Source organism: Streptomyces sp. NPDC028711 (genome assembly GCF_055565415.1).
The window spans coordinates 54880-166546 of sequence record NZ_JBVHUJ010000002.1 but is presented as its reverse complement, the minus strand read 5'-3'; the positions used below and the strand labels follow the sequence as shown (position 1 = coordinate 166546).

The following is a 111667-nucleotide window of genomic DNA, read 5'->3' as shown; positions in this document are numbered from 1 at the left end:
GGTCCGTCCGGCGCGGGCAAGTCCACGCTCGGCCGGCTGCTCGCGGGCGTCTACGCCCCTCGGACCGGCTCGATCACCCTCGGCGCCGCCGAACTGGCGCGGATGCCCGCCGAGCGGGTCCGTGAGCACGTGGCCCTGGTCAACCAGGAGCACCACGTCTTCGTGGGCACCCTCCGTGACAATCTGCTGCTTGCCAGGACGGGCGCGTCGGACACCGAGCTGTGGGCCGCGCTGACGGCGGTGGACGCGGAGGTCTGGGCCCGGGGTCTCGGCGAGGGCCTGGACACCGAGGTCGGCTCGGGCGGCGCCTCCCTGTCCCCGGCGCAGGCCCAGCAGATCGCCCTTGCCCGCCTCGTCCTCGCGGACCCGCACACCCTGGTCCTCGACGAGGCGACCTCGCTGCTCGACCCGCGGGCGGCCCGGCACCTGGAGCGCTCCCTCGCCCGTGTCCTGGACGGCCGCACGGTGGTGGCCATCGCCCACCGGCTGCACACCGCGCACGACGCCGACCTGATCGCGGTGGTCGAGTCCGGGCGGATCAGCGAGCTCGGCAGCCACAGCGAACTGGTCGCGGCGGACGGCGCGTACGCGGCGCTGTGGCGGTCCTGGCACGGCTGACCGCACGGAGGACATGAGAAGGGGCCGCACCGTTCCGGTGCGGCCCCTTCCGCGTATCGCTAGAGGAAGCCGAGCGCCGAGGCGCCGCCCGCACCGCCCAGGAGCATGAAGGCGGGCATCAGGACCTTGAGCTCGACCCAGCTGCCGGCCCGGAAGCGCATGCCCTTCGGCGGGCCGATGGGGTACCAGCGCTTCCGGCCGACCGGGATGGGCCACAGGATCGGGCAGCCGGAGACCGTCAGCGCGTCGCCGATGTCGTGGACGAGGGCGCCGAGGACGATCGGCAGGCCGAGCCACAGGTACTCCTGGCCGGGGCCGGTGAAGAACCAGTCCGAGCCGTTGCCCGGCTGGTCGAGGACGCCCGCCAGGATCCAGGCGCTGGTCGCGCCGAGCAGCCACACCAGGACGTCGCTGGACATCCGGGCGGCCCGCCACAGCAGGCCTTCCACGGCGAGCACCAGATGGACGAAGAGGATGGCGAGCACCGCCCAGCGGCCGCCGGTGATCGCCGCGACGGAGGCGCCGCCGCCGATCAGGACCGCCCAGAGCCAGGTGTGGGTGAGGGTCCTGTGGCCGCCGGACCTGCGCGGGTCGGCGGAGGAGCGGGTCGCCTTGTAGACGGCGTACGACAGCTTGTCGACGATCTCGCACAGGCCCTTGGAGACGGGTCCGAAGGCGCGGGAGATCGTCGCCGACTTGTGGTCGAGGTCGGGGGCGAGCGCGGCGCCCGCGCAGATGAGCGCGCCGACGACGAGAACCGGCCAGGGCATCGGGCGGTCGAAGGCCGCCGCTGCCGCCCCGACCCCCAGCCAGGCGGCCGCTCCGGACAGCGAATGCGCCGGTCCCATCATGGTTGGCCCGCCCCGTTTCTCCCCTGCCGGCGCTCAGTTGACGACCGGTCGACGGACGAGCCTATCCTCCGTGATCTTCGCTCCTGATGGCCGGTTCCCTCATCCGAGCGGAATCCAGGCAAGATGGGGGCGTGACCCTTATCGATCAGCTGCCGCCGACCGCCGACCCCGACGCCCTCTTCGAGGCCTTCTCCTCCTGGGCCGAGGACCGGGGCATCACGCTCTACCCGGCCCAGGAAGAGGCGCTGATCGAGGTGGTCTCCGGGGCCAACGTGATCTTGTCCACACCCACCGGCTCGGGAAAGTCGCTGGTCGCGGCCGGGGCGCACTTCACGGCGCTCGCCAACGACCAGGTGACCTTCTACACCGCGCCGATCAAGGCCCTTGTGTCGGAGAAGTTCTTCGAGCTGTGCAAGCTCTTCGGCACCGAGAACGTCGGCATGCTGACCGGTGACGCCTCCGTGAACGCGGACGCCCCGGTGATCTGCTGCACGGCGGAGGTCCTCGCCTCGATCGCGCTGCGGGACGGCAAGTACGCGGACATCGGCCAGGTCGTGATGGACGAGTTCCACTTCTACGCCGAGCAGGACCGCGGCTGGGCCTGGCAGATCCCGCTGCTCGAACTCCCCCAGGCACAGTTCGTGCTCATGTCGGCGACGCTCGGCGACATGTCGATGTTCGAGAAGGACCTGACCCGGCGCACGGGCCGGCCGACCTCGGTGGTCCGCTCGGCGACCCGGCCGGTGCCGCTCTCGTACGAGTACCGGCTCACGCCCATCACGGACACGCTGACCGAGCTCCTGGAGACCCGACAGGCGCCGGTCTACATCGTGCACTTCACGCAGGCGCAGGCCGTGGAGCGCGCGCAGTCGCTGATGAGCATCAACATGTGCACGCGCGAGGAGAAGGACAAGATCGCCGAGCTGATCGGCAACTTCCGCTTCACAACCAAGTTCGGCCAGAACCTCTCGCGTTACGTCCGCCACGGCATCGGCGTGCACCACGCCGGCATGCTGCCCAAGTACCGCCGTCTCGTGGAGAAGCTGGCCCAGGCGGGTCTCCTGAAGGTGATCTGCGGGACGGACACGCTCGGCGTCGGCGTGAACGTGCCGATCCGTACGGTGCTCTTCACGGCCCTGACGAAGTACGACGGCAACCGGGTCCGCACCCTGCGCGCCCGTGAGTTCCACCAGATCGCGGGCCGGGCCGGACGGGCCGGCTTCGACACGGCCGGCCTCGTGGTCGCCCAGGCCCCCGAGCACGTCATCGAGAACGAGAAGGCGCTCGCCAAGGCCGGCGACGACCCGAAGAAGCGCCGCAAGGTGGTCCGCAAGAAGGCCCCGGAGGGCTTCGTCGCCTGGAGCGACACCACCTTCGAGAAGCTGATCGGCGCCGAGCCGGAGCCGCTGACCTCCCGCTTCAAGGTCACCAACATCATGCTGCTCTCGGTGATCGCCCGCCCGGGCGACGCCTTCCAGGCGATGCGCACGCTCCTGGAGGACAACCACGAGCCGCGCAAGGCCCAGCTGCGGCACATCCGCCGGGCCATCGCGATCTACCGCTCGCTGCTCGACGGCGGGGTCGTGGAGCAGCTGCCCGAGCCGGACGCCGAGGGCCGCACGATCCGCCTCACGGTCGACCTCCAGCAGGACTTCGCGCTCAACCAGCCGCTGTCGACGTTCGCGCTCGCCGCCTTCGACCTGCTCGACCCGGAGTCCCCCTCGTACGCCCTGGACATGGTCTCCGTCGTCGAGTCGACGCTCGACGACCCGCGCCAGATCCTCGCCGCCATGCAGAACAAGGCGCGCGGCGAGGCCGTCGGGCGGATGAAGGCGGACGGCGTCGAGTACGAGGAGCGGATGGAGCGGCTCCAGGACATCTCGTACCCGAAGCCGCTGGAGGAGCTCCTCTGGCACGCGTACAACGTCTACCGGACGTCGCACCCGTGGGTCGGCGACCACCCGGTGTCGCCGAAGTCCGTCATCCGTGACATGTACGAACGGGCCCTGACCTTCACCGAGTTCACCTCCTGGTACGAGCTGGCCAGGACCGAGGGCATCGTCCTGCGGTACCTCGCGAGCGCGTACAAGGCGCTCGACCACACCATCCCGGACGACCTGAAGACCGAGGACCTGGAGGACCTGATCGCCTGGCTGGGCGAGATGGTGCGCCAGGTCGACTCCTCGCTGCTCGACGAGTGGGAGCAGCTGGCCAACCCGGAGGTCCAGACGGCCGAGGAGGCCCAGGAGAAGGCCGACCAGGTCAAGCCGGTCACGGCCAACGCCCGCGCCTTCCGGGTCCTGGTGCGCAACGCGATGTTCCGCCGGGTGGAGCTGGCCGCCCTCGACAACCTGGCGGCGCTCGGCGAGCTCGACGCGGAGTCCGGCTGGGACGCGGACGCGTGGGGCGACGCGATGGACGCGTACTGGGACGAGTACGACGACCTCGGTACGGGCCCGGACGCGCGCGGCCCGAAGCTGCTCTCCATCGAGGAGGACGCGGCGCACGGCCTGTGGCGCGTCCGGCAGACCTTCGCCGACCCGAACGGCGACCATGACTGGGGCATCAGCGCGGAGGTGGATCTCGCGGCCTCGGACGAGGAGGGCCGCGCGGTCGTCCGTGTCACGTCCGTCGGACAGCTGTAGAGGAGTGCACAGGTGACAAGTCCCGCCGAGAGGCTCGTCGATCTGCTCGACCTGGAGCGGATCGAGGTCGACATCTTCCGTGGGCTCAGCCCGCAGGAGTCGCTGCAACGGGTCTTCGGCGGGCAGGTCGCCGGGCAGGCCCTGGTCGCGGCCGGCCGCACCACGGAGGGCGACCGGCCGGTGCACTCGCTGCACGCCTACTTCCTGCGGCCGGGGCGGCCGGGGGTGCCGATCGTGTACCAGGTGGAGCGGGTCCGGGACGGGCGCTCCTTCACCACCCGCCGGGTCACGGCCATCCAGGAGGGGCGGACGATCTTCAACCTGACGGCCTCCTTCCACAAGCCGGAGGAGGCGGGCTTCGAGCACCAGCTGCCGCCGAGGCATCTGACCGACCCGGAGACCCTCCCGAACCTGGCGGACGAGATCCGGGAGCACCTGGGCGCCCTGCCGGAGTCCCTGGAGCGGATGGCCCGGCGGCAGCCCTTCGACATCCGGTACGTGGACCGGCTGCGCTGGACCAAGGAGGAGGTCACCGACGCGGACCCGCGCAGCGCGGTGTGGATGCGGGCCGTCGGTCCGCTCGGCGACGACCCGCTGGTCCACACCTGCGCCCTGACGTACGCCTCGGACATGACGCTCCTGGACGCGGTCCGCATCCCCGTCGAGCCGCTCTGGGGCCCGCGGGGCTTCGACATGGCGTCGCTCGACCACGCGATGTGGTTCCACCGGCCGTTCCGCGCGGACGAGTGGTTCCTGTACGACCAGGAGTCCCCGATCGCGACGGGCGGCCGGGGACTCGCGCGGGGCCGGATCTACGACCGTGAGGGCAGGCTCCTGGTGTCGGTGGTGCAGGAGGGCCTGTTCAGAAAGCTCTGAACGGGTCGGGTCACTCGTACTCGGTGCCGCCCTTGCGGGTCAGATAGGCCGGGCTGACCGCCTTCGCGATGGCCCGGCCGCCGACGACCGGGCTGTACCGCTCGGTCGCCGGCCGGATGACGACGCCCTCCCGCAGATGCGTCTCCCGGCCTGACACGGTCTCCCGTCCGCTCGCGTGCGCGAGGACGGTGTCCAGGTCGTACGGTCCCGCGTACAGCCGCGGCACGAGCGGGACGTCACCGGCCTCCAGGACCTCGGCCGGGTCGAGCCAGTGGATCTGCCCGTCGATGTCGGCCGACACGTCGAACAGCGCGAACCCGACGGTCTCGCCACGGCCGTCGGCGCCGTACGCCAGGTCCTGCACCCCGGCGCCGTACACCTCGCCGAAGAGCCCGACGCGCCGGGCGCCGAGCCGCTTCGCAAGCCGCTCGGCGACGGCGGGCAGGCCGTGGCCGTGGACGGCGCGCCAGTACAGGTTGCGCGGATCCTCCTTGAGGGCGAGGCCCTTGGCCCCGTACCCCTTGGAGGACACCTCCACCCGCCCCTCCTCGGCGTGCAGCGTAAGCAGACAGGCCGTGCCGTGCAGCTTCTCCGTCAGGACGACGGGCTCACCGGGCTCGAAGACGTCCGGGTAGCGGTGGAGGTTCTCGATGTCGACCCAGGGCAGCAGGTCGGGCGCGGACTCGACGTCGCCGTCCATGGTCGTGGGGACCGGCGGCGCCCACTTGGTGATCCCCAGCGTCTCCGCGAAGTCCGTCCGCTCGGCGGCCGCCCGTATCAGGTCGGTGTCCGCGAGCGCCGCCGGCCTGCACACGATGCCCTGGGACAGCTCCCCGCGCAGCCGGACCGCCTTGACCCGGTCCGACTGCTTCCCGGCGAGCCGCCCGGTCAGCCCGAGCTCGTCGACGAGGGCGGCGGGCAGGACCGCCTGCTCCGGGATGTAGAGGGCGGCGTCGCCGCTCCGGTAGGCACCCTTGGCGACGACGGCCCGGTAGAGGCCGACCTGGGCCAGTTCCAGGGCGTCGGCGTTGGGGTGGGGATGGACGGTCAGGACTTCGGCGGTGACGCGCAGGGTCGACATGGTCAGGACTCCGGTCGCTCGGGTTTCGGTCTCATCGCGCCCACCCTGCCGGTGCGGGAATGCGCTGGCCCACCGTTTTTGACGGCTGATAACGTCGATCTCTTCGCGCGGCGCACCGCGTCGGCGGAGTCCCGTCAGGACAGCCCATGCCCTCTCCTCCGCTCACCGCCGCGCTCCGTCGGATCGACGCCGTCTTCGGCGGGATGACGGCACCCGCCGAGGGTTCCTCGACGTGTGGTGGCGGGAGACGCTGGCCGCCCCCGAGCCGGTGTACGGGGTACAGGCCGTCTGGGAGCTGTGCGCCGACATCCACGGCTCGGTGACTGGCGAAGATCGGCCTGCTCGCCCTCGGCCCGGAGGAGCGGTGGCCGGCGTACGCGGAACTGGTCGCCTCAGCCGGCTGACACGTCCAGGCCCGGCAAGGTGTCCTGGTCGACCTCGTGGCGGCGGGTGCGGATGTCCGGCGCCGGCGGGTGCAGTTTGGCGTCGCAGGTCGGGCCGAGCCCGGTCCTGCGGGAGTCCGCGCCGGTCAGGGGCCGCCCGCAGAGGCGGCAGCGGACCGGGCGCGGCCCCTCCTCCGGTGTGGCATCGATCGCGATTGCCAGTGGTTCGTCTCCCATGTTGTGATCAAACCCCATTTCCACGAGGAGTACTCCATGAGCCTGTACGACATCCCGCTGAAGACCCTGACCGGTGATCCGGTCTCCCTCGCCGACTACCGGGACCACGCGGTCCTCGTGGTGAACGTCGCCTCCAAGTGCGGTCTGACCCCGCAGTACGCGGGCCTGGAGCGGCTGCAGAAGGAGTACGGCGAGCGGGGCTTCACCGTGCTCGGCGTCCCCTGCAACCAGTTCGCGGGCCAGGAGCCGGGCAGCGCCGAGGAGATCCAGACCTTCTGTTCGGCGACGTACGGGGTGTCCTTCCCGCTCCTGGAGAAGACGGACGTCAACGGCGAGGGGCGCCACCCGCTCTACGCGGAGCTGGTGAAGGTCGCCGACGCCGAGGGCGAGGCCGGTGACGTGCAGTGGAACTTCGAGAAGTTCCTGATCGGCCGCGACGGCCGGGTCACCCGCTTCCGCCCGCGCACCGAGCCGGACGCCCCCGAGGTCGTCACGGCGATCGAGGCGCAGCTTGTCTGACGCGGGCACCGGCACGAGCGTCGTCGAGCGGCTGCGGGCCGCGGGCTGCGTCTTCGCCGAGGAGGAGGCCGAGATGCTGCTCGCGGCGGCGGCCGGACCGGGCGATCTCGACCTGATGGTCGAGCGGCGGGCCGCCGGTCTGCCGCTGGAGCACATCGTGGGCTGGGCCGAGTTCGCCGGCCTGCGGATCGAGGTGGACGGCGGGGTCTTCGTGCCCCGGCGGCGTACGGAGTTCCTGGTCGGGCATGCGGTGGAGCTCGCGCGGCCGGGGGCCGTCTGCGTCGACCTGTGCTGCGGCTCCGGCGCCGCGGGCGCGGTGCTGCTCGACCGGGTCGGGGGCGCGGAGGTGCACGCCGCGGACATCGAGCCGGCGGCGGTGCGCTGCGCCCGGCGGAACGTCGAGCCGCGCGGCGGCCGGGTGTACGAGGGCGATCTGTTCGCGCCGCTGCCGTCCGGGCTGCGGGGCCGGGTCGAGATCCTGGTCGCGAACGTGCCGTACGTACCGACCGAGGAGATAGGGCTGCTGCCGCCCGAGGCCCGGGACCACGAGCCGCACGTGACGCTCGACGGCGGCCCGGACGGTCTTGACGTGCTGCGCCGGGTGGCCGCCGAGGCGCCGGAGTGGCTGGCGCCGGGCGGGCACCTCCTCATGGAGACGAGCGAGCGGCAGGCCGGAGCGGCCGTCGCGGCCGTCACGGAGATGTCGGGCGGCCGGCTGGCCCCCGAGGTGATCACCTCCGACGAGTGGTGGGCGACGGCGATCGTCGCGACCCGCCGCTGACCGAAGGCCGACGACCGGGGACGGCGGCCCTTCCCGGACTGCCGTCCCCGGAGGCTTCCTAGAGGCCGGTCTCCCTGGGTGTGAGGCGGCAGCGGGCGGGGCCGGCTGCCTGGAGGGTGATCGCCGGGGCGACGGGCACCTCGGTGTCGACGGCCTCGAAGCCGTACCGCTGGAGCATCATCGCCAGGGCGATGACCGACTCCAGCATCGAGAAGTGCTGGCCTATGCAGGCGCGTGGGCCGCCGCCGAAGGGGAACCACGCGTACCGGGGGCGGGCGGCCTCCGCCTCGGGCGTGAAGCGGTCGGGGTCGAAGCGCTCCGCGTCCTCCCAGTAGTCGGGGTGGCGGTGGGTGACCCAGGGGGCGACGATGACGTCGGCGCCCGCGGGGATGGTGACCCCGCCGATCTCGGTGGTCGCGACGGCGCGGCGCCCGATGACCGGGGCGGCGGGGAAGAGCCGCATGGCCTCCTTGAGGACCTGGGTGACATAGGGCAGCGCGTCCAGGTCGGCGGCGCCGGGGGTACGGCCGGCGAGGACCCGGTCCACCTCCTCGTGCGCCTTCTTCTGCTCCTCCGGGTGGAGGGCGAGGAGGTGGAGGGCGAAGCCGAGGGAGGTGGCGGTCGTCTCGTGTCCGGCGAGCAGGAAGACGAGGACCTGCTCGCGCAGTTCGGTCGCGTCGAAGCTGCCGTCCTCGGCGCTCTCGGCCTCGGCGAGGAGGGTGAGGAGGTCGTCGCCCTCGCCGGGGGCCCGGCCGGAGGTCCGCCGTTCGGCGATGATGCGGTCGCAGACCTGGTAGAGCGCCTCGTGGACGGCGGCGGCCTTGCGGTTGCCGGGGGTGGGCCAGTCGCGGGGGACGTTGACCGGGGAGTAGCCGCGGCGCAGCACGTAGGCGCCGAGTTCGGGGAAGCTGCGCTCGACGATCTCGACGGCGGCGTCGACGTCCGTGCCGAAGAGGATGCGGGCGACGGCGCGCAGGGCGAGGCGGGCCATCTCCTGGAGGACGTCGACGGATTCGGCTCCGCCCTCCCGCCATTCGCCGGTGAGGGTGGTGACCTCGGTGGCGACGGCAGAGGCGTAGCCGTCGACGCGGCGGCGGGTGAAGAGGGGCTGGACGAGCCGGCGCTGGCGGAGGTAGTCCTCGTCCTGGCTGGTGAGCAGGCCGTTGCCGAAGGACTCCCGGATCTCCCGGTAGAACCGGTTGTCCTTGCGGAAGTTGGCGGACTCCCCGGCGAGGACCTGCTGCGCGCCGTCGGCGGAGAAGACCCCGTAGACGACGGCACGGATCCCGGGAGGTCCCGCGGTGATGCGTACGACGTCACCGTGCTCGCGGCGGGCGCGCAGGAAGGTGCCCAGGGAGTCGTTCTTGAGGTCGAACATCGAGCCGAGCAGCGGAAGTCCCGCGAGTTCGGGCGCCTCGGTCCGGGTGGTGCTGGTCATGATGCGGTTCCCCCTGTGATCGTCACCGGTGTGGTGATTGTCCTCCCCGAAGTAACCCACAGGCAGCACGCTCCGAACACCCTTCCGGATCCGGCCGGTTGACTCGAACCCTTCGCCCGCCTCCGGATCGGGCCGTTGTCAGTGGCGTCTGGGAGGCTCGGTCCATGGAGCGACCCGAGATGACCCTGCAACTCACGATCGACTGCGTCGACCCCCAGCGCCTGGTGCCCTTCTGGCTGGAGGCCCTGCGGTACGTCCCGGATCCGCCGCCCGCGGGGCACGCCACCTGGCGGGCGTACTGGGAGGCGATCGGCGTGCCCGAGGAGGAGCTGGGCGAGGGCGCCGGGGAGTTGCCGGAGTCCATCGTGGACCCGAAGGGCGTCGGCCCCCGGGTCTGGTTCCAGCGGGTCCCCGAGCCCAAGACCGTCAAGAACCGCGTCCACCTCGACCTCAAGGTCGGCGGCGGCCGCGACGTCCCGCTCGCCCTGCGCCGCGAGCGGGTGGACGGCGAGGTGTCCCGGCTCACGGCGATCGGCGCGACGATCCTGTACACGATGGACGAGCCGAACGGCATGGACTACTACGCGGTGGTCCTCCAGGACCCCGAGGGCAACGAGTTCTGCCTGGTGTGACCGACAAGACACCCCCCAGGAGGGGCGTGGCGGACCACACGCCCGTCGGAGGCGGGGTCTGTCGGACCCAGCGCCTAGGCTGGACCTCATGTCCGACAACTCGCACAGAGAGACCCCCGGCCCCACGGCCCTCAACGACGCGATCCGCACCCTGTGGGTCCGCGCCGGAGCGGAGCGCCGCCCGCTGACGGCGGACGAGCAGCGGATCTACCAGGTCCTCGTGGCCGCCTGGACCGACGCGGTGCAGACGGAGCAGCAGCTCGCCGCCTGAGTCACGGCCGCCACGCGTCGGCGTGGCGAGCGGGCGCCGCCGCCCGGGTGCGATCCAGGTGACCTGGATCGCACCGACGCGCGATACGCCGCCTCGCGGCCCCCGACCCACCCGGGGCCCCGGCACCTGCACGACCGGTCCGCTACCTCGCGAGCGCGCGGCTGATGACCATGCGCTGGATCTCGCTCGTGCCCTCGAAGATCGTGTAGATGGCCGCGTCGCGGTGCATGCGCTCCACCGGGTACTCGCGGGTGTAGCCGTTGCCGCCGAGGATCTGGATCGCCTGGGCGGTGACCTTCTTGGCGACCTCGCTCGCGTACAGCTTCGACATGGAGCCCTCGGCCGCCGTGAAGGGCTTGCCCGCCGAGGCCATCCAGGAGGCGCGCCAGACGAGGAGACGGGCCGCGTCGATCTGGGTGGCCATGTCGGCGAGCTGGAAGGCGACGCCCTGGTTCTCGATGATCGGACGGCCGAACTGGACGCGGGTCTTCGCGTAGTCGAGGGCCACCTCGTACGCGGCGCGGGCCGTGCCGACGGCCATGGCGCCGACCGCCGGGCGGGAGGCCTCGAAGGTGGCCATGGCCGCGTTCTTCACCCTCTCCCCGCTCTGGGCGCGCTCCCGGGCCCGGGCGAGGCGCTCGTCCAGCTTCTCCTTGCCGCCGAGGAGGCAGTGGCCGGGGATCCGGACGTCCTCGAGGACCACCTCGGCGGTGTGGGAGGCGCGGATGCCGTGCTTCTGGAACTTCTGGCCCTGGGAGAGGCCGGGGGTGTTCGGCGGGACGATGAAGGAGGCGTGGCCCTTGGAGCCGAGCTCGGCGTCGACGACGGCGACGACGACGTGGACGTTGGCGATGCCGCCGTTGGTCGCCCAGGTCTTGGTGCCGTTGAGGACCCACTCGTCCGTGGCCTCGTCGTACACGGCCCGGGTCCGCATGGAGGCGACGTCCGAGCCGGCGTCGGGCTCGGACGAGCAGAACGCGGCGACCTTGACGTCGTCGGCGTCGCCGTACATCTGCGGGATCCAGGTGCCGATCTGCTCCTCGGTGCCGTTGGCGAGGACGCCGACGGCGGCGAGGCCCGTGCCGACGATGGAGAGGGCTATGCCGGCGTCGCCCCAGAAGAGCTCCTCCATCGCCATCGGGATGCCGAGACCCGTGGGGTCGAAGAACTGCTGGGCGTAGAAGTCGAGCGAGTAGATGCCCAGCTTGGCCGCTTCCTGGATGATCGGCCAGGGCGTCTCCTCACGCTCGTCCCACTCGGCGGCCGCGGGGCGCATCACATCGGCGGCGAAGCCGTGGAGCCAGTCGCGGACCTGCTTCTGGTCATCGTTGAGTTCGAGCGTGAACTCGCCCATTTGCCCTCCAAGGGGGACGTTACTTGCGGTAACACCAGTGTGTTACCGACGGGTATGGGCTGTCAACCAGCGGCGGAGCGGTTCGGCCCGGCCAGCGACGGGCAGCAGCCGGGTGTTACGTTGCGACAGCCTCACGGAATCGCACGGGCGGGGAGACACGCTATGGATATCGCACACCGGACCACCGACCAGCAGACGCCCACCGAACAGCGGCGGCGCGAACTGCTGGAGGCGGCGGACCGGGTGGTGCTCCGAGAGGGCCCCCAGGCGTCCATGAACGCGATCGCGGCCGAGGCCGGCATCACCAAGCCGATCCTCTACCGCCACTTCGGCGACAAGGGCGGTCTGTACCGCGCCCTCGCCATCCGGCACACGGACGCCCTCCTCTCCGCTCTGCGGGCCGCGCTCGACGCGCCCGCCGACCGGCGCCGCCGCGTCGAGGCCACCCTCGACACCTATCTCGCCTCGATCGAGGCGATGCCCCAGGTCTACCGCTTCCTCATGCACCCCGCGGAGGAACCGCACCAGACCGAGCAGGGCTTCGACGTCGGCCGGCACTCCGCGCCGCTGCTCCGCCGCATGGGCGAGGAGCTCGGCCAGGTCATCGCCGAGCGCGTCGACCTCGGACCCGCCGCCGAGGCCCAGGCCCGGATCTGGGGCCACGGCATCGTCGGCATGATGCACGCGGCCGGCGACTGGTGGCTCGGCGAACGCCCGTGCCCGCGCGAGGACCTGGTCAAGAGCCTGGCCGACCTCCTGTGGGGCCGCCTCGCGGAGGCCGACGACCGCCCCGGCGGACCGGGGTTCTAGGGCCTGTCCGCCTCCAGCGCCCCGGCCCCGCTCCCCCACGGTTCCTTGCGGATCGCCCGGAGCAGACGTGACTTGCGCCACCCCGTGACACGGTCCGCGTAGACCCCGCCCTCCAGATGGTCGGTCTCGTGCTGGAGGCAGCGGGCGAAGAAGCCCGTGCCCTCGACCCGTACCGGCGTGCCGTCAAGCCGTACGCCCTCGACCACCGCGCGGTCGTACCGGGGCGTCGGCGCTTCCAGGCCCGGCAGCGAGAGGCAGCCCTCCGGCCCCCGGATCACCTCGCCGTCCGCCTCCACCAGGCGCGGGTTCACCACATGGCCCAGGTGACGGGTCTCCTCGTCGTCGGGGCAGTCGTAGACGAAGACGCGCAGGCCCACGCCCACCTGGTTGGCCGCGAGGCCGACGCCGTTCGCCGCGTACATCGTGGCGAACATGTCCTCGACGAGACGGGCCAGTTGGGGCCCGAAGTCGGTGACGGGCTCACAGGGGCTGTGCAGCACGGGGTCGCCGAGCAGAGTCATCGCTCGGACGAGGCCGGAACTGCCGGGGATGGGGCGGTTTCGCATGGCCGTAAGGGTACGGTCCGCCGTGACCTGGCTGTTTCTCGCGGCCGCTGAACGGTGCCGCTGTTCGGGCTGCTGGCCGGATCTCGATAGGCTGAGCCCGGACCGACGCAAGGAGGAACAAGAACGATGTCAGGACACCCCGGTAATCCAGAGCCGCTGTCGCCGCGCGCCAAGCTGGCCGTGACGGCGGGCAGGGCCGCGGCCGCGGTGTCGCGTGCGGCGGGGCGCGGCAGTGGATCGGTGATCGGCGGCAAGGTGGCGCTGAAGCTCGATCCCGACCTCCTCGGCCGGCTCGCGCAGCATCTGGACGTCGTCCTGGTGTCGGCGACCAACGGCAAGACGACGACCACCCGGCTGATCGCGGAGGCCCTGCGCGCCGCGGGACCCGTCGTCTCGAACGCCCTCGGCGCCAACATGCCCGCGGGCATCACCTCGGCGCTGGCCGGCGGCTCGGACTCCAAGTACGGCGTGATCGAGGTCGACGAGAAGTACCTCGCCGGAGTCGCCCGTGACACCACGCCCAAGGTGATCGCGCTGCTCAACCTCTCCCGCGACCAGCTCGACCGCGCCGCCGAGACCCGGATGCTCGCCGAGAAGTGGCGCGAGGGTCTCAACGGCACCAAGGCCGTCGTCGTCGCCAACGCCGACGACCCGCTCATCGTGTGGGCCGCCTCCTCCTCGCCGAACGTGGTGTGGGTGGCCGCGGGCCAGGAGTGGAAGGACGACGCCTGGTCGTGCCCCGCCTGCGGCGGTGTGATGCAGCGTCCGGGCGACGACTGGTTCTGCGGCGAGTGCGGCTTCCGCCGTCCCGCTCCGAGCTGGGCGCTCAGCGGCGACCACGTCCTCGACCCGCACGGTTCGGCCTGGCCGATCCGTCTCCAGCTGCCCGGCCGCGCCAACAAGGCGAACGCCACCAGCTCGGCCGCCGTCGCCGCCGTCTTCGGGGTGCCGCCGCAGGTGGCCCTGGAGCGCATGTACCAGGTGCAGGCCGTCGCCGGACGCTATGACGTCGTCTCCTTCCAGGGCCGCGACCTGCGCCTGCTGCTCGCGAAGAACCCGGCCGGCTGGCTCGAAACGTTTTCCCTCATCGACCAGCCGCCGACCCCGGTGATCCTCTCCGTCAACGCGCGCGGCGCCGACGGCACGGACACCTCCTGGCTGTGGGACGTGGACTACGGCCGGCTCGCCGGCCACCCGATCATGGTGATCGGCGACCGGAAGCTGGACCTCGCGGTCCGCCTGGAGGTCGCGGGCGTGGACTTCCGCGTCTGCGAGACGCTCGACGAGGCCGTCGCGATGGCCCCGCCCGGACAGATCGAGCTGATCGCCAACTACACCGCCTTCCAGGACGTCCGCCGCCGCGTCGGCAACTGACCCGTAGAGGACATGCAGCATGACTGACAGCAGCCTGCGCCTGGTCTGGGTCTACCCGGACCTGCTCAGCACCTACGGCGACCAGGGCAACGTCCTCGTCGTCCAGCGCCGCGCCGAGCAGCGCGGTCTCAGCGTCGAGCGCGTCGACGTCCGCAGCGACCAGCCGGTGCCGACCTCGGGCGACATCTATCTGATCGGCGGCGGCGAGGACCGGCCCCAGCGGCTCGCGGCCGAGCGGCTGCGGCGCGACGGCGGCCTGAGCCGGGCCGCCTCGAACGGCGCGATCATCTTCTCGGTCTGCGCCGGCTACCAGATCCTGGGCCACGAGTTCATCAACGACCTCGGCGAGCGGGAGGCGGGCCTCGGTCTCATCGACGTCATCTCGACCCGTGGCGAGGGCGAGCGGTGCGTCGGCGACGTCCTCGCGGACATCGACCCGCGGCTCGGCCTGCCCCAGCTGACGGGCTTCGAGAACCACCAGGGCATCACGCATCTCGGCCCCACGGCCCGGCCGTTCGCCCGGACCGTCCTCGGCAAGGGCAACGGCACCGGCGACGGCACCGAAGGCGCGTACAACGACACCGTGTTCGGTACGTACATGCACGGACCCGTCATGGCCCGTAACCCGCAGATCGCGGACCTGCTCCTGAAGCTGGCCCTCGATGTGAACGCGCTGCCGCCGACCGACGACCGCTGGTACGAGGCGCTGCGCGCCGAGCGCATCGCCGCGGCCACCCAGCCCGCCTGAGTCAGCCCGCGCACCGCCGTTGGTCCCTCGTACGAACGTACGTTGTCCACTGTGCGGACATCCGGTTCGGCCCCGCCACCCTGCGACGATAGGGTGGCGGGAATCCAGCCGGACGACGTGGTCCGGGAGTCGGCCCACGTTGCAAAGGTTTTTGGGCTATGCGCATTGGCGTGCTCACCTCCGGCGGAGACTGCCCCGGTCTGAACGCTGTCATCCGTTCCGTCGTGCACCGCGCCGTCGTCGACCACGGCGACGAGGTCATCGGCTTCCACGACGGGTGGAAGGGCCTGCTGGAGTGCGACTACCGCAAGCTCGATCTCGAAGCGGTGGGCGGCATCCTGGCCCGGGGCGGCACCATCCTCGGTTCATCGCGGGTCCAGCCCGCGCACCTGGTCGACGGCGTCGAGCGCGCCCGCGGCCACGTCGCGGACCTGGGACTCGACGCGATCATCCCGATCGGCGGCGAGGGGACCCTGAAGGCGGCGAACCTGCTCTCCGAGGCGGGTCTCCCGATCGTCGGCGTCCCGAAGACCATCGACAACGACATCGCCTCCACCGACGTCACCTTCGGCTTCGACACGGCCGTGACCGTCGCCACCGAGGCCCTCGACCGGCTCAAGACGACCGCCGAGTCCCACCAGCGAGTCCTGGTCGTCGAGGTCATGGGCCGCCACACCGGCTGGATAGCGCTGCACTCCGGCATGGCCGCCGGCGCGCACGCCGTCGTCGTCCCCGAGCGCCCCTTCGACATCGACGAGCTGACCGCCCGCGTCGGCGCCCGCTTCGAGGACGGCAAGCGCTTCGCGATCGTCGTCGTCGCCGAGGGTGCGAAGCCGCGCGAGGGCTCGATGGACTTCAAGACCGCCGGCACCGACATCTACGGCCACGAGCGCTTCACCGGCGTCGCCAACCAGCTCTCGGTGGAGCTGGAGCGGCGGCTCGGCAAGGAGGCGCGGCCCGTGATCCTCGGTCACGTCCAGCGCGGCGGCACGCCGACCGCGTACGACCGGGTGCTCGCCACCCGCTTCGGCTGGCACGCCGTCGAGGCGGCGCACCGCGGCCAGTTCGGCATGCTGACCGCGCTGCGCGGCACGGACATCACGATGGTCCCGCTGGCCCAGGCCGTGGAGTCCCTCAAGACGGTCCCGGCCGACCGGTACGCCGAGGCCGAGTGCGTGCTCTGAGCGCCGTCCGTACGTGACATCCGCCCCCGGTCGCAGTCGCGGCCGGGGGCGGTTCTAGTCTGGTGCGGACAACAAGCGCGAATCGGGCTCCAGGAGTGCACACGATGGATCACAGCGGGCACGGCATGACGATGGATCTGCCGCCGTTCACGCTGGGGCGGGGCCTGGAGTCCTCTCCCGACCTCTTCTTCCTGACCGGCTGCCTCGCGGCGCTCGGTCTGTACGGCTGGTCCGTGGTGCGGCTGCGGCGGCGCGGGGACGCGTGGCCGGTGAGCCGGGCGGTGTTCTTCACGGTCGGCGTGCTGAGCGTCGCGCTCGTGACGTGCACCCGGCTCAACGACTACGGCATGGTCATGTTCAGCGTGCACATGGTGCAGCACATGGTGATCTCCATGCTGTCGCCGATCCTGCTGCTGCTCGGCGCGCCGGTGACGCTCGCGCTGCGGGCGCTGCCGGTGGCGGGCCGTGGGTCCACGGGGCCGCGCGAGCTGCTCCTGAAGCTGCTGCACAGCCGGTACATGAAGGTCGTCACGCACCCCGGTTTCACGATCCCGATGTTCATCGCGAGCCTGTACGGGCTGTACTTCACGCCGCTCTTCGACTTCCTGATGGGCTCGACGCCCGGCCACATCGCGATGATGGTCCACTTCCTGATGGTGGGCGTGGTCTTCTTCTGGCCGATCATGGGCGTCGACCCGGGCCCGCACCGGCCCGGGTACGTGATGCGGATGCTGGAGCTGTTCGCGGGCATGCCGTTCCACGCCTTCTTCGGCATCGCGCTGATGATGGCCTCGGAGCCGATGGTCGCGGCGTACGAGAACCCGCCGGCCTCGCTGGGGATCGACGTGCTCACCGACCAGAACGCGGCCGGCGGCATCGCCTGGGCGTTCAGCGAGATCCCGTCGGTGCTCGTGCTGATCGCGCTCGTCTACCAGTGGTACCACTCCGAGCAGCGGCAGGCGGTCCGCCAGGACCGGAAGGCCGACCGGGACGGTGACAAGGAGCTGGAGGCGTACAACGCGTACCTGGCCTCGCTCCGTACCGGGAGCCGGTGACGCTCCACGGACCCCTTTTCCGGGCCCCGCGCCGATCACGGCGCGGGGCCCGGTTCCCGTTCCGGCGCACGCCGGTGCGTCCGGGGAGTAGCGCGCGCCCCTCTCCGGGGGTCACGATGGGCTGGACGGCTTCCGTGGCCTCGGCGGGAGGAGGACGGGCGATGTCCGGTCCCACGAAGACGATGGCGGTGCTCACCTGCGCCGCGCTGGTGATGGCGACGGCGTACACGGTGGCGCTCGGCAGCAGCGGCTGGCTCTGGTTCGGCTGGGTGGTGCTCGGAGTGGCCACGATCGGCATGGCGGCGTCGGAGAGCGGGGCCCCCTCCGGCCCCCGCCGCCGCCCACCCACCGGCCCGGGTCCCGCGGGCCCTTAGGACCTGCTAGCCCTTCGGGGCGAGGACCAGCCAGATCTGGCCCGGTGCGAAGGCCAGTGGCGCTCCGCCCGGGGTCGTGAAGGTGGTGCCGGACGTCGTCGTGGGCCGGGACCAGCGGGCCTCGTGGGCGCGGCCGTCGCGCAGGACGAGCGCGGTGCCGCTGCCGACGGTCTCGGTGTACGGCGAGACGGCGCCGGTCCGGTCGTGGAAGGCGGAGGCGCGGACGGTGACGCGCTGGACGACCACCGTCGACGGGCTCAGCGGTCCGGTGTCCGTGGCGCGGGCCGCGCGGCCGTCCATCGCCACCCGCCAGCTCCGGTCGGCCGCGGACCAGGTGAAGGTGTAGCGGGCGGCGGGGAAGCGCACGGTCTCGGAGTCGACCGGTGTGCCGCCCGCCGGGGCGGGGCCGAAGCGGAAGCCGACGTCCGGGGCGTTCGGCGCCCCGGGATCGGTGGCGAGGGCCTTCTCCGGCCGCAGGTAGAGGTTGTGCGGGGCGGGCCGGTCGGGCGCGCGGCGGAAGGCGCCGGGGGCGGTGGACTCGGTGACGGGGTGGAGCGGCGCCGCGCCGAGGAGGGGGTTCAGGGCGGACTGCGCTCCCGAGTAGGCGAGGACCGGCCGGCCGAAGGCGCCGAGGAGCTCGACGTCGGACTCGCGGGCGCTGCGGACGGGTCCCGCGAGTTCGGGGAGCCGGGAGGAGTACACGGCGAGGAGCCGGGTGACACCGCCCTCGACCTGTTCGACGTAGACGAGGTCGGCCGCGCCGAGTCCGGTATGGGGCCGGGCGGCGGGCACGTTGTCGATCTTGACGGCCAGGACCGGTGCCGGGCGCGCGGACAGCCCCGTGAAGGGCGAGCGGCCGGTGGTCGCGGCGGGGCTCGGTGTGGGGGCCGGTGCGGGCCGGCCCGTGTCGGAGCAGCCGTAGAGCCCGGCCGCCGTCAGCGCGCAGAGCAGCGCGGTGAGGACGCGGCCGGGGCGCCTGGCTCCCCGTTCGCCCGTCATAAGACGCTCCCCCACCAGTGGACCACGGGCCCGCGCCCGGATACAACGGGCAGGACGGACGACGAACGGGGGTCGCGGGTGTTCTACCACCTGATGAAGTACGTACTGCTCGGACCGCTCCTGAAGCTGCTGTTCAGACCGCGGATCGAGGGGCTCGAACACGTCCCGGAGGAGGGCGCGGCGATCGTCGCGGGCAATCACCTCTCCTTCTCCGACCACTTCCTGATGCCGGTCGTGCTGGACCGGCGGATCACCTTCCTCGCCAAGCAGGAGTACTTCACGGGGCCGGGGATCAAGGGCCGGCTGACGGCGGCGTTCTTCCGGGCGGCCGGTCAGATCCCGGTCGACCGCTCGGGGAAGGAGGCCGGGAAGGCGGCGATCCGGGAGGGGCTCGGGGTGCTCGGCCGGGGCGAGCTGCTCGGCATCTATCCGGAGGGGACGCGTTCGCACGACGGGCGGCTCTACAAGGGGAAGGTGGGGGTGGCGGTGATGGCACTGACGGCGGGGGTGCCCGTGGTGCCCTGCGCCATGGTGGGGACCTTCGAGATCCAGCCGCCCGGGAAGGTGGTGCCGAGGATCCGCCGGGTCACCATCCGGTTCGGGGAGCCGCTGGACTTCTCCCGGTTCGCGGGGTCGGCGGACGAGCGGGCGGTGGTCCGCGCGGTGACCGACGAGATCATGTACGAGATCCTGCGGCTGTCCGGTCAGGAGTACGTGGACGACTACGCGACCGTGGTGAAGGCCGCGGAGGCGGAGGACGAGGGGCCCTCGGATAAGTTCCCCCGTCGGGAACGCTGAGGGCGGATCCGCGCAGGGCGCAACCCCTTGGGCAGGGGCACCGGAGGGTCGTAGCGTCCCGTCCATGACCAAGGGAAACGCGTTCGTGCTGGGTGGGACGGGACAGGTGGGACGGGCGGCCGTGCGGGCCCTCGTCGCGGACGGCTGGGAGGTGACGGCCGCCTCGCGGGGCGGTGTCAGGGACGAGAGGTGGCCGGACGAGGTCCGGTCGGTGCGGCTCGACCGCACGGAGGAGGGGGCGCTCGCGGCGGGGCTCGGCGACGGCTGTGACGTGCTCGTCGACATCGTCGCGTACGACGCGGGGCACGGCAGGCAGCTGACCGGTCTCGCCGGCCGGATCGGTTCGGCGGTGGTGGTGTCGAGCGGCGCCGTCTACGAGGACGAGCAGGGCCGCAGTTTCGACACCCAGGACCGGCCGGACGGCTTCCCCGCCTACCCGGTGCCGGTCCCGGAGGACTGGCGGACGGTCGCACCGGGCGACAGCTCGTACAGCACACGGAAGGTGGCCCTGGAGCGGGAGTTGCTCGGGGCGGGCGACGCGCTGCCGACGACGGTGCTGCGGGCGGGCGCCATCCACGGCCCGTACTGCCCGGGTCCGCGCGAGCTGTGGTTCGTGAAGCGGGTGCTCGACGGGCGGCCGGTGCGTCCGCTCGCGTACGGCGGTGCGTCGCGGTTCCACCCGGTCCACGTGGACAACCTGGCGGAGCTCGTACGGCTCGCGGCGGAGAACCCGGGCAGCCGGGTGCTCAACGGCGGTGACCCGGAGGCGCCGACGGTCGCGGAGATCGGGGCGGCGATCGACGCGGCCATGGGCGCGGTGAGCGAGACGGTGCTGATCGAGGGTGAGCCGGAGGGCACTGTGGGGCTGACCCCGTGGGCCTCCCCGCACCCCATCGTCTACGACATGACGGCGGCGGAGAGGGAGTTGGGGTACCGGCCGGTGGTGTCGTACGCGGAGTCGCTGCCGGAGACGGTCGCGTGGCTGGCCGGGCATCTGTCGGGACGGGAGTGGCGGGAGGCCTTCCCGAACCTCGCGAAGTACGGGGTGGACTTCTTCGACTACGCGGCGGAGGACGCCTGGCTGGCCGCCCGGCGGTGACGAACCGGACGAGGGGAGGGGCTGCCCGCCCCTCCCCTCGTCCGGCGGTGCGCTCGTTACGGCTGCGGGGTGGCGTGCGGGGCGCAGGTCTGGTCCCTGGCGTCCAGCTTCCCGGTCAGCAGATAGGCCTCGACCTTGCTGTTGAGGCAGGGGTTGACCAGGTTGGTGATGCCGTGCGAGCCGGCGTCCTTCTCCGTGATCAGGCGCGAGCCCTTGAACCGCTTGTGCAGTTCGACGGCGCCGGCGTACGGGGTGGCGGCGTCGCGCTCGGACTGGGTGATGAGCACCGGCGGCAGGCCCTTGCCGGTCCTGACCTCGGTCGGGCGCTGGCGCGGGGCGGACCAGGTGGCGCAGGGCAGGTTCATCCAGGCGTTGGCCCAGGTCATGAACGGGTACTGCTCGTGGAGCCGGGTGTTGTCCCGGTCCCACTTCTTCCAGCTGGTCGGCCAGGGCGCGTCGGCGCACTCGACCGCGGTGTAGACGGCGTTGCCGTTCTCCGAGGCGGCGTTGCCGGCCGTGTCGGTCGGGTCGGACGCGGCCGAGTCGATGAGCGGCTGCGGGTCGCCTGCGGCGTAGGCGCTCCAGGCCTCGGCCACGGGGGCCCACATGGAGTCGTAGTACGGGGCGTTCTGGAAGAAGCCGATGAGCTCGGCCGGGCCGACCTTGCCGCCGAGCGGCGCCTTCTTGGCGGCGGCGCGCAGGGTCTCCCACTGCTGCCTGACCTCCGCGTAGGTGTCGCCGAGGTGGTAGGTGGCGTCGTGCTGGGCGACCCAGGTCATCCAGTCCTCGAGCCGGCCCTCGAAGGCGATGTCCTGGTCGAGGTTGACCTCGTACCAGATCTTGCGCGTCGACGGGTTGACGACGCTGTCGAGGACCATGCGGCGGACGTGGCTCGGGAAGAGCGTGCCGTAGACGGCGCCGAGGTACGTGCCGTAGGAGACGCCGACGAAGTTGAGCTTCTTCTCGCCGAGAGCGGCGCGGATGACGTCGAGGTCGCGCGCGGTGTTGAGCGTGTTGATGTACGGCAGGATGTCGCCGCTCTTCTCCACGCAGCCCTGGGCGTACTCGGCGGCGAGCTTGCGCTGGGCGCGCTTGTCGGCCTCGCTGTCGGGGACCGGGTCGAGCTTGGGACCCTTGACGAACTCGGCCGGGTCGACGCAGGAGATGGGGGCCGACTTGCCGACACCGCGCGGGTCGAAGCCCACGAAGTCGTAGGCCTTGGCGGCGTTCGCCCAGATCGCGTTCTTGGTGGTGACCCGGCGCGGGAAGCGGAGGCCGGAGCCGCCGGGGCCGCCGGGGTTGTAGAGGAGCGCGCCCTGGCGCTCGGCGGGCGTGCCGGTGGCGTTGATCCGGTCGACCGCGATCTTGATCTTCTTGCCGTGGGGCTTCGCGTAGTCGACCGGGACGGAGACCCAGCCGCACTGGATCGGCTTCTCCAGGCCCCAGTCGGCCGGGCAGTCCTGCCAGTCGACGCCCGTCCGGGCGGCGTGCGCCGCGGCGACGGTGACGCCGATCGCCTCCGCGTCGCGCAGGTGACGGTCGCTGTCGGCGTTCGCTGCCGGGGCGGCGAGCGCGCCCACGACGAGCGTGCCCGCTATCAGAGTGCCGGCCGAGCCGAGCACTGCCTTACGTCCCACGTGTCCTCCCCCTGTGTGGCGCCGCCCCCCGTGGCGGCGCCGTGTGTTGGCTGTCCGGGGGATCCTTTCGTCCCGGAGGCTCCCGATGAAAGACCGAACACGTGTTTCTTTGCCGAACCAATAACCGGTGAACGGTGTACCGCTGAGCGGTGACCTCGGGACGGCTCCACCGAGGCCCCACAGAACCCGTCAGAACGGGGCGAGTTCGGACAGAGCGGAGTCGAGCAGGCGGCGCAGGGCGAGGGCGTCGGGGGCGACGGCGGTGGCGAGGGCGGCGGGACCCGCGAGCGGGGTGATGACCGCGTTCTCCCCCAGGAGCCGGGCTTCCACCGGCTTCTCCGCGAACGCCGGATCGACGACGAGGAGTTGTCCGGTGGCCCGGTGACCGCCGAGGACCGCGCCGCCGTCCCAGCCGCCGGGGGCGCCCGGCCCGAAGGCCAGCTCCTGGTCGAACAGGGGACGTCCGGCACGGCGGACGGTGAGGCGCGTGACGAGGGTGCCGGGCGGTTCGCCGTGGCGGCCGAGGATCTGCTCCTCGCGCAGGACGAGGCGTGCCGTGGGCGCGAGTTCGACGACGGTGCGCATCCGGAGGTCCGAGCCGCCGGCGGAGACCAGCTGCTCGGGCAGCCACCGCAGGACGCCCTCCTCGCCCACCGTGATCCGGACGTCGTACGCGGCGGGCTCGGCGCTCCGGCCCGGCAGGGCCAGGGTCGCGGCGGCCGAGTCGACCAGGAGCCGGGCCCCGTCCCGTACCTCCGTCTCCACGGCCAGCCGGTCGCCGCCGAGCGGGGCGCTCATCGCCCCGACGACGGTGACCCGGGTGTACGGTCCCGCGGCCCTGGTACGGCGCAGGGCGAGCGGCCCGTCGCTGACGAGGAGCGGCAGCCCGCCGTCGGCGGCGGCGGTGATCCGGGCGGTGGCGCGCAGGCTCACGCGGTCCATGCCCGGAGCTGGGCGCGGACCCAGTCGGCGACCGGGGCGACGCCGTTCTCGGCGCGCAGCGAGGTGAAGGCGACGGGCAGCTCGCCGCGCTGCTCCTTGGCGTCCCGGGCCATCCGCTCCAGGTCGGAGCCGACGTAGGGCGCGAGGTCGGTCTTGTTGATCACGAGGAGGTCGGCGGTGGTGACGCCGGGGCCGCCCTTGCGCGGGATGTCGTCGCCGCCGGCGACGTCGATGACGAAGATCTGGGCGTCGACGAGTCCCTTGGAGAAGGTGGCGGTGAGGTTGTCGCCGCCGGACTCGACGAGGATCAGGTCGAGCGGTCCGACCTCCTCCTCGAGCTCCTCGACGGCTTCGAGGTTGGCCGAGATGTCGTCGCGGATGGCCGTGTGCGGGCAGGCGCCGGTCTCGACGGCCTGGATGCGCTCGGGCGGCAGGACGGCGTTGCGGAGGAGGAACTCGGCGTCCTCGCGGGTGTAGATGTCGTTGGTGACGACGGCGAGGGAGAGGGTGTCGCGCAGCTCCCGGCAGAGGGCGGCGACGGTCGCGGTCTTGCCGGAGCCGACGGGGCCGCCGAGTCCGATGCGCAGGGCCCGGCGGGTGCCGTCGGGGCGGCGGGCATCGGCGGAGACGGCGCCGTGGTGGTCGTGGGTGTGGTCGAGGTGCATGGGGCGGCTCCTTGCGGATTACGCGGATTACGAGGCGAAGAGACGGACGGGCCAGGCCGCGTGCTGTTCGGCGGTGAGGTCGAGCAGCGGTGCGGAGGCCGCGGGGAGCGCGTCGACTCCGAGCCGGGCGGCGGCCGCGGCGCGCTCGGCGACCTCGTCCATCTCGGGCGCGAGGCGCGCGAGGACGGCCGTGGCCCGGTAGGGGTCGAGGCTGAGGAGGCGCACGGCGGCGGTGGCGGGGCCTCCGACCGCCTCGTACGCGACGCAGTGGGCGGCGTCCTCGGGGCCGAGCCCGGCGGCGCGGGCCGTGACGCCGAGGACGATGGGCTGATGGGCGCCGCGCGGGAACGCGGCCGCGAGCGCGTCGAGTTCGGGGCTCGGCCAGGTGGCGCGAGCGGCCCGCATCAGCTGGCGGCCGAGCCTGCGGGCGACGGCGCGCAGGGCGGGTGACGGGGTGCGGGCGTCGGCCGCCGCGTCGAGCTCGTACGGGTCGAGACCGAGCGCGGCGGCCGCGGCCAGCGCGGCGGAGGCGAGTCCCGTGGTGTGCAGGCGGCCCCGGCAGAAGGACTCCAGGTCGGCCGCGTCCTTGATGCGGCCGGCCCTGACGGCGGCCTCGGCGCCGCCGGAGTGGGCGTGCCCGCCGGCGGGGAAGCGCCCGTCGGCGAGGACGAGAAGGGCTGATCGTGAGGCCATCAGAAGAGGAAGTAGCGCTGGGCCATGGGCAGTTCGGCGGCGGGGGCGGGTTCGACCGCCTCGCCGTCGATCGTCACCGTGAAGGTGTCGGCGTCGACCTCGACCCGGGGCAGGGCGTCGTTCTCGCGCATGTCGGCCTTGGTGACCCGGCGGGTGGAGCCGATGGCGGCGAACTCCTTGTGGACGCCGAGCTTCCGGGGCAGGTCGTCCTCGATCGCCGCCTCGGCGACGAAGTTGACCGAGCCGGCCGCAGCGGCCCTGCCGAGCGCGCCGAACATCGGGCGGGGCAGGACCGGCTGGGGGGTGGGGATGGAGGCGTTGGCGTCGCCCATCTGCGCGTACGCGATCTGGCCGCCCTTGATGACGACGAGGGGTTTCACGCCGAAGAAGGCGGGCTCCCAGAGGACCAGGTCGGCGAGTTTGCCGGGCTCGACCGAGCCGATGAGGTGGTCCATGCCCTGGGCGACGGCCGGGTTGATCGTGTACTTGGCGACGTACCGGCGCGCCCGGTGATTGTCGGCGCGGCCGTCCCCGGGCAGGGCTCCGCGGCGCTTCTTCATCACGTGGGCGGTCTGCCAGGTGCGCATGATCACCTCCCCGATCCGGCCCATGGCCTGGGAGTCGGAGGAGATGATCGAGATCGCGCCCAGGTCGTGGAGGACGTCCTCGGCGGCGATGGTGGACGGCCGGATGCGGGACTCGGCGAAGGCGAGGTCCTCGGGGACGGCCGGGTTGAGGTGGTGGCAGACCATCAGCATGTCGAGGTGTTCCTCGATGGTGTTGACGGTGTGCGGCCGGGTCGGGTTGGTGGAGCTGGGCAGGACGTACGGCTCGGAGACCACGGTGATGATGTCGGGGGCGTGCCCGCCGCCGGCGCCCTCGGTGTGGTACGCGTGGACGGTGCGCCCGGCGATGGCGGCGAGGGTGTCGCCGACGAAGCCCGCCTCGTTCAGGGTGTCGGTGTGGATGGCGAGCTGGGCGCCGGTCTCCTCACAGACGGACAGGCAGGCGTCGATGACGGCCGGGGTCGCGCCCCAGTCCTCGTGGATCTTGAACCCGAGGGCGCCGCCCCGCAGTTGGGAGTGCATGGCCTCCCGGGACATGGTGTTGCCCTTGCCGAGCAGTCCGATGTTGACGGGGAAGGTGTCCAGGGCCTCGAACATCCGGGCCGTGTGCCAGGGGCCGGGCGTGACGGTGGTCGCCTTGGTGCCCTCGGCCGGTCCCGTACCGCCGCCGACGAGGGTGGTGACGCCGGTGGCGAGGGCCTGCTCGACGACGGTGGGCGAGATGAAGTGGACGTGGGCGTCGACGGCGCCCGCGGTGACGATCCTGCCGTTGCCGACGATGATCTCGGTCTCGGGACCGATGACGAGGTCGGGGTGGACGCCGTCCATGGTGTCGGGGTTCCCGGCCTTGCCGAGCGCGGTGATGCGGCCGTCACGGATGCCGATGTCGGCCTTGACGACGCCCCAGTGATCGATGATCACGGCGCCGGTGATCACGGTGTCCGGGGCGCCCTCGGCGCGGGTCGTGCGGGCCTGGCCCATGGACTCGCGGATGACCTTGCCGCCGCCGAAGACGGCCTCGTCGCCGGCTCGGCCGGGGCCGCCGCTGCGGTCCTCCTCGATCTCGACGAGGAGATCGGTGTCGGCGAGCCGGACGCGGTCGCCGGTGGTGGGGCCGAACAGGTCGGCGTAGACGGCGCGGTGGAGGTCAGGCATGGTCGCCGTCCTGGTCCTGTGGGGTGGCGTCGGTCAGGTCGAGGGGTCCGGCCGTCTCGCCGCGCAGGCCGGGCACGATCCGGCGGCCGGCGAGCGGCACGAGCTCGACCTCGACGGGGATGCCCGGTTCGAAGCGGACGGCCGTGCCGGCGGCGATGTGCAGCCGCTTCCCGCGCGCGGCGGCGCGGTCGAACTCCAGGCCGGGGTTGACCTCGGCGAAGTGGTAGTGGGAGCCGATCTGGACGGGCCGGTCGGCGGCGTTGAGCACGGTCAGGCGGGTGACGGGGCGCCCCTCGTTGAGGGCGACGGGGCCGTCCGCGTACAGGATCTCTCCGGGGATCATCGGCGGCGGCCCGTCAGACGATGGGGTCGTGGACGGTGACGAGCTTGGTGCCGTCCGGGAAGGTGGCCTCGACCTGGACGTCGTGGATCATCTCGGGGATGCCGTCCATGACCTCCTCGCGGGAGAGCACCTTGCGCCCTGAGGCCATCAGCTCGGCGACGGTACGGCCGTCACGGGCGCCCTCCAGGATGTGGGAGGTGAGGAGCGCGACGGCCTCGGGGTGGTTGAGCCGCACTCCTCTGGCCCGGCGCTTCTCGGCCACGTCCGCCGCCACATGGATGAGCAGGCGTTCCTGCTCGTGCGGGCTCAGTTGCACTCTTCCACCTCACAGTCGTCGTCCGGGACACCCGGACAGCTGCGGACCCTACCGACCGTCAACACGGTGTTGAGCTGCCGAGATGCGGCAGACGGTCAGACATTGCACGTTAGGGCGGAAGTTTTTCCGGCTCGTTAACTGGGGCTTTGCGTTTTCATGATGATCGGCAGGGACATGGACATGAGGCCGCGCAGCCCGTCCTCCAGGATGTCGAAGGACACGTCGCCGAAGAGTGCCTGCTGGGCGATGAAGCCCTGGGCGGTGGCGATGAGGGTGCGCGCCACGTGGTCGGCCGGGACGTCGGCGCTCAGGAGGCCGCTCTCGCGGTAGGCGACGACGAGCTCCCCCCAGGCCGCGCGCATCCCGTCGTAGCCCTCGGCGAGCGTCTTCGCCAGCTCCTCGTTGCGCAGGGTCTCGGTCCAGACCTGGATGATCAGGCGCGCGAAGGCCTGCCGGTCCGCGCCCGGGATCCGCTCCGCGAGGAAGAGCCGGAGCACGCCGCCGAGGAGGACGTCGGGGGTGGGCGGCGGCGTGGCCTTCGAGGCCTCCACGAAGGCCATGCGGATGCCGGCGAAGGCCTCGTCCGCGATGGCCGTGATCAGTTCGTCCTTGCCGTTGAAGTAGCGGTAGACCGCGCCCGCCGAGAGGCCCACCTCGCCGAGGACGTCCTGCATGGAGGTGGCGTGGAAGCCGTTGCGGGCGAAGCAGCGGGCCGCTCCGTCGAGGATCTGGCGCCGTCGGGCGTCGAGGTGTTCCTGGGAGACACGTGCCATGACCCTGAACTTAAAACGAATATTCATTCTTGACAACTTCCCGTAGGCGGCGGAAGGTGGGCCTCAGGAAAAACGAACGATCCTTCTCTATAGATCGGGAGGCCGCCATGCCCACCGTCACCGCCCGTTCCGGCGCCACCGCCCACTCCGGCACCACGGCCTTCACCGGCGCCGAGGGGCGCAGATTCGTCGCCGTCCTTGCGCTGATTCCGATCGTCGCCGCCCTCCTCCTCTGGACCTTCGCCTGGCCGGCCGCCCGCATCGCCCCGCGCGACCTTCCCATCGGCGTGGCCGGGCCGGCCGCGGCCGCGGAGGCCGTGGAGCGGGAGCTCGGCCGGCGCGAGGGCGCCTTCGAGATCCACCGTTACGAGGACGGCGCCGCGGCCCGCGCGGCCGTCCAGGACCGGGAGGTGTACGGCGCGGTGGTCATCACCCCGGGCGGTACGGAGCTGCTCACCGCCTCCGCCGCGAGCCCGGTCGTGGCCGGACTTCTGCGCGAGGCCGTGACCGCGCGGGCGCCGGGCGGCGCGGCCGTCGCCGTCACGGACGTGGTCGCGGCCCCCGCCGGGGACCCGCGGGGCGCGGTGCTCGGGGCGAGCCTGCTGCCCCTCGCCATCGTCGGGGCGGCCACCGGGGCCGCCACCGTTCTGCTCGGCCTGCGCGGCGTCCGCGCGATGGGAGCCCTGGTGGGCGCGGCGGCCCTCGCGGGGCTCACGGGCGCGGCCGTCGCCGGCAGCTGGCTCGGGGCGCTGGGCGGGAGCTGGTGGGCCGGAGCCGGGGTCCTCGGCCTGACCGTGCTCGCGATCGGCGCGACCTTCGCGGGACTCGCCGCCCTCCTGGGCAAGCCCGGCCTCGGGCTCGGAGCGGTGCTCACGATCCTGGCCGGCAACGCGTTCTCGGGGATGTCGAGCGCGCCGGAGCTGCTGCCGACCGGGATCGGCACGCTGGGCCAGTGGCTGCCGCCGGGCGCCGGGGGCGCGGCACTCCGCTCCGTCTCCTCCTTCGAGGGGGCAGCGGCCGGCGCTCCGCTCCTCGTCCTCACCCTCTGGGCGGTGGCGGGACTGACCGCGACCGCGCTCGGGACGCGGTCGGACCGACGGGGCCCGGATCCCGCACCGGTACCGGCCGGCTGAGTCCCGCCTCGAAGACGGCCGCGTGCCCCCGCCGTAGCGGACGGGGGCACGCGGCTTCTTCTTGTACGCCCCGAAGGGCGGGCGTCAGGGGGCGCCGTGCTCGCGGTGGCGGGCGGCGAGACCGAAACGGCCCTGTTCGCCGGCAGCGGAGTCGAGCGCGTGGAAGCCGGAGACGGAACTGATCACCTGCTCGTCGGCGGGCTTCTCCGCCGCTTCGAGTTCCTCCAGGTCAGCGGCGGACACCAGGGCCACGAGCGGCTTCCCGTGACGGGTGACGACGACGCGCTCCCCGCCGTACACGACGCGGTTGATGAGGTCGGCGAGCTCAGCCCGCGCTTGCGTCACCGGGATCTCGTAGGTCATGCTCCCCATCTTACGGCCTGTACGTCCTGTACATTTTTTACAGATGGAGGTGCCCGTCATGCACGCTCGCCACGTTCTGCCCGAGTTCACGGAGCGGACCAGCTTCGGAACCCGGACCCTCGACCCCTACTCCAAGCTCATCGAGTCCCGGATCGTCTTCCTCGGCACACCGATCGACGAGACGGCGGCCAACGACGTCATCGCCCAGCTCCTGTACCTGGACCACGCGGCACCCGGCCAGGACGTCTCGCTCTACATCAACTCCCCCGGCGGCTCGGTCAGCGCCATGACCGCGATCTACGACACGATGCGCTCGCTCCACTGCGACGTGGAGACCACCTGCCTCGGCCAGGCCGCGTCCACCGCCGCCCTCCTGCTCGCCGCCGGCACCCCGGGCAAGCGGATGATGCTCCCCGGCGCCCGGGTCACGCTCCGGCAGCCGGCGATGGAGGAGCCGCTGCGCGGGCAGCCGAGCGACCTCGACCTCCAGGCGCGCGAACTCCTCCGGCTCCGCTCCCTGATGGCCGGGATGCTCGCCGAGGACACGGGACAGGACCGGGAGCGGATCGACGCCGACCTCGACCGCCTCACCGTCCTGGACGCCCCGGCGGCCCTCGCGTACGGCCTGGTGGATCATGTGATCAGCAGCCGTCGCGCGGCCGCCGGCACCGCGGCGCGGTGAGCGCGCCGTGGTCCCCGAGCTGCCGCCGCTGCCCGCCCTGACGCGGGCCGAGGGTGAACTCGTCGACGCCTACCTCGAAGTCGTCGACCTCCTGGGGAAGATCAACCCATCCAGGGGCACGCATACTTATGGTGCGCTGCGCGCGGCACAGGCCCTGGTGGGGCGGGCGGAGGCGCTGCGCGAGGCCCTGACGCTCATGCATATACGGGGCGAGACCGAGGTCCACGCGGACACATTGGCGCGCGCCCTGCGGGTGTTGGACGGGGAGCGCAGGACCGGCCGGGTCACCGTCCCGGAGCCCCGGGTGAGTTGACATTCCGGCATGTCGTGTAGAGGTCCGTACGGCCGACGCGCGCCGCAGAATCACTCCCCCGTTCGGCTTAGTAGACGAGTCGACATATGTCCCGGGTGAGTTGCGCAGCAGGTGTACGCATCTGGCGGAATGGGGCGTTCCACCCCTGGTGCGGGGCTCGTTGACCATCCCTCCGAAGATCACGAAGGCGTCTTGTCCACCCGAACGGATCAGTCGTGAGGAGCCTCACATATCGCCGTTTCAGCTCGGATTTCGCCCCGGGTGTGGGTCAAGATCCCTGTCGACGACAAGCCCCCGCCGCCGCGGCGGGGCGGTCCGGGCGGACGCCGAGTCCTGCCGCTGTCCCGGACGTCTGGTCGACAGGATTGGTTCGGCAGGAGTGGAGGACCCGATTTTTACGGGGCGAACGCGCTGCTTCGGCAGCGGGGCCGTCCCTTGGGGTGAAGCCGCGCGAGCGGCCGGGCATCTTCGCCTGCCCGAACCCGACAGGTCATCCTTCACAGGCGGCTGACGAAGGGTTGCGCATGACCGCGCAGATGCACGTCCCGTCCCTGCTGTCCCGGGCCGGAGCCGTCTCGGCTCTCACCCTCGCCGCCGTCGGCGGCACGCTGCTCGCTCCAGGAGCGGCCTCGGAGGCACAGGCGGCCACCACGCACGCGAACAAGGCACTGAGCGTCGCCGCGGCCAAGAAGGGAGCCCCGTACCGGTACGGGAGCGCCGGACCCTCCAGGTTCGACTGCTCCGGTCTGACGCTCTACGCGTACAAGAAGGCGGGCAAGTCGCTGCCCCGCACCGCGCAGCAGCAGTACAACAAGACCCGGCACGTCTCCGCCTCCGGCAGGCAGAAGGGTGACCTGGTCTTCTTCCACTCCGGGGGGAGGGTCTACCACGTGGGCATCTACGCCGGCAGTGGCAAGATCTGGCACTCGCCCAAGACGGGCTCCTGGGTGAAGCTCGACAAGATCTGGTCGTCGAAGGTCTACTACGGCCGCGTTCGGTGAGCCGGCGGCCTTAGGGGTTGTCCCGCCGATCGGGATGGGCTCGCGGCGCCCGGTACCGCGCCGCGCCCGGTGAGCCGTCGGCGGTGACGGTCCGTTCGTGAGGGGGGCGGTGGCGCCGCCGTACCCCTCACCGCGCGTCAGAGGGGCCGGTCAGTGGCTGGCGACCGGGGCCGACGCCCACGGGAGGGTGATCCAGACCGTCTTGCCGCCGTCCGGGGTCGGGGTGACCGAGAGGCGGCCGCCCGCCTCCGCCGCGAGGACGCGGATGATGACCAGGCCGCGGCCGTTGTCCTGCTGGACCGCCGCCGGGAGGCGGCGGGGCCTGCGGGGGTCGCTGTCGGTGACACCGATGTGGAGCCGCTCCTCGCGCTCCAGACGGACGTCCACCGTGAAGGTGGGCGAGAGGCCGAGGGTGTGCAGGACGGCGTTGGTGGCCAGCTCGGAGACGATCAGGCGGATCGAGTCGGCGGTCTCCGCGGCGCCGTCCAGGCCCCAGCCAGTGAGGACGTCGGCGACGTACCGCCGGGCCGTGGGGACCGAGGCGGGGTCGCTCGGCAGCGTGACGGATGCTTCCTGATGGTCTGCCATGGCGACGCTGTCCCTTTCCCGCCGGAGCCGCTGCCCCGGATCGCGCTTCGCGTCAGAGTGCCACCGATCGTGCCGCGCCGGGCCGCGTTCCGCCAAGATATGTCCCCATCTGTCGCCCGAAGCGGTGAACTCTGCTGCCAGGAAACGTGTTTGGGCTGCGGGAGGCCCCGAAAGGGGGGCCTGCCCGTGCCCCGAGCTTCGAGCTCCGAGCCTCCGAGAGCTTCGAGGCTCCGAGCCGAAGCACTGCCCGGATGCCCGGGCCGGGGAACCTCGTCCGTCGGCCTGTCCGCCGCCTCGTCCGCCGCCTCCCGCGCCCTCACCCCCGCGCGAGCGCCGGCGCGGTCGCCAGGATCGTCTCCACCGCGCGCCCGATCTGCGCGTCCGTCAGATCGGCGCGTGCCGTGAGGCGCAGCCGCGAGATGCCGTCGGGTACGGACGGGGGCCGGAAGCAGCCGACGACCAGGCCCTGGTCCCTGCAGTCCGCCGCCCACCGCAGCGCCGCCTCGGGGGAGGGCGCCCGCACCGAGACGACGGCCGCGTCGGGCCGGGCCGCCGTGAGCCCCGCCCCGGTGAGCAGCCCGTGCAGTGTGGTGGCGACGGTACGGGCCCGTCCGGCGAGGCCCGGCTCGGCGACGAGCTGCCGGAGGCTCGCGAGCGCGCCGCCCGCGGCGGCCGGGGCGAGGCCGGTGTCGAAGATGAAGGTCCGGGCCGCGTTCACCAGGTGCTCGATCACCCGGGCCGGGCCGAGGACGGCACCGCCCTGGCTGCCGAGGGACTTGGACAGGGTCAGCGTGGCCACGACGTCCTCGTCGCCCGCGAGCCCGGCCTCGTGGAGCGCGCCCCGGCCGCCCTCGCCGAGGACGCCGAGGCCGTGGGCGTCGTCCACCACAAGTCCGGCGCCGTGCGCACGACAGGCCGCGGCGAGCTCCGGCAGCGGGGCCTTGTCGCCGTCGACGGAGAAGACGGAGTCGCTGACGACCAGGGCCCGCCGCCCCGGGTGCGCGTCGAGGGTCTTGCGTACGGCCTCGGGGTCGGTGTGCGGGACCACGGCCGTCTCGGCGCGCGCGAGACGGCAGCCGTCGACGATCGAGGCGTGGTTGGAGGCGTCCGACACGATCAGGGAGTCACGGCCGCCGAGCGCGGTGAGCGCGGCGAGGTTGGCCGTGTAGCCGGAGGAGAAGACGAGGGCCGCCTCGAAGCCGCAGAACTCGGCGAGTTCGCGCTCCAGCCGGGTGTGCAGCCGGGTGGTGCCGGTGACGAGCCGTGAGCCGGTGGAGCCCGCGCCCCAGCGCCTCGCGGCCTCGGCCGCCGCCTCGGTGACCTCGCTCCTGCGGGTGAGGCCGAGGTAGTCGTTGCTCGCCAGGTCGAGCAGCTCCGATTCGGCCGCCCGGGGGCGCAGCGACCGGACCAGACCGGCTTCCGCCCGGCGGCGCGCCTCGGCGTCAGTCCAGTCGAACGCGGTACGGCGCGGGCCCGCGGCCCGTGCGTCGTCGGCCTGTGGCATGCGGCGATCCTTTTGTAGGCAGCGCACAGACCCTAACCGGCGGATCCCGAGGTCGGGATGTGGTCATCCACACACCTCTATCCGGGGCGTTTGTTCGGTTCCTCCTTGGCCGGGGGGTGGGCGGTAGGCAAGGATCAGCGCTTATGGACCTGCTGAACACGCTGGTGGAGAAGGGGCTGCGGCGCGAGCTGCCGACCCGTGAAGAAGCGCTCGCCGTCCTGGCGACCTCCGACGACGAACTGCTCGATGTGGTGGCGGCGGCCGGCAAGGTGCGCCGCCAGTGGTTCGGGCGCCGGGTGAAGCTCAACTACCTGGTGAACCTGAAGTCCGGGCTGTGTCCCGAGGACTGCTCGTACTGCTCGCAGCGGCTCGGCTCCAAGGCCGAGATCCTCAAGTACACCTGGCTGAAGCCGGACGAGGCGTCCCAGGCCGCGGCGGCGGGTGTCGCGGGCGGCGCGAAGCGGGTCTGTCTGGTGGCGAGCGGGCGCGGTCCGACGGACCGGGACGTGGAGCGGGTCGGCAGGACGATCGAGGCCATCAAGGAGCAGAACGAGGGCGTCGAGGTGTGCGCCTGTCTCGGGCTGCTCTCCGACGGTCAGGCGGAGCGGCTGCGGGACGCCGGCGCCGACGCGTACAACCACAACCTCAACACGTCGGAGGCGACGTACGGGGGCATCACCAAGACCCACACCTACGCCGACCGGGTGGACACCGTGCAGAAGGCGCACGCCGCCGGTCTGTCGGCCTGTTCGGGTCTGATCGCGGGCATGGGCGAGTCGGACGAGGACCTGGTCGACGTCGTGTACGCGCTGCGCGAGCTGGACTCGGACTCGGTGCCGGTCAACTTCCTCATCCCCTTCGAGGGCACGCCGCTCGCCAAGGAGTGGAACCTCACCCCGCAGCGCTGTCTGCGGATCCTGGCGATGGTGCGGTTCGTCTGCCCCGACGTCGAGGTACGGATCGCGGGCGGCCGTGAGGTGCACCTGCGCTCGATGCAGCCGCTGGCGCTCAACATCGCGAACTCGATCTTCCTCGGCGACTACCTGACGAGCGAGGGCCAGGCCGGCCAGGCCGACCTGGACATGATCGCGGACGCGGGCTTCGAGGTGGAGGGCGCGGGCACGACCACGCTGCCGAAGCACCGCGCGGACGCGCTCGCGGAGGCCGCCGCCGCGACCGGCGGCTGTGGCTCCGCCGCGTCGGCGGGCTGCGGTTCGGCCGCGGAGCAGGCGGGGCGCACGGAGGAGGGCGCGGGCTGCGGCTCGCACTCCGGCGGCTGCGGCCCCTGCGGCGGACACGCGGGAGCGGAGACCGCGGCGACGGAGAGCGGGGCGGCGGAGAGCGCGGCCGCCGCGAACGGCGCCCGGACCGACCTCGTCGCCGTGCGCCGCAGGGGCGCGGGCACGGACCTGGCGCCGAACGCGTGACGCCGGTGCGCAACGACGAACTCATCGCCCTGGACCGGGCGCACGTCTGGCATCCGTACGGCCCCATGCCGGGACGTACGGACCCGCTGGTCGTGGAGTCCGCGTCCGGCGTGCGCCTCCGGCTCGCCGAACCCTCCGAGGGGCGGACCGAGCTGGTCGACGGCATGTCCTCCTGGTGGTCGGCGATCCACGGCTACAACCACCCGGTGCTCAACGAGGCGGTCCGGGGCCAGCTGGAGCGGATGAGCCACGTCATGTTCGGCGGGCTCACCCACGAGCCGGCCGTCCGGCTCGCCGCCCGGCTCGTCGAGATCACCCCCGAGCCGCTGCGGCACGTCTTCCTCAGCGACTCGGGCTCGGTCTCCGTCGAGGTCGCGGTCAAGATGTGCCTGCAGTACTGGCGCTCCCTCGGCCGTCCCGAGAAGCGGCGGCTGCTCACCTGGCGCGGCGGCTACCACGGGGACACCTGGCAGCCGATGGCCGTGTGCGACCCGGACGGCGGGATGCACGAGCTGTGGACGGGGGTGCTCCAGCGGCAGGTGTTCGTGGACGCCCCGCCGGCCGCGTACGAGGAGTCGTACGCCGAGCTCCTTCGGACCGAGATCGGGAAGCACGCGCACGAACTGGCCGCGGTGATCGTGGAGCCGGTGGTGCAGGGCGCGGGCGGGATGCGCTTCCACGACCCGGAGTACCTGCGGGTGCTGCGGGAGGCCTGCGACGCCCACGACGTGCTGCTCGTCCTCGACGAGATCGCCACCGGCTTCGGGCGGACCGGCACGCTGTTCGCCGCCGGCCAGGTGGGGATCTCGCCCGATGTGATGTGCGTGGGCAAGGCGCTGACCGGCGGCTATCTGTCGATGGCGGCGACGCTCTGCACGAGCCGGGTCGCCGACGGGATCTCTCAGGGCGAGGTCCCGGTCCTGGCGCACGGGCCGACGTTCATGGGCAATCCGCTGGCGTCGGCGGTGGCCCTGGCCTCGATCGACCTGCTGCTCTCCCAGGACTGGGAGGTCGAGGTCAAGCGGATCGAGGCGGGGCTCAGGGAGGGGCTCGCCCCTGCCGCCGACCTGCCCGGTGTGCGCGAGGTGCGGGTGCTCGGGGCGATCGGCGTCGTCCAGCTCGACCACCCGGTCGACATGGCGGCCGCGACGCGGGCGGCGGTCAGGGAGGGCGTGTGGCTGCGCCCGTTCCGGGACCTGATCTACACGATGCCGCCGTACGTGACCGGCGACGAGGACCTGGCCCGGATCTGCGCCGCCGTGTGCGCGGCGGCGGCAGCGGGCTGAACGGAAGAACGGGAGCAACGGTGGGAATCGTCGTCGTCAGCGGTACGGGTACGGAGATCGGCAAGACGGTCGTGACCGCGGCGGTGGCCGCCGTCGCCACGGCCGCCGGCCGGTCGGTCGCCGTCCTGAAGCCCGCGCAGACGGGAGTCGGACCGGAGGAGCGCGGCGACGCCGACGAGGTCGTCCGGCTCTCCGGCGCCGCGGGCTCCGCCGAGCTGGGCCGCTTCCCGGAGCCGCTGGCTCCGGGTACGGCGGCCCGGCGGGCGGGGCTCGCCCCCGTCGGGCCCCGGGAGGTGGCCGAGGCGGCCCGGAAGCTGGCGGCCGAGCACGATCTGGTCCTCGTGGAGGGGGCGGGCGGGCTGCTCGTCCGCTTCGACGCGGAGGGCGGCACGCTCGCGGACGCGGCCGCGCTGCTCGGCGCGCCGGTCCTGGTGGTGGCCCCGGCCGGTCTCGGCACGCTCAACTCGACGGCCCTGACGGCCGAGGCGCTGCGCGCCCGGGGGATCGAGCAGCTGGGGGTCGTGGTCGGCAGCTGGCCCGCCGAGCCGGACCTGGCGGCGCGCTGCAATCTGGCGGACCTGCCGGAGGCGGCGGGCGCGCCGCTCCTCGGGGCCGTACCGGAGGGGTCCGGGTCGCTCGACCCCGGGGCGTTCCGGGCGGCGGCGGGCGGCTGGCTCGGGCCCGCCCTGGGCGGCACGTGGGACGCGGAGGCGTTCGGCGAGCGGTTCACGGCCGATGTCGAGGCGCCCGCGGCCGCTCGATGAGGGGACCGTCGGGGCGGTGACTCCGTAGGCTGGAGACATGCGTGCTTCCGTGCAGGAGATCGTGTTCGACTGTGCCGATCCGGCCGCCCTCGTCCGCTTCTGGTCGGAGCTCCTCGGCGGTGCTCCCGTCGACCGGAACGACGACTGGTCGTACGTGGACCCGCCCGGGTTCGTCCGGCTCGCCTTCCAGCGGGTGCCGGAGGGCAAGTCGGTGAAGAACCGGGTCCATCTCGACCTGGAGGTGCCCGATCCCGGACGGGCCGCCGACGAGGCACTGCCCCTGGGCGCGGCCCGGATCGGCGACCTGGTGAAGGACGAGCAGGGCGCCTTCCAGGTGATGCGGGACCCGGAGGGCAACGAGTTCTGTTTCGTGCCGGGCTGAGGCGGTTGCGATGACACCGCCTCGCCCCGCACGGCCGGCTCCTCCGTCACCCCGCGTCCACCACCCGGTGTTCGCCCGCTTCTACGCCCGCTTCAGCGTGTCCGCCGACACCAGGGGCGGCCTCGGTGACCTGCGCGAGGAGCTGCTCGCCGGGCTCTCCGGCCGGGTCGTCGAGATCGGGGCGGGGAACGGGCTGAACTTCGCGCACTACCCGGCCGGGGTCACCGAGGTGGTGGCCGTCGAGCCGGAGGCCCGGCTGCGCCGGCTGGCCCAGGAGGGCGCGCGGCGGACCGCCGTACCGGTGGCCGTACTGCCGGACACGGCCGAGGCGCTGCCCTTCGAGGACGCCTCCTTCGACGCGGCGGTGGCCTCGCTCGTCCTCTGCACGGTACGGAGCGTGCCGCAGACCCTCGCGGAGCTGCACCGGGTCCTGCGGCCCGGGGGCGAGCTCCGCTTCTTCGAGCACGGCGCGGCGGACACGCCCGGGCTCGCGCGCGTGCAGCGGGGTCTCGACCGGACGGTCTGGCCGCTGCTCTTCGGCGGCTGCCACACCTCGCGGGCCCCGCTCGCCTCGATCGAGGCGGCGGGATTCGTCCTCGGCCCGTACCGCTCCTTCGACATCCCGGGCAAGGGCCCGCGCCTGCCGTCGTCGCCGTGCGTGCTGGGGGTGGCCAGGCGGGGGGACGGCGGTGGGACCGGCGACAGAGCCGCGCGGCTCCGCCGGTAGGGCGCGCGGCCCGGCGGCCGGACCGGTCGTCCCGCCACGCGGAACTCCGTGGCAGCGGATCCGCCCCACGTGATGGGATCCCGCCATGACCGATCTTCGGATACGAGCCGCCACCCGCGACGACATCGAGGCCGTCCTGGCCTTCTGGAGCGAGTCCGCCAAGGGGAAGTCCGTCTCCGACGACGTGCACGGGGTGACCCGGCTCGTCGAGCGTGACCCCGAGGCGCTCATCCTGGCCCTGGCCGACGGCCTGATCGTGGGGTCCGTGATCGCGGGCTGGGACGGCTGGCGCGCCTCCCTCTACCGGCTCGCCGTACTGCCCTCGTACCGTCGGCGCGGCATCTCCACCGCGCTCCTGCGCGCGGCCGAGGAACGCCTCGCCGCCCTCGGCGGGCGGCGTGCGGACGCGATGGTCCTGGAGGCGAACGAGACGGGGCACCGGGTGTGGACGGCCGCCGGGTACGAGCGTGAGGAGCACTGGCGCCGCTGGGTGAAGCCGCTCACGGTGTGAACCGGGTGCGCCGGTTGCGCCGGGTGCCCGCCGTGTGTGTTTTGCCCGTCCTTTACCATGGTTGCTCATCCTGACTATCGAAAGGTGTGAGCGTCCGCCCATGGGCGAGCCTCCCAGTAGCACTGGTTCCGACAGCACCCGCTTCGCCGACCGACATCGAGCGATCCGCCCCGCCCTGACTGACCATGGGACGGAGGTGAACCGATGACCGAAGTGCTTCTGCTCCTTCTGGCGCTCCTCCTCTCCCTCGCGTGCGGCGCGTTCGTCGCGGCCGAGTTCTCGCTGACCACGGTCGAGCGCGGCGAGCTCGAAGCCGCCGTGGACCGCGGCGAGCGCGGGGCGGCCGGTGCCCTCAAGGCCGTCAGGTCACTGACGTTCCAGCTCTCCGGCGCCCAGCTGGGCATCACCGTCACCAACCTGGTGGTCGGCATGCTCGCCGAGCCCTCCGTCGCGAAGCTGATCCGGGGCCCGGCCGAGGCCGTCGGCCTCTCCCCGACGGTCGCCTCCTCCGTGGCCCTCGTCATCGGCACCGCCCTGTCGACCGTCGTCCTGATGGTCGTCGGCGAGCTGGTCCCCAAGAACTGGGCGATCTCCTCGCCGCTCGCCGTCGCGAGGGTGGTGGCCACCCCCCAGCGGGTCTTCACCGCCGCCTTCAAGCCGCTGATCAGCCACCTCAACAACACCGCGAACAGGATCCTGCGCCGCCTGGGCATGGAGCCCACCGAGGAGCTGGCGTCCGCGCGCTCCCCGCAGGAGCTCGTGGCGCTCGCCCGGCACTCCGCGAAGGAGGGCGCCCTGGAGGCGGACACGGCCGAGCTGTTCGTCCGTACCCTCAACCTGTCCGAGCTGACCGCCGAGAACGTGATGACGCCCCGCGTCCAGGTCACCGCACTCGACGTGCAGGCCACCGCGGAGGACGTCGCCAACGCGACCCGCGCGACCGGCCTGTCCCGCTTCCCCGTCTACCGGGGCAGCCTCGACGCGGTCGTCGGCATCGCCCACATCAAGGACGTGCTCGCCATACCGGCCCATGAGCGCCCGCGCCGCCGGATCGGCGAGATGCTGCGCGAACCGCTCCTCGTCCCCGAGACGCTGACCGTGGACCGGCTGCTCGACCGGCTGTCCGGGAAGCAGACGATGGCGGTCGTCATCGACGAGTACGGCGGTACGGCCGGGGTCGTCACCCTGGAGGACATCGTCGAGGAGGTCGTCGGCGAGGTCCGCGACGAGCACGACCCGCACGAGACGCCCGACCTGGCACGGGCCGGTGAGGACGCGGACGGGCGCGAGCTGTGGTCCGCCGACGGCGCGGCCCGTACGGACCAGGTGGGGGCCATCGGCCTCCGGGTGCCGGACGGCCCGTACGAGACGCTCGCGGGCGTCGTCGCGACGGAGCTGGGCCGTATCCCGGCCGTCGGCGACAGCGTGGAACTGGGCGGCTGGCGGCTCGACGTCGTCGACGCCTCGGGCCGGCGCGCCGCGCGCGTGCTGCTGCACGCGCCCGTGCCGGGCGCCACCGCCCACGAGACCGGGGAGGCCGGCCGATGACCGCGATCCAGTTGCTGATCGGTCTGCTCACCCTGATCGTCAACGCCTTCTTCGTCGGCGCCGAGTTCGCCCTGATCTCGGTCCGCCGCAGCCAGATCGAGCCGCTCGCGGAGGCCGGGGACCGGCGGGCCCGCAGCGTCATCTGGGGTCTGGAGCACGTCTCCGCGCTGCTGGCCGCCGCGCAGCTCGGCATCACGCTCTGCACCCTGGTGCTCGGCATCGTCGCCGAGCCGGCCATGGCGCATCTGCTCGAACCGCTCTTCGACGCGGTCGGCGTGCCGCACGGTCTGGTGCACCCGATCTCGTTCGTGATCGCGCTGAGCGTGGCGACGTATCTGCACATGCTGCTCGGCGAGATGGTGCCGAAGAACATCGCGCTGGCCGAGCCGACGCGTACGGCGCTGCTGCTCGGGCCGCCGCTCGTGGCGCTCGCGCGGGCGCTGCGGCCGGTGATCTTCGCGATCAACGCCTTCGCCAACGCGCTGCTCAAGCTGTTGCGGGTGGAGGTCAAGAACGAGGTCTCGGCGACGTTCTCGGACGACGAGCTGGCCCGGATGGTCACCGACGCGGGCCACGCCGGCCTGCTGGACGACCGGGCGGCCGAGCGGCTGCACGACGCCCTGGTCCTGGGCAGGCGGCCCGTGCGGGATGTCGTGATGCCCGCGGAGAAGGTGGTGTACGCGCAGGTCGGCACCACTCCCGAGGAGCTGGAGGCGCTGTCCGCGCGTACGGGCTTCTCGCGCTTCCCCGTGCTCGACGCCGAGCGCCGGATCCTCGGCTATCTGCACGTCAAGGACGCCCTGGACGCCTCGCCGCGCGACCTGCCGTTCCCGGTGGCCGCGCTGCGGCCGATCGCCCGGGTCCGGTCGGCCACGCCGCTGGACGACGTCCTGACCGCGATGCGCCGCAGCCGGACGCACCTGGCGGCCGTGCTCGACGAGGACGGCAAGCCGGCCGGTCTCGTGTCGATGGAGGACGTCCTCCGTGAGCTGGTGGGCCGCCCGGCGGCGCCGTGACGGCTCGTACGGCAGTGAGGGGCCCCGGGTGTTCCCGGGGCTCCTCCCGTGCTCCACCGCACCTGCGCATACCGCACGGTATGATCGCTCCGTCATGGAGATCAATGCCTCATACAACAGTTTCGTCGCCCTCGGCGACAGTTTCACCGAGGGCATGTCGGACCTGAGGCCCGACGGCTCCTACCGGGGCTGGGCCGACGTCCTCGCGGACCGTCTGGCCGCCCGCGCCCCCGGTTTCCGGTACGCCAACCTCGCCGTGCGCGGCAAGCTCATCGGCCAGATCGTCGAGGAGCAGGTCGAGACGGCCGCCGCGATGAAGGCGGACGTCGTGACGCTGGTCGGCGGACTCAACGACACCCTGCGGCCCAAGGTCGACATGGGGCGGGTACGGGGCCTCCTCACCGAGGCCGTCGAACGGCTCGCGCCCTCCTGCGGGCAGCTGGTCCTGATGCGCAGCCCCGGCCGGAACGGCCCCGTGATGGAACGCTTCCGCCCGCGGATGGAGGAGCTCTTCACGCACATCGACGAGCTCGCCGCCCGGCACGGAGCCCTCGTCGTCGACCTGTACGGTGCCCCGTCGCTCGGCGACCCCCGGCTCTGGGACGTGGACCGGCTCCATCTGACGGCCGACGGGCACCGACGGGTCGCCGAGGCCGTGTGGCAGGCGCTCGGCCTGACCCCCGAGGAGGACTGGCGCGCGCCGCTGCCTCCCACTCCCCCGCCCGGCTGGGCGAGCCGCCGGGCCGCGGACGCCCGCTTCGCCAGGGAACACCTGGGCCCGTGGATCGGGCGGCGTCTGACCGGCCGCTCGTCGGGCGACGGCCGCGCGCCCAAGCGCCCGGAACTGCTTCCGTACGAGGGGCCGGCGGGCCCGTAGACGCCGCGGGGGCCCGCGCGGGCCCGGTCGAAAAAGGCGCGAGGCCGTCGCGCGTGAGCTGCGTCTCGTAGCAAGCTCCAGCTCGCACCGTGGCGCTGGCCTGCAGAAACCACCAGTAGAATTCATCCACGTGACTGCTGTGACTGCGAAGCCCCGTATCCCCAACGTTCTGGCCGGCCGCTACGCCTCCGCGGAGCTCGCCGTCCTCTGGTCCCCCGAGCAGAAGGTGAAGCTGGAGCGTCAGCTGTGGCTCGCCGTGCTGCGTGCGCAGAAGGACCTCGGGATCGAGGTTCCCGAGGCGGCCCTCGCCGACTACGAGCGCGTGCTCGACCAGGTCGACCTCGGCTCGATCGCCGAGCGCGAGAAGGTCACCCGGCATGACGTGAAGGCCCGGATCGAGGAGTTCAACGCCCTCGCCGGCCACGAGCACGTCCACAAGGGCATGACCTCGCGCGACCTCACCGAGAACGTCGAGCAGCTGCAGATCCGGCTCTCCCTCGAGCTGATGCGGGACCGTACGGTCGCCGTCCTCGGCCGGCTCGGCAAGCTCTCCGCCGAGTACGCGGAGCTGGTCATGGCGGGCCGCTCGCACAACGTCGCCGCCCAGGCGACCACCCTCGGCAAGCGCTTCGCGACGGCGGCGGACGAGCTGCTCGTGGCGTACGGGCGCCTGGAGGAGCTCCTCGGCCGCTACCCGCTGCGCGGCATCAAGGGCCCCGTCGGCACCGCGCAGGACATGCTGGACCTGCTCGGCGGCGACGCCGGCAAGCTGGCCGAGCTCGAGCAGCGGATCGCCGGCCACCTCGGCTTCGCGCACGCCTTCACCTCGGTCGGCCAGGTCTACCCGCGCTCGCTCGACTACGACGTGGTCACCGCGCTCGTGCAGCTGGCGGCCGCCCCCTCGTCGATCGCCAAGACGATCCGCCTGATGGCGGGCCACGAGCTGGTCACCGAGGGCTTCAAGCCCGGCCAGGTCGGCTCCTCGGCGATGCCGCACAAGATGAACACCCGCTCCTGCGAGCGCGTCAACGGCCTCATGGTCATCCTGCGCGGCTACGCCTCGATGACCGGCGAGCTGGCCGGCGACCAGTGGAACGAGGGCGACGTGTCCTGCTCCGTGGTCCGCCGGGTCGCGCTGCCCGACGCCTTCTTCGCGCTCGACGGCCTCCTGGAGACCTTCCTCACCGTGCTCGACGAGTTCGGCGCCTTCCCGGCCGTCGTCGCCCGTGAGCTCGACCGGTACCTGCCGTTCCTCGCGACCACCAAGGTCCTCATGGGCGCCGTGCGCGCCGGGGTCGGCCGCGAGGTCGCCCACGAGGCGATCAAGGAGAACGCCGTGGCCTCCGCCCTCGCCATGCGCGAGCAGGGCGCCGAGCGCAACGAGCTCCTCGACAAGCTGGCCGCCGACGAGCGCATCCCGCTGGACCGGGCGCAGCTCGACGAGCTGATGGCGGACAAGCTGTCCTTCACGGGCGCCGCCGCCGACCAGGTCGCGTCGGTGGTCTCCCGTATCGAGGAGATCCTCAAGCAGCACCCGGAGGCCGCCGCCTACGCCCCCGGAGCGATCCTCTGACCGGGAAGCCCCGGTTCTCCGCACAGGAGCTCGAGGCCGCCCGCGACCGCGTCGTTCCCGACGTGGTGGCGGGCGGCCTTTCCGTGCTCTTCTGCGGGATCAATCCGGGTCTGATGTCGGCGGCGACGGGCCACCACTTCGCCCGTCCGGGCAACCGGTTCTGGCCGGTGCTCCACTTGTCCGGCTTCACGCCGAGGCAGCTGAGGCCGGACGAGCAGGAGGAGCTCCTGTCGTACGGTCTCGGCATCACGAACGTGGTGGCGCGCGCGACCGCGCGGGCCGACGAACTGAGCCGCGAGGAGTACCGCGAGGGCGGGCGGCTCCTCGCGGCGAAGGTCGAGCGGCTCGCGCCGCGCTGGCTCGCGGTCGTCGGCGTCACCGCGTACCGCACGGCCTTCGACGAGCCGAAGGCCGCGATCGGGCCGCAGGAGCGCCTGATCGGCTCCACCCGGGTCTGGGCGCTGCCCAACCCGAGCGGTCTGAACGCGCACTGGACGGCGGCGACGATGGCCGAGGAGTACGCGCGTCTCCGCGAGGCGGCCGGGACTCCGTAGCGGGCCCGGGCCTTCAGACGGGCGCCACTCCGGCACCTCCCAGGGCCGCCCTTCAGGGGAGATCGGCCTCGGTGATCACGGCGAGGAGCTGGAAAGGCAGCTCCTTGTCCCACTGGGAGACGCCGAGACCTATCCACCGGCCGTCCACCCGCCACAGCCGCAGCTCCGGGGTGTGGCAGCTGAGCGTGGACCACGGCTCCGGTATCGCCTCGCCCTCCATGCTCCGCTCCAGGACCGGCCACAGGATCAGCTCCTCCGGCGGGCCCCAGCGGGCGGTGAGCAGGGCGGCGAGGCCGTCCCGCTCCGCCTCGTACTGCTCCTCGACCAGCACGCGGCGCGTGCCGTCGTCCTCCCAGAACTCCTCGCTCGTCGCGAGCTCCCCGATGTGGAAGCCCGGACCGCTGTCGACGGGTCCGGACCGCTCCGGTCGCGCGGGGAAGGCGCGAGAGCGTAGTAAGTCGATCGTCGCCAGGTGCCGTGCCGTGGTCATGCATCCAGTAAAGCGGCCCCCACTGACAGTTGGCGTTCCGTCAGGAGGCGGGGCGGGAGCAGCGGAAGGTCCTCCCAGGGGCGGCACTCGCCGTGACCGTACCCATTGAGTACCATCCGCCGAAGAGGTGCACGAGCTGGGAGGACACACTGTGGGGCGGCTGACCGGCGGGGATCCGTCTCTGCTGCGGCGGATCAACTCCGCGGTGGTACTCCATGCGCTGCGGGGCGCCGAAGCGCCCACGCTCACGGATCTGACCCGGATCACGGGCCTTTCGCGGCCCACGGTCGAGGGCGTCGTCGAGGGGCTGATGGAGGGCGGTCTCGTCGTCGAGGCGGCGCCCGAGGAGGGCGAGGCCCGGCGGCAGGGACGTCCGGCGCGGAGGTTCCGCTTCCGCGCGGAGGCCGGCCATCTGCTCGGCATCGAGATCGGCCCGCACCGCGTGGCCGCGCTGCTCTCCGGTCTGGACGGGCGGATCATCGGCGCGGGATCCCGCGAGGTGTCGGAGACCGCACCCGAGGACGAGCGTCTCGACCGCGTGCGCACGGTCGTGGCCGACGTGCTGCGCAGGGCCGGGGTCGCCCGGTCCAATCTGCGGGCGGTCGGCGTCGGCACCCCCGGCATCGTGGAGGCCGACGGGACCGTCCGCCTCGGTACGGCCCTGCCCGGCTGGACGGGCCTCGCGCTCGGCGAGCGGCTGCGGCGTTCCTTCCGGTGCCCGGTGATCGTGGAGAACGACGCGAACGCGGCGGCCGTCGCCGAGCACTGGAAGGGTGCGGCGACCGACTCCGACGACATCGTCTTCGTCCTCGCGGGGCTGAGCCCGGGGGCCGGTTCGCTGATCGGTGGCCGGCTGCACCGGGGCTTCGGCGGCGCGGCCGGCGAGATCGGCGCGCTGCACCTGCTCGGCCAGGGCGTCACCCCCGAGCATCTGCTCTCGACGACGGACGAGCCGCTGCACCCGCTGGACGAGCAGGCGGTCGCCGAGGTCTTCGCGCTGGCCCGCAAGGGCGATGCACGCGCGGAGGCGGCGGTCGATCGGTTCATCCAGCGCCTCGTGCACGACGTGGCGGCGCTCGTCCTCGCGATCGACCCGGAGCTGGTGGTCGTCGGCGGCTGGGCGGCCGGCCTGGACGGCGTACTGCAGCCGCTCCGTGACGAGCTGGCCCGGTTCTGTCTGCGGCCGCCGCGGGTGGTGCTGTCCCTGCTGGGCGAGGCGGCGGTGGGCACGGGTGCGCTGCGGCTCGCCCTCGACCACGTGGAGGAGCAGCTGTTCGCGGTCGAGGGCACGGTGACGGCCCGCCGCTAGGTGGTGCTGCGACGGGCCGCTGGGCGTGGTTCGGGCGGGTGGTGTTACGAGGCCATGACCAGGTCGACGGAGTCGCCGAAGGTCAGGCGGCAGGTGTCGGCCCGGTAGGTGGCCACGGAGACGGCGGCGGTACGCCCTCCGGAGAGGTAGCGGGTCGTCACGACGAGGACGGGCGCGCCCGGCAGCCGGTCGAGCTCCTTGGCGTCGTCGGCGCGGGCGGAGCCGAGCTCCACGGAGCGGTCCTGGCCGTCGAGGGCGAGGTCCTGGAGTGCCCGGAGCACCGCGCGGGCGCGGGCGGGGCCGGCGGGCGCGTCGACGGTGCCGAGGCCCGGGACGGAGCCGGCGGCCACGTACAGCAGCTCGGCGGCGACGGGCTGGCCCTGGCTGACGCGGAGCCGGCGGACGATGTGCACCCGCTCCTCGGCGCCGGTCTCCAGGACGCGCGCGACGGCGGCGGGCGCCACGCCGGACGCGGAGTCCAGGGACTGCCAGGCGTCGTCGCCGACTCCCGGCCAGGTGTGCTGGGTGGTGGAGACGTCGACGCCGACGCGCGGCGGTGCGACGGTGGTGCCGACGCCGCGGCGGCGCTGGAGCCGGCCTTCCAGCTCCAGCTGCTCCAGGGCCTGACGGAGCGTGGCACGGGCGACGCCGAAGCGTGCCGCGAGCTCCCGCTCGTTGGGGAGGATCTCCCCGACCGCGAAGTCCGAGTCGAGCGCTTCGCCGATCACTGTCTTGAGGTGCTGGTACTTCGGTTCCGGCACCGATGCCAGCTGCGTGGTCCCCACCCTGATCCTCCGCAATTCGCCGTGTCCCGCGGCGTTTTTCCGCGCCCTTGTTTATTAAAGGTTCCTGCACTAACTCTGCGACCATAAGGCGAGCCACCCCCTTGGTCAAGACCAATCCTCTGCCGAACGCCCCCGAATGTGACCCTCTGACCTAGATCGTTCACAGGACGTTCGCGCCCGCGTGAGCCCCGCGCAGCGAAGACCCCGCCTCCCGGGGGTGGGAGACGGGGTGGGTTCCGGCCGCTTGGCGTGATCCGGAGGCTTCCGGTGCCGTGGTGGGGATCAGCCCCCGTCGGAGAGGGCGAAGCCCTGGAGCTTGTCGGGGTTGCGGATGATGTAGACGCACTGGATGCGCCCGTCGCGGACCTCGATCTGGAGCAGGGTGTCGGGCCGCCCCTCGGTGAGGACGAGGACGGCGGGAGCGCCGTTGACCTCGATGACGCGCATCTCGTACAGGGCGTCGGCGCCCTTGGACGTGGCGGCGAGGAAGCGTCCGACCTTGTCGGCGCTCTCGATGATCCGCCGCGGCGTCCTGGCCTTGCCTCCGCTGTCGCCGACGAGGCGCACGTCCGGGGCGAGCAGGGCGAGGAGCCCGCCGAGGTCGCCGCCCGCAGCGGCGGAGAGGAAGCGTTCGGTGAGGTCTCGGCGCTCGGCCGGGTCGACGTCGTAGCGCGGCTTGCCCTCGTCGACGTGGCGCCTGGCGCGCCCGGCGAGCTGGCGTACGGCCGCCTCGGAGCGGTCGAGGGCGGTGGCGATCTCGCCGTACGGGAAGCCGAAGGCCTCGCGCAGCACGAAGACGGCCCGCTCCAGCGGGGAGAGGGATTCGAGGACGACGAGCACGGCGAGCGAGACGGAGTCGGCGAGCAGGGCGCGCTCGGCGGTGTCGGGGGCGGACGGGCCGAAGTCGGTGACGACGGGCTCGGGCAGCCAGGGGCCGACGTAGGCCTCGCGGCGCGCCTGGGCCTGGCGCAGCCGGTCGATGGCGAGCCGTGTGGTGATCCGCACCAGGAAGGCGCGGGGTTCACGGACGGCGGCCCGGTCCTCGGCGGTCCAGCGCAGCCAGGCCTCCTGGACGACGTCCTCGGCGTCGGCGGCGCGGCCGAGCATCCGGTAGGCGACGCCGAGGAGCATCGGGCGGTGCTCCTCGAAGAGTTCGGTCAGTGTGTCGGTCGGAATATCGGTGGGCACGCACCCATCCCAGCCCACCGGGGTCGGCCTGTCCAGTTTCGGACGGGGGTCTTGAACTCCAGGCTACTCATGGGTAATTCTCCCTGACGGGATGTCTGACAAGCTTCGGGACGGGAGTCCGCATGCCCGCACGGCTCATGCTCACGATCGGGACCCCGGCGGGTCCCCGCACGGCGTCCCTCACGTACGAACGCCGGGGAGCGGGCGAACCGTTGCTGCTCCTGCACGGCATCGGGCACCACTGGCAGGCCTGGGAGCCCGTCCTGGACGTCCTGGCGGCCGAGCGGGACGTGATCGCCGTCGACCTGCCCGGTTTCGGCGCCTCCGACGAGCTGCCCGAGGGCTGCCCCTACGACCTGGCCGGCGTCGTCGGGGTGCTCGACGCCTTCTGCGCGGCCCTCGGCGTCGAACGGCCGCATGTGGCGGGGAACTCGCTCGGCGGGCTGCTCGCCCTGGAGCTGGGCCGGGCGAAGCGGGTGCGCTCGGTCACCGCGCTCTCCCCCGCCGGGTTCTGGTCGGAGGGCGAGCGGCGGTACGCCTTCGTGACGCTCCGGGCGATGCGCGGCGCGGCCCGGTCGATGCCCGTCCCGCTGATCGAACGCCTCTCCCGTACCGCCGCGGGACGCACCGTGCTCGCCGGCAGCATCTACGCACGCCCCGGGCGCCGTTCACCCGAGGCGGTCCGCGCCGAGACGCTCGCGCTGCGCGGGGCCACCGGCTTCCGGCGGACCCTGGAGGCGGGCGGCGCCGTGCGCTTCCGAGACGACGTCCCCGGGGTGCCCGTCACCGTCGCCTGGGGCAGCCGTGACCGGCTGCTCCTTCCCCGCCAGGGCGTCCGCGCCAAGCGGATCCTGCCCGGCGCGCGGCTCGTCCGGCTGCCGGGCTGCGGTCATGTGCCCATGAGCGACGATCCGGCCCTCGTCGCGCGCGTCATCCTGGACGGCAGCCGCTGAGGCCCGCCGGGGCCTCCGGGCGAACAGGCCGGTGCCCACGGCGGCGCCGGCCCCCACGAGCAGACCGCCGGCCGCCTGCGGCAGGCCGAACGCGGCACCGGCGACCAGCGCGGCGCTCAACGCGGCGGCGACCGGGATCGCGCCGGTGAAGAGAGTGGCCCGCTCCATGCCGACCCGCTGGACGCCCATGTAGAAGAGGACGAACCCGACCACCGTGGCGAGGACCGCCTGCCAGACCAGGGCGCCCGCCTCCACCGCCGTCGGCAGGCGCACGAACGCGGCCCCGTCCACCACGAGACCCACGAGCGCCGCCTCCACCGCACCGACCCCGCAGACGGCGGCCGTGAGCAGCTTCGGCCCGAGCAGCCGGAGCACCGGCACGGCGAGCACCGTGAACCCCACCTCGCCCGCGAGCGCGGCCACGGACCAGCCGATCCCGGCCAGGTCCGTCCGCCCCCAGCCCTGCACGGTGAAGGCGCCGGCGGCGACGAGCAGCGCTCCGTACAGCACGGCCGGGGCGGGCCTGCGGCCCTCGGTCAGCGGGACGAGGACGGCGACGACGACCGGGGCGCAGCCGACCAGGACGCCGGGAACGGCCGGCTCGGCCGTCCGCTCGGCGGCCAGGACCGCCATGTTGAAGCCGACCATGCCGACCCCGGCGAGGGCGGCGAGCCGCAGCCAGTGACGGGGGGTCAGGGTCCGCAGCGGGGCGAGGCCGCCGCGGCCGATGAGCGGGATCAGGAGCAGACAGGCCGCCCCGTAGCGCAGCGCCTGGCCGCCCGCGTACGGGTACGCGCCGAGCAGGCTGTTCGCGGTGAAGGAGGCGCCGACGAGGGCGTAGGCGAGGGTCACCAGGAGGACCCCGCGCAAGGCGTTCGCGTTCATGGTTCCGACGGTAGGAAGCCGCGCGGCCCCGGTTAAGGTCCACTTCTGACACGCCATCGGGGACCACTTCGGCCGGACCGGATGACGGACTGGACGGCGGACTGGACGGCGGCGGACCGCACGGCGAGGAGGGTCACGCGTATGAACAGTCACGGACAGGCGGCCTGGGAGCTGCTCCTGCCGGCCGTCGGCGCACCGGCGCGGCGGCGCGGGCGGGCCCTTCAGGAGGCGCTGCGCGAGGCCGTGCGCTCGGGGCGGCTCGTGGCCGGGACCCGGCTGCCGTCGACACGTGAGCTCGCGGCCGACCTGGGCGTCTCCCGGGGCCTCGTCACCGAGGCGTACGAGCAGCTCACGGCCGAGGGGTATCTGCGCAGCGACCGGGGCGCGGGCACCTGGGTCGGTGAGGCGGCGAGGGCCCGGCAGACGGACCGCTCCCCGGCGGCGGACGGTCGTCACGCGTCCGGTCCTGACGGCGGCACGCCGGTGCGCGGTGCCCACGGCCCGGCTACCGGGGCGCCCCGCGTCCGGGTGGACTTCCGTCCCGGCACCCCCGATCTGTCGCTCTTCCCGAGGGCCGCGTGGGCGGCGGCCCAGCGGGCCGTCCTCGCACGGCTCCCCCATCCGGCGCTCGGATATCCGGACCCGCGCGGGGTGCCCGAACTGCGGGAGGCGCTGGCCGGGATGCTGACCAGGCGCCGGGGTGTGGTGGCCGACGCGGAGCGGCTCGTGGTCTGTTCTGGCGTGGCGCAGGCGTCGACGCTGCTCGGCTTCGTCCTGCGGGCGCGGGGGCTCCGCGCGGTCGGCATCGAGGATCCGGGGAGTCCCGAGCACGGACGGCTGTTCGCCTCGACCGGTCTGGACACGGTGTGGCTGCCCCTGGACGAGGAAGGGCTGCGGACAGGACCGCTCGTCGCCTCGGGCCTGCGGGCCGTGGTCGTGACGCCCTCGCACCAGTTCCCGTCCGGGATCAGCTGGTCGGCCGAGCGCCGCGCCGAACTCCTCGACTGGGCACGGACCGTGGACGGCTACGTCCTGGAGGACGACTACGACGGTGACTTCCGGTACGACAGGGCGCCCGTCGGCGCTCTTCAGGGACTCGATCCGGAGCGGGTCGTCTACGCGGGCTCGGTCAGCAAGTCGCTGGCGCCCGGCCTGCGGCTCGGCTGGATGCTCGTCCCCGAGGCGCTGCTCGGCGAGGTCGTGGAGCGCAAGCGGACGATGGACCTCGGCAACCCCGTACTCGACCAGGCGGTGCTCGCGGAGTTCGTGACGCGGGGCGGATACGACCGGCAGCTGCGCCGCTGCCAACGGGCCTACCGGGAGCGGCGGGACGCCCTGCTCGCCGCCCTCGCGGAGCATCTGCCCGGCACCCGGGTGAGCGGCATCGCGGCCGGACTGCACGTCATCGCGCGCGTACCGGGGGATTACGGCCCGCCGGAACGTTTCCTGGCGCGGGCGGCGGAAGCGGGGGTGGCGCTGCGGCCCCTGGAGGAGTACGGCACCGCCCGGCCCGCCGACGGGGACGTACGGCTCGTCATCGGGTACGCGCACCTGGCGCCGTCGGCCGTGACGACCGGGATACGGCTGGTGGCGGAGGCGGTCGGCCGGGGTGAGTCCTTCACGGGTTCCGGACGGGCAGAGGCCTGATGATCTGTTCACGCGGGGTTCGTGTGGGCGCCGTCCCCGGCCGTTAGGCATGGGGCGACGCCCCCCGCCGCCTGGACATCACCTCGGAGGCCCTTCCATGTCCCAGCCCGTACCCGGTACCTCCCCCGCCCCCGCCCCCGCCCCCGCCCGCCGCAGCGTGCTGCGCGGTTCGCTTGCCGCATCGGCGGCGCTCGCCCTCGGCGGCGGCGCCGGTCTCGTCGCGCCCGCGCCCGCTTTCGCGCTGTCCGGCCGGCCCCGCGCCGCGTGGGGCGTCCAGACGGGCGACGTCACGAGCTCGTCCGGGCTCGTGTGGGTACGGTCGGACCGTCCCGCGCGGATGCTCGTCGAGACCTCGGCGAGCGAGTCGTTCCGGCGGGTACGCCGCCACCACGGGCCGCTGGTCGGTCCGGGCACAGACCTCACGGGCACCACCGCCCTGCGCGGACTGCCCGCGGGCGAGCAGATCCACTACCGGGTCACCCTCGCCGACCCGGACGATCCGCGCCGTACGGGCGAGCCGGTCGTCGGCACCTTCCGCACGGCCCCGGACCGGCGCCGCGACGGGGTCCGCTTCCTGTGGTCGGGGGACATCGCGGGGCAGGGCTGGGGCATCAACCCGGACATCGGCGGCTTCCGCGCGTACGAGGAGATGCGCCGTCTCGACCCGGACTTCTTCCTGTGCAGCGGCGACTCGATCTACGCGGACGGGCCGATCCAGCCGAGCGTGACGCTGCCCGACGGCCGGATCTGGCGGAACGTCACGACACCGGAGAAGTCGAAGGTCGCGGAGACGCTCGACGAGTACCGGGGCAACTTCCGCTACAACCTGCTCGACCACAACGTCCGCGCGTTCAACGCGCAGGTGCCGTCGGTGGTGCAGTGGGACGACCACGAGGTGCGCAACAACTGGTACCCGGGCCAGATCCTGGACGACGCGCGCTACACGGAGAAGGACGTGGACGTCCTGGCCGCGCGTGCCCTGCGCGCCTTCGGCGAGTACACGCCGGTCTCCACGCTCCACGCGCGCGCGGGGCGGGACCGCCGGATGCACCGGGTGGTGCGGTACGGGCCGCTGCTCGACGTGTTCGTGCTCGACATGCGCTCGTACCGGAACGCCAACTCCCCCGGCCGCCAGGCCGACGACACGACCGGCATCCTCGGCGCCGAGCAGCTGGCCTGGCTCAAGCGGGAGCTCGCCGCCTCCACCGCGGTGTGGAAGGTGCTCGCGGCGGACATGCCGCTCGGCCTCGTCGTACCGGACGGCGCGGCGAACTACGAGGCCATCGCGCAGGGCGACCCGGGTGCGCCGCTGGGCCGTGAGCTGCAGATCGCGGAGCTGCTGCGGTTCGTCAAGCACCGCCGGATCACGGGCACGCTGTGGCTGACGGCGGACGTGCACTACACCTCGGCGCAGCACTACGCACCGGAGCGGGCGGCGTTCAAGGACTTCGCGCCGTTCTGGGAGTTCGTGTCCGGGCCGCTGGCGGCGGGCGGATTCCCGGCGAACGCCCTCGACGCGACCTTCGGTCCCGAGCGGGTGTTCGTCCGGGCGCCGGAGCGGGCCAACCTGTCGCCGATGGAGAGCCCGCAGTACTTCGGGGAGGTCGACATCGACGGCGACAGCGGGGAACTGACAGTGCGGCTGCGCGCCGAGGGCGGGTCGGTGCTGTTCAGCAAGGTGCTGCGGCCGGGTCGGGTCGGGCAGTAGGTCCAGGGCGGGGTGCTGCGGCCGGGGCAGTAGCGCCGGGGGCGGGGCCGGCTCCGCCCCCGGTGATTGTCAGTGCCGGGACCTACCGTCGTACCCATGACGCGATCCGTACGGTCGCTCGCCCGCTGGGGTGCGAGAGTCGCCGATCCGGCGGCGGGAGCGGTGCGTTGACGGGGTCCGAGGCGGAAACGCGGAGGACGGGGAACGGGGCAGGGGTGGACGGCATGGATCACGCAGCGGGTACGAAGAGGACCGAGGGGCTCGAGAAGGCCGTGGGCACCGGCAAGGCCGGGGGCAGCGGCGAAGCCGTGGGGACGGAGCAGCCCGGGGGCAGTGGCAAAGCCGTGGGGATGGAGCAGGCCGAGGGGATCGGCAAGGCCACGGGGTCGGACAAGGCCGTGAGGCCCGGCAAGGCCGTAGGGACCAACGAGGCCGTGGGCGTCGAGAAGCTGATGGAGGCGGTACGCGCGGGACGTGCCGAAGAAGTGCCCGCGCTTCTTGAGCCCCTGGGCGCCGCCGAGCGCAAGGCCGCCGTCCCCCGGCTGAAGGTGCTGCGTACCGAGGTGCGGAGCTGGGAGGCCGAGCGGCCGCGAGAGGCGGGCGACGTCCGGCGCGCGCTGTACGTCGCGGGGGCCGGCTGTCACCCGGGGGCGTCGGCGGCGGCGACCTGGCTCGGCGGCCGTGACCTGCTCGACTGGTGTGCGGCGGACAGCGACCTGGTGCTGCGGGTGACCGCCGACCGCGATCCGGAGTGGCTGGCCGATCTCGCGGACCGGCTCGCCGCGCGGCCGGCCGTGGCGGAGGACAGCTACGGGCTGATCCGCGGTCTGGTGGAGCGGTCCGGCTGCCCGGTGCCGGCGTCCGACGGCTATGTCCGCGCCTGGACCCGTGAGATCACCCCCGGCGGCCGCTGGTCGCGGAGGGCCGACGCTCCCCTGCTCCTGGACCAGCTTCGCGAGGATCCTCAGACGCCGGTCCTGACGGTCCACGCCCTGGCGATGCCGGAGGCCCCGCAGCAGCTGACCTGGGCGGCCGGGGACGACACGCGGAGGCACTGGCCCACGGCGGTCGCGGCGCTCGTCGCCGAGGGCCTGCTCGACCGGGCCCGGGTCGTGGACGCCGCCGTCTCCCGGCTGCTGCGGGGTGGTCGCCTCCACGACATGCGGTTCCCGCTGGAGGTGCTGCGGCGGGTCGAGCCGACCGCGGCGGAGTTCCGGGAGCGGGTGCCGGACCTGATCGGGATCGTGGCGGACGCTCCGTCGCCGGTCGCGGGGTACGCGCAGGAGGCTCTGGCGGGGCTGGCGGCGGACGGGGAGCTGTCGACCGACGTGCTGGCCGAGATGTCGGGCGCGGCGCTGTTCCGGACCGAGAAGAAGCTGGTGGAGGCGCAACTGGTCCTGGTCGGCAGGGTACTGGCGCGGGAGCCGGGCGCGGCGGGCGCGCTGCTGCCCGCCGTGGCGGAGCTCTTCGGGCACGAGGACACCGGCCTCCAGGAGCGGGTGCTGAAGCTGGTGGGCCGCCATCTGTCCGCCGTGGACGCTTCCGTGCGGGCGGAACTGGCCGACCAGGCCGGGCTGCTGAGCCCCTCCCTGCGGCCGGGCGCCGTCGCGTTGTTCGGGGAGGTCCTGGCGGACGAGAGCCGGATGCCGTACGAGGAGATCCTGCCGCCGGTGCCGGCACCCCGGTCGGTGGAGCCTCCGGCGTCGACGGTCGAGGCGCTGGTGAAGGAGCTGCTCGCGAGGGAGGTCTCCGACGACCCGGTGCGGTTCGAGCGGGCCTTCGACGGCCTGGTGCGGCACGCGCACCGGGACCGTGAGGAGCTGACACGGGCGGTACGGGAGGCGTTCACCGTCGCGGACTGGGAGCAGCCCCACCACTTCACGCACCACTCCCATGGACTCCACGCGGTGCTCGCGGGGCTGGTCGGGGTGGTGGACGCCTCGTGGATCGAGGCCCGCCTGACGCGGGGACAGGAGACGCCGGACTGCCTCCACCAGGCGCTCACGGGGATCAGGGACACCCGGCTGTGGGAGGCCGCAGCCCTGATCGGCACGGACGCCCTGCCGTTGCTCCTCGCCGCGCCGACCGTGGAGACCGGTGGCATCGACCCGCTGGTGCTGGTGGAGCGGCTGCGCGTCTGCCGGGACGCGGGCGTCGAGCCCGCTCCCGCGGATCTGGCGCAGGCCCTGCTGAGGGTCCTGCGGAGCGGTGCGTCGGCCGGGCGGGCGGCCGGGGAGGCGGAGGCGCTGGGGTCTCCGGCCGGGCGGCGGCTGGCCGCGTGGCTGCGGGCGGACGAGCCGCTCGCGGTGACCGTGCGGTTCCTCCGGCGGGAGGAGGACCGGACGCTGCTGCGGTGGTGGGTGCGGGACCGGCTGGTGGTGGACTTCGCCGACCGGGCCGTACCGAGGGAGGAGTTCCCGCCCGCCTTCCGGTGGCTGGGCGGCACGCTGGAGGCGATGCCGCGCCGCTGCCACCACTCGGTCGAGGGCGCCGAGCACTGGGCCTCGGTGCTGCCGGCGGACCGCGAGGTGCTCGCGGCCTGCGTCGTGCCGTCGCTCGCGGGTGCCGTCGACGGCTCGCGGGAGGCGAGCGAGCCGCTGACGGGGATGGCGGAGTCCGAGGGCCGGGTCGGCCGGTCCGTCGCGCTCGCCCTGGCGCTCGGTCTGGGCGGCGGGGACGCGGACGACCGGCTGCGGGCGGTGGACGCGCTCCTTGTGCTCGCGGCCCGGGGTGATCTGGACGCGCGCCGGGTGGGCGAGGAGCTGGGGTGGCTGGTGGCCGAGGGTTCGGTGAAGCCGAACCGGCTGGCGGACGCGGCCCGGACGGCGGCGGCCACCGGGGCGTACGGCACGGTCTGGGCGGTCCTGGCGGCGGCGCTGCCTGAGCCGCTGGCCGTGACGAAACCGGTCCGGGGTCTCGGCGAGCTGCTCGCGGTGGCGGCCGACTGCGTGGAGCGGTGCGGGGCCGGCGGCGACCTGCCGGGGCTCGACGCGGTGGTGGCGCGGGGCGGTTCCACCCAGCTCGCCACCCAGGCGAAGCGCCTGCTGAACGCACTCCGTCAGCGGATCGATCGGAGCCCGACAGAAACGGCCTGAATCCTTCCTTAAGCCGCCAGATGGGCGCTTAACCCGTCAGTCACAAAGCGTTCGTGATCACGCAACACCACTGGGTCACAGTGAGGTCATGACCGATGTGACGTCTTCGAAGAGCGCCCGCCGCCCCCACCACTGGCGGCACGACCTGATCGAGCTCGCCGCACTGTTCACCGCCGTGGTGGTGGCCGACACGATCGCCAAGACCATCGCCAAGGGGCCCGACGGCCACTATCTCCTGGTCTTCTCGGCGATCGCCCTCGTCGCCACCGCCGCCTTCCACACCTGGTGGGCCCGGAGGCGCAGTCATGCGAGCCATGCCCCGCCCGCCGGTCACACCGGCGGGCACCCCACCGCGACCCGCCCGGACGGGGCCACCGCGGCGGCGAGCCCGGAGCGGGAGGAGGAGTCCGGCGTGCCCGTCGGGACCACGCTGTGGCGGATGCGGACCACCGTCGCCGACACCCCGGGCAGCCTCGCCGCCCTGTGCACGGTCCTCGCCCGCCTGGGCGTGGACATCCTCACCCTCCAGACGCACCCGCTCGCCGACGGAACGGTCGACGAGTTCCTGCTGCGCGCCCCCGCCGATCTCTCCGCCCACGCCCTCGCCCGCGAGACGGCGGCGGCCGGCGGTCGCGACACCTGGACCGAGCGGGCCGACGCCCACGACCTGGTGGACACCCCCACCCGGGTCCTCGGCCTGGCCACCCGCACCGCGCTCGACGCGGCCGAACTGCCGCTCGCGCTGCGCCAGCTGCTCGGCCGCTGCACCCTCCACTCCGTGCCGGCCGTCTCGCTCACGGGCCGTCCCACCGGCGACCACGCCCCGGTCGAAGGCGTCCTCGAGGAGACCGTGATGCGGCTGCGCGACCCGAACGGCGGCACGCTCATCGTGGAGCGGCCCTATCTCCCCTTCACCCCGACCGAGTTCGCCCGGGCCCGCGCCCTGGTGGAGCTCGACGCGCGGCTCGGGCCGCGCGTCCCGCACAGCCAGGACGTGCTGACCCTGCCCGAGGGCAACGAGATCACCGTCCGCCGGGCCGACCAGCGCGACCTGCCGGCCGCGCGCGCCATGCACGACCGCTGCTCGGCGCGCACGCTCGGTCTGCGCTACCACGGCCCCGTCGGCGACGCCGACCGCTACCTCGACCATCTGCTCAGCCCCCGCTTCGGGCGCACCCTCGCCGTGCAGACGACCTCCGGCCGTCTCGTCGCCCTCGGGCATCTGCTCTGGGACGGCGACGAGACGGAGGTGGCGCTGATGGTGGAGGACGACTGGCAGCGGCGCGGCATCGGCTCCGAACTCCTCGGCCGGCTCGTGACCATGGCCGAGGAGGCCGGCTGCGCGAGCGTGTACGCCGTGACCCAGTCGTCCAACACCGGCATGGTGGCCGCGATGCGGGCGCTGAACCTGCCCCTCGACTACCAGATCGAGGAGGGCACCCTGGTGATCACCGCCCGGCTGACCCCGGCACCGCGACCGGCCGCCCGTCCGCAGCGGGAACAGCAGCAGCGGCACTGACGGGCCGAGCGCTGAGCGCCTGGGTCAGATCCCGCCACAGGTCCTCGACGTCCTCGAGCCCCACCGACATCCTCAGGAGCCGGTCGCTGACGCCCGCCGAGCGCCGGTCTCCCTCGGCCACGATGCGGTGGCTGATGGAGGCCGGGTGCTGGATGAGGGTGTCGACGCTGCCGAGGCTGACGGCCGGGGTGATGAGCCGGACGCCGGCGATGACGTCGTGCGGGTCGCCGTACACCTCGAAGGCGATCATCGCGCCGCCGATCCGCGGGTAGTGGACCCGCGCGATCCGGGGATCGGTGGCCAGCCGCCGTACGAGCTCCGCCGCCGTCGCGGACGCCGCCCGTACCCGTACCGGCAGGGTGGAGAGCCCGCGCAGGAGCAGATAGCCGGCGAGGGGGTGGAGCACCCCGCCGGTGGCGAAGCGGACCTGGCGGAGGGTACGGGCGAACTCCTCGTCGCAGGCGACGATCCCGCCCATGACGTCGCCGTGTCCGCCGAGGTACTTGGTCGCGCTGTGCAGCACGATGCGGGCGCCCTGTTCGACGGGCCGCTGGAGCACCGGCGTGGCGAAGGTGTTGTCGACCAGGAGCGGCACGGAGCCGCAGGAGTGGGCGAGGGCGCGGATGTCCGCCTCGGCGAGGGTCGGGTTGGCGGGCGACTCCACCATGACCAGGCCGGTGTCGGGCCGGATCGCGTCCGCGACGCCCGCCGGGTCGGTCCAGGTCACCTCGGTGCCGAGCAGTCCGGCGTCCAGGAGGTGGTCGCTGCAGCCGTACAGCGGACGGACCGCGACCACATGGCGCAGGCCCTGGCTCGCCCGGGCGAGGAGGACGGCGGTGAGGGCCGCCATGCCGCTGGCGAAGGCGACCGCCGCCTCGGCGCCCTCCAGGCGGGCGAGGGCCTCCTCGAAGCGGGCCACGGTGGGGTTGTCGAGCCGGGCGTAGACGGGCGGCCCGTCGAGACGGGCACCGGTGGTGGCGAACTCGTCGATCCGCGCGGCCTCGGCTCGCGCGTCGTACGAGGGGTAGGTGGTGGACAGGTCGAGCGGCGGGGCGTGCAGCCCGAGCGAGGCGAGGTCTTCGCGGCCGGCGTGCACGGCTTCGGTGGCGAGGGCCCTCGGGGTGACCGAGGAGCCGTAGTCCATGGCGTCCATGGCGGCACTGTGAACGGATACCGGGAAGTAGGGGGGAGTGGCCGTGCTACGTTCGGCCGATGGCTGATTCTGTCGTACTGGACGCGGTCGATCTGCACATTCTTCGCCTCCTGCAGAACGACGCCCGGACCACCTATCGTGAGCTCGCCGCCGAGGTCGGAGTGGCACCGTCCACCTGCCTCGACCGGGTGGCGCGGCTGCGCCGCACGGGCGTCATCCTCGGACACCAGCTACGACTGGATCCGGCCAAACTCGGCCGTGGGCTCGAAGCGCTTCTCCTCGTCCAGGTCCGCCCGCACCGGCGGGAACTGATCGGTCCGTTCGTCGACCGGATCCGGGCCCTGCCGGAGTCCCGTGCGCTCTTCCATCTGACGGGACCCGACGACTACCTCGTGCACGTGGCCGTCGCGGACCCCTCCGACCTGCAACGACTCGTGCTCGACGAGTTCACCTCGCGCCGTGAGGTGGCCCGCGTCGAGACCCGGCTGATCTTCCAGCAGTGGGAGTGCGGACCGCTTCTGCCACCCTCCACGGGCCCTTCCTTGTCAGCCGACTGAGGCCCGACGAGGGTGACGCGGGCCCGCCGGAGAGGCCAGGATGACCCCCATGCCAGAGACACCCAGCAGCCCGCTGCCCCGCCAGGTCGCCGACGACCACGTCGACGCACTCATCGCCCTCGACCCGATCACCGGTACGTACCTGGGAGTCAAGGAGAGCGCCGGACTGCTGCCCGACTTCTCGCCGGCCGGCCAGCGGGCCGTGGCCGACCTCGCACGGCGTACGCTCGCCCGGCTCGACGAGGCGGAGCGCGCCCCGGGCGCGGACAGCGAGGCCGAGCGGCGGTGCGCCCGGCTGCTGCGGGAGCGTCTGACGGCGGAGATCGCCATGCACGAGGCCCAGGAGGGGCTGCGCACGGTCAGCAACATGCGCTCGCCCGCGCACAGCGTCCGCATCGTCTTCACCGTGATGCCGACGGAGACCGAGGAGGACTGGACGGCGGTCGCCGCCCGGCTGCGCGCCGTGCCCGAGGCGCTCGAGGGGTACCGCTCCTCGCTCGCCCTCGGCCTGGAGCGGGGGCTGCGCGGCGGGCCGCGTCCCACCGCCACCTTCGTGGGACAGCTCACCGAGTGGGCCGGCGCGGAGACCGGCGAGCCCGGCTGGTTCGAGGAGTTCGCCACGGCGGGGCCGGACACCCTGTCCGATGAGCTGCGCGCCGAGCTCACGAAGGCCGGCCGGGACGCCTCCGCCGCCGTCGCGGCGCTGCGGGACTGGATGCGGGACGTGTACGCCCCCGCCGTCGCGGACGCCCCGGACACCGTGGGCCGGGAGCGCTACCAGCGCTGGACCCGCTTCTTCAACGGCACCGACCTCGACCTCGACCAGGCGTACGCGTACGGCTGGAGCGAGTACCACCGGCTGCTCGGCGAGATGCGGACGGAGGCCGAGAAGATCCTGCCCGGCGCGGGCCCCTGGGAGGCGCTGGCCCACCTCGACGAGCACGGCACGCACATCGAGGGGGTGGAGGAGGTCCGGGTCTGGCTCCAGGAGCTCATGGACGAGGCCATCGAGGCCCTCGACGGCACCCACTTCGAACTGGCCGACCGGGTGCGCCGGGTGGAGTCCCGCATCGCTCCGTCGGGCGGCGCCGCCGCGCCGTACTACACCGGCCCGTCCGAGGACTTCTCACGTCCGGGACGCACCTGGCTGCCGGTGGACGGCACGAACCGCTTCCCGGTGTACGACCTGGTGTCGACCTGGTACCACGAGGGCGTTCCCGGCCATCACCTGCAGATCGCGCAGTGGGTGCACGTCGCCGACCGGCTCTCCCGCTACCAGGCGACCATCGGCAAGGTCAGCGCCAACACGGAGGGCTGGGCGCTCTACGCGGAGCGGCTGATGGACGAGCTCGGCTTCCTGCCCGACGCGGAGCGCCGGCTCGGCTACCTCGACGGCCAGATGATGCGCGCCTGCCGGGTCATCGTGGACATCGGCATGCACCTGGGTCTGGAGATCCCCGGAGACTCTCCGTTCCACCCGGGCGAGCGGTGGACCCCGGAGCTCGCCCAGGAGTTCTTCCAGCGGCACAGCAGCCGTCCGCCGTCCTTCGTCGAGAGCGAGATGACCCGCTATCTCTCGATGCCGGGCCAGGCCATCGGCTACAAGCTGGGCGAGCGTGCCTGGCTGCTCGGCCGCGCCAACGCGCGGGCGGCGCACGGCGACGCCTTCGACGCGAAGGCCTGGCACATGGCGGCGCTCTCGCAGGGCCCCCTCGGCCTCGACGACCTGGTCGAGGAACTCTCGCGCCTCTGAACCGTGAGCGGCGGATCTCCCCGGCCGATCACTTGATCGACCGGGGAATCCCCTGTATTCCTCGTTTCATGACCAGCGAGCGTTCATGACCGGCGAGTACACCCCCGACGCCACCGACTGGCGCATTCTCGAAGCCCTCCAGTCCGAGGGCCGCGCCAGCTTCGCCGAGCTGGCCCGCACCGTGTCGATGTCGCCGTCCGCGGTGACCGAGCGGGTGCGGCGCCTCGAAGAGGCGGGGGTGATCACGGGGTACACGGCGACCGTCGACCAGGACCGGCTCGGCCTGCCCATCCTCGCCTTCGTACGGCTGCGCTACCCCCACGGCAACTACAAGCCGTTCCACGACCTGCTCGACACCACGCCGGAGGTCCTGGAGGCCCATCACGTCACCGGCGACGACTGCTTCGTCCTCAAGGTGGCCGCGCGCTCCATGCGGCACCTGGAGGAGATCTCCGGGAAGATCGCCACGCTCGGCGCGGTGACCACCAGCGTGGTCTACTCCTCGCCGCTGCCCCGGCGTTCGCTCAGCCGCTGAGCGCGTCCCCTCCGGTGCGCAGCCGTACCTCCGAGCCCTGGCGCGCCTTGACGACCTCCAGCTGCGCCGGGATCCGGCGGCGCAGGTCGCCGACGTGGCTGACGATGCCGACGCTGCGGTCCCGCTCGCGGAGCGAGTCGAGGACGTCGAGGACCTCGTCGAGCGTCTGCTCGTCGAGGCTGCCGAAGCCCTCGTCGATGAAGAGGGTGTCGAGCCGCACGCCGCCCGCCTCGTCGGTGACGACGTCGGCGAGGCCGAGGGCGAGGGCGAGGGAGGCGAAGAAGGTCTCGCCGCCGGAGAGGGTGGCGGTGTCGCGCTCGTTGCCGGTCCAGGCGTCGACGACGCGCAGACCGAGCCCGGCCCGCTTGCCTCCGGAGCGCGCGTCGGAGTGGACGAGGGTGTAGCGGCCGGAGGACATCCGCCGGAGGCGGGCGGTCGCGGCGGCGGCGACCTGTTCGAGGCGGGCCGCGAGGACGTACGACTCCAGACGCATCCGGCGCTCGTTCTCGGCGGAGGTGCCGGCGGTGAGGGTGGCGAGGCGGGCCACCCGGTCGTACTCCTCGCGGAGCGGCCCCAGACGGTGGGCCTCGGTCAGGGCCTGCCGGGAGAGTCCGGCCAGGTCGGTCGCCCGGTCGCGGGCGGCGGCCAGGGCGGAGGCGGCCTCGCGGAGGGCGCGTTCGGCCGCGGCGTGGGCGGCCTCGGCGGCGGCCGGATCGGCGGGCGGGAGGGCGGCGGCGGCCGCGGTGCCGGGCTCGGCGAGCCGGTCCGCGACGGCGGCGGCCTCGGCCTGCCAGGCGTCCACGCGGTGCTGGTGGTCCCGCCGCTCGCTCTCGCGGAGGAGCGCGGCGGCCGCCTCGGCGGGGGTGGTGAAGCCCGCGCGGTAGGCGGCGTCGGCGAGCCGGTCGTCGGCCTCCTTGAGGCGCTGCGCGGCGAGTTCGGCGGAGCGTACGGCTCCGGTGGCGTCGACCAGGAGGGCGATCCGCCGCTCCAGGCGGGTGGCGTGCTCGGCCACGCTGGCGAACGCGCCGCGGCCACGCGCGAGTTCCTCGTCGAGGGAGGCCTGTTCCCGCTCCAGGGCCTCGCGCCGCGAGGTCCGCGCGGCGACCCGCCGCTCGGCCTCCCGCTGGGCGCCGACCCGCTCCTCGTACTCCCGCTCGGCCCGCGCGAGCGCCTCCCGCGCGCTGTGGCTCTGCCCGGCGAGCGCGTGGGCCTCGGCGTGCAGACGGGCCAACTCCTCGACTTCTTCGGAGAGTTCACGGACGGACGGCTCGGCCGCCTCGGTGACCGTGCTGCCCGCCAGGGCGTCGGCGCGGGCCGCCGACCAGGACTCGCGGGTGACGGCAAGGTCGCGTTCGGCGGCCGTACGGGTCTCCTCGGCGCGGGTGTAGGCCGCGTAGGCGGCGTCCTCGCTGGCGCGGTCGACGTGGTCGGCGGTGGTACGGGCGGGGGCCGGGTGGGCGGTGGAGCCGCAGACCTGGCAGGGCTCGCCCTCGGTGAGGGTGACCGCGAGTTCGGCGGCGATGCCCTCAAGACGGCGGGACTTGACGTCGAGCCAGCTCTCATGGGTGGTGTTCCGGCGCTCGCGGGCGGACGCGAGGCGCTCCTCGGCCGCCCGGGTGTCCTCGGCGAGCGCGTCACGGCGGCGGGCAGCGGCAAGCCGGCGGCGGGCGGGTTCGAGGCGGCCCGCGAGGTGTTCGGCACGGGCGGCGGCGTCGCGGGCTGCCTCGACGCGCTCGGTGAGCGCGGCGCGGCGCGGTTCCCAGCCCGCGAGCCAGTCGGCCGCGTCGCGGAGGACGTCGTCGTCGGCGCGCGCCTCGCGCGCGAGGACGGCACGCTCCTCGGCCGTCGCGGCGGCGCGGCGCTCGGCGCGGCGGGCCGCCTCCAGGCCGCCGAGCTCCTCCCGGAGCCGGTGTTCGAGGGCGGAGAGGTGCTCGGCCCCGGCGTCGGCGAGGTCGGCGGGCAGCAGGGCGCGCGCGCGTTCCCTGGCGGCCCTCGCGGTGGCGTGCTCCCGCTCGGCGTCCTCCCGCAGCCCGAGCGCGGGAGCCACCCGGTCCGCCTTGAGGCTCCGGTCGAGGGCGGCCTGGAGCCGCTCGCGCTCGGGGGCGCGGGCGGTGAGCCGCTCCTGGCGGAGGAGCGCGTCGGCGTGCCGGGCCTGGCGGGCGGCGAGGTCGTTCTCCGCGTCGAGGGCGGCGCGTGCGGCGCTCTGCCGCGCCTCGGCCGCGTCGAGCCGTACGCGCGCGATGTCGACGGCCTCGCGGGCCTCGCTGCGGGCGACGGCGGCCCAGCCGAGGATCGCCTCGGCGAGCCCGGGGTCGCCGGGCCTTCCTTCGACGGAGGTACGGGCGACGCCGAGGCCCCCGGCGGCCTGGCCCGCCCGGTGGGCGAGGGCCAGGAGTCGCTCGTCGCCGTCCTCGACCTGCTGCTGCGCGGCGCGCCGGAGCTCGGCGAGGCGCTCCTCGACGGCGGCGAAGCGCCGGGTGTCGAAGAGACGGCCCAGGAGTCTGCCCCGGGTCTCGGCGTCGGCGCGCAGGAACTTCGCGAAGTCGCCCTGCGGGAGGAGGACGACCTGGCAGAACTGTTCGCGGCTCATGCCGACGAGCTGGGTGATCTCCTCCCCCGTCTCCTGGTGGGAGCGGCTGAGCCCGGCCCAGGTGCCGGTGGCCGGGTCGTACTCGCGCAGCCAGGTCTGCGCCTTCTCTGTGGTGAAGCCGTCGCCGCGCTTCTTGGGGCGCTGCTGGGCGGGCCGTCGGGTGATCTCCAGGCGCCGCTCCCCCACGGTCAGTTCGAGGACGACCTCGGTGGACGTGCCGAGGGGGGCGTGGTCGCTGCGCAGGGACAGGCCGGGGGTCTGCCGGACGCCGGGCACGCTCCCGTACAGGGCGAAGCAGACGGCGTCGAGCACGGAGGTCTTGCCGGCGCCGGTCGGCCCGTGGAGGAGGAAGAGGCCGGCGGAGGACAGGGCGTCGAAGTCGACGGTCTGCGTGCTGCCGAAGGGGCCGAACGCGGTGATCTCCAGGCGGTGCAGCCTCACCGGCCCACCTCGCGCTCGGCCGTGTCGACGCGTACGTCGTCGAAGGCGCCGTAGAGGACCGTCCGCTCGGCCCCGTCGAGGGCCGCGCCGCCGCGCACATGGGCCACGAAGTCCTCCGCGATCTGCTGGTCGGTGCGGTCCCTGAGCCGCTGGGCGTAGGAGGCGCCGGGGTCGTCGCCGGTCCGCTCGGGGTCGAAGACCAGGTTGAGGGTGTGCGGGAAGCGGCCGGTGAGCCGGGCCATGGGGTCGGCGGGGCGTACGGGGTCGGTGAGCGTGGCCTCGACCCAGAACTGCTCGTGGGGCGTGAGCGCGGGGTCGTCGAGGAGGTCGTCGAGCCGTCCCCTGATCCGGGCGAGGGGCCGCGGGACGGGGCAGTCGAGCCGCTCGGCGGCGAGGACGGCTCCGTCGGCGCCGAGGTCGATCAGCCACATCGTCTTGCGGTGGTCGGCCTCGGAGAAGGAGTACGCGAGGGGGGAGCCGGAGTACCGCACGCGCGGGGTGAGGGTCTGGCAGCCGTGGAGGTGGCCGAGGGCGACGTAGTCGACGCCGTCGAAGACTCCGGCGGGGACGGCGGCGACGCCGCCGACGGTGATGTCCCGCTCGCTGTCGCTTGCCGCGCCGCCCGCGACGAAGGCGTGGGCGAGCACGACGGAGCGGGTGCCGGCGGGGCGGGCCGAGAGGTCGGCGCGGACCCGGTCCATGGCGGCGGCGAGCACGGCCTCGTGACCGGCCTTCTCGGCGCCGAGCCGCTCCCTGACGAGGGCGGGCTCGAGGTAGGGCAGGCCGTAGAGGGCGACCTCGCCGTGGTCGTCGGCGAGGACGACGGGGGTGCCGATGCCGGCGGGGTCGGTACGGAGGTGGATGCCGGCCCGCTCGATGAGTCCGGCGCCGACGCCGAGGCGGCGGGCCGAGTCGTGGTTGCCGGAGATCATCACGGTGGGCACCCCGGCCCCGGCCAGGCGGTGCAGCGCGCTGTCGAAGAGCTCGACGGCCGGCAGCGAGGGCACGGCCCGGTCGTAGACGTCGCCGGCGACGAGGACGGCGTCCACCCGGTGCTCGTGGACGGTGGCCACGAGGTGGTCGAGGAAGGCGGCCTGGGCGTCGAGGAGGCCGACGCGGTGGAAGGACCGGCCGAGATGCCAGTCCGAGGTGTGCAGGAGCCTCACGATGCCGTCCCACCCCGCATGTGCGCCGCTCCTCGCCACTGGTTCCCGTCGTGTGCGGCCTCCACGCTATCCCGCCGGGGCGGGTGGTCGGGGCCGTACGCGCTCCTCGACGGGAGGGAGCCCGCGCGCTCAACGGGCGGTGGGATCACGGGAGTACGGGCGGGGCGGCGGCCTGCGGGGACGGGCGGGGGCGCGGCCGTCACGTGTCGGGGGTCACGCGGGGGGCGTCGGGCGTCGGCGGGCCGGGCCTCACCTCACGTACGAGACCTCAGGCGTCCGGCATCACGTACAGGACCTCAGACGTCGCCGTACGCCTCGCCGCCCGGTTCGAACGAGGCCGTGCCCGCCGTGGCGTCGGCGAGCCAGGCGCGGAAGGCGGGGACGTCACTGTCCGGGAGTCCGATCTCGATGGTGACGGCGTCGGCGTACCGCACCTCGCGGACGGCCCGCCCGGTCGCCCGCAGATCGTTCTCCAGCCTGCCCGCGCGCTGGTGGTCGACGGTGACGGTGGCGAGCCGGAAGCGCTGCCGGGTCACCGTGCCGAGCGCGTCGAGGGCCTCGCCGACCACTCCGCCGTAGGCACGGATGAGACCGCCCGCGCCGAGCTTCACGCCGCCGTAGTAGCGGGTGACGACGGCGGCGACGTACCGCATCTCGCGGCGCAGCAGCATCTGGAGCATGGGGACGCCCGCCGTGCCGCCGGGCTCGCCGTCGTCGCTCGCCTTCTGGACGGAGGCGTCGGCGCCGATGACGTACGCGAAGCAGTTGTGGGTGGCGGTCGGGTGCTCCCTGCGGACGCGCGCGACGAACTCCTGCGCCTCCCGCTCGTCGGCGACGGGCGCGAGCGCGCAGAGGAAGCGCGACCGGTTGATCTCGGTCTCGTGCACACCCTCGCGGGCCAACGTGAAGTACTGCTCCTGCATCCGGCCAGCCTACGTTCCCCCGGTGTCACGCTCCCCGGCGGCCGGGATCCGCCCAGGCCCCGAGCCCGGCGTACGGCAGGGCGCGCAGGGCCAGGGCCCAGCCGAGGCGGGCCTCGCCGGACTCGCTGGAGCGGCCGGTGAGCTCGGCGACGCGGCCGATGCGGTTGAGGACGGTGTTGCGGTGGCAGTAGAGCCGGTCGGCGGCCCGGGAGGCCGAGCAGCCGTTGTCGAGCCAGGCCCGGAGGGTGGAGAGGAGCGCGGCCCGTTCGCCGCCGGTGGCGAGCACCGGCCCGAGGTGGACGGTGACGATCCGCTCGGCGATGTCGGTGCGGCCGCTGAGCAGCACCTCGACGAGGCGGTCGTCGAAGACGGCGATCTCGCCGCTGCCCGCGGGGAGGGTGCGGAGGGTCTGTTCGGCGAGGCGCAGGGCGCGGCCCGCCTGGGAGAGGCGTTCGAACTCCGGGGAGACACCGGCGGTGGCCCCGGTCCGCCCGCCCAGGGCGGCGAGGAGGGCGCGCAGGGCGGGGTCGGTCCCCTGGCCGCCCGCAGGGGGCCGGCCGGCGGGCGCGTCACGGCGGGGCAGCCGGACGATGCCGGCGTACCGGCCCGAGCGGGGCCGCCAGAAGGACCAGAGGCCCTGGGCCTCCAGGACGGGCGCGGGATGCGGCGGAGCGGCCGGGTCCTGGGCCGCGACCACGACGACGTACCGGTCGGCCGCGGGGACGCCGAGCGCGGCCGCGGCGGCCGAGGCGATGGCGGGGTCGTCGGCGCGGCCGTCGAGCAGCGCCTCGAAGAGCGCGACGCGCCGGGTCTCCTGGCGGCTCTGCAGCTCCAGCTGGGCGGTCCGGTACGCGTCGGCCATGACGACCGAGTAGCGGTCGATGGTCTCCCAGACGCCGCTCGCCATGTCGAGCTCGGCGTCGCGGCTGTCGGAGTCCCGCCCCGCCCTGACCCGGAGGTGTTCGGCCATGACCTGCCAGAGCACCCGGCCACCGCGCCGGTAGGCCTGGAGGACGGCGTCGAGCGGCACTCCCTGCTCGGCGCGGCGGCGACCGGTCTCGCGGGCCGCCCCCGCGAAGTCGCCGCCGGTCGCCCGGAGGCCGCCGAAGTCCTCCAGGGCGCGCAGCAGGTTGTCGCGGCAGATCTCCCGGAGGTCCTCGCGGGTGACGGGGGCGTCGGAGGCGTACGTACCGGCGTGGGCGCGGATGTCGTCGACGGCGCGGTCGGTGAGCCGCTCGATGTCGGCGAGCAAGGCGGTGGCGAGGGAGCGGCGGAGCGCGCCGGATCCGGTCAGGGGGGTGGGGTCCCCACTGGGGCCGCCGGAGCCGGTCAGGCCGGACCCGCGAGGGGGCGGCTGACTCTCGCCCGAGCCGCCCGAGCCGCCCGAGCCCCGCGGGGAGGTGCGGCGTGAGCCGGGTCGCGCCGCCGGGTTGTGCGTCATGGCAGTGACCGTAACCCCGGAATCCGGCGGAGACCGACGGCGGGCGTGGGAGGGATGATCGTCCGCACGGGAATCACGGCACGGGACGGCTCGTTGACCGGGAGGACGGGCCACACGCCGAGGAGAGGCAGCAGAAACGATGAGCGTCGACACCACGACCACGGAACCCACCGAGCACTCCGCGTCGGAGGCGGTACGGCGGATCCTGACGTCCACGGGCGACACGTGGGCGGTGGTGGGCCTCTCCACGAACCAGGAGCGGGCCGCGTACGGGGTGGCGGCCGTCCTCCAGCGCCACGGGAAGCGGATCGTCCCGGTCCACCCGAAGGCGGAGACCGTCCACGGCGAGCGGGGCTACGCGTCCCTGGCCGACATCCCCTTCCCGGTCGATGTCGTCGACGTGTTCGTCAACAGCGAGCAGGCGGGCGGGATCGCCGACGAGGCCGTCGCGATCGGTGCCAAGGCGGTCTGGTTCCAGCTGGACGTGATCGACGAGCAGGCCTTCGCCCGCACCCGCGCGGCGGGCCTGGACATGGTCATGGACCGCTGCCCCGCGATCGAGATCCCGCGTCTCGGCTGAGACCGGCCTGGTCTCGGCCGATCGGCCCCCGTCTCGCTGACCGGCGCGCGACCCGACTGACCGGCCCGCCGACCGTGAACCCGTCAGCTGCCCACGGGCCCGCCGGCCACGTACCCCTCAGCCGCCCACCGGTACGCCCAGGCCCTCCAGGACCACAGCGCCAGGAAGGTGGGCGAAGGCCTTGCCGGGGAGGATGAGCTTGCCGCGGCGGCGGCCGCTGCCGACGAGCACCCACGGGATGTCGATCACGGCGGCGTCCACGAGGAGGGGCCAGGCGGCGGGGAGGCCGACGGGGGTGATGCCGCCGTACTCCATGCCGGTCTCGCCGGTCGCCGTGTCCATCGGCGCGAACGAGGCCTTGCGGGCGCCGAGATGCCTGCGTACGACCCCGTTGACGTCGACCCGGGTCGCCGACCTCACGACGCACGCGGCCAGGGTCGTCGCCTCACCGCGCCTGCCCGCGACGACGACGCAGTTGGCGGAGGCGTCGAGCAGTTCGGCCCCGTGGTGCTCGACGAAGACGGCGGTGTCGGCGATGGCCGGGTCGGTGTCCACGTACAGCAGCTGCTCGGCCGGTACGGGCCCGCTCCAGGCACGGACGGCGGCGGCGACCGGGCCGGTCAGCAGGTCGAGGCAGTCGGGGGCGGGCCTGGCGTCGTCGAAGTCTCCGATGGGTGCGCGCATGCGGCTCACGCTAACAACCGCCGCCCGGTGCGCGGTTGGGCGTCTCAGCGTACGGGCGGGATGGAGACGGCCATCGTCATCTCGGCTGGCTCGGTTCCGTCGTTGCGGTAGCCGTGTGCCGTACTGGCCTCGAAGGTAGCGGAGGTACCGGCGGGCAGCAGGTGTTCCTCGCCGTCCACGACCAGGGTGAGGACGCCCGCGGTGACGTGCAGCAGCTCGACCGCGCCCTCGGGGTGCGGGTCGGAGGCGCTGCCCTCGCCCGGCATGAGGGCCCAGGACCACAGCTCAAGGGGCCCCCGGGCCTCGGTGCCGACGAGGAGCGTGGTGTGGCTGCCGTGGGGGGTGGACCACATGCGGACGGCCTGGTCCTTCGGGACGAGCCGGACCTGGGGGCCCTGCTCGTAGTCGAGGAGGGTCGTGATGGAGACGCCGAGGGCGTCGGCCAGCTTCACGGTGGTGCCGACGCTGGGGTTCGTCCGCGCCTGCTCGATCTGGATGATCATGCCCCGGCTGACGCCCGACCGCGCGGCGAGGACGTCCAGGGTGAAGCCCCGCTCCTTGCGCCAGTGCTTCAGGTTCCGGGCGAGCGACTGCGTGAGCTGGTCGAGGTCCGACACATTCCGTCCAATATTCTGGATGACAGAGTTCAATGCATTGAACTACGGTGAGGTGTACCCGATTGTTCACTGCACTGTACTGCCGTCCGTGACTGCGAGGACCCATGACCGCCCTGTTCGCCCTGGCCACCAGCCTTCTGTGGGGCCTCGCCGACTTCGGCGGGGGGCTGCTCACGCGCCGGATCCCCGCCCTCACGGTCGTCGTGGTCTCCCAGGTCCTCGCGGTCCTCGTCCTCGGCGCCGTCGTCCTGGCCACCGGCGCCTGGACGGAGGCGGGACCGGAGCTCTGGTACGCCGTCGGCGCGGGTGTCGTCGGCCCCGCGGCCATGCTCGCCTTCTACAAGGCGCTCGCGCTCGGCCCCATGGGCGTCGTCTCCCCGCTCGGCTCGCTCGGCGTCGTCGTGCCCGTCTCGGTCGGCCTTCTCGTCGGCGACCGGCCCGGACTCGTCCAGTTCGCCGGGATCGGCGTGGCGATCCTCGGGGTGGTCCTCGCCGGCGGACCGGAGCTGCGCGGGGCGCCCGTCCAGCGCCAGGCGGTCCTGCTCACCCTGGTCGCGGCCTTCGGCTTCGGGTCGGTGATGGCGCTCATCGCCGAGGCCTCCACGACGGTCACCGGCCTCTTCCTGGCCCTGTTCGTCCAGCGCGTCACCAACGTCCTGGTGGGCGGCGGAGCCCTCTACGTCTCGGTGCGGCGCGGCGGCAGGGCCCTCCCCGAGGGCGGCCCGCAGGTCGTCCGCGCGGCGCTCCCGGCCCTCGCCTTCGTCGGCCTCGCGGACGTCGCGGCCAACGGTACGTACGCGATCGCCGCCCAGCAGGGCCCGGTCACCGTCGCCGCCGTACTCGCCAGCCTGTACCCGGTGGTGACGGCCCTGGCGGCCCGCGGCGTCCTCAAGGAACGCCTCCGCGCGATCCAGGCGGCGGGCGCGGGCCTCGCCCTGGTGGGCACGGTCCTGCTCGCGACCGGCTAGGGGGTGTCTTGTCGGTCAGGCCGGGCTCGCGACGCCTGGCCTGACCGACAAGACACCCCCTGCGCGTACCGGGCCGTTACGAGGAGACGGCTTCCGAGCTCCCCGTACGCCCGGCCTCCCAGACCGCGAGGGCCTCCAGCTGCGCGGCGGTGACGTGTTCCGGGATCGGGACCGGGGCCGGCGTGCGCAGCGGGGGCTGCCAGCCCTTCTCCGGGTCCCAGCCCCGGACGACCTTGGCCGGGGCGCCCGCCACGACCGAGTGGTCCGGCACCTCGCCCCGTACCACCGCGCCCGCCGCGACGACCACGTTCCGGCCGAGCCGGGCTCCGGGAAGGATCACGGCGCCCGTGCCGAGCCAGCAGCCGGGCCCGATGGTCACGGGCTCCGAGCGGGGCCACTGGCGGCCGACCGGCTCGTCCGGGTCGTCATAGCTGTGGTTGGTCGAGGTGATGTAGACGTACGGGCCGCAGTACGTGTCCGAGCCGATGGTCACCTTCGCGTCGGCGATCACATGGCTGCCCCGGCCGAGGACCACCCCGTCGCCGAGCGTCAGAACGGTGTCCGTGCCGAGGTCGAGGCCCGGCAGCATCCCCGCCGTCAGCGTGACCTGTTCGGCGACGATGCAGCACTCGCCGATCTCGATCCACCGCTCGCCGAAGACCGTGCCCTGTGGGAAGGCGAGCCGGGTGCCCGCGCCGAGGCGGCGGAAGCGCAGCTTGCCCGGGTGCTCGGCGGTGACGGAGCCGGCCTCCCGCACCCAGTTCCAGCCGCCCTGCACGGCACGGGCGAGGACCCGGCGCCGCCAGGCGGCGAGGGAGGAGAACGTGTTTCTGTTCCTGGGCACCCGGACACGGTAGTCCGCGCCGTCGTGCCTGATCACCGCGGTGCGCTGTGATGTCCGTCATGAGCACGGCATAGGGTGCGCCCGGGGGCACCCCCGGGCGTGACACGACGGCAGACGATCAGGAGCGAACCATGACAGAGGCGTTGATCAAGGGTGTGGGCGGCAAGGAGCCGCTGATCGACCCGACCGCCTTCACCGCCCCCACCTCCGTGGTCCTCGGCGAGGTGACGCTCGGCGCCGGCGCCAACATCTGGTACCACACCGTGCTGCGGGCGGACTGCGGCCCCATCGTGATCGGCGAGGACGCCAACGTCCAAGACAACTGCACGGTCCATGTCGACCCCGGCTTCCCCGTCTCGATCGGGGCCCGCGTGACGGTCGGTCACAACGCGACCGTGCACGGCTGTGTCATCGAGGACGACGTCCTCGTCGGCATGGGGGCGACCGTCCTCAACGGCGCGCGGATCGGCGCGGGCTCGCTCGTCGCCGCGCAGGCGCTCGTGCCCCAGGGGATGGAGATCCCGCCGGGCTCGCTCGTCGCCGGAGTCCCCGCCAAGGTGCGCCGCCCGCTGACCGAGGAGGAGAAGGCGGGCATCAGGCTCAACGCCGAGATGTACCTGCACCTGGCCAAGGCGCACGCCGAGGCCTTCGAGGACTGAGGAGTGAGACCGCTGGGGGCCGGGGACCGACGACTGCGGAACGAGCCGTACGGCCCCGGACACGGAGGAGGGCGGCACCCGTCGGCGGGTGCCGCCCTCCTTCGCGTACGGCCAGGGGTCAGTCGGCCACCGCGACCGGCTCCGGAGCCGGCTCGGCGGCCTCCGCGTGCTCCGCCGCGGCCTTCTTGGCGCGGTTCTTGATGATCAGCATCGAGGCCACACCGATCAGGACGGCGAGCACGAGGCCGAGCCACGAGAAGCGCTTCAGCCACGCCTCGGCGACGATCCCGACCGAGTAGATGACGGCCGTGGTGCCGCCGGCCCAGAGGATGCCGCCGAAGACGTTGGCGATGAGGAACTTCCAGTACGGCATGTGCAGGACGCCCGCGAGCGGCCCGGCGAAGATGCGGAGCAGGGCGACGAAGCGGCCGAAGAAGACCGCCCACATGCCCCACTTCTGGAAGGAGCGCTCGGCGAGGGCGATGTTCGCCTCGCTGAAGTGCTTGGGGAACTTCCCGCCCAGCCAGGCGAGCAGCGGCCGGCCGCCCCTGCGGCCGATCGCGTAGCCGATCGAGTCGCCGATGATCGCTCCGGCGGTGGCGCAGGCCCCGAGCACCCACGGGTTGATGTCGCCGTGCTGCGAGGCGAGCAGCGCCGAGCTCACGAGCACGATCTCCCCGGGGAGCGGGATGCCGAGGCTCTCCAGCCCGATCACCACCCCCACGAGGACGTACACGGCGACCGCGGGGATCGTCTCCAGCCACTCCTGGACGTGCAACGCGGCTTCCTCCCGTTTCGACTGACCGCCGCGCCGGCCCGTGGTCGGGGGCCCTGGCGCCGGCGCGCGCCGCGGCGGGCACGCCGGGGCAGCCTACCCGGTCGCGACGGGGTGCCCGGTCCGGCACCGGACGGCCCGGAGCGCGGCCGCCCCCGCACCGGTGGGGGTGCGGGGGCGGCGCGCGGCGTACGGAATGGGGCCGGGCGTCCGGGCGGGATCAGGCCGTCGGGCGGAGCGTCCACACGACGGTCATCTCGCCGGTCACGGCGCCGTCCTCGCGGGTGATGTCGATCCGCACCGGGAACTCCGGGCGCTGTCCGGCGTCGAGCTCGGCGACGACCTCCGCGGCGGGGCGCCCCAGGGTGGCGGTGGCCGTCACGACCCCCATGGCGAGCTTCTTGTAGCCGATCTCGGCCTTGACGGCGAGCGGCACCGCGCGGCTCAGCTGGTCGCCGAAGGCCGCGAGCACGATGGCGCCGCTCGCGGACTCGGCGAGCGTGAACATCGCTCCGGCGTGCGGGCCGCCGACGTGGTTGTGGTAGGCGGGCTGGTCCGGCAGGCGCACGACGGCGCGCTCGGCGGTGGTCTCCAGGAACTCCAGGTTCAGGGTCCCGGCCATGGGGACCGTGGCGGCGAGCATCTCACCGACGGTCATCTGGTCTGCGCTCATGGACCGTGATGTTACCCACGAGTAGCAGCCTTGGCCATCCCCCGCGTCCCCCGGTACGGGGGGGCGGGCGTGGTCGGGGGACCCCGTGCCCCTCTATGGTTAGCGGCCATGTGGCCAGGACAGCAGCCGCCCGGGGGCGAGCAGAACCCGCAGGACCAGAATCCGAACCCCTACCAGCAGTCGGGGTACCAGCAGCCGAACCCGTATCAGCAGCCGCCGGCCCAGCCCGGGTACCCGCAGCCGCCGACGCAGCCGGGCTACCCGCAACAGCCGCCGCCCGCGCAGCCCGGCTACCCGCAGCAGGGGTACGGCCAGCCCGGTTACGGCCAGCCGAATCCGTACCAGCAGCCGACCGTGCCGCAGCAGTACGCGGTGCCGGGCCCCGGCGTGCCCGGTGGGCCCGACGGCGGGAAGAAGAAGCAGACGACCCTGGTGGCGATCGTCGCCGCGACCGCCGTGGTCGTCGCGGCCGGTGTCACCGGTTACCTGGTGCTCGGCAAGGACGACGAGAACCAGCCGACCGCAGGCGGCACGACTCCGCCCGTGTCGGCCTCCACCCCGGCGGAGCCGACGAGCGCTCCCCCGACCCTCGCCAACCCGCGCGACGGCGCCGGGCAGCAGCCGACCATCCCGGGCTGGAAGGTCGTCTTCAACCCGAAGTACGGCACCCTCTTCGACGTACCGCCCGAGTGGGAGGTGCTGAAGACCGGGACGATCACCGCCTTCGAGGACGAGAAGAAGAACGACGGCAGCCCGCTCGTGACGATGAGCTCGCCGGCGCGCTTCAAGAGCGAGTGGTGCACGTTCGACACCGACAAGAACGGCACCAACGAGACCTGGGGCCTGAGCACCGTCGGCACCAAGGGCGGCCAGGGCGCCAAGAACACCGGGGAGGCCGCGCGCGGTGAGGCCGCCTCGTGGGTGTGGGGCGGCTACGCGCAGCACATGCCCAAGAACACCGTCAAGGTCACCAAGCCCGTCCCGTACAAGACGACGTCCGGGCTCACCGGCAGCATGGCGACCGCCACGGCTTCGGGCGTCAAGAAGCGCAACAAGTGCGAGTCGGACGGCAAGTCGATCGCCTTCACCTTCAAGAACACCGCGGGCGACTTCTCGACCTGGGTGCTCTACGCGGCCGACAACGTCGCGGGCGAACTGCCGGACGCCACGATCCGTCAGATCCTCTCGACGGTCCGCCTCGCGCCGGCGACCTGACGGTCCCGGCCGGCGGGTCCTGAACCCGTCCTGACTCGTCCGGCCCCGGCCCAGGCGCGCGATGCACGCGCGCCGGGGGCGGGGCCGGGGGCACGACGGAACGCGCACGACCGGCCGGCCGAGCCGTCGCCGGGGCGGGGCGTCCGGATATCGGGTTGGCATCCGGGCGGGCCGACAGGGATAGTCCCGGGGTGAACAGTCCCGCCCCCACCCGCCGCATCCCGCTGGGTTCCCGCCGCCCCGAGTGGGCCGGCCGCAACTACGTCCTCCTCACCGCAGCCACCATCGTGACGAACCTCGGTACGCACGGGGCCCTGATCGCCACGACCTGGGCGGTCTTCGAGTCCGGGGGCGACGCGGGCGACGTGGGACTCGTGGCGATGGCCCGCTTCCTGCCGCTCGTCCTCTTCCTCCTCATCGGCGGCGCCATAGCCGACCGGGTGCCCCGGCACCGGGTGATGGTCGCCGCCAACGTCCTCAACTGCGTCTCGCAGGCCCTCTTCGCCGCCCTCGTGCTCACCGGCGACGCCCAGATCTGGCAGATGATGGTGCTCACCGCGCTCTGCGGCACCGGCCAGGCCTTCTTCAACCCGGCCGCCGAGGGCATGCTGATGGCCAGCGTCACCGGCGAGCAGGCGAGCCGCGCCTTCGCCGTCTACCGGATGGCCATGCACAGCGCGACCATCGGCGGAGCCGCCCTCGGCGGCGCCCTCGTCGCCTTCGTCGGACCCGGCTGGGTGCTGCTGATCGACGCGGTCGCCTTCGCCGTCGCGGGCGGCCTTCGCGCCTTCCTCGACGTCAGCGGCATTCCCGAACGCGCCCCGGGCGAAGGCCTCTTCGCCGATCTGCGGGAGGGCTGGCACGAGTTCATCGGCCGGCCCTGGCTGTGGTCGATCGTCGCCCAGTTCTCCGTCGTGGTGGGTCTGATCGGGGCGGTCGAGTCGGTGTACGGGCCGCTGGTCGCCCGGGCCGAACTGGGCGGCGCGCGGCCCTGGGGCATCGCGCTCGCCGCGTACGGCGTGGGAACGCTCGCGGGCGCCGTCTTGATGGCCCGGTGGAAGCCGCGCCGGATGCTGTTCGTGGGGACGCTGTGCGTGTTCCCGATCGCGCTGCCGTCAGCGGCGCTCGCCGTGCCCCTCGACGCGGTGGGGCTGACGGCCGCGATGTTCGTGAGCGGTGTGGCCATCGAGGTCTTCGGCGTCTCCTGGATGACGGCCATGCACCAGGAGATCCCGGAGGAGAAGTTGTCACGGGTCTCGGCCTACGACTGGTTCGGCTCGACGGCCCTGCTGCCGCTGACCACGGCGCTCGCCGGCCCGGCGGAGAGCGCGTTCGGCCGGAGTGAGGCGCTGTGGGGCGCGGCGGCACTGATGGTGCTCGTCACCGCGCTCGTCCTGCTGGTGCCTGACGTACGGAACCTGACCCGGCGTCCGCACGTGAAGGAGATCGCGTCCCCGCCGGCAACGGCGCCGTCGTCCCTGGCCGCGACTGTCCCCGCCCTCGCCGCCTCAGCCGATGCCGAAGGCGCCGTCCGGCGGGACGGGTGAGGGGACGGCCCCGGAGTCGCGGACCGGTTCCGCGTCTCCGGTGAACCGGCCGAGCGTCTCCCCGTGCTCCACGCGCGCGGGGAAGGCGTCCGCCGCGGTACGCCGGGCGAGGCGGGCGGTGTCGATCTCCCGGCCGGAGGCGACCAGGACCGCGTTCCCGAAGCGGCGGCCGCGCAGTACGGCCGGTTCGGCGACCAGCGCCAGCTCCGGGAAGACGGCCGCGAAGGTGGCCAGCTGGGAGCGGAGGAAGGCGAAGGGGGCCCCGTCGGCCAGGTTGGCGGCGTAGAGCCCGTCGGGTCGCAGGACGCGCCGGACCTCGCGCGCGTACTCGACGGACGTGAGGTGGGCGGGGACGCGCGAGCCCCCGAAGACGTCACCGACGACCAGGTCGGCCGAGGCGGCGGGCGCCGCCTCCAGCCATCGTCTGGCGTCGGCGGCGTGCACGGCGATCCCGGAGTCCGGGGGCAGCGGCAGGTGTTCCGCGACCAGGGCGAGCAGTCCGCGGTCCGCCTCGACCACGTCCTGACGCGAGCCGGGCCGGGTGGCGGCGACGTACCGGGGCAGGGAGAGCCCCCCGCCGCCCAGGTGGAGGACGTCGAGCGGTTCGCCCTCGGAGGCGGCGCCGTCGACGACGTGGGCGAGGCGGAGCGCGTACTCGAACTCCAGGTACGCCGGGTCGTCGAGGTCGACGTACGACTGGGGTGCACCGTCGACGGTCAGGAGCCAGGCCCGCTCCCGGTCCACGTCGGGCATGAGGCGCGCGGTGCCCTGGTCGACCTCGCGGATGACGGGGATGTGCTCGTTCACGTTCTCATTGTGCTCGTGGTGCCGGGGCGGGTGGTGCGGAGGGTCGGACCCGGTCCTGCCGGGGGGGGGTGCGGCGGGCCTGGCCGGTCCGCTTGCGCCGGGCGGTGATGCGGCCGCTCAGCCCGTCCACACCGCGGCGACCGCCTCCGCGTGCCTGGCCGCCTGGGTGTGGCCGGCGCGGGCCGCGGACGCCCGGTGGGCCGGGTCCAGCGCGTTGCGCCCGAAGGCCTTGCGGGCATCCGCGTCGGCGGTGATCACCTCGACGCGCGTGCCCGCCTCCGCGAGGTCGGCGCCCTGCCGGGACGGGGAGAGCACGACCTTGTTGCCTCGCCCGTCGGGGGCGATGACGACCACGCGGTCGTATCCGGCGGCGAGGTGGGCATTGGCCGTGGAGTGGATCCCGCCGTCGATCCACCGGCGGCCGCCGATCGTCGCCGGCGGCCAGAGGCCCGGGACCGCGCAGCTCGCGGTGACGGCGTCGGCCAGCGCAATCCCGCTGTCGGCGTCGTACGCGTGGAGTTCTCCGCTCACGGCGTCGACAGCGGTGACCAGCAGCCGCCGTCCGGGCCAGCCGGTGACGGGGTCGAGCCGCCGGGCCACGGTCTCGCGGCGGGCCGCCTCGTCGACGGTCCGGGCCGTGAGGGCGAGCCGCCCGACCTTCCGCCCGTACGCCTCGGGGGTGCGGGAGGTGAGGACGGCGACGGCGTACCGCAGCACCGTGGGGATCCCGAGGCGGGCGGCGGGCTCGGGGGCCGTCCCGTTCAGCTGCCGTTCGTACAGCTCCTCCACGGTGAGCGTGCCGGAGGCGAGCTGGGCCCCGACGACCGCACCGGCGGAGCTGCCGACGATCAGGTCGGCGCGGGACAGATCGGTCCCGGCCTCGGCGAGGCCCCGGAGGACCCCGGCCTCCCACGCCGCACCGACGAGCCCGCCCGCGCCGAGCACCAGGGCCGTCCGCCTCTCACCACGCGTCATGTGCCCAGTCTGGCCCAGCAGTTGGGAGACCGTGCGGCCGGGGTGACTCAGAGGTGCTTCAGGGCCTCGCGGACGGAGAGGGGGGAGAGCCGGGTGGTGTTCGTGGTGACGAAGGCGCGTACCTCGCCGGGGGCGGTCTTGGCGTACTCGCGGAGGGCCCAGCCGATGGCCTTGCGGAGGAAGAAGTCGGTGTCGGGGGCGCGGCGCAGGCGGTGGGCGAAGAGCCGGTCGGCGTCCGTGGCCGCCTTGAAGCGGAGCTGGTGGAGGAGGGCGGTGCGGGCCACCCACGGGTCGTCGTCCTCGATCCACTCGTCCATGCGGGCACCGAGGGGCGGATCGGCCGCGACGAGGCCGCCGACGACGTGGGCGGCGAGGTGGTCGACGGTGTCCCACCACGGAACGGTGGTGACGAGCCGGCGGGCGACGGGCAGGAAGCCGGAGGAGCAGCGCCTCACATGGCGGCGGAGGTAGTCGACGGCGAAGTAGTGGTACTCCCGCTCGGGGAGGGCGAAACAGCGCAGCGCGACGGCGGCGCAGTCGGTCTCGTCGGGGCGGGGGACGCCGTCGAGGACGGTACGGGACAGGGCCCGGCGCTCGGGGGTGCGTACGCCGAGGAAGGGGGCGACGCCCTTCATGTACGCGACCATCTCCTGCGCCCGGAAGGGGTTGCCCGCCGCCGGGTAGACCGTGGTGAGCCGGTCGAGGACGGTGTCGGCGAGGGCACTGTCGGGGACGTCCCCGGCGAGCGCGGCGCCGCCGCGTGGCGGCACGGTGTCGGTCATGGGGGCCTCCCTGTCGTGGGGCGTTCTGGCCGGGAATCGGGTGATCCGGGGCCCCGGACCGGAGGGGCCTCGTCCCGGGAGGCCCGGACCGGAGGGGCCCGGACCGGAGGGGCCTCGTCCCGGGAGGCCCGGACCGGAGGGGCCCGGACCGGAGGGGCCTCCCCCGGAGGGCCCGGTCCGGAGGGGTCGGCTGTGGACTGGGGGCCGGGCCGGCTGCGGACCGGCAGGCGGCCTCATCACCGCCCCCGGTGGCCGACCGGTCGCCCGTCCCCCGGCGGACGGACATGACGCGCATTACGGCGATCATACGGACGCGTCCGTTACTCTCCCCGAATGCTCGCTCCCGCGCCCCGGCCGCCGGGCTCCTTCGCCGTCCGCTGCTCCCACGCCCTGCTCTCGCCCCGCGCACGGCTCTCCCTGCTCCTCCTGCTGCTGCTCACGGCGGCGTCCCTCGTGGTGCTGTACGAGCCGCAGCGGCTCCTCGCCTCGGGCTGGCCGCCGCGGACGAGCGGCGCGGGGGCTGTGCTGCTCTTCGGCCTCGCGTACGGGGTGTGCACGGCGGCGTTCGTACCGCGGCCGGTGCTCAATCTCGCGGCGGGCGCGCTGTTCGGTTCGGCCGCGGGTCTGCCGGCGGCGCTCGCGGGGACGGTGCTGGGCGCCGGGATCGCGTTCACCCTCGGCCGGTTCCTGGGGCAGGACGCGCTGCGGCCGCTGTTGCGGGGCCGCTGGCTGACGGCGGCGGACGGGCAGCTGAGCCGGCACGGGTTCCGTTCGATGCTGGCGATCCGGCTGTTCCCGGGGGTGCCGTTCGCCGCGGCCAACTACTGCGCCGCGGTCTCCCGCATGGGGTACGCGCCGTTCCTCCTGGCGACGGCGCTCGGCTCGGTGCCCAACACGGCGGCGTACGTCGTGGCGGGCGCCCAGGCCGGTTCGCCGGGTTCGCCCGCCTTCCTCTTCTCCGCGGGGTTCATCGTCCTGTCGGGCCTGGCCGCCGCCGTGGTCGCCTGGCGCAAGCGGCACGGCCTGCGGGCCCCGGCCGCGGCTCCCGCCCCGGCGGACACGCCGAAGCCGGAGCCGGAGCCGGTGGCCGGTATCCGCTGAACAGGCCCTAGAGCGCCTCGACGATCATCGCGTTCGCGAGGCCGCCCGCCTCGCACATCGCCTGCAGACCGTAGCGGCCGCCCCTGGCGCGCAGGGCGTGGACGAGGGTCGTGGTGAGGCGGGTGCCGCTGGCGCCGAGGGGGTGGCCGAGGGCGAGGGCGCCGCCGTGGACGTTGACCTTGGCCGGGTCGGCGCCGGTCTCCCGCTGCCAGGCCAGGACGACGCTCGCGAAGGCCTCGTTGATCTCGAAGAGGTCGATGTCGGCGAGCGAGAGGCCCGCGCGGCGCAGGACCTTCTCGGTGGCCGGGATGACGCCGGTGAGCATGAGCAGCGGGTCGGAGCCGGTGACGGCGAAGCTGTGCAGCCGGGCGAGGGGCCGCAGGCCGAGGCTCCTGGCGGTGTCGGCGGCCATGACGAGGACGGCGGACGCGCCGTCGTTGACGGGGCTGCTGTTGCCGGCGGTGACGGACCAGTCGATCTGCGGGAAGCGGGCGGCGAAGGCGGGGTCCTCGAAGGAGGGCCTGAGCCCGGCGAGGACCTCGGGGCTTGTGGCGGGGCGTACGGACTCGTCGCGGCGGACGTCCTCGTACGGGGCGACCTCGGCGTCGAAGAGTCCGGCCGCCCAGGCGCGGGCCGCCTTGGCGTGCGAGGCGGTGGCGAAGGCGTCCATGGCCTCGCGGTCGATCGACCACTTGGCGGCGATGAGTTCGGCGCTGACGCCCTGCGGGACGAGGCCCTCGGGGTAGCGCTCGGCGACGCCGGGGCCGAAGGGGTCGGCACCGGGCGGCACGTTGGACCACATGGGGACCCGGCTCATGGACTCGACTCCGCAGGCGACGGCGATGTCGTACGCCCCGGAGAGGACACCCTGAGCGGCGAAGTGGACGGCCTGCTGGGAGGAGCCGCACTGCCGGTCGACGGTGGTGGCGGGAACGGACTCGGGGAATCCGGCGCCGAGCCAGGCGTAGCGGGTGGTGTTCATGGCCTGCTCGCCGACCTGGTCGACGGTGCCGCCGATCACGTCGTCGACGAGGGCGGGGTCGATGCCGCTTCGTTCGACGAGGGCGCGCAGGGTGTGGGAGAGGAGGGCGACCGGGTGGACGTGGGACAGGGCTCCGCCCGCCTTGCCCTTTCCTATCGGGGTCCGGACGGCTTCGACGATGACGGCGTCGCGCATGACAAGGCTCCTGAGTTGGAGAAGTGGACCGACACTCGTCGGTAACATATCCGAGTGGGTTGGGTTTTCAAACCTACTTCTCGGATGCTGCCCTACGCTGGAGCGATGAAGGCCTCCCCCCGCCCCTGCTCGATCGCCGACACCCTCGCGCTCGTCGGCGAGAAGTACGCCCTCCTCGTGCTCCGCGAGGTGTCGCTCGGGGTGCACCGCTTCGACCGGATCGCCCGCAACACCGGCGCTCCCCGCGACATCCTCACCGCCCGCCTCAAGCGGCTCGTCGAGGCCGGAATCCTGGAGAAGGTGCCGTACAGCGAACGTCCACGGCGCTTCGAGTACCGGAACACGGCCGCCGGCGAGGAGCTCCAGCCAGTCCTCGTGACCCTGATGGCCTGGGGCGACCGCCACCTCAACGCCGACGCCGGTCCCGTGGTCCTGGAGCACGAGTGCGGCGAGGTCCTCAGCCCCCGGCTCGTCTGCGCCCACTGCGGCGGCGAGGCCGTCCGCGAGACCCTGAGCGCCCGTGTCCGGGCCCCGGGATGGACGACGGCCGGGCCGACAGACCCTCAGGAGGCCTGAGCACGGGCTCGTCATCTTGGGACGGTACGCTGCGCACGACCTTCTGACCGCACACGTACATAACGGGACGGCCCTAGCCCCATGAGTTGGTTCGAATCGTTCATCCTCGGGCTCGTCCAGGGGCTGACGGAGTTCCTTCCCATCTCCTCCAGCGCGCACCTCCGCCTCACCGCGGCGTTCGCCGGCTGGCACGACCCGGGTGCGGCCTTCACCGCGATCACCCAGATCGGCACGGAGACCGCGGTCCTGATCTACTTCCGCAAGGACATCGCCCGGATCGTCTCGGCCTGGTTCCGCTCCCTCACGAACAAGGCGATGCGCTCCGACCACGACGCCCAGATGGGCTGGCTGGTGATCGTGGGGTCGATCCCGATCGGAGTCCTCGGCGTCACGTTCAAGGACCAGATCGAGGGCCCGTTCCGCGACCTGCGGCTGATCGCCACCACACTGATCGTCATGGGCGTCGTCCTCGGCATCGCGGACCGGCTTGCCGCCCGCGACGAGATCGGCGGTCGCCACCGGGTCGTCCGCGAGCGCAAGACGCTCAAGGAACTCGGCGTGAAGGACGGCCTGATCTTCGGCCTCTGCCAGGCGATGGCGCTCATTCCCGGTGTCTCCCGCTCGGGCGCGACGATCTCCGGCGGCCTGCTCATGGGCTACACCCGCGAGGCGGCCGCCCGTTACTCCTTCCTCCTCGCGATCCCCGCGGTCCTCGCCTCCGGCGTGTTCGAGCTGAAGGACGCGGGCGAGGGGCACGTCTCCTGGGGCCCGACGATCTTCGCCACGATCATCGCCTTCGTCGTGGGTTACGCGGTGATCGCCTGGTTCATGAAGTTCATCACCACGAAGTCCTTCATGCCGTTCGTGATCTACCGCATCCTGCTCGGCATCCTGCTGTTCATCCTGGTGGGCACCGACGTCCTCAGCCCGCACGCGGGCGAGTCAGGCGGCTGAACCCGGGCGGCACAGGTAGCGCTACCTAGCATTTCCTAGCGCCTGATTGCAGCACCACACCATGATTGTCTCCCACTCATCTCCCACCGGGGAGGCGGGACACGCCCCACCAGGACGTGTGCGTCCGCGAAGTAGGGGATGACGCGGAAGGGCCCACACAGCTACGACTGGAACGGGGACCTCGGCGATCCGGGGGCCTGGAGGCCCGACCGCAGCGCCTACAACGGTGACTACACGTGGGAGATCACGGCCATGCCGCTCAGCGGCATTGGCCCGACGCTCAAGGAGTCCGGTACCTTCACCGTCACCCGTACGTCGAAGCCGCACGAGAATCGGCAGCGGCTGGAGCACGTACAGCGACATCGTGGGTGTGGGTGACGCCAACCGCGACGGACGCCCCGACCTGATCGCCAACTCCGCAACCCATAGCAGTGCGTACTTCTACGCCGGTACGGGCCACACGCCCGCCCCCACCACTGGTCTTCATGTTCTCGCGCCAGAAGCGTCCGGCTTCGCCGGTCCGGACTTCCTGGCGGTTGCCGAATTCACCGGTGGTACCGCTGGGATTGAAGCTGATCACCGCGTCGTCACCGTTGCCGTAGTCGTGCGGTACGGGCACGCGCCGCACGGTCCGCGGCGGGGGCGAAGGAGCGGGCCGGGGGTGAGGTGTAGGCGCGGGCCAGGTCGATCAGGTGGGTCTTCTCGGCCGTGAGGGTCGTCGGGTGTTCCTGGCGGGTGAGGACGAGGGGGGCCACTCCGCGAGGAAACGATTCTGCTTCCATGGCGCACCGCGGGACGCCCGCGAGCTTCGCCCGGCGGGCCTCCTTCATCACACAGGCCAGGACCGCCGCGTCGGTCTGGGCGGGAGTGAGACCGTGCGGCCGGACGTGGTCGCGGGCCAGCAGCGCGAGCCCGGGCGGCACGTAGTGGTCGAGCTCCAGCATCGCGTCCCGGATCTCGATGAGCTTGCGGTAGGCCAGCAGTCTCCGCGGGATCGGCGGCCAGAGGAGTTCGAGCAGTCTCATGCGGCGTCCGGTCAGGACGACATGGGGGACGGCGCCCACCAGCGCGTGCCAGAGGGGCCAGAGACGCCACACGGTACGGGCGTCGGTCACGGCGCGGGCCAGCGCGACGCCGCTCGGGACGAGGATGGCCGTCGCGCGCAGCACCGCGTGCAGGTTGATCATGAGCGGGAGGTACGGCCCGACCCATTCCGCGTGGAGGACGAGGCGCAGCAGCCGGCCGGTCCAGAACAGCCCGGCGAACGCGGTGCCCGCGGCGAAGAGCCAGAGGGCGGTGGCCAGGAGCCGGTCGTCGGTGCGCAGGCCGTACCAGCAACAGATGGTCAGACAGACAGTGTTGGCCACCATGTGGGTGCCGATGAGAGTCAGCCAGTAGGCGAAGGACGGCGTCGGGCCGCCGGCGGCGAACACCGAGTGGGAGGGATGCGCCGGGGCGTTGAGGTCGAGGACCGTCAGGACGACCATGACCGTGCCGGTGGCGCCGAAGAGGCCGACTCGTAACAGGCGGCTCCCGGCGGGGGCGGAGACGAAGAACAGGACGGCGCCCGCCGAGACGACCCCGGTGAGGTTCCGCACCAGGTCGACGGCGTGGCCGGTGCCGGTGAGTTCCCTCGCCGTCGCGGTGACGACGGGCAGGTCGAGCACCATCGCCACGCCCGCCGTGGCCACCGCGAGCCAGAGCCCGCGCCGGTCGGCGGAGCGCAGGGACGGCGCCGCGCGCAGGAGTGCGGCGAGGCAGATGCAGAGACAGCCGGGGTACGCGAGCCACGTGCCGAACGCGGTCAGACTGGAGCTCAGCACCCGGGGTTCTCTACCCCGAGGGCGGCGCTCAGGCTGGCGAGCGGGCCGTGTGGCGCGCGTCGCGGCGGCAGGTCCGCCCCGGTGCGCAGCAGGCTCGCGAGCAGCTCGGCCTCGCGCTCCTGGAGGGTGGAGTAGTTGGTGCGCCCGAAGAGGCGGCCGATCAGCCGCGGATCGAGGTCCGGCAGGACCGCGCGCAGGGCGTCGTCCTCGTCCGGCCGGTCCGCGGCCGGGCGGTGGTCGAAGAGCATGTGGCCGAACTCGTGGAGCACGATGTGTTCCTGGTGGAGCGCCGAGGTGTGCTGCTCGTAGAAGATGTGGTCGTCGGCGGCCGTCGCGAGCCAGACGCCGCAGGCGCCGGCCGACGCGGCTTCGAGCGGTAACGGGTGGAGGTGCAGCGGCCGTCCCCGCTGCTCCGCGACGTGGTCGCGGAAGCTCGCGATGGAGAACGGCTGGGGGAGCCGCACCGCTTCGGCGAGCTTCCGGCAGCGCCGATGCAGGGTCAGGGATCGCAGCACCTACCGCTCCTCGTTCTCGGGTAACAGGGCGTCCTCCGTCCCCTGGGGGCCGACCTCGGGCAGGTTCTGCACTTTCCTCGTCTCGTTCACGATGGTCAGCAGGGAGTCGAGGCTCGCGGGCGAGAGCCCCGAGGCGCGCATCGCCAGACTGCGCACCTTGGCGTCCCGCAGGGCGGTGGCGAGCGCCAGCTGCGCCTGCACCCGCTGCGACACCTCCTCGTTGAGGAAGTACTCGGGGGGCACCCCGAAGAACTGGGCGAGGACGTCGAGCTGTTCGAGGGTGATGTTGCGCTTCTTGCCCGTGGCGAGTTCCCACAGGTACGTCCCCGAGATGGAGCCGCCGGTCACCGTGCTGATCTCCCGGGCGAGGCGGGCGTATCCGGGGCGCTGCTGCTCGTCGGGGTAGACGGCGTGGATCAGTTCGGTGAGCCGCTGGTCGAACTTCCGTAGCAGCGGGCGTACTCCGTCGTCGTGCGCCGGTTCCCCAGCCATGCGAACCATCCCTCCCGAAGACCCTGCAGAGGGCTCAGGCCATTCGTATCCCCGTCCGCAGGAGCGGACAAGAACGATTCAGGACACGTGCCGGGGCGGACAGGGCCGTCCACGTCAGCGGACACGTTGACGCCTGATCATGCGCTGGCTTAGCGTCACATTTCGGCTACGGTCGCCGACGAGGCGTCGCCCATCCCTCGAAAGGATCGCGATCGCATGGTGCAGCCGCGTGACACGCAGGACCGGTGGGTGCACCGGTCGAGCGCCGACCGTGGGAGGCCGGCCCGCCCACGGGGCGCGGTGGCCATGCGGAGAGCCGGCTTCCCCGGCATCGCGGCCGACGCCGTCCCCCGTACCGCTCCGTACCCACGCACCGTGTACTGACCCGCGGCCGTCACCCCGGCCCCGCATCCCCACTCATCCCCCACCCCCACACCCCCCACCCTCACACCCCTCACCCTCCCCCGTGATCTCCGCGCGCTCACCCGCGGTGGTTCCTCTCCCGCGCCGCCGCCCCGCCTTCGCGCGCCGCTCCGTCGCGCCCGCGGCGGCGGAGCCGTCCACCCTTTCCTGTCATCGATGACGTGCGTTCCTGGAGGCATTGATGTCCACGATTTCGGATCTACGACAGGCGTCGACCTTTGACATCGACATCCACACCCTGCTGCCGGCCGACTCGCCACGCTTCGCGCTCGACCAGGCACACGTGAGGGCGCTCGCGGAGAGCGAGACGGAGTTCCCGCCGATCCTCGTGCACCGGGCGACCCTGCGGGTCATCGACGGCATGCACCGGGTGCGGGCGGCCCAGCTGCGCAACATGCACACCATCGGCGCGCGCTGGTTCGAGGGGGACGAGCAGGCGGCCTTCCTGCTCGCCGTCGAGTCCAACACGCGGCACGGGCTCCCGCTCTCCAGCAACGAGCGGAAGCAGGCGGCGCTGCGGATATTACGTACGCACCCCCACTGGTCCGACCGCAGCATCGCCGAGCGGACCGGCTGGAGCGCCACCGGCGTGGGCGCGTTGCGCCGGGACATCGCCGACCCGGACGCGCGACCGGAGGCGCGGGTCGGACGGGACGGCCGGGTCCGTCCGTCCACCACGGCGGAGGGCCGCCGGGTGGCGGCCGAGGTGATCCGGCAGAATCCCGCGGCCTCGCTGCGGGAGATCGCCCGGCAGGCCGGGATCTCCGTGGGCACCGCCCGTGACGTGCGCCACCGGCTGGCCGAGGGGCGGCCGGCCGGCCCCGGCGCCGCCACGCCGCCCGCGCCGGACGAGGACCGTACGGGCCCACGGGGCGCGCCCGATCTCGCCCGCCGCATCACCCTCTTCGACGGGCTCCGCAACGACCCCTCGCTCCGGCTCAGCGAGAGCGGTCGGCTCGTCCTGCAGCGGCTGCACGCGCAGCTGCGGACCACCGAGGAGTGGAAGCGCCTCGCCCCCACCATCCCCCTGCACGGCCGGAGCGCGGTGGCCGACATCCTGTCCGCCTGCGCCGACGACCTCAAGGGGATGGCCCAGGAGCTGCGGTGCGCCGAGGAGTCCCTGACCGACTAGTTCCGGCCGGACCCGGTGGCGGCGCCTGCCCTTCCCAGGGCTCCGGCGCTTCCCAGGGTGGCGGCCGCCACCCGGTGGGCGACGGCGGTGACGACGAGCCGGCGGCCGACCCGCCACCGCCCGTGCAGGGTGTGGAGCGGCCATCCCTCGTCATCGCGTCCGGTGCGCAGGAGGCGGGCGCGGAAGGTCTGCCGGTACGGGTCGATGACCAGCTCCGCCTCGCGGAAGTCCAGCCAGGTCCCGGTCAGCGGGAACCACGCCTTGTACACCGACTCCTTGGCGCTGAAGAACAGCCGGTCCCAGTGGAGCATCGGCAGGGCGCGGGACAGCTCCGTCAGGTGGGCACGCTCGGCGGGGGACGCGATCCGCCGGAGCAGGCCCGGCGGCAGCGGCGCGTGGGGTTCGGCGTCGATGCCCAGGGCGGCGACGTCGATCCGGCGGGCCACGGCGGCGGCGCGGTAGCCGTCGCAGTGGGTCATCGAACCCACCACGCCCTCCGGCCAGCTCGGCGCGCCCCGCTCCCCCGGCACCATCGGTCCGGCGGGCCGGCCGAGGGAGGTCAGGGCGAGCCGCGCGCAGTGCCGTACGGTGGCGAACTCCCGGCGCCTACGGTCCCCGGCCCGGCTGAGCACGGCCGCCTCCTCCGGGAAGATCCAGGCGTCCGGGACGTCGCCGAACTCCTCGGCGGTCAGCGCCGCTTCGGGTACGAGCCCGGTCAGGAGCGTGGGCGTCATCGCTTCGCCCCCGACGGCTTCCCGCCCGCCTGCCCTGCGGTCTGCGGGTGCGGCACCGCCGCCTCCCACTCCGCGGCCAGCTCCCGCAGATCCGCGTCGACCATCTGGCGCGGGTAGGCCCAGCGCAGCAGGGGCGTGGTCATGGCGGTGGTCACGAGGGCCATGACGACCATGAGGGAGTACAGGTCCGTGTCGAGCAGCCCCAGTTGCAGCCCGACGCCGAGGATGATGAGTTCGGTGAGTCCGCGGGTGTTCATGAGGATGCCCAGCGTCGTCGCGGACCGTCCGGGCCTGCCCGCGGCCCGCGCCCCCAGGTAGGCGCCACCGAACTTGCCGCCGATCGCCACGAGAAGGATCAGGCCGAGCTCGCCGAGTCCGCCCGCGTCCACCGTGCTCAGGTCCACCTTGAGACCGGCGACCGTGAAGTACGCGGGCAGCAGCATCCAGGTGACCGTCTCGAACCGGTCGGCGACGGCCGCGCGCAGTCGCTCCGTGCCCTGCCGCGGCACGATCGCGCCCGCCAGGAACGCGCCGAAGATGAAGTGCAGCCCGAACCACTCGCTCAGCGCGCCGGAGACGAGCAGCAGCACGGTCAGGACCCCGAGCACCCCGGCCCCCGGCCCTCGCCCGCCGGCCCCGGTTCCGCCCGGCTCGCGGGCGGCCAGGAACCTGCCGAGGAGCGGCCGTACCACCGCGATCATGACCACGGCGTACGGCAGGACGAGGAGCACCTGCCAGGAGCTCTGGCTCCCGGTGAAGGCGAGGACGGCCGCGAGCAGCAGCCAGGCGACGACGTCCCCGGCGGCCGCGCTCGCCATCGCCAGCGCGCCGACCCGGGTGTGCTGGATGCCCCGGTCGGTGAGGATGCGGGCCAGCACCGGGAAGGCCGTGATGGACATGGCCGCGCCGAGGAACAGCACGAAGCCGAGCCGGTCGCCGACCGCGTGGCCGTTCCACAGCCAGACCGCGAGCACCGCGCCGAGTCCGAACGAGCAGACGATCGAGCCCACGGACACCCCGACCGCGGCGCGCTTGTTCCCGCGCAGCAGCCGGTGGTCCAGTTCGAGGCCGACGAGGAACATGAACAGCGCGACGCCGAGGTTGCCGAGCGTGCTGAGCATCGGCCGGACGTCCGTCGGGAAGACCGCGTCCGAGAGGGCGCCGTGGAACAGCGTCGGACCGAGCAGGACGCCGGCGAGGATCTCGCCGAGGACGGCCGGCTGGCCGCATCGCCGCGCGAGGCGCCCGAGCACGTGCGCCAGGGCGAGGACCGCCGCCAGCCCCATCATGATCATGGCTGTCTGGTGGGTCGTCATGAACACTCCTTCTCCGCGCCGGGGGTGTCCAAGTCGTTAGACACGGCGTTCCGGGCGTTGCTATGTTGAGAGGTATGTCGAGTCCTGAGGCGGAAAGAAGCGAGCCACCGGTGATCCGGTGGCTGATCGCGTAACCCTCTGACGACCCTGCTTTCCCCGGCCTCTGCCGCCGAGCAGCGCGTCGCGCATTCGCCACGGATCAACCGCATCGCGGGATCACGTCCGGAGCTCTCTCCGGGACGTCTCCCACGCCACGCACGGCTTTTCGTCCATGCGTCGCGTCTCCCCTTTCTGCGATGTAGTTGGAGCTCCTTCATGCCATTCGCCATCTACGTTCTCGGGCTGGCCGTATTCGCCCAGGGAACGTCGGAATTCATGCTGTCCGGCCTCGTCGAGGACATGGCCGCCGACTTCGGCGTCTCCCTCCCGGCCGTCGGCTCACTCACCTCGGCCTTCGCCGTCGGAATGATCGTCGGCGCGCCGCTGGTCGCGATGCTGAGCCTGCGCTGGCCGCGCCGCAGGGCGCTGCTCGCGTTCCTCATCACGTTCCTCCTCGCGCATGTCGTCGGCGCCCTCACCCACAGCTTCGAAGTCCTCTTCGTCACGCGGGTGATCGCCGCACTCGCCAACGCGGGCTTCCTCGCCGTCGGCCTCGCGACCGCGGCGAGCATGGCCGGGCCCCAGGCCAAGGGCCGGGCGACGTCGATCCTGCTCAGCGGCGTCACCCTCGCCTGCATCGCCGGTGTCCCGCTCGGCGCCGTCCTCAGCGAGGTCTGGGGCTGGCGCTCGGCGTTCTGGGGGGTCGCGATCATCTCCGCCCCCGCGGTCTTCGCGGTGCTGTGGTCCGTTCCGGCGACGCCCGTCGACCCGGCGGCGCCCAGCGTCCGCCACGAGCTGCGGGCGCTCCGCACGCCCCGGCTCGGCGTGACGCTGCTGCTCGGGGCGCTGGTCAACGGAGCGACGTTCTGCTCGTTCACGTACCTCGCGCCGGTCATCACCAACGTGACGGAGCTGAGCTCCGGTTGGGTGCCCGCCACGCTCGCACTGTTCGGCATCGGGTCCTTCGTCGGGGTCAACGTGGGCGGCCGGCTCGCGGACACCCGTCCCGGCCAGGTCCTCGCCGTCGGTGGTGCGATCCTCCTCGCGGGCTGGCTGGTGTTCGCCGTCACGGCCGGGAACCCGGTCGTGGCGCTCGTCCTCGTCTTCGTCCAGGGCGCGCTCTCGTTCGGCGTGGGCTCCACGCTGATCGCGCAGGCCCTCTACACGGCTTCGGACGCCCCCACGCTGGCCGGCGGCTTCGCCACCGCCGCGCTGAACGTCGGCGCCGCCGCCGGGCCCGCCCTGGGTGGTCTCGCCCTGGGCGCCGACCTCGGATACCGCTCGCCGCTGGTGGTGAGCGCCGTGCTCGTCGCCACCGCGCTCGTCCTGGCGGGCGTGGCCCGGGCCGTCGGCATCACCGCCGGCAAGAGCGCCGCCGGCGCCACGGAGAACCCGCCCACCGGGCGCCCGGTGGAGGCCCGTTCCTGATCCTCGCTCCCGTCTTCCGGTGGCCCGTCCCTCTCGTGGGGGCGGGCCACCGGCCGTTCGCGCGGCAGGCACGTGCACCGGTCAGAGCAGGGACAGGAAATGCGTGACCATGTCCGCCGACTGCTCGGGGTTCAGCCGGGGGTCGCAGGTGGACCGGTAGTCCGTGAACCGCGGCGGCCGGTCCCGCTCCGACACGCATTCGGTGACCGGGTCCGGGGTCAGCTCCAGGTGGAGACCCGCGGGCCACTGGCCGTGCTCCCGCAGCGCCCGGACGAAGGAGGCGGTCTCGGCTCGCATCGGCTCGATCAGCCGGGTCTTGTGGCCGGCCAGCTTCAGCCCGTTGCCATGCATGGGGTCGCAGAGCCAGACGACCGGTGCGCCGTGGCGGGCGACCGCCCGGACGACCGGCGGCAGGAGCTCGTCCACCTCCTTCGCGCCGAAGCGCACGATGAACGTCAGCCGCCCCGGTACGCCCTCCGGGTTCAGCGAGCGGCTCAGGGCGACCGCGTCCTCCGGCGAGACCGTCGGCCCCAGTTTGACGCCGACGGGGTTGTGCACGGCCTGGGCGAGGGCGACGTGCGCGCCGTCCTCCCGGCGCGTGCGCTCGCCGATCCACCCGAAGTGGGCGGAGCCGCTGTACGTACCGTGGGCGCCCTTGCGCACCAGCGGCCGCTCGTAGGGCAGCAGGAGCAACTCGTGTGAGGTGTAGACCCGTTCCAGGACGGGCCGGCCCGACCAGGAGCGCCGGATCTCGTCGAGGACGATCTGTGAGCAGGTGTAGGCGGTGAGGAGCCTGCGGGGTTCCGGGGTCCTGGCGGCCGGTTCGAACTCGGGCTCGTTCACGGCGTCGCCGCAGTAACTGGGCATCTGCCGGCCCGAGCCCGTCTCCTCGGTCTCGAACGGCGAGGAGCGCGGCTTCCCGTACTGGCCGGCGATCCGGCCGAGGGCCACCGCGGGCAGTCCGCTGCCGGCCCGCATGATCGCGGCGAGCCCCTGGAGGTTGTCGACCTTCCGCCGGACCAGGTCGGGAACGGCCTCGTGGAAGCGCTCGGCGCAGTCGCCGCCCTGGACGAGGAGCGCCGAACCGCGGGCGACCAGAGCCATCCCGCTCATCAGGTCGACGACCTCGTCCTCGGGGGTGAGGACGGGCAGCCCGGCGAGCTCCCGCTCCACCGAGTCGACCGCCTCCGGGTCGGGCCAGTAGGGCTGTTGTGCCGCCGTCCGCCCGGTCAGGGCCGCGAGCGTCGTGGTCGCGTGCATCGTGTTCTCCTCCGCCCTCGTCGGAACACCGCCGGCGGGGCTGTGGTGGGGGTCGTACGGAGTGGTCCGGACGAGCGGTGTCACCGCAGCTCCTCGGCCGGCAGGCTCTCCCGGCTCATCACCAGGTCCTCGACCCGGCACATCTCGGTGATGATCGCGTCGTACAGGTTCACCAGGAACGTCTCGTCGAGGCCGTGGTCGGCGGCGTAGCGGGCGGCCCTCTCCTTGACCAGGCTGACCCGGCCGGGCTGCATCATCGGGACGCCGTGCCGGGACTTGTACCGCGCGATGCGGATACCGAGGTCGATGCGGCGTCGCACCGTGTCCAGGAGTGTCCCGTCGAGGGCGTCGAGCTCCGCGCGCAGCCGCTGCAGCTCGTTCTTCTCGGTCATCGGTCCTTCTCGCCTTCGTCGTCGGTGCGGTGGAGGGTGCGGAACAGCTCCTGGCAGTGGTCCTGGCCCGCCGCGAGCTCGGGGCCCATGAGCCGGCGGAGCTCCTCGAAGACGCCGTCGAGGCCCTCGGCGCGGTCGGGGGCGTCGGCGGGGTCGGGGTCGTCGCCGACCAGCGAGGCGAAGGAGCGCAGGGCCTCGGCGAGCGCCCGGCGCGCGGCCGCCGCCCGGGGGTTGGAGCGCTGGATGTCCCCGTACACCTCGGGGCTGCCGCCGAGGACGCGGGCGAGGAGGGCGAGCAGCACCTGATGGGGCGGTGGTGCCGTCGCCGCAAGCGCCCGGACGTCGACGCCGAGGCGGGCGAGGGCGAGCCCGAAGGAGAGGATCACCGCGTGCGTCAGGGCCTGGGTGGCCGCGGTCGTCCGGTCGTGCTCCTCCGCCGAGAGCCGTACGGGTCGTCCGCCGCCGCTCTCGACGAGCCGCAGCAGGGCCGCGACGCCGGGCCCGTCCCGCGTGACCACGGCGGCCACGGGCCGTCCCGCCATGCCGGCGGCCGGGGCGAACATCGGGTTGAGACCCACGTGCTGCACGTCGGGGGCGTGGGCCGCGAGCTCCGCGGCCATGCCCGTCCGGACGGACAGCGTGTCGGCGAGCAGCGCGCCCGGCCGCATGTGCCGGGTCACGGGCGCCACGGCCTTGAGGGCCACCTCCTCGTGGACGGCGAGCAGGACGAGGTCCGCCTCCGCGAGGGCGGCCGCGAGCCCGGGTCCCGGCGCGGTGATGTCGCCCACCAGGCAGGAGTCCCGCGGCTCCGGAGGCGGTACGAGGTCGACGACGAGCGTGCGGCTGCCCGCCGTCCGCAGCAGCCCGGCGAACATGCCGCCCACCGCGCCGCTCCCGCCGACGACGACGCTCCGGGCGAAGCCGCTCACCGGGCGCCCGCCACGGCGCTGCCGTCGAGGGCGGAGACCATGGCACGGGCCTTCACCACGGTCTCGGTGAACTCCTCCTCCTGGTCGGAGAGGGACACGATCGCCCCGCCGACGCCGAACTCCGCCCGGCCGTCGGCCAGCACGATGGTGCGGATGACGATGCTGAGGTCGGCGGCGCCGCTCAGGGCGAACCAGCCGAGCGCGCCGGAGTAGACGCCCCGGGGACCCTCCTCAAGACGGTCGATGATCTCCATGGTGCGCTTCTTGGGCGCACCGGTCATGGAGCCGCCGGGGAAGGCGGCGCGCACACAGGCGGCGGTGCTCGTGCCGGGCCGCAGCCGTCCCCGGATCGTCGACACCAGCTGGTGCACGGGCGCGTAGGTCTCCACCTCGAAGAGCCGGGGCACATGGACGGAGCCGATCGCGCAGACGCTGTTGAGGTCGTTACGGACCAGGTCGACGATCATCAGGTTCTCGGCCCGGTCCTTCTCCCGGCCGGCCAGGTCGGCGCGGAGCGCCTCGTCCTCCTCGGCCGTGCCGCCCCGGGGACGGGTGCCCTTGATGGGCTTGGACTCGACGCCGCCGTCCGCGCCGATGGTGAGGAACCGCTCGGGCGAGGCGCTGAGCACCGCGAGCTCGGGGAACTCGAGCAGGGCGCCGTAGGGGACGGGGCTGATGGCGCGCAGGGCGGAGTAGAGCGGCAGCGCGGTCGCCTCGGTCGGTGCCGTGACCATGTTGGTCAGGCAGATCTCGTACGACTCGCCGTTGCGGATCTCCTTGAGGCACTCGTCGATCCGCTTGAGGTACGCGTCCTTGTCGTGGCGCGCCCGGGCCCGGGGTCCGAAGCCCGCGGCCGCCTCGGGGACGCCGAAGACCATGGCGGGGGTCGGCTCCGCCGGGGCGCGGACGGCCAGACCGGTGAGCGTCTCGGCCGTCTCCCGCAGCCAGGCGCGGGCCCCGTCGTCCTGGTCGCGCCGGTCGAGGGCCAGCAGGTAGCAGCAGCCCTCCTGGTGGTCGAGGGCGATGACGCGGTCGGCGAAGAGGAGCGCGGCGTCGGGGTGCGGGGACCGGTGCGCGGGTTCGCCGGTGGTCTCCGCCTTCAGTTCGTAGCCGAGGTAGCCGACGTACCCGAGGTTGAACTCGAAGGGCAACCCGGGGGCGACGGGTATCCGCCGGCGGTCGAGCTGCTCCTCCAGGTACGTGAAGAAGGGGCGCCGCGTCCGGGTCGTGGTGCCGTCGGAGCCGCGGACGGAGACGACGCCGTCGGCGACCCGGTAGGTGAGGTACTCGGCGAGCGGGCCGCGGTCGTCGCCGAGGAACGAGAAGCGCGAGGCGCCTTCGAGGACGGAGCTGCTGTCCAGCCAGAACGTGGCGCCCTCGCCGGACAGGCAGCCGCGGCGCACCTCCTCGGCGTCCGGCAGCACGTCGACGCGGCGCACGCGGAGCTCGTACGGGGAGTCCGCCGCGTTCCGCCGGGCCCGGTGGTGGGCGAGGGCGAGGTCGCGGAAGTTGGCCATGATCTCCCGGCCGAAGTCGCTGCCGATCGACTCCGGGTGGAACTGGACGCCCCACAGGGGCTTCTCGCGGTGCCGCAGGCCCATGACGACGCCGTCGTCGCTCCAGGCGAGGGGCTCCAGTTCGTCGGGGAGGTCGGTGGCGGCCAGGGAGTGGTAGCGCACGGCGGTGAACGGCGAGGGGAGGCCCCGGAAGACGTCCTCGCCGGTGTGCCGCACCTCGGAGACCCGGCCGTGCATCGGTTCCGGGGCGAGACCGACGGTTCCGCCGAAGAGCTGGGCGATGCCCTGGTGGCCGAGGCAGACGCCGAGGACGGGCAGACCGCTGTCGGTGATCGCCTGCCGGCTGATCCCGAAGTCCCGCTCCCGGTCCGGGCTGCCGGGGCCCGGTGACACGACGATCGCGTCGAAGTCCTCGACGGGCAGCCGCGACCAGTCGGCGTCGTTGGGCACGACGACGGGGGGCCGGCCGGTCGCCTCGCCGATGTACTGGAACAGGTTGTGGGTGAACGAGTCGTAGTTGTCGATCAGAAGCGTGCGCATGGTGGGGCACCTTGTCTCGAAGGGCTCGCCGAAGGGCGCGGGGCCGCAGGGGACGGGCCGGAGGGGCCGGGAGCCGGGGGCCGGGGGCCGGGGGCCGGGGGCGGACCGCCGCCGCCCCCGGGCCGCGGGCGGCGCGTCGCTCAGAGGCGCAGCGTCCGCCGGAGGTGCAGCCGTTCGGCGGTCCCGCCCTTGTCCTGGACGTGCCGCACGAGCAGGTCGCTGTCGACGATGGCGGGGTGGCTCTCGTCGTAGTCGACGGCCATCACGACACCCATCCAGGGTTCGAGGCCCATGGCGTAGACGTAGACCTCGTCGGGCTCCAGGGCGTCGACGATCTCCCTCGCCTGCGGGAAGTTGGAGCCGTTGAGCCGCCGGCTCTGGTCGGTCCTGCGGTCCAGCGGCTCGCCGTAGAGCGGACCGTAGATCCAGCTGGCCGCCGCGCCGATGCTCTCCATGCCGATGAAGACGGTGTCGACCCTGCCGATCACCTCGGCCACCTTCGTGTACATCGTGGGCGAGATGTTGGTGGAGTCGGCGGCGAACAGGACGGAGCGCTCCCCGAACCTGAGCAGCCAGCCGGTCTTGCTGCGGATCCGCAGATCGCCGTGCTCCCCGAGGAAGGGCAGCGCGACGACCTCGGCGGAGCCGCAGGACAGCGTCTCCAGGTCGTCGACCTCGACGACGTCGGTGAAGCCCAGCCGGCGCAGGATGCCGCCGAGTCCGGGGTCGACCAGGCTGGCGTTGGTGGACCTGGGGACGAGGACCCTGCCGACCCGGTGCCGGATCCGCAGCAGGGTCTCGAACAGCATGTGGTCCTGGTGGTTGTGGGTGATGAGCAGGTGGTCGATGCGCTCCGGCAGGTCGGCGAAGGTGAACCGGTTCTCCGCGCCTCCGGGGTAGCCCGCGTAGCTCAGCACCGGGTCCACCAGGAAGGTGGTGCCCTGGTGGCGGGCGAACACGCAGGCGTGACCGACGTATTCGAGGACGTCCTCGTCGGTGGCGGGAGCGGCGGGGGTCGGGGTGGGCTCGAAGTACGAGGTGAACCGGGCGGCCCGCTCGCCCTCCAGTCCGAACCGGGCCGCCAGGTCGTCGAGTTCGGCCCCGGTCAGACCGCCGCGGAAGACCGTGTCGAGCAGCGGGGAGCTCAGGGGGACGTCGACGAGCAGCTGTTCCGGGCCGTACTCCAGCATCGGCGTGGTGAGCGCGAACTCGCGCGCGTCCTCCGTGACGGGGCGGAACCGGACCTGCTGCCAGGACTCGTCGTAGTACTCGGAGGCGTACATCAGGGGTTCGACGAAGCGGTAGTCGGCCGTGCGGTTGTCCCTGCCGTAGAAGACCTCCACCCGTCCGGCCAGGGCCGGCGGCAGCTCCTGGTAGACGGGATCGAGGCATTCGCCGTGGTGGCGGGGCAGGATGTCCTCCTCAAGGCGCCGGATGGCCTCGAAGAGTTCGTCGAGCCGGTCCCGCCGGGGAGCCGTCTCCCGGTACCAGGTCTCGATGGCGTCCCGGTGCTCGTGGGCGTGGATCCAGGGACCGCCGTGCATCCGGCGCTGCCGGACGGCGGCCGCGTGGACCTGCGGGTCGTCGAGGTAGCTCTCGACGATGCGGTTGAAGCGGTTGTGGACGAAGCGGGCGAGGGTCTGCGGCGGCAGCAGGTACGACCAGCCGTACCAGCCGGCGATGACCGGCTCGACCGCGATGTCCTGGCGTAACGAGTAGCGCATGGGCGGCAACGGCTCCGTTCCTGTCAGCGCGGTGACGGCGCGTGGGCGGCGCCGTTCTGTGCCTCGGCGGTGGACCCGGGCTTCGCCGTCCCGTCGCCCGTCGGGGCGTCCGGCGGTGTGCCGAGCAGCCGTCCGAGGATGTCGTGGTCGACCTCGCGGTGGGCGGAGGGCCAGCCCGGGCCGCTCAGTGCCGCCTGCATGGCGGCAAGCAGCGGCGCGGGGACCTCGCCGCCGTCCCGTACCCGCGCGAACCACTCGGCGGGCGCGAGGACGTCCGACTGGGTGAGCCCGGTGTGGGGCAGCAGCTCGTCGAGGCCGTACGTACGGTGGACGACGACCGCGGAGCGGGAGCCCGGGGTCCGGGACGCGCCGCCGTCCGCGCCCGGGGTCGCGACCAGGTCGCCGAGGAGGGTCTCGGCCAGGGTGGCGACGTCGCAGACCGGCACGTGACCGCTGAGCCGGGGCATCGCGCCGACCCGGCGCGCGGTCTCGAGCAGGGCGGTGAACCAGTCGTCCTTGAGGTGGTGGCGGTCCTCGGGCCGGTGCCCGTAGACCAGACCTGGGCGATAGTGGGAGACGGCGCAGCCCAGCACGCCGAGGGTGTCGACGTACTCCTCGCTGATCAACTTGGAGCGCGAGTACGGGTCGCCCACGGCCGTCAGGGTCGCGGCGGACAGGGGCAGGAAGCCGGCTCCGGCCGAGGCGGCCGAGAGGAAGGCGAAGGAGCGGGCGCCCAGGGCGGCGGCGGCGCGGACGACCAGGGCCGTGTTGCGTACGCTGCCGCTCAGGTGGCTTTCGAGCGGCAGCAGGTGGTTGACCTGGTAGCCGCAGTGCACGACCGCGTCGAGGACCGGGCCACGCCGCAGGTCGACCCACCGTTCCAGTTCCGCGTAGGAGATCGCCCGCACCCGGGCGTAGTCGGCGGTCCGCCGGCCGAACCGGGTCGCGTGGCCGGTCAGGAGCCCGTCGGGGTCGCCGGTGCTGACGACGAGGACGGGGCGGCCGGCGGAGAGCAGCCGATCGAGGACGTGTCCTCCGATGAAGCCGGACGCGCCGGTGAGCAGCACCTCCCGGTCGCCCTCCCCCGCCCCGGGCGCCGGCTCGTGCCGGGTGTCACGGCGGAGCACCGGCAGCTCGGCGCGCAGGGCGTCGCGCTCGGTCTCCACCCGGCGCAGCAGCGTCTCGACGGCGGACTCCGCCGGGGCGACGGTCTCTCCGCGCAGATGGCGCAGGAAGGCGGCCGGGGCGAAGTCGTAGTCCATCGCGGCGAACGCGGCCTCGACGGCCTCCTCGCCGTACGCGTCGGAGAGTTTGACCTGGATCTGGATCATGGCGAGGGAGCTGCCGCCGGCGTCGAAGATGGAGGTCTCGGGGCCGATCTCCTGGCCCAGGACGGCGGTCACGACGTCGAGCACCCGCCGCAGCTCCGCCGCCTCCTCGTCGGCCGCCGCGCCGTGCGGGGCGGCGGCCGGGGCCGCGAGCCGCTCGCGTAGGGCGCCGCGGTCCACCTTCCCGCCGGAGGTCAGCGGGAGCGCGTCGACCAGGACCACCCGGTCGGGCGCCTCCCAGACGGGCACCAGGTCCCTGATCCGGGCCATCAGCGACTCCTCGGTGACGTCGCCGTCCGCGCCCGTGACCAGCAGGATCGTGGCGTCCTGGCGTACGAGCGCCACCTCGCGCCCCAGGTGGTGGGAGAGCGTGGAGCCGACGTGGGCGAGGTTCACCCGGTGTCCGAGGCGTTTGATCTGCTCGTCGACCCGTCCGACGTAGGTGAGCCGGCCGTCGTCGGAGAGGGTCACGACGTCCCCGGTGGCGTACGCCGGGGAGCCGTCGACCGTGCCGAACACCTCGTTCTCGGCGGCGCTTCCGCCGGCGTAGCCGAGTGCCACGCCGTCGCCGACGATGACGAGTTCGCCGGTGCCGGCCGGGGCGTGGTCACCGGTGTCGGGGTCGCGGACGAAGGCCCGGAAGCCGTCGACGGGGCTGCCGATGGTCGTCGAGAACTCCGTCAGCTCGGCGAGGGAGAAGCAGACGGTGGCCTCGGTCGGGCCGTACGCGTTGAACACCCTGCTGTGCCGGGCGGCCTTGTCGTACTCGCTCTCGCCCAGGGCCTCGCCGCAGAACTCCACCTTCCGGATGCGGCTGCGCGCCGCCTCGTCGAGCCGCGCGTAGACGGACGGCGACAGCATGGCGAGGTCGCAGCCGTGGGCGGCGAGGTGCCGCGAGACGGACCCCAGCCAGGAGGCCTGGTCGCGCACGGGGACGACGAGGGTCGCGCCGGCGTACAGGGTGCCGAGGATCTCGCTGACGGAGGCGTCGAACGAGAGCGACGCGAAGTGCAGGACCTCGTCGTCGGGGGTGATGTCGAGCAGTCGCCGCAGGGAGCGGCACAGGTTGAGCAGGCCGCCGTGGCCGACGTCGACGAGCTTGGGGTCACCGGTCGAGCCCGAGGTGAAGATGGAGTAGGCCACGCGGGAACGGGCCGACTGCCCGGCCGCGTCCTCAGTCGGGTCCGGGTCCGTCGGCCAGCCCACGTCACCCGCGTACAGGGCCCGGATGCCGGCCTTCTCGCCACGCACCAGGGCCTCGCGCTCGAAGCAGACCAGGAGCGCGGCGTCCGCGACCCGGACGAACTCCTCGAACCGGTCGGCGGGCAGGCCGGGGTTCATCGGGGTGTGCACGGCGTGGCTGCGCATCGCCGCGAGGGCCCAGACCACGGCTTCCGCCGTGTGCTCCCCGGCGACCAGGACACGGCGGCCCGCGGGGCACTCGCGGTCGATCCGGCCGGCGAGGGCGCTGGTGACCCGGTCGAGCTCCTCGTAGGTCCAGGTCCGTCCGGCGGTCCGCAGCGCGGTCCGTCCGCGGTGGCGCCGGAAGAGGTCGGTCAACAGGTCAGGGAGTTCCACCACTTGCTCCAATTCGCTGCTTGAGTCCGTCGAGGACGTCGGCCGCGGCCCCGGGTGAGAGGAATCCGCGTTTGTACTGCATCCGCAACAGCGGCGGGCCCGGCCAGGAACGGTCGGCGAGGAACTTGAGGTCCTCGAACACCCGGGCGCTGCGCACCGGGACCCAGCGCCAGCGGTCCGGCTCCGGGCGCATGAACGTCGTGTCGGAGACCACGACCCGGGGCATCCGGCCGCTGGTGAAGGCCCGCGCGAAGGCGTCGAGGTCGGACATCGTGAACCGGCCCAGGGACTCCTGGGCCTGCCGGGTCTTCGCGAAGTACTCGGGGGTGTAGTCGGACGGCAGCCCGGCCCGTACGACGAGCGGTTTGATCTCGACGTAGTAGCCGCCCTTCGTCGCGAACTCCCAGCGGGAGAAGGGGTACTGCAGGACCAGGCCGCCGCCGAGGGCGGGGAGCAGGACACCGGTGACGGCGCTGAGCAGCTCGTCGAAGGTGACGCCCTCGCGGAGCGGTAGCCAGTCCTCCACGGACGCGGAGATCGTCGGGATCCCCTTGCGGCCCGGTACGGGCAGCTCGCCGAGGGCGCGGGTGACCTCCGCGGGGTCGGCCGCCGGCAGGGCCGTGTACTGCGCGACGGTCCGGGCGTGGTGGCGGTAGCGGGAGCCGATCCGGCCCGGCGGGGTCTCGCCGCGCAGATGGGCCCTGATCTGCCGGAGCAGGTCGACCACGTCGGCCAGGTCGACGATCAGATGGCTGAACTTGACGAGGACGAGGTACTCGCCGTCCGCGTGCCGCCAGTACGCGAGGCGCACGGCCTCGTCGAGCCGCAGCGGATGGCTGTTGTGGTAGTCGGTGACCAGGTCCGCCAGCTCGGCGGGGCCGCCCTCGACCGGGCCGGGCCGCGGGTCGAGGGTGACGACCACGTCCTCCTCCGCCACCTCGACCAGATCGGCCAGGGCCCGGGTGAGGCCGAGCCGGCCGACGAACTCCCGCCACGCGCCCGGGTCCTCGACCCGGTCGGGCTCGGCACTGCCCACGAAGGCCGTGCACGGGTTGACGTCGCAGTCCATGCCGAGGTCGGCGAGGAAGCTGTGGATGTCGCGCACGGCGACCGCGGAGGGGCGCAGGCCGGTGCGGCCGGCCGGCCCGGGGGCGCCGGCCGTCACCGGGTCACCGTCGTGCCCCAGCCGAACTCGGCCTGGTCGAGGACGTCCATCTCCGTCAGGAGGGTGTGGATGCCCGAGTGGTCCTGCACGAGGTGGGTGCCGCCCTGGGCCTCGCGCACCTCGGCGGCGGCCTTCTCCCAGCCGGGGACGCCCTCGAAGGCGACGATCGACTCCCAGGTCGTGAAGTCGGGGGCGACGAAGGCCTCCAGACCCGCCACGACCTTCTCCAGGAGGAACCGGCGGCGGTCGGCCGGGAGCGCCTCGTACACCTGCTTCATCATCTCGCCGGAGATCGAGGCGTGGCAGTACTCGTCACGGTTGTGCAGCTTCACCGTGGTGGAGTTGACGACCTGGATCTGCTGGTCGTCGGCGAGGAGGTCGAGATAGGCGTTGATGGAGATCTCGGCGACCGTCGCGAAGCCCAGGGTGGTGAGGCTCCGCTGCCACGGCTCCTCGCAGCGGTCCAGATGTGCCTGGTGGATCGTGGTGATGTGCGAGTCCGGCAGCACGCGGTCGGAGAAGTCGCTCCGGCGCATCCGCCGGGTCACCGCGCTGCCGTTGATGTGCATGAGCGTGTGGTACTGCTCGTCCACCATGGCCTGCGCGACGGCGAGCTCCAGCTGCTGGCCGCCGAGGCCGGGGTACGCGCCGCCGATGACCAGTTCGAAGGCCGGGTTGGCGATCCGCTGTTCGATCAGCACCGTGTTGCGGTTGTAGGCGACCCAGCCCCAGCTCAGCAGGCGGGAGCGGGTCTCGTCGGAGAGGCGCTCCCAGATCGGGTGGCCCCGGAACGGGATCATGTCCTCCCGGAAGTCCGGGCGTTCGGGATCGAACAGGGCGTAGACGTCCGGCTCCTCGCGCTTCACGGCGGCGCGCCGGTGCCAGTTCCCGACGAGCCGGTTGATGACCGCGTTCTCGGCGGGGTCGTCCGGGTCGAATGCCGGCAGTCCGCCGATCCGGACGTGTCCGTCGTCCTGCCCGTCGTCGATCCCGGCCGCGTCGGATTTCTCGTCCGTGTGGTCACGCATGGCCCACCCCTTCCTTCTCTTCCCTTTGTGGGCTCGGCCCTTTGCGGGCTCGGCCCTTCCCGGGTCCGGCGTTTTCGAAGTCTGTGGATATCGGTGGCGGCCCGCAAGGGTGTGCAGATCACCACCCCGTTCAACTGAAGGAACTGGACAGTTGAACAGGGCGGTGGAGGGCGCGGACTGAACGACCTTGCGTGGGCCGGTGGCGTATGACATAAAAATCCAGGCGTCGGCCCGGAGCACGACTCGGCCGGCGACACGATCTGTTCTGTCTTTCGTGCTGGACGGAGGCCTGAAGGTGACGGAGCGAATCCAGGGTGTCGTCGTGGCGGCACTCGAAGAAATAAATCTGACGCGTGAGGAGAAGATTCCGACCGACCAGGTTCTCGACCTGTGCCTCTACGGTGATGCCGGGGTGTTCGAGTCCATGTACCTGGTGGCCTTCCTCTCGCTGGTCGAGGAGAACATCGAGGACGAGTTCGGCACCGAGGTCTCGCTCACGTCCGAGAAGGCGGTGTCCCGCCGGGTGAGTCCGTTCAGCAGCGTCCGCAGGCTGATCGGCTTCATCGAGGAGGAGCTGGAACTCGTCGGCGTACGCGGTTAGCGCAGGTCGCCGCCCTCATGATCCTCATGATCACCGGCACCCGGACCGGCATCGGCAAGGCCCTCGCGGAGCATTTCCTGGAGGCCGGGCACGATGTCGTCGGGTGCAGCAGAAGGCCCCCGACCATCGACCACCCGCGCTACCGGCACCACGAGGCGGATCTCGCGGACCTCGGTCAGACGAAGCGGATGTTCCGGAGCGTCCGGCAGGAGTACGGAAGGCTCGACGCCCTGGTGAACAATGCCGGCACCTCGTCGATGAACCATTTCATGACGACCCCCGACGAGACCTCCCGGAAGATATTCGACATCAATTTCTTCGCCGTGCTGAACTGCTGCCGGGAAGCGGTCAAGCTGCTGCGGAAATCAACGGAGCAGAGTTCCGCGATCCTGAACGTCTCCACGGTCGCGGTGCCCTGGGCTATCGAGGGACAGCTCGCCTATTCGGCCAGCAAGAGCGCGGTCGAACAACTCGTGCGCGTCATGAGCAAGGAGCTGTCCGCGTTCGGTATCAGGGTGAACGGAATCGGGCTGCCGCCCGTTCACACCGTATTGACGAGGACCGTTCCCCGGCCCAAGATCGACACCCTGATCGCGCGCCAGGCGATATCCCGTCAGTGCACGACGGCCGACATCGTCGGACCGGTGGAGTTCCTGATAGGCCGGCAGTCGGAGTTCATCACGGGCGAGACGCTCTTTCTTGGGGGTGTGCACTGACATGCGCGACGAACTGTTACGAAGGTTCGAGGACTTCGGCACCCGGACGGCGCTCTTCGACCGCGGGACCGCCGTCACCTACGCGGAGCTCCTGAAGCGGATCCGCGACACCCGGGAGAGGCTGGCGCTCCACGGCGTGAAGCCGCGGGAGACCGTGGTCGTCCACGGCGACTACTCGCTGGACTCGGTGGCGACCCTGTTCGCCCTCTTCCTCGACAGGAACGTCGTGGTGCCGGTGGTGACGCTCACCGACACGACGCTCGACACCCTCGTCGAGCACTGCCGGCCGGGCCATCTGGTCAGGACCACCGAGGCCGGTGCGGAGATCGAGGACCTCGCCGGCGCCCATGACCGCGACGGAGCGGCCGGCCTCGCCGGCACCCCGGACCCCGACGGCGGGCCCGACCCGGTGCACGGCCGGCTCGGCGACCCGGGCGCCGCCGGACTCGTGCTGCTCAGCAGCGGCAGCACCGGCGCGCCGAAGGTCATCCTCCACAGTCTCGACGTCCTCGTCGGCGAGAAGCTCGGCAAGCGGCCGCGCCGCCGGGAGAACGCCCTCAACATCCTCATGGTCCTGATGTTCGATCACATCGGGGGCATCAACTCGCTGCTCAGCACCCTCCTGGTCGGGGGCACCGCGGTCCTCCCCCGCCATCGCACCCCGGACGAGATCTGCGCGCTGATCGAGCGCCACCGGATCCTCGTCCTCCCCACCAGCCCGACCTACCTCAACCTGATCATGGTCGGCGACTACCACCGCGTCCACGACCTCAGCAGCCTGCGTCTGATCACGTACGGCACCGAGCCGATGTCCGAGGAACTTCTCCTGCGGGTCCGCCGGACCTTCCCGGGGGTGCGGCTGCTGCAGACCTTCGGGACGAGCGAGACCGGTATCGCCACCACCACCAGCGAATCGTCGACCAGCACGTACTTCAAGATCTCCGACGACGGTGTCGAGTACCGCATCGTCGACGGCGAACTCCAGCTCAGGAGCCGGACCCAGTTCCTCGGCTATCTGAACTACGACGACGACTCGCTGACCGAGGACCGCTGGTTCCGGACCGGTGACCTGGTCGAGGAGGCGGCCGACGGCTACCTCCGGATCAAGGGCCGGGCCAAGGAGGTCATCAACGTCGGCGGCGAGAAACTCCTCCCGCTCGAACTCGAGTCGGTCCTCATGGGCAGTCCCCTCGTGGAGGACTGCGTCGTGTACGGCAGGCCGAACGCGATCACCGGCCAGTCCGTGTGCGTGGACATCAAGCCCACGGGCGAGCTCACCCGCGCGGCCCTCCGCAAGCACGTGACGGAGTTCCTGGCCGGCCGGGTCGAGCCGTTCAAGGTCCCTTCGAAGATCAACGTGGTCGACACGATCGCGATGTCGGACCGCATGAAGAAGCTGCGGTCCCGGCCGGGCGCCGACGAGGAATGAACGGCCTCCTCCCGCCTGTACCCCGTTCCAAGCTCTCTCCTCGCCGCACCGGCGCGGAGTTCCGTCAGCCTGTCCCCGTCCCAAGGAGTACGTGATGGCACGATCGAAGGTGGCGATCATCGGCGGAGGGCCGGCCGGTAGTGTCGCGGGCCTCACCCTGCACAAGCTGGGCCACGACGTCACGATCTACGAGCGGTCCGCGTTCCCCCGGTACCGCGTCGGCGAGTCCCTGCTGCCCGGCACGATGTCGATCCTCAACCGCCTCGGTCTGCAGGAGAAGATCGACGCGCAGAACTACGTCAAGAAGCCCTCGGCGACCTTCCTCTGGGGCCAGGACCAGGCCCCCTGGACCTTCTCCTTCGCGGCCCCCAAGGTCTCCCCCTGGGTCTTCGACCACGCCGTCCAGGTGAAGCGCGAGGAGTTCGACAAGCTCCTCCTCGACGAGGCCCGGAGCCGCGGGATAGCCGTCCACGAGGAGACCCCCGTCACCGACGTGGACCTGTCCGACCCGGACCGCGTGGTCCTGACGATCCGTCAGGGCGGCGAGAGCGTCACCGTCGAGAGCGACTTCGTCATCGACGCGGGCGGCTCGGGCGGCCCCCTCTCCCGCAAGCTCGGCGTGCGCCAGTACGACGAGTTCTACCGGAACTTCGCGGTCTGGTCGTACTTCAAGCTGAAGGACCCCTTCGAGGGGGACCTGAAGGGCACCACGTACTCGATCACCTTCGAGGACGGCTGGGTGTGGATGATCCCGCTCAAGGACGACCTGTACAGCGTCGGTCTCGTCGTCGACCGCTCGAAGTCCGCCGAGGTCCGCGAGCAGGGCGCCGACGCCTTCTACTCGTCCACCCTCGCGAAGTGCGCCAAGGCCGTGGCCATCCTCGACGGCGCCGAGCAGGTCGACGAGGTCCGGATCGTGCAGGACTGGTCCTACGACACCGAGGTGTTCTCCGCCGACCGCTTCTTCCTCTGCGGTGACGCCGCCTGCTTCACGGACCCGCTCTTCTCCCAGGGCGTGCACCTGGCCTCACAGTCGGCGGTCTCCGCCGCCGCGGCCATCGACCGCATCACCCACCACGGGGACGAGAAGGACGAGGTGCACGCCTGGTACAACCGCACCTACCGCGAGGCCTACGAGCAGTACCACCAGTTCCTCGCCTCCTTCTACACCTTCGCCTCCTTCACCGAGCCCGACTCCGAGTTCTGGCGGAAGCGGCGCATCACCGAGTCCGACGACGACCGGCTGACCCGGAAGAAGTGGTTCGAGGGCCTGGTGGGCAACGGCCCCGACGACCCCGCCGGGACCGTGACGAACTTCCGCGACCGGGCGTCCACGATGATCTCCATCGGCCGCCACCAGCGCCCGGAGCTCAGCGACGACTTCAGCGAGGCCGAGCTGAACCCGGCCCGGGTCCGCTGGATCAGCGACCTCACCAAGCGGCTGAACAGCATCACCCGCTTCCGGTGGGCCGGCGGCAAGGCCGTGCTCAAGCAGCACTACCGCGTCGAGCCGATCGGCTTCCGGCTGGAGCAGCGCGAGGTCCTGGCCAACGGGGACGGGCTCGACATGGCCCAGTACCCGATGGACGACGAGGCCAGGCAGATCTTCCAGGACCTCGCCGAGGAGGAGTTCGGCTACAAGACGCTGGTCAAGCGCCTCGGCGCGGTCGGCAGGCAGGAGCTGAGCACCCAGATCGTCGTCCGGCTGATGGAGGCGGGCCTCCTCACCGGCTACGACGCGCAGGGCGAGAAGGTCCACGTCCAGGGCCGGCTGCACTTCGGCGGCGTCGGCGTCGAGTACGAGGTCTGACCGCCGCCGGACGACCACCCGCCGGGCAGCACCGTCCCGTTCACGGGAGCGGACGGACGGCGCTGCCCGGCGGGCCCGGAGCCCGGGGGGCCGCTCGCCCCTGCCCGGCGGGCCCGGGAGCACTCGCCCCCACACACCCACCCCCCACACCCCCTCACGCTCACACTCACCCTCGCGCCCGAAGGAGGCGGTCCGATGCGACACACGAGATTGCGCGACCTGGAGGTCTCCCGGATCGGCCTGGGGACCATGGGCATGTCCTTCGGCTACGCGGGCTCCGGCTCGGACGACGCCGGCTCCGTCCGCGCCCTGCACCGCGCCCTCGACCTCGGCGTCACCTTCCTCGACACCGCCGAGATCTACGGGCCCTACACAAACGAGCGGCTCGTCGGCCGGGCGCTCGGCGCCCGCCGCGACCAAGTGGTGCTCGCCACGAAGTTCGGCCTCGTCTCGCACGCGGGCGGCGGCCCCGGGCAGCTCGACAGCAGCCCCGCGAACGTCCGTACCGCCGTGGAGGGTTCGCTGCGGCGGCTCGGGACCGACCACATCGACCTCTGCTACCAGCACCGCGTCGACCCCGGCACCCCCATCGAGGACACCGTCGGCGCCCTCGCCGAGCTGGTCACCGAGGGCAAGATCCGCCACATCGGCCTCTCCGAGGCGGGACCGGCCACGATCCGCCGCGCGCACGCCGTCCACCCGGTCACCGCGGTCCAGTCCGAGTACTCCCTGTGGACCCGCGACCCGGAGGAGGCCGTCCTGCCGGTCCTGCGCGAACTGGGCATCGGCTTCGTGGCGTACTCGCCGCTCGGCCACGGCTTCCTCACCGGCACGGTCCGCGCGGCCGGCCGCTTCGACGCCTCGGACCTCCGGGCGGACAACCCCCGCTTCACCGCGGAGAACCTCCCCCGGAACCTGCGCATCGCCGACGAGATCGCGGCCGTCGCCGCCGAGGCCGGGGCCACTCCGGCGCAGGTCGCCCTCGCCTGGCTGCTCGCCCGGGGGGACGACGTCGTGCCGATTCCCGGCAGCCGGCGGGCCGCCCGCGTCGAGGAGAACACGACGGCCGCCGAGGTCCGGCTGACCCCGGCGCAACTCACCCGCCTCGACGCCCTGCCACCCGCCGCCGGCGAGCACCACACGGAGGAGCAGATGGCGATGATGGACCGCGTGTAGCGCGCCCGCCCCCGCCGCGGCGGTACGGGCCGCGCACGCCTCTTGGCCCCGGGCGCGGCCTGCCCGACACTGAACCATGACGCAGCGCGTGGACCTCGCGACCGTGATGGACCGAATCGCCGTCGACGACCTGATCACCGGGTACGCGACGGCCGTGGACGACGCCGACTGGACCGCCTACCTGGCGCTGTTCACCCCGGACGGCCGGGCCGACTACCGGGGCTCGGGCGGGATCGAGGGCCCGGCCGCCGAGGTGGCCGACTGGCTCGCCGAGACGATGACGCTCTTCCCCGTACGCCAGCACCTGATCGTGAACCGGCGGGTCCTCTTCCGGGAACCGCACGGGTACCAGGAACCGGGTGACGCGGCCGACGTGCGCGCCGACTACGTCAACCCGATGCGGTTCGCCTCCGGCGAGGACTTCGTCTGCGGGGGCCGCTACGCGTTCGCGGCCCTGCGGACCGCCGAAGGCTGGCGGCTGCGCTCGGTGGTCGTCGACGAACGGTGGCGCCGGCACCGGTGAGACGGCGGGCCGGGCCCCGAGACCCCTCGCCGAGCCGCGCCGGCCCCTCTCACGCCCGACACTGAAGGCAAGGGCGGGAGGCACACCATGCGGATTCCGTTCGGAAGCCAGAACAGGGGCCGACCCGAGTCTCTGGGCCAGAGCCGGGACCAGGGCCAGGGCCAAGGCCCGGGACAGGGCCAGGCCCCGGACCAGGACCAAGGCCCGGGCCCCGCGCGGCCGCGCCACGACCGGCCGTCCCCGCCGGCCATCGCGCCAAGCCGGACCGCAGCGCACGGACCCGGCCCCCACCCTCCGAGTCCGACGCGGTGGCGCCGGGGCGGCCGGGCCCTGATCGCCGTCTGCTGCGGCGCACTGCCCGCGCTCGCCTTCCCCGCTCCCGGCCTGTGGTGGTGGGCGTACCTGGCGCTCGTCCCGTGGCTGCTCCTGATCCGTACGGCTCCGGGGACCCGCCGTGCCGCCCTGGACGGCTGGCTCGGCGGCATCGGTTTCGTACTCGCCGTCCATCACTGGCTGCTGCCCAGCCTGCACGTGTTCCTTCTCCCGCTCGCCGCGCTGCTCGGCCTGCTGTGGCTGCCGTGGGGCTGGCTCGTACGGTCCCTGCTCGGCGGCGCGCCGTCACCGTCGCGGGCCGCCGCGGCCCTGCTCGCGGTGCCCTCCGGCTGGCTGCTCATCGAACTGGTCCGTTCCTGGGAGGGGCTCGGCGGCCCGTGGGGGCTGCTCGGGGCCAGCCAGTGGGAGGTTCCTGCGGCGCTGCGGCTCGCGTCGGTCGGCGGGGTCTGGCTGGTGAGCCTGCTCGTCGTGGCGGTGAACACGGCGGTGGTCCTGCTCCTGGCGGCGCCGGGGCTGCGTACCGTCGGCGTCGCGGGGATGGCCGCCTGCGCGCTCGTGGCGGGCACGGCGGCCTGGGGCGTCGGTGCGCCGGCCGAGAGCGGGACGGTGCGCGTGGCCCTCGTACAGCCCGGGGTGTTCGGGGGTCCCGAGGGGCCCGAGCTGCGGTTCGCCCGGGCCGAGGAGCTGACCCGGGCGCTCGCGGGGCAGCGTCTCGACCTGGTGGTCTGGGGCGAGAGCGGCGTGGGCGTCGACCCGGCCGGCCGTCCCGAACTCGCCGCCCGGCTCACCGCCCTGGCGCGCGCGGTCGACGCGCCGCTCCTGGTGAACGTGGACGCGCGCCGGGCGGACGGCCCCGGCATCTTCAAGAGCGCCGTCCTGGTCGGTCCGGCGGGGCTCACGGGTGAGCGCTACGACAAGATGCGGCTCGTGCCGTTCGGTGAGTACATCCCGGCGCGCGAGGTCCTGGGCTGGGTGACCTCGTTCGGCAGGGCGGCCCAGGAGGACCGGCGGCGGGGTACGGAGCCGGTCGTCATGACGCTCCCCGGTTCCGGCGGGGGCCAGGGCCTGCGGGTCGGGCCGCTGATCTGCTTCGAGTCCGCCTTTCCCGACATGAGCCGGCGTCTCGTCAGGGACGGCTCCGATCTTGTGGTCGTCCAGTCGGCGACCAGCACCTTCCAGGAGAGCTGGGCGCCCGCCCAGCACGCGTCCCTCGCGGCGCTGAGGGCGGCGGAGACGGGCCGGCCCGTCGTCCACGCGACGCTCACCGGCGTCAGTGCCGTCTACGGACCCGACGGGCGCCGGATCGGGCCCGTCCTCGGCACGGACGCGAGCGCCGTCGCCGTCCGTGAGCTGCCGCGCTCGGCGGAGGCGACGCTCTATGCCCGGTGGGGCGACTGGCCGTTGTACGGGGCGCTCGTCGTGGTGGGCGCCGTGTGCGCCGCGGAGGGCGCGGGTGCGTTCAGGAGGCCTGGGCCAGAGCCTCGCGGACCACGCGCTCGCACAGTTCGTGGGTCAGCAGGGCGTCGCGGGCGCTGAGCGGCCGCCCGTCGCGTACGGCGTCGAGGAAGGCGAGTACGGCCTGCTCGATCCCGCGCTGGCGGGCCACCGGAACCCAGTCCCCGCGCCGGCGCAGGGTCGGCTGGCCCTTGTGGTCGACGACGTCGGAGAGGTTGAGGACCTGGCGCTTGGTGTCCTGGCCGGAGACCTCCAGGATCTCCTCGGTGGAGCCGCTCATCCGGTTCATGATCCCGAGAGCGGTGAAGCCGTCCCCGGAGAGCTGGAGCACGACGTGGTGCATGAGCCCGTCGCGGACCCGGGCCCGCACGTCCACGTGGTCGACCTCGCCGGGAAGCAGGAACCGCAGGGTGTCGACGACGTGGATGAAGTCGTCGAGGACGAGGGTGCGGGGGTCCTCGGGCAGGCCCACGCGGTTCTTCTGCAGGACGATCAGGTCCCGCGGGTGTTCGACGCACTGGGCGTAGGAGGGGGCGAGGCGCCGGTTGAAGCCCACGGCGAGGCTGACTGCGCGCTTCTCGGCGAGTTCCACGAGGCGCTCGGAGTCGGCGTACTCGTACGCGAGGGGCTTGTCGACGTACGTGGGGACGCCCGCTTCGAGGAGGCGGCCGACGATCTCGGCGTGGACGGAGGTCGGCGCGTGGACGAAGGCCGCGTCGAGTCCGGCGGAGAGCAGCGAGTCGAGGTCGCGGTGGCGCTGGGCGGCCGGCAGGTGGTGGGCGTCGGCGACGCGGTCCAGGGTCGTGGCGGTGCGGGTCTGGAGGTGGAGTTCGACTCCGGGGAGGGTGGCGAGGACGGGGAGGTACGCCTTCTGCGCGATGTCGCCGAGTCCGATGCAGCCAACCTTCACGGGGTCTCCCTTGTCGTGTCCGGCGGCCCGTCCGCGCGGGCCGTTCGCGCTGGTCAGCTTACGCGGGACGGACTTACGCGGTACGGGCCTATGCGGGGCGGACGTACGCGGTACGGCCTGTGCGGGACGGACGGACGCGGGGACGGGCTCATGCAAGGCGGCCTACGCGGGGACGGTCCCACGCGAG

General features: G+C 73.0%; 106 protein-coding genes and 1 riboswitch (1 of these 107 cut by a window edge). Of the genes, 56 read left to right on the top strand and 50 right to left on the bottom strand.

Annotation, left to right across the window (positions count from 1 at the left end):
* Positions 1-618: the 3' end of an ABC transporter ATP-binding protein gene (locus tag ACZ4VK_RS06620; protein WP_468349190.1), read on the top strand. It extends 1164 nt beyond the left edge of the window; 618 of the gene's 1782 nt are visible here — the last part of the coding sequence; the start codon falls outside the window, past its left edge; the stop codon is at positions 616-618.
* A gap of 59 nt (positions 619-677) precedes the next feature.
* Here ACZ4VK_RS06620 and ACZ4VK_RS06615 read toward each other — a convergent pair whose 3' ends face one another.
* Positions 678-1469: a metal-dependent hydrolase gene (locus ACZ4VK_RS06615; protein WP_468349188.1), complete on the bottom strand. Its 792-nt coding sequence runs from the start codon at positions 1467-1469 to the stop codon at positions 678-680.
* Between the two features lie 131 nt (positions 1470-1600).
* Between ACZ4VK_RS06615 and ACZ4VK_RS06610 the strand changes: the two genes are divergently transcribed.
* Entirely contained in the window at positions 1601-4114 is a 2514-nt protein-coding gene (locus ACZ4VK_RS06610; protein ID WP_468349186.1) for a DEAD/DEAH box helicase, read from the top strand.
* Positions 4115-4126: 12 nt separating this feature from the next.
* On the top strand, positions 4127-4990 hold the full coding sequence (locus ACZ4VK_RS06605) for an acyl-CoA thioesterase (protein WP_468349184.1): 864 nt from the start codon (positions 4127-4129) through the stop codon (positions 4988-4990).
* 10 nt (positions 4991-5000) lie between these two features.
* Here ACZ4VK_RS06605 and ACZ4VK_RS06600 read toward each other — a convergent pair whose 3' ends face one another.
* Both ACZ4VK_RS06600 and ACZ4VK_RS06595 read right to left on the bottom strand, forming a co-directional pair.
* Entirely contained in the window at positions 5001-6071 is a 1071-nt protein-coding gene (locus tag ACZ4VK_RS06600) for an RNA ligase (ATP) (protein ID WP_468349182.1), read from the bottom strand.
* Positions 6072-6463: 392 nt separating this feature from the next.
* Entirely contained in the window at positions 6464-6691 is a 228-nt protein-coding gene (locus ACZ4VK_RS06595; RefSeq protein ID WP_468349180.1) for a DUF6011 domain-containing protein, read from the bottom strand.
* Positions 6692-6727: 36 nt separating this feature from the next.
* Between ACZ4VK_RS06595 and ACZ4VK_RS06590 the strand changes: the two genes are divergently transcribed.
* Both ACZ4VK_RS06590 and ACZ4VK_RS06585 read left to right on the top strand, forming a co-directional pair.
* The gene (locus ACZ4VK_RS06590; protein WP_468349178.1) at positions 6728-7210 is read left to right on the top strand and encodes a glutathione peroxidase; all 483 of its coding nucleotides are present in this window, start codon (positions 6728-6730) and stop codon (positions 7208-7210) included.
* Positions 7211-7283: 73 nt separating this feature from the next.
* Positions 7284-7991 carry a putative protein N(5)-glutamine methyltransferase gene (locus ACZ4VK_RS06585; protein ID WP_468350770.1) on the top strand — a complete coding sequence of 236 codons (708 nt, stop codon included), beginning with the start codon at positions 7284-7286 and terminating at the stop codon, positions 7989-7991.
* A gap of 58 nt (positions 7992-8049) precedes the next feature.
* On the opposite strand, the gene ACZ4VK_RS06580 is transcribed toward ACZ4VK_RS06585, so the two are convergent.
* Positions 8050-9429, bottom strand: coding sequence for a cytochrome P450 (locus tag ACZ4VK_RS06580; RefSeq protein ID WP_468349176.1), 1380 nt, complete (start codon positions 9427-9429; stop codon positions 8050-8052).
* Between the two features lie 164 nt (positions 9430-9593).
* Between ACZ4VK_RS06580 and ACZ4VK_RS06575 the strand changes: the two genes are divergently transcribed.
* Positions 9594-10061: a VOC family protein gene (locus ACZ4VK_RS06575; RefSeq protein WP_468349174.1), complete on the top strand. Its 468-nt coding sequence runs from the start codon at positions 9594-9596 to the stop codon at positions 10059-10061.
* An 88-nt stretch (positions 10062-10149) separates the two neighbouring features.
* Positions 10150-10332: a hypothetical protein gene (locus tag ACZ4VK_RS06570; RefSeq protein ID WP_468349172.1), complete on the top strand. Its 183-nt coding sequence runs from the start codon at positions 10150-10152 to the stop codon at positions 10330-10332.
* 142 nt (positions 10333-10474) lie between these two features.
* Here the strand turns inward: ACZ4VK_RS06570 and ACZ4VK_RS06565 are convergent, their stop codons facing one another.
* Positions 10475-11686, bottom strand: a complete 1212-nt coding sequence (locus ACZ4VK_RS06565) for an acyl-CoA dehydrogenase family protein (RefSeq protein WP_468349170.1) — start codon at positions 11684-11686, stop codon at positions 10475-10477.
* 162 nt (positions 11687-11848) lie between these two features.
* Here ACZ4VK_RS06565 and ACZ4VK_RS06560 point away from each other — a divergent pair, with 162 nt between their 5' ends.
* A complete protein-coding gene (locus tag ACZ4VK_RS06560; RefSeq protein WP_468349168.1) occupies positions 11849-12496 on the top strand; it encodes a TetR/AcrR family transcriptional regulator in 648 nt (215 codons plus the stop codon).
* Here the strand turns inward: ACZ4VK_RS06560 and def are convergent.
* Positions 12493-13062, bottom strand: coding sequence for a peptide deformylase (gene def / locus ACZ4VK_RS06555; protein WP_468349166.1), 570 nt, complete (start codon positions 13060-13062; stop codon positions 12493-12495). The genes ACZ4VK_RS06560 and def overlap by 4 nt on opposite strands.
* Before the next feature lie 126 nt (positions 13063-13188).
* On the opposite strand from def, the gene ACZ4VK_RS06550 reads away from it, so the two are divergent.
* From ACZ4VK_RS06550 to ACZ4VK_RS06530, 5 genes are all read left to right on the top strand, one after another.
* Complete coding sequence (locus tag ACZ4VK_RS06550) at positions 13189-14436, top strand: Mur ligase family protein (protein ID WP_384114821.1); 1248 nt, start codon at positions 13189-13191, stop codon at positions 14434-14436.
* A 19-nt stretch (positions 14437-14455) separates the two neighbouring features.
* Entirely contained in the window at positions 14456-15184 is a 729-nt protein-coding gene (locus ACZ4VK_RS06545) for a type 1 glutamine amidotransferase (RefSeq protein ID WP_468349164.1), read from the top strand.
* Positions 15185-15342: 158 nt separating this feature from the next.
* Positions 15343-16368 carry a 6-phosphofructokinase gene (locus tag ACZ4VK_RS06540; RefSeq protein ID WP_468349161.1) on the top strand — a complete coding sequence of 342 codons (1026 nt, stop codon included), beginning with the start codon at positions 15343-15345 and terminating at the stop codon, positions 16366-16368.
* 104 nt (positions 16369-16472) lie between these two features.
* Positions 16473-17423 (top strand): cytochrome c oxidase assembly protein, encoded by a 951-nt coding sequence (locus ACZ4VK_RS06535; RefSeq protein ID WP_468349159.1) that lies wholly within the window; start codon positions 16473-16475, stop codon positions 17421-17423.
* 161 nt (positions 17424-17584) lie between these two features.
* Positions 17585-17797: a hypothetical protein gene (locus ACZ4VK_RS06530; RefSeq protein WP_468350840.1), complete on the top strand. Its 213-nt coding sequence runs from the start codon at positions 17585-17587 to the stop codon at positions 17795-17797.
* Between the two features lie 6 nt (positions 17798-17803).
* Here ACZ4VK_RS06530 and ACZ4VK_RS06525 read toward each other — a convergent pair whose 3' ends face one another.
* Positions 17804-18796: a DUF3048 domain-containing protein gene (locus ACZ4VK_RS06525; protein ID WP_468349156.1), complete on the bottom strand. Its 993-nt coding sequence runs from the start codon at positions 18794-18796 to the stop codon at positions 17804-17806.
* Positions 18797-18874: 78 nt separating this feature from the next.
* Between ACZ4VK_RS06525 and ACZ4VK_RS06520 the strand changes: the two genes are divergently transcribed.
* Both ACZ4VK_RS06520 and ACZ4VK_RS06515 read left to right on the top strand, forming a co-directional pair.
* Complete coding sequence (locus ACZ4VK_RS06520) at positions 18875-19594, top strand: lysophospholipid acyltransferase family protein (RefSeq protein WP_468349154.1); 720 nt, start codon at positions 18875-18877, stop codon at positions 19592-19594.
* A gap of 64 nt (positions 19595-19658) precedes the next feature.
* Positions 19659-20693, top strand: a complete 1035-nt coding sequence (locus ACZ4VK_RS06515; RefSeq protein ID WP_468349152.1) for an NAD-dependent epimerase/dehydratase family protein — start codon at positions 19659-19661, stop codon at positions 20691-20693.
* 56 nt (positions 20694-20749) lie between these two features.
* Here ACZ4VK_RS06515 and ACZ4VK_RS06510 read toward each other — a convergent pair whose 3' ends face one another.
* The 8 genes from ACZ4VK_RS06510 to ACZ4VK_RS06475 form a co-directional block, all read right to left on the bottom strand.
* Entirely contained in the window at positions 20750-22330 is a 1581-nt protein-coding gene (locus ACZ4VK_RS06510) for an alpha/beta hydrolase (RefSeq protein WP_468349151.1), read from the bottom strand.
* Positions 22331-22519: 189 nt separating this feature from the next.
* On the bottom strand, positions 22520-23263 hold the full coding sequence (locus ACZ4VK_RS06505) for an urease accessory protein UreD (RefSeq protein WP_468350768.1): 744 nt from the start codon (positions 23261-23263) through the stop codon (positions 22520-22522).
* Positions 23260-23937 (bottom strand): urease accessory protein UreG, encoded by a 678-nt coding sequence (gene ureG / locus ACZ4VK_RS06500; protein ID WP_468349149.1) that lies wholly within the window; start codon positions 23935-23937, stop codon positions 23260-23262. Before ureG ends, ACZ4VK_RS06505 begins: the two co-directional genes overlap by 4 nt.
* Positions 23938-23964: 27 nt before the next feature.
* Positions 23965-24630 (bottom strand): urease accessory protein UreF, encoded by a 666-nt coding sequence (locus ACZ4VK_RS06495; RefSeq protein ID WP_468349147.1) that lies wholly within the window; start codon positions 24628-24630, stop codon positions 23965-23967.
* Positions 24630-26351 (bottom strand): urease subunit alpha, encoded by a 1722-nt coding sequence (locus ACZ4VK_RS06490; protein WP_468349145.1) that lies wholly within the window; start codon positions 26349-26351, stop codon positions 24630-24632. Before ACZ4VK_RS06490 ends, ACZ4VK_RS06495 begins: the two co-directional genes overlap by 1 nt.
* Positions 26344-26694 (bottom strand): urease subunit beta, encoded by a 351-nt coding sequence (locus ACZ4VK_RS06485; RefSeq protein WP_468349143.1) that lies wholly within the window; start codon positions 26692-26694, stop codon positions 26344-26346. The genes ACZ4VK_RS06490 and ACZ4VK_RS06485 overlap by 8 nt, the downstream gene beginning before the upstream one ends.
* 13 nt (positions 26695-26707) lie before the next feature.
* Complete coding sequence (locus ACZ4VK_RS06480; RefSeq protein ID WP_030545977.1) at positions 26708-27010, bottom strand: urease subunit gamma; 303 nt, start codon at positions 27008-27010, stop codon at positions 26708-26710.
* A 134-nt stretch (positions 27011-27144) separates the two neighbouring features.
* On the bottom strand, positions 27145-27783 hold the full coding sequence (locus ACZ4VK_RS06475; RefSeq protein WP_468349141.1) for a TetR/AcrR family transcriptional regulator: 639 nt from the start codon (positions 27781-27783) through the stop codon (positions 27145-27147).
* Positions 27784-27890: 107 nt separating this feature from the next.
* Between ACZ4VK_RS06475 and ACZ4VK_RS06470 the strand changes: the two genes are divergently transcribed.
* The gene (locus ACZ4VK_RS06470; protein ID WP_468349139.1) at positions 27891-28916 is read left to right on the top strand and encodes an ABC transporter permease; all 1026 of its coding nucleotides are present in this window, start codon (positions 27891-27893) and stop codon (positions 28914-28916) included.
* Positions 28917-29000: 84 nt separating this feature from the next.
* Here the strand turns inward: ACZ4VK_RS06470 and ACZ4VK_RS06465 are convergent, their stop codons facing one another.
* Entirely contained in the window at positions 29001-29279 is a 279-nt protein-coding gene (locus tag ACZ4VK_RS06465) for a type II toxin-antitoxin system Phd/YefM family antitoxin (protein ID WP_468349137.1), read from the bottom strand.
* 58 nt (positions 29280-29337) lie between these two features.
* Between ACZ4VK_RS06465 and ACZ4VK_RS06460 the strand changes: the two genes are divergently transcribed.
* From ACZ4VK_RS06460 to ACZ4VK_RS06450, 3 genes are all read left to right on the top strand, one after another.
* Complete coding sequence (locus ACZ4VK_RS06460; protein ID WP_468349135.1) at positions 29338-29961, top strand: ATP-dependent Clp protease proteolytic subunit; 624 nt, start codon at positions 29338-29340, stop codon at positions 29959-29961.
* A 7-nt stretch (positions 29962-29968) separates the two neighbouring features.
* Positions 29969-30274: a hypothetical protein gene (locus tag ACZ4VK_RS06455; RefSeq protein WP_468349133.1), complete on the top strand. Its 306-nt coding sequence runs from the start codon at positions 29969-29971 to the stop codon at positions 30272-30274.
* A 390-nt stretch (positions 30275-30664) separates the two neighbouring features.
* Positions 30665-30795, top strand: a riboswitch (cyclic di-AMP (ydaO/yuaA leader).
* 3 nt (positions 30796-30798) lie between these two features.
* Positions 30799-31275, top strand: a complete 477-nt coding sequence (locus ACZ4VK_RS06450) for a C40 family peptidase (protein ID WP_468349131.1) — start codon at positions 30799-30801, stop codon at positions 31273-31275.
* A 150-nt stretch (positions 31276-31425) separates the two neighbouring features.
* On the opposite strand, the gene ACZ4VK_RS06445 is transcribed toward ACZ4VK_RS06450, so the two are convergent.
* Together ACZ4VK_RS06445 and ACZ4VK_RS06440 are read right to left on the bottom strand one after the other, a co-directional pair.
* Positions 31426-31863, bottom strand: coding sequence for an ATP-binding protein (locus tag ACZ4VK_RS06445; RefSeq protein ID WP_468349129.1), 438 nt, complete (start codon positions 31861-31863; stop codon positions 31426-31428).
* 316 nt (positions 31864-32179) lie between these two features.
* Entirely contained in the window at positions 32180-33367 is a 1188-nt protein-coding gene (locus ACZ4VK_RS06440; protein WP_468349127.1) for an 8-amino-7-oxononanoate synthase, read from the bottom strand.
* Positions 33368-33510: 143 nt separating this feature from the next.
* Between ACZ4VK_RS06440 and bioB the strand changes: the two genes are divergently transcribed.
* From bioB to mug, 11 genes are all read left to right on the top strand, one after another.
* On the top strand, positions 33511-34794 hold the full coding sequence (gene bioB / locus ACZ4VK_RS06435; RefSeq protein ID WP_468349125.1) for a biotin synthase BioB: 1284 nt from the start codon (positions 33511-33513) through the stop codon (positions 34792-34794).
* A 65-nt stretch (positions 34795-34859) separates the two neighbouring features.
* Positions 34860-36080, top strand: a complete 1221-nt coding sequence (locus ACZ4VK_RS06430; protein WP_468350767.1) for an adenosylmethionine--8-amino-7-oxononanoate transaminase — start codon at positions 34860-34862, stop codon at positions 36078-36080.
* Between the two features lie 20 nt (positions 36081-36100).
* Positions 36101-36844, top strand: coding sequence for a dethiobiotin synthase (gene bioD / locus ACZ4VK_RS06425; protein ID WP_468349123.1), 744 nt, complete (start codon positions 36101-36103; stop codon positions 36842-36844).
* Positions 36845-36881: 37 nt separating this feature from the next.
* Positions 36882-37226, top strand: coding sequence for a VOC family protein (locus ACZ4VK_RS06420; RefSeq protein ID WP_468349121.1), 345 nt, complete (start codon positions 36882-36884; stop codon positions 37224-37226).
* Between the two features lie 10 nt (positions 37227-37236).
* Positions 37237-37953, top strand: coding sequence for a class I SAM-dependent methyltransferase (locus tag ACZ4VK_RS06415; protein WP_468349119.1), 717 nt, complete (start codon positions 37237-37239; stop codon positions 37951-37953).
* Positions 37954-38038: 85 nt separating this feature from the next.
* The gene (locus tag ACZ4VK_RS06410; RefSeq protein WP_468349117.1) at positions 38039-38464 is read left to right on the top strand and encodes a GNAT family N-acetyltransferase; all 426 of its coding nucleotides are present in this window, start codon (positions 38039-38041) and stop codon (positions 38462-38464) included.
* A 204-nt stretch (positions 38465-38668) separates the two neighbouring features.
* Positions 38669-40012, top strand: coding sequence for a hemolysin family protein (locus ACZ4VK_RS06405; protein WP_468349115.1), 1344 nt, complete (start codon positions 38669-38671; stop codon positions 40010-40012).
* Complete coding sequence (locus ACZ4VK_RS06400; protein ID WP_468349114.1) at positions 40009-41028, top strand: hemolysin family protein; 1020 nt, start codon at positions 40009-40011, stop codon at positions 41026-41028. Before ACZ4VK_RS06405 ends, ACZ4VK_RS06400 begins: the two co-directional genes overlap by 4 nt.
* A 94-nt stretch (positions 41029-41122) precedes the next feature.
* Positions 41123-41905 carry an SGNH/GDSL hydrolase family protein gene (locus tag ACZ4VK_RS06395; protein ID WP_468349112.1) on the top strand — a complete coding sequence of 261 codons (783 nt, stop codon included), beginning with the start codon at positions 41123-41125 and terminating at the stop codon, positions 41903-41905.
* Between the two features lie 130 nt (positions 41906-42035).
* A complete protein-coding gene (gene purB, locus ACZ4VK_RS06390) occupies positions 42036-43478 on the top strand; it encodes an adenylosuccinate lyase (protein ID WP_468349110.1) in 1443 nt (480 codons plus the stop codon).
* A gap of 62 nt (positions 43479-43540) precedes the next feature.
* Positions 43541-44032, top strand: coding sequence for a G/U mismatch-specific DNA glycosylase (gene mug, locus ACZ4VK_RS06385; protein WP_468349108.1), 492 nt, complete (start codon positions 43541-43543; stop codon positions 44030-44032).
* Between the two features lie 52 nt (positions 44033-44084).
* Here the strand turns inward: mug and ACZ4VK_RS06380 are convergent, their stop codons facing one another.
* Positions 44085-44522: a hypothetical protein gene (locus tag ACZ4VK_RS06380; RefSeq protein WP_468349106.1), complete on the bottom strand. Its 438-nt coding sequence runs from the start codon at positions 44520-44522 to the stop codon at positions 44085-44087.
* Positions 44523-44673: 151 nt separating this feature from the next.
* Here ACZ4VK_RS06380 and ACZ4VK_RS06375 point away from each other — a divergent pair, with 151 nt between their 5' ends.
* The gene (locus tag ACZ4VK_RS06375) at positions 44674-45831 is read left to right on the top strand and encodes an ROK family transcriptional regulator (protein WP_468349104.1); all 1158 of its coding nucleotides are present in this window, start codon (positions 44674-44676) and stop codon (positions 45829-45831) included.
* Between the two features lie 44 nt (positions 45832-45875).
* Here the strand turns inward: ACZ4VK_RS06375 and ACZ4VK_RS06370 are convergent, their stop codons facing one another.
* Positions 45876-46616: a GntR family transcriptional regulator gene (locus ACZ4VK_RS06370; protein ID WP_468349102.1), complete on the bottom strand. Its 741-nt coding sequence runs from the start codon at positions 46614-46616 to the stop codon at positions 45876-45878.
* A gap of 282 nt (positions 46617-46898) precedes the next feature.
* Complete coding sequence (locus ACZ4VK_RS06365; RefSeq protein ID WP_468350765.1) at positions 46899-47792, bottom strand: RNA polymerase sigma-70 factor; 894 nt, start codon at positions 47790-47792, stop codon at positions 46899-46901.
* A 134-nt stretch (positions 47793-47926) separates the two neighbouring features.
* On the opposite strand from ACZ4VK_RS06365, the gene ACZ4VK_RS06360 reads away from it, so the two are divergent.
* From ACZ4VK_RS06360 to ACZ4VK_RS06340, 5 genes are all read left to right on the top strand, one after another.
* Entirely contained in the window at positions 47927-48757 is an 831-nt protein-coding gene (locus ACZ4VK_RS06360; protein WP_468349100.1) for an alpha/beta fold hydrolase, read from the top strand.
* Between the two features lie 1026 nt (positions 48758-49783).
* A complete protein-coding gene (gene pdxR / locus ACZ4VK_RS06355) occupies positions 49784-51289 on the top strand; it encodes a MocR-like pyridoxine biosynthesis transcription factor PdxR (RefSeq protein WP_468349098.1) in 1506 nt (501 codons plus the stop codon).
* Positions 51290-51386: 97 nt separating this feature from the next.
* A complete protein-coding gene (locus ACZ4VK_RS06350) occupies positions 51387-52997 on the top strand; it encodes an alkaline phosphatase D family protein (protein WP_468349096.1) in 1611 nt (536 codons plus the stop codon).
* Positions 52998-53221: 224 nt separating this feature from the next.
* Entirely contained in the window at positions 53222-56092 is a 2871-nt protein-coding gene (locus ACZ4VK_RS06345) for a DUF6493 family protein (protein ID WP_468349094.1), read from the top strand.
* Positions 56093-56180: 88 nt separating this feature from the next.
* Complete coding sequence (locus ACZ4VK_RS06340) at positions 56181-57611, top strand: GNAT family N-acetyltransferase (RefSeq protein ID WP_468349092.1); 1431 nt, start codon at positions 56181-56183, stop codon at positions 57609-57611.
* Here the strand turns inward: ACZ4VK_RS06340 and ACZ4VK_RS06335 are convergent.
* Positions 57541-58764: a trans-sulfuration enzyme family protein gene (locus ACZ4VK_RS06335; protein WP_468349090.1), complete on the bottom strand. Its 1224-nt coding sequence runs from the start codon at positions 58762-58764 to the stop codon at positions 57541-57543. The genes ACZ4VK_RS06340 and ACZ4VK_RS06335 overlap by 71 nt on opposite strands.
* A gap of 59 nt (positions 58765-58823) precedes the next feature.
* On the opposite strand from ACZ4VK_RS06335, the gene ACZ4VK_RS06330 reads away from it, so the two are divergent.
* The 3 genes from ACZ4VK_RS06330 to ACZ4VK_RS06320 all read left to right on the top strand — a co-directional run bounded on the left by ACZ4VK_RS06330 (position 58824) and on the right by ACZ4VK_RS06320 (position 61609).
* A complete protein-coding gene (locus ACZ4VK_RS06330; protein WP_384114980.1) occupies positions 58824-59321 on the top strand; it encodes an Lrp/AsnC family transcriptional regulator in 498 nt (165 codons plus the stop codon).
* A 49-nt stretch (positions 59322-59370) separates the two neighbouring features.
* Positions 59371-61074 carry a DUF885 domain-containing protein gene (locus ACZ4VK_RS06325; RefSeq protein WP_468349087.1) on the top strand — a complete coding sequence of 568 codons (1704 nt, stop codon included), beginning with the start codon at positions 59371-59373 and terminating at the stop codon, positions 61072-61074.
* Positions 61075-61159: 85 nt separating this feature from the next.
* On the top strand, positions 61160-61609 hold the full coding sequence (locus ACZ4VK_RS06320) for an Lrp/AsnC family transcriptional regulator (RefSeq protein ID WP_468349085.1): 450 nt from the start codon (positions 61160-61162) through the stop codon (positions 61607-61609).
* On the opposite strand, the gene ACZ4VK_RS06315 is transcribed toward ACZ4VK_RS06320, so the two are convergent.
* The 4 genes from ACZ4VK_RS06315 to ACZ4VK_RS06300 form a co-directional block, all read right to left on the bottom strand.
* Positions 61599-64640, bottom strand: a complete 3042-nt coding sequence (locus ACZ4VK_RS06315; RefSeq protein ID WP_468349083.1) for an AAA family ATPase — start codon at positions 64638-64640, stop codon at positions 61599-61601. The genes ACZ4VK_RS06320 and ACZ4VK_RS06315 overlap by 11 nt on opposite strands.
* Entirely contained in the window at positions 64637-65806 is a 1170-nt protein-coding gene (locus ACZ4VK_RS06310; protein ID WP_468349081.1) for an exonuclease SbcCD subunit D, read from the bottom strand. The genes ACZ4VK_RS06315 and ACZ4VK_RS06310 overlap by 4 nt, the downstream gene beginning before the upstream one ends.
* Positions 65807-66102: 296 nt before the next feature.
* Positions 66103-66729 (bottom strand): YigZ family protein, encoded by a 627-nt coding sequence (locus ACZ4VK_RS06305; protein WP_468349079.1) that lies wholly within the window; start codon positions 66727-66729, stop codon positions 66103-66105.
* A 25-nt stretch (positions 66730-66754) separates the two neighbouring features.
* On the bottom strand, positions 66755-68170 hold the full coding sequence (locus ACZ4VK_RS06300) for a PucR family transcriptional regulator (RefSeq protein ID WP_468349077.1): 1416 nt from the start codon (positions 68168-68170) through the stop codon (positions 66755-66757).
* A gap of 139 nt (positions 68171-68309) precedes the next feature.
* On the opposite strand from ACZ4VK_RS06300, the gene ACZ4VK_RS06295 reads away from it, so the two are divergent.
* Entirely contained in the window at positions 68310-68750 is a 441-nt protein-coding gene (locus tag ACZ4VK_RS06295) for a CoA-binding protein (RefSeq protein WP_468349075.1), read from the top strand.
* 117 nt (positions 68751-68867) lie between these two features.
* Here the strand turns inward: ACZ4VK_RS06295 and ACZ4VK_RS06290 are convergent, their stop codons facing one another.
* Together ACZ4VK_RS06290 and ACZ4VK_RS06285 are read right to left on the bottom strand one after the other, a co-directional pair.
* Complete coding sequence (locus tag ACZ4VK_RS06290; protein WP_468349073.1) at positions 68868-69434, bottom strand: YbaK/EbsC family protein; 567 nt, start codon at positions 69432-69434, stop codon at positions 68868-68870.
* 44 nt (positions 69435-69478) lie between these two features.
* On the bottom strand, positions 69479-70051 hold the full coding sequence (locus tag ACZ4VK_RS06285) for a helix-turn-helix domain-containing protein (RefSeq protein ID WP_468349071.1): 573 nt from the start codon (positions 70049-70051) through the stop codon (positions 69479-69481).
* A 104-nt stretch (positions 70052-70155) separates the two neighbouring features.
* Between ACZ4VK_RS06285 and ACZ4VK_RS06280 the strand changes: the two genes are divergently transcribed.
* On the top strand, positions 70156-71019 hold the full coding sequence (locus tag ACZ4VK_RS06280; RefSeq protein WP_468349069.1) for an EamA family transporter: 864 nt from the start codon (positions 70156-70158) through the stop codon (positions 71017-71019).
* Positions 71020-71095: 76 nt separating this feature from the next.
* Here the strand turns inward: ACZ4VK_RS06280 and ACZ4VK_RS06275 are convergent, their stop codons facing one another.
* Positions 71096-71863 carry an acyltransferase gene (locus ACZ4VK_RS06275; protein ID WP_468349067.1) on the bottom strand — a complete coding sequence of 256 codons (768 nt, stop codon included), beginning with the start codon at positions 71861-71863 and terminating at the stop codon, positions 71096-71098.
* Positions 71864-71994: 131 nt separating this feature from the next.
* On the opposite strand from ACZ4VK_RS06275, the gene ACZ4VK_RS06270 reads away from it, so the two are divergent.
* Positions 71995-72522, top strand: coding sequence for a gamma carbonic anhydrase family protein (locus ACZ4VK_RS06270; protein WP_468349065.1), 528 nt, complete (start codon positions 71995-71997; stop codon positions 72520-72522).
* 118 nt (positions 72523-72640) lie between these two features.
* Here the strand turns inward: ACZ4VK_RS06270 and ACZ4VK_RS06265 are convergent, their stop codons facing one another.
* Positions 72641-73300 (bottom strand): DedA family protein, encoded by a 660-nt coding sequence (locus ACZ4VK_RS06265; RefSeq protein WP_468349063.1) that lies wholly within the window; start codon positions 73298-73300, stop codon positions 72641-72643.
* A gap of 217 nt (positions 73301-73517) precedes the next feature.
* Positions 73518-73955, bottom strand: coding sequence for a DUF4442 domain-containing protein (locus ACZ4VK_RS06260; protein ID WP_468350764.1), 438 nt, complete (start codon positions 73953-73955; stop codon positions 73518-73520).
* 123 nt (positions 73956-74078) lie between these two features.
* On the opposite strand from ACZ4VK_RS06260, the gene ACZ4VK_RS06255 reads away from it, so the two are divergent.
* Together ACZ4VK_RS06255 and ACZ4VK_RS06250 are read left to right on the top strand one after the other, a co-directional pair.
* Positions 74079-75185: a DUF8017 domain-containing protein gene (locus ACZ4VK_RS06255; protein ID WP_468349061.1), complete on the top strand. Its 1107-nt coding sequence runs from the start codon at positions 74079-74081 to the stop codon at positions 75183-75185.
* Between the two features lie 191 nt (positions 75186-75376).
* Entirely contained in the window at positions 75377-76732 is a 1356-nt protein-coding gene (locus ACZ4VK_RS06250) for an MFS transporter (protein WP_468349059.1), read from the top strand.
* Here ACZ4VK_RS06250 and ACZ4VK_RS06245 read toward each other — a convergent pair.
* The 3 genes from ACZ4VK_RS06245 to ACZ4VK_RS06235 all read right to left on the bottom strand — a co-directional run bounded on the left by ACZ4VK_RS06245 (position 76694) and on the right by ACZ4VK_RS06235 (position 79296).
* Positions 76694-77539: a spermidine synthase gene (locus ACZ4VK_RS06245; protein WP_468349057.1), complete on the bottom strand. Its 846-nt coding sequence runs from the start codon at positions 77537-77539 to the stop codon at positions 76694-76696. The two genes, ACZ4VK_RS06250 and ACZ4VK_RS06245, sit on opposite strands and share 39 nt — an antisense overlap.
* Before the next feature lie 117 nt (positions 77540-77656).
* Positions 77657-78514, bottom strand: coding sequence for a patatin-like phospholipase family protein (locus ACZ4VK_RS06240; protein ID WP_468349055.1), 858 nt, complete (start codon positions 78512-78514; stop codon positions 77657-77659).
* Positions 78515-78561: 47 nt separating this feature from the next.
* Positions 78562-79296 carry a DNA alkylation repair protein gene (locus ACZ4VK_RS06235; protein WP_468349053.1) on the bottom strand — a complete coding sequence of 245 codons (735 nt, stop codon included), beginning with the start codon at positions 79294-79296 and terminating at the stop codon, positions 78562-78564.
* A gap of 333 nt (positions 79297-79629) precedes the next feature.
* On the opposite strand from ACZ4VK_RS06235, the gene ACZ4VK_RS06230 reads away from it, so the two are divergent.
* Positions 79630-80397: a TVP38/TMEM64 family protein gene (locus tag ACZ4VK_RS06230; protein ID WP_468349051.1), complete on the top strand. Its 768-nt coding sequence runs from the start codon at positions 79630-79632 to the stop codon at positions 80395-80397.
* 7 nt (positions 80398-80404) lie between these two features.
* On the opposite strand, the gene ACZ4VK_RS06225 is transcribed toward ACZ4VK_RS06230, so the two are convergent.
* Positions 80405-81574, bottom strand: a complete 1170-nt coding sequence (locus ACZ4VK_RS06225) for a thiolase family protein (protein ID WP_468349049.1) — start codon at positions 81572-81574, stop codon at positions 80405-80407.
* A 105-nt stretch (positions 81575-81679) separates the two neighbouring features.
* Here ACZ4VK_RS06225 and ACZ4VK_RS06220 point away from each other — a divergent pair, with 105 nt between their 5' ends.
* On the top strand, positions 81680-82150 hold the full coding sequence (locus tag ACZ4VK_RS06220) for a winged helix-turn-helix transcriptional regulator (RefSeq protein ID WP_468349046.1): 471 nt from the start codon (positions 81680-81682) through the stop codon (positions 82148-82150).
* 81 nt (positions 82151-82231) lie between these two features.
* The gene (locus ACZ4VK_RS06215; protein WP_468349044.1) at positions 82232-83104 is read left to right on the top strand and encodes an undecaprenyl-diphosphate phosphatase; all 873 of its coding nucleotides are present in this window, start codon (positions 82232-82234) and stop codon (positions 83102-83104) included.
* Between the two features lie 304 nt (positions 83105-83408).
* Here the strand turns inward: ACZ4VK_RS06215 and ACZ4VK_RS06210 are convergent, their stop codons facing one another.
* The 4 genes from ACZ4VK_RS06210 to ACZ4VK_RS06195 are packed head-to-tail and all read right to left on the bottom strand — an operon-like array spanning position 83409 to position 85934.
* The gene (locus tag ACZ4VK_RS06210) at positions 83409-83723 is read right to left on the bottom strand and encodes a hypothetical protein (RefSeq protein ID WP_468349042.1); all 315 of its coding nucleotides are present in this window, start codon (positions 83721-83723) and stop codon (positions 83409-83411) included.
* Positions 83692-84927: an MAB_1171c family putative transporter gene (locus ACZ4VK_RS06205; RefSeq protein ID WP_468349040.1), complete on the bottom strand. Its 1236-nt coding sequence runs from the start codon at positions 84925-84927 to the stop codon at positions 83692-83694. Before ACZ4VK_RS06205 ends, ACZ4VK_RS06210 begins: the two co-directional genes overlap by 32 nt.
* On the bottom strand, positions 84921-85442 hold the full coding sequence (locus ACZ4VK_RS06200; RefSeq protein WP_468349038.1) for a hypothetical protein: 522 nt from the start codon (positions 85440-85442) through the stop codon (positions 84921-84923). Before ACZ4VK_RS06200 ends, ACZ4VK_RS06205 begins: the two co-directional genes overlap by 7 nt.
* Positions 85443-85934 carry a hypothetical protein gene (locus tag ACZ4VK_RS06195; protein ID WP_468349037.1) on the bottom strand — a complete coding sequence of 164 codons (492 nt, stop codon included), beginning with the start codon at positions 85932-85934 and terminating at the stop codon, positions 85443-85445.
* A gap of 604 nt (positions 85935-86538) precedes the next feature.
* Here ACZ4VK_RS06195 and ACZ4VK_RS06190 point away from each other — a divergent pair.
* Positions 86539-87489 carry a ParB N-terminal domain-containing protein gene (locus ACZ4VK_RS06190; protein WP_468349035.1) on the top strand — a complete coding sequence of 317 codons (951 nt, stop codon included), beginning with the start codon at positions 86539-86541 and terminating at the stop codon, positions 87487-87489.
* On the opposite strand, the gene ACZ4VK_RS06185 is transcribed toward ACZ4VK_RS06190, so the two are convergent.
* A complete protein-coding gene (locus ACZ4VK_RS06185; RefSeq protein WP_468349033.1) occupies positions 87486-88223 on the bottom strand; it encodes a 4'-phosphopantetheinyl transferase family protein in 738 nt (245 codons plus the stop codon). The two genes, ACZ4VK_RS06190 and ACZ4VK_RS06185, sit on opposite strands and share 4 nt — an antisense overlap.
* Positions 88220-89539: a cation:proton antiporter gene (locus ACZ4VK_RS06180; RefSeq protein ID WP_468349031.1), complete on the bottom strand. Its 1320-nt coding sequence runs from the start codon at positions 89537-89539 to the stop codon at positions 88220-88222. Before ACZ4VK_RS06180 ends, ACZ4VK_RS06185 begins: the two co-directional genes overlap by 4 nt.
* Positions 89540-89854: 315 nt before the next feature.
* Between ACZ4VK_RS06180 and ACZ4VK_RS06175 the strand changes: the two genes are divergently transcribed.
* Entirely contained in the window at positions 89855-91066 is a 1212-nt protein-coding gene (locus ACZ4VK_RS06175) for a Cmx/CmrA family chloramphenicol efflux MFS transporter (protein WP_468349029.1), read from the top strand.
* Positions 91067-91147: 81 nt separating this feature from the next.
* On the opposite strand, the gene ACZ4VK_RS06170 is transcribed toward ACZ4VK_RS06175, so the two are convergent.
* The 8 genes from ACZ4VK_RS06170 to ACZ4VK_RS06135 all read right to left on the bottom strand — a co-directional run bounded on the left by ACZ4VK_RS06170 (position 91148) and on the right by ACZ4VK_RS06135 (position 102527).
* Entirely contained in the window at positions 91148-92410 is a 1263-nt protein-coding gene (locus tag ACZ4VK_RS06170) for a 3-deoxy-7-phosphoheptulonate synthase (protein WP_468349027.1), read from the bottom strand.
* Positions 92407-92718, bottom strand: coding sequence for a 4-amino-4-deoxychorismate mutase CmlD (gene cmlD, locus ACZ4VK_RS06165; RefSeq protein WP_468349025.1), 312 nt, complete (start codon positions 92716-92718; stop codon positions 92407-92409). The genes ACZ4VK_RS06170 and cmlD overlap by 4 nt, the downstream gene beginning before the upstream one ends.
* On the bottom strand, positions 92715-93647 hold the full coding sequence (cmlC, locus tag ACZ4VK_RS06160) for a 4-amino-4-deoxyprephenate dehydrogenase CmlC (protein WP_468349023.1): 933 nt from the start codon (positions 93645-93647) through the stop codon (positions 92715-92717). The genes cmlD and cmlC overlap by 4 nt, the downstream gene beginning before the upstream one ends.
* Complete coding sequence (gene pabB, locus ACZ4VK_RS06155) at positions 93644-95704, bottom strand: aminodeoxychorismate synthase component I (protein WP_468349021.1); 2061 nt, start codon at positions 95702-95704, stop codon at positions 93644-93646. Before pabB ends, cmlC begins: the two co-directional genes overlap by 4 nt.
* 140 nt (positions 95705-95844) lie before the next feature.
* Positions 95845-97428 (bottom strand): MBL fold metallo-hydrolase, encoded by a 1584-nt coding sequence (locus ACZ4VK_RS06150; RefSeq protein WP_468349019.1) that lies wholly within the window; start codon positions 97426-97428, stop codon positions 95845-95847.
* Between the two features lie 23 nt (positions 97429-97451).
* On the bottom strand, positions 97452-100334 hold the full coding sequence (locus ACZ4VK_RS06145) for an AMP-binding protein (protein ID WP_468349017.1): 2883 nt from the start codon (positions 100332-100334) through the stop codon (positions 97452-97454).
* A complete protein-coding gene (locus ACZ4VK_RS06140) occupies positions 100321-101499 on the bottom strand; it encodes a hypothetical protein (protein WP_468349015.1) in 1179 nt (392 codons plus the stop codon). The genes ACZ4VK_RS06145 and ACZ4VK_RS06140 overlap by 14 nt, the downstream gene beginning before the upstream one ends.
* Positions 101496-102527, bottom strand: a complete 1032-nt coding sequence (locus ACZ4VK_RS06135; RefSeq protein ID WP_468349013.1) for an AurF N-oxygenase family protein — start codon at positions 102525-102527, stop codon at positions 101496-101498. Before ACZ4VK_RS06135 ends, ACZ4VK_RS06140 begins: the two co-directional genes overlap by 4 nt.
* Before the next feature lie 295 nt (positions 102528-102822).
* On the opposite strand from ACZ4VK_RS06135, the gene ACZ4VK_RS06130 reads away from it, so the two are divergent.
* From ACZ4VK_RS06130 to lnt, 7 genes are all read left to right on the top strand, one after another.
* A complete protein-coding gene (locus ACZ4VK_RS06130) occupies positions 102823-103128 on the top strand; it encodes a hypothetical protein (protein WP_468349011.1) in 306 nt (101 codons plus the stop codon).
* A gap of 26 nt (positions 103129-103154) precedes the next feature.
* Positions 103155-103844: an SDR family NAD(P)-dependent oxidoreductase gene (locus ACZ4VK_RS06125; protein WP_468349009.1), complete on the top strand. Its 690-nt coding sequence runs from the start codon at positions 103155-103157 to the stop codon at positions 103842-103844.
* Between the two features lies 1 nt (position 103845).
* The gene (locus ACZ4VK_RS06120) at positions 103846-105273 is read left to right on the top strand and encodes a class I adenylate-forming enzyme family protein (RefSeq protein ID WP_468349007.1); all 1428 of its coding nucleotides are present in this window, start codon (positions 103846-103848) and stop codon (positions 105271-105273) included.
* 94 nt (positions 105274-105367) lie between these two features.
* On the top strand, positions 105368-107083 hold the full coding sequence (gene cmlS, locus ACZ4VK_RS06115) for a chloramphenicol-biosynthetic FADH2-dependent halogenase CmlS (protein ID WP_468349005.1): 1716 nt from the start codon (positions 105368-105370) through the stop codon (positions 107081-107083).
* A 195-nt stretch (positions 107084-107278) separates the two neighbouring features.
* Positions 107279-108259, top strand: a complete 981-nt coding sequence (locus tag ACZ4VK_RS06110; RefSeq protein WP_468349003.1) for an aldo/keto reductase — start codon at positions 107279-107281, stop codon at positions 108257-108259.
* Positions 108260-108335: 76 nt separating this feature from the next.
* A complete protein-coding gene (locus ACZ4VK_RS06105) occupies positions 108336-108782 on the top strand; it encodes a nuclear transport factor 2 family protein (protein WP_468349001.1) in 447 nt (148 codons plus the stop codon).
* Between the two features lie 87 nt (positions 108783-108869).
* On the top strand, positions 108870-110651 hold the full coding sequence (lnt, locus tag ACZ4VK_RS06100) for an apolipoprotein N-acyltransferase (protein WP_468349000.1): 1782 nt from the start codon (positions 108870-108872) through the stop codon (positions 110649-110651).
* Here lnt and ACZ4VK_RS06095 read toward each other — a convergent pair.
* The gene (locus ACZ4VK_RS06095; RefSeq protein ID WP_468348998.1) at positions 110575-111480 is read right to left on the bottom strand and encodes a Gfo/Idh/MocA family protein; all 906 of its coding nucleotides are present in this window, start codon (positions 111478-111480) and stop codon (positions 110575-110577) included. The two genes, lnt and ACZ4VK_RS06095, sit on opposite strands and share 77 nt — an antisense overlap.
* Between the last annotated feature and the right edge of the window lie 187 nt (positions 111481-111667).

What these genes read in the sequence shown, in the direction of transcription:
- ACZ4VK_RS06615 (WP_468349188.1), bottom strand. Translation starts at nt 1,469, where the DNA reads ATGATGGGACCGGCGCATTCGCTGTCCGGAGCGGCCGCCTGGCTGGGG.
- ACZ4VK_RS06600 (WP_468349182.1), bottom strand. Translation starts at nt 6,071, where the DNA reads ATGTCGACCCTGCGCGTCACCGCCGAAGTCCTGACCGTCCATCCCCAC.
- ACZ4VK_RS06595 (WP_468349180.1), bottom strand. Translation starts at nt 6,691, where the DNA reads ATGGGAGACGAACCACTGGCAATCGCGATCGATGCCACACCGGAGGAG.
- ACZ4VK_RS06590 (WP_468349178.1), top strand. Translation starts at nt 6,728, where the DNA reads ATGAGCCTGTACGACATCCCGCTGAAGACCCTGACCGGTGATCCGGTC.
- ACZ4VK_RS06585 (WP_468350770.1), top strand. Translation starts at nt 7,284, where the DNA reads ATGCTGCTCGCGGCGGCGGCCGGACCGGGCGATCTCGACCTGATGGTC.
- ACZ4VK_RS06580 (WP_468349176.1), bottom strand. Translation starts at nt 9,429, where the DNA reads ATGACCAGCACCACCCGGACCGAGGCGCCCGAACTCGCGGGACTTCCG.
- ACZ4VK_RS06575 (WP_468349174.1), top strand. Translation starts at nt 9,594, where the DNA reads ATGGAGCGACCCGAGATGACCCTGCAACTCACGATCGACTGCGTCGAC.
- ACZ4VK_RS06570 (WP_468349172.1), top strand. Translation starts at nt 10,150, where the DNA reads ATGTCCGACAACTCGCACAGAGAGACCCCCGGCCCCACGGCCCTCAAC.
- ACZ4VK_RS06565 (WP_468349170.1), bottom strand. Translation starts at nt 11,686, where the DNA reads ATGGGCGAGTTCACGCTCGAACTCAACGATGACCAGAAGCAGGTCCGC.
- ACZ4VK_RS06560 (WP_468349168.1), top strand. Translation starts at nt 11,849, where the DNA reads ATGGATATCGCACACCGGACCACCGACCAGCAGACGCCCACCGAACAG.
- def (WP_468349166.1), bottom strand. Translation starts at nt 13,062, where the DNA reads ATGCGAAACCGCCCCATCCCCGGCAGTTCCGGCCTCGTCCGAGCGATG.
- ACZ4VK_RS06550 (WP_384114821.1), top strand. Translation starts at nt 13,189, where the DNA reads ATGTCAGGACACCCCGGTAATCCAGAGCCGCTGTCGCCGCGCGCCAAG.
- ACZ4VK_RS06545 (WP_468349164.1), top strand. Translation starts at nt 14,456, where the DNA reads ATGACTGACAGCAGCCTGCGCCTGGTCTGGGTCTACCCGGACCTGCTC.
- ACZ4VK_RS06540 (WP_468349161.1), top strand. Translation starts at nt 15,343, where the DNA reads ATGCGCATTGGCGTGCTCACCTCCGGCGGAGACTGCCCCGGTCTGAAC.
- ACZ4VK_RS06535 (WP_468349159.1), top strand. Translation starts at nt 16,473, where the DNA reads ATGGATCACAGCGGGCACGGCATGACGATGGATCTGCCGCCGTTCACG.
- ACZ4VK_RS06530 (WP_468350840.1), top strand. Translation starts at nt 17,585, where the DNA reads ATGTCCGGTCCCACGAAGACGATGGCGGTGCTCACCTGCGCCGCGCTG.
- ACZ4VK_RS06525 (WP_468349156.1), bottom strand. Translation starts at nt 18,796, where the DNA reads ATGACGGGCGAACGGGGAGCCAGGCGCCCCGGCCGCGTCCTCACCGCG.
- ACZ4VK_RS06515 (WP_468349152.1), top strand. Translation starts at nt 19,659, where the DNA reads ATGACCAAGGGAAACGCGTTCGTGCTGGGTGGGACGGGACAGGTGGGA.
- ureG (WP_468349149.1), bottom strand. Translation starts at nt 23,937, where the DNA reads ATGCACCTCGACCACACCCACGACCACCACGGCGCCGTCTCCGCCGAT.
- ACZ4VK_RS06495 (WP_468349147.1), bottom strand. Translation starts at nt 24,630, where the DNA reads ATGGCCTCACGATCAGCCCTTCTCGTCCTCGCCGACGGGCGCTTCCCC.
- ACZ4VK_RS06490 (WP_468349145.1), bottom strand. Translation starts at nt 26,351, where the DNA reads ATGCCTGACCTCCACCGCGCCGTCTACGCCGACCTGTTCGGCCCCACC.
- ACZ4VK_RS06485 (WP_468349143.1), bottom strand. Translation starts at nt 26,694, where the DNA reads ATGATCCCCGGAGAGATCCTGTACGCGGACGGCCCCGTCGCCCTCAAC.
- ACZ4VK_RS06475 (WP_468349141.1), bottom strand. Translation starts at nt 27,783, where the DNA reads ATGGCACGTGTCTCCCAGGAACACCTCGACGCCCGACGGCGCCAGATC.
- ACZ4VK_RS06470 (WP_468349139.1), top strand. Translation starts at nt 27,891, where the DNA reads ATGCCCACCGTCACCGCCCGTTCCGGCGCCACCGCCCACTCCGGCACC.
- ACZ4VK_RS06465 (WP_468349137.1), bottom strand. Translation starts at nt 29,279, where the DNA reads ATGACCTACGAGATCCCGGTGACGCAAGCGCGGGCTGAGCTCGCCGAC.
- ACZ4VK_RS06460 (WP_468349135.1), top strand. Translation starts at nt 29,338, where the DNA reads ATGCACGCTCGCCACGTTCTGCCCGAGTTCACGGAGCGGACCAGCTTC.
- ACZ4VK_RS06450 (WP_468349131.1), top strand. Translation starts at nt 30,799, where the DNA reads ATGACCGCGCAGATGCACGTCCCGTCCCTGCTGTCCCGGGCCGGAGCC.
- ACZ4VK_RS06445 (WP_468349129.1), bottom strand. Translation starts at nt 31,863, where the DNA reads ATGGCAGACCATCAGGAAGCATCCGTCACGCTGCCGAGCGACCCCGCC.
- ACZ4VK_RS06440 (WP_468349127.1), bottom strand. Translation starts at nt 33,367, where the DNA reads ATGCCACAGGCCGACGACGCACGGGCCGCGGGCCCGCGCCGTACCGCG.
- bioB (WP_468349125.1), top strand. Translation starts at nt 33,511, where the DNA reads ATGGACCTGCTGAACACGCTGGTGGAGAAGGGGCTGCGGCGCGAGCTG.
- ACZ4VK_RS06430 (WP_468350767.1), top strand. Translation starts at nt 34,860, where the DNA reads ATGCCGGGACGTACGGACCCGCTGGTCGTGGAGTCCGCGTCCGGCGTG.
- ACZ4VK_RS06420 (WP_468349121.1), top strand. Translation starts at nt 36,882, where the DNA reads ATGCGTGCTTCCGTGCAGGAGATCGTGTTCGACTGTGCCGATCCGGCC.
- ACZ4VK_RS06415 (WP_468349119.1), top strand. Translation starts at nt 37,237, where the DNA reads ATGACACCGCCTCGCCCCGCACGGCCGGCTCCTCCGTCACCCCGCGTC.
- ACZ4VK_RS06410 (WP_468349117.1), top strand. Translation starts at nt 38,039, where the DNA reads ATGACCGATCTTCGGATACGAGCCGCCACCCGCGACGACATCGAGGCC.
- ACZ4VK_RS06405 (WP_468349115.1), top strand. Translation starts at nt 38,669, where the DNA reads ATGACCGAAGTGCTTCTGCTCCTTCTGGCGCTCCTCCTCTCCCTCGCG.
- ACZ4VK_RS06400 (WP_468349114.1), top strand. Translation starts at nt 40,009, where the DNA reads ATGACCGCGATCCAGTTGCTGATCGGTCTGCTCACCCTGATCGTCAAC.
- ACZ4VK_RS06395 (WP_468349112.1), top strand. Translation starts at nt 41,123, where the DNA reads ATGGAGATCAATGCCTCATACAACAGTTTCGTCGCCCTCGGCGACAGT.
- ACZ4VK_RS06380 (WP_468349106.1), bottom strand. Translation starts at nt 44,522, where the DNA reads ATGACCACGGCACGGCACCTGGCGACGATCGACTTACTACGCTCTCGC.
- ACZ4VK_RS06360 (WP_468349100.1), top strand. Translation starts at nt 47,927, where the DNA reads ATGCCCGCACGGCTCATGCTCACGATCGGGACCCCGGCGGGTCCCCGC.
- pdxR (WP_468349098.1), top strand. Translation starts at nt 49,784, where the DNA reads ATGAACAGTCACGGACAGGCGGCCTGGGAGCTGCTCCTGCCGGCCGTC.
- ACZ4VK_RS06350 (WP_468349096.1), top strand. Translation starts at nt 51,387, where the DNA reads ATGTCCCAGCCCGTACCCGGTACCTCCCCCGCCCCCGCCCCCGCCCCC.
- ACZ4VK_RS06345 (WP_468349094.1), top strand. Translation starts at nt 53,222, where the DNA reads ATGGATCACGCAGCGGGTACGAAGAGGACCGAGGGGCTCGAGAAGGCC.
- ACZ4VK_RS06340 (WP_468349092.1), top strand. Translation starts at nt 56,181, where the DNA reads ATGACCGATGTGACGTCTTCGAAGAGCGCCCGCCGCCCCCACCACTGG.
- ACZ4VK_RS06335 (WP_468349090.1), bottom strand. Translation starts at nt 58,764, where the DNA reads ATGGACGCCATGGACTACGGCTCCTCGGTCACCCCGAGGGCCCTCGCC.
- ACZ4VK_RS06330 (WP_384114980.1), top strand. Translation starts at nt 58,824, where the DNA reads ATGGCTGATTCTGTCGTACTGGACGCGGTCGATCTGCACATTCTTCGC.
- ACZ4VK_RS06325 (WP_468349087.1), top strand. Translation starts at nt 59,371, where the DNA reads ATGCCAGAGACACCCAGCAGCCCGCTGCCCCGCCAGGTCGCCGACGAC.
- ACZ4VK_RS06320 (WP_468349085.1), top strand. Translation starts at nt 61,160, where the DNA reads ATGACCGGCGAGTACACCCCCGACGCCACCGACTGGCGCATTCTCGAA.
- ACZ4VK_RS06305 (WP_468349079.1), bottom strand. Translation starts at nt 66,729, where the DNA reads ATGCAGGAGCAGTACTTCACGTTGGCCCGCGAGGGTGTGCACGAGACC.
- ACZ4VK_RS06300 (WP_468349077.1), bottom strand. Translation starts at nt 68,170, where the DNA reads ATGACGCACAACCCGGCGGCGCGACCCGGCTCACGCCGCACCTCCCCG.
- ACZ4VK_RS06295 (WP_468349075.1), top strand. Translation starts at nt 68,310, where the DNA reads ATGAGCGTCGACACCACGACCACGGAACCCACCGAGCACTCCGCGTCG.
- ACZ4VK_RS06290 (WP_468349073.1), bottom strand. Translation starts at nt 69,434, where the DNA reads ATGCGCGCACCCATCGGAGACTTCGACGACGCCAGGCCCGCCCCCGAC.
- ACZ4VK_RS06280 (WP_468349069.1), top strand. Translation starts at nt 70,156, where the DNA reads ATGACCGCCCTGTTCGCCCTGGCCACCAGCCTTCTGTGGGGCCTCGCC.
- ACZ4VK_RS06270 (WP_468349065.1), top strand. Translation starts at nt 71,995, where the DNA reads ATGACAGAGGCGTTGATCAAGGGTGTGGGCGGCAAGGAGCCGCTGATC.
- ACZ4VK_RS06260 (WP_468350764.1), bottom strand. Translation starts at nt 73,955, where the DNA reads ATGACCGTCGGTGAGATGCTCGCCGCCACGGTCCCCATGGCCGGGACC.
- ACZ4VK_RS06255 (WP_468349061.1), top strand. Translation starts at nt 74,079, where the DNA reads ATGTGGCCAGGACAGCAGCCGCCCGGGGGCGAGCAGAACCCGCAGGAC.
- ACZ4VK_RS06240 (WP_468349055.1), bottom strand. Translation starts at nt 78,514, where the DNA reads ATGACGCGTGGTGAGAGGCGGACGGCCCTGGTGCTCGGCGCGGGCGGG.
- ACZ4VK_RS06235 (WP_468349053.1), bottom strand. Translation starts at nt 79,296, where the DNA reads ATGACCGACACCGTGCCGCCACGCGGCGGCGCCGCGCTCGCCGGGGAC.
- ACZ4VK_RS06230 (WP_468349051.1), top strand. Translation starts at nt 79,630, where the DNA reads ATGCTCGCTCCCGCGCCCCGGCCGCCGGGCTCCTTCGCCGTCCGCTGC.
- ACZ4VK_RS06225 (WP_468349049.1), bottom strand. Translation starts at nt 81,574, where the DNA reads ATGCGCGACGCCGTCATCGTCGAAGCCGTCCGGACCCCGATAGGAAAG.
- ACZ4VK_RS06220 (WP_468349046.1), top strand. Translation starts at nt 81,680, where the DNA reads ATGAAGGCCTCCCCCCGCCCCTGCTCGATCGCCGACACCCTCGCGCTC.
- ACZ4VK_RS06215 (WP_468349044.1), top strand. Translation starts at nt 82,232, where the DNA reads ATGAGTTGGTTCGAATCGTTCATCCTCGGGCTCGTCCAGGGGCTGACG.
- ACZ4VK_RS06195 (WP_468349037.1), bottom strand. Translation starts at nt 85,934, where the DNA reads ATGGCTGGGGAACCGGCGCACGACGACGGAGTACGCCCGCTGCTACGG.
- ACZ4VK_RS06190 (WP_468349035.1), top strand. Translation starts at nt 86,539, where the DNA reads ATGTCCACGATTTCGGATCTACGACAGGCGTCGACCTTTGACATCGAC.
- ACZ4VK_RS06185 (WP_468349033.1), bottom strand. Translation starts at nt 88,223, where the DNA reads ATGACGCCCACGCTCCTGACCGGGCTCGTACCCGAAGCGGCGCTGACC.
- ACZ4VK_RS06180 (WP_468349031.1), bottom strand. Translation starts at nt 89,539, where the DNA reads ATGACGACCCACCAGACAGCCATGATCATGATGGGGCTGGCGGCGGTC.
- ACZ4VK_RS06175 (WP_468349029.1), top strand. Translation starts at nt 89,855, where the DNA reads ATGCCATTCGCCATCTACGTTCTCGGGCTGGCCGTATTCGCCCAGGGA.
- cmlD (WP_468349025.1), bottom strand. Translation starts at nt 92,718, where the DNA reads ATGACCGAGAAGAACGAGCTGCAGCGGCTGCGCGCGGAGCTCGACGCC.
- pabB (WP_468349021.1), bottom strand. Translation starts at nt 95,704, where the DNA reads ATGCGCACGCTTCTGATCGACAACTACGACTCGTTCACCCACAACCTG.
- ACZ4VK_RS06150 (WP_468349019.1), bottom strand. Translation starts at nt 97,428, where the DNA reads ATGCGCTACTCGTTACGCCAGGACATCGCGGTCGAGCCGGTCATCGCC.
- ACZ4VK_RS06135 (WP_468349013.1), bottom strand. Translation starts at nt 102,527, where the DNA reads ATGCGTGACCACACGGACGAGAAATCCGACGCGGCCGGGATCGACGAC.
- ACZ4VK_RS06125 (WP_468349009.1), top strand. Translation starts at nt 103,155, where the DNA reads ATGATCACCGGCACCCGGACCGGCATCGGCAAGGCCCTCGCGGAGCAT.
- ACZ4VK_RS06120 (WP_468349007.1), top strand. Translation starts at nt 103,846, where the DNA reads ATGCGCGACGAACTGTTACGAAGGTTCGAGGACTTCGGCACCCGGACG.
- cmlS (WP_468349005.1), top strand. Translation starts at nt 105,368, where the DNA reads ATGGCACGATCGAAGGTGGCGATCATCGGCGGAGGGCCGGCCGGTAGT.
- ACZ4VK_RS06110 (WP_468349003.1), top strand. Translation starts at nt 107,279, where the DNA reads ATGCGACACACGAGATTGCGCGACCTGGAGGTCTCCCGGATCGGCCTG.
- ACZ4VK_RS06105 (WP_468349001.1), top strand. Translation starts at nt 108,336, where the DNA reads ATGACGCAGCGCGTGGACCTCGCGACCGTGATGGACCGAATCGCCGTC.
- lnt (WP_468349000.1), top strand. Translation starts at nt 108,870, where the DNA reads ATGCGGATTCCGTTCGGAAGCCAGAACAGGGGCCGACCCGAGTCTCTG.